This is a genomic window from Pseudomonas sp. GG8, from assembly GCF_052976945.1.
Genome location: NZ_JBRIIP010000001.1, coordinates 1,134,508 through 1,249,850 on the forward strand (window position 1 = coordinate 1,134,508; position 115,343 = coordinate 1,249,850).

A 115,343-nucleotide genomic window follows, 5' to 3' on the forward strand; every position below is an offset into this window, starting at 1 on the left:
GGCGTGCAACCGCCTCACCTACGGCGAAAACAGCGCTGAGATCTGCTGAGCCGTCATCGCTGGAAGGCGTGCCGACAGCGATGAACAGCACCTGACCGTGCTCGATGGCCAGCTTTTCATCACTGGTGAAATGCAGGCGCTTGCTTTCCAGGTTTTCCCTTACAAGGGCTGCAAGGCCAGGCTCGAAAATGCTGACGTGGCCCTGTTGAAGTTGCTTGACCTTGTTCTCGTCGATGTCCATGCAGATGACATCATGTCCGACTTCAGCCAGAACTGTCGCTTGTACAAGGCCCACATAACCACTACCGAATACGCTGATTTTCATACGGAGTTCCTAGAATTTACTACTGAATTTCGTTGCGAATTGATCGTAATGACGCCCAGGATGACCAAGGTCACCCCCAGTGTTTTTGATACGCTGAAATGCTCGTTGAAGAACGGTAGGCTGGCCGCGAGCAGATAGACTAACGCGTAACTGATACTTAGCAGTGAATAGGCTCGGGCTAGTGGCACGTCTCGCAAAGCCAGAAGCCAGCAAAGCATGGAAAGGGCATAGGCAAGGATCGCGGCGATAACAATACCCGCGGCAAGTGGGTCAATAGTGCCGCTGCCCAGCGCCTCGAGCCACTGAGTGGGGGATGGGAGGCGTGTCATGCTCCAGCGCATCCCGAGTTGTGCAGTGCTAACCAATAGAACACTGCCCATGGCCAAGGCGATACCGCGTTTCAGACTCATGTTTGCCGTCCTAGCAGGACCACGCCCGCAATCACCAATGCGACACCTAGCCAGTGCCGGCTATCGACGGGCTCGTGGAACAAGAATCGAGCCACTAAGGTGATAAGCACGAAGTTCAAGCTTAGCATCGGGTAGGCAATACCTACTTCCAGCCGTTGCAGAACCAGTAACCACAACAACAATCCAGAACCGAGACAGGCGAGCGCCAGCCATAGCCATAGAGAGCGTGCAGCGAGAAGAATGCCGGGGCTTTGCCCGCGCCAGCTCTCCACGGCAAACTTTTGCGCAATCTGGCCGAAACAGCTCAGTAGGCTAGCCGCGAACAAGAGAAGTAGGGTCATGGTTGTGACTGCGAAAAGATCAGTATCACGATATTTCCTTCCTCATAACGCTTGGCGTCTTTGGGGAGTAAGTCGACCTCATGCACTTCGTCTTCGCTTTTCACCCGCATCACGACCCCTACCGATCCTTCGCGTCGAGCCAGAGTTATCCATTGCTGGACATCTTCAAGGCCGACCGTGCGACCGGAGGCGTCTGGGTAGGTCAGGCCATATTTGAGCTCGCCGATTGTGTTGTACAGCGCCACATCGGGGCGTTGTACACGCCACGCCAGGGCAGAGGCAGCGCCGAGATCGTTGCTGAGTAAATGCCGTGCCTGACCCAGTTCCTGCGCGTGGCGGGCGATGAACAGGTCGGGGGTTTTGTTGAAAACCAGGCTGTTGGGCAGGGCCGCTGGCAGCAGAGCGACCACCAGCCAAATGCCGAGCGCAGGTGCGGCCCAGTAGAGCAGGGGTTTGATCGCTTGCAGGGCGTTGGCAATTATCCAGCCGATCAGAGCGGTGGCCACCAATAACACGTGCAGCGGTTCGTTTTCATAGACCGGTTGTTTGAGTTGCACATACACCAACGCGAGCAAGGCGATCACGCCGAGCGTCAGATTGAGCAGCCCATTGATACGCATCGTCCTGCTTTTGGCTTTCTCTATCTGAGCTATCAGCGTGTAACCCATGAGCAATGCCAGCGGCATCAGGCACGGCATGAGGTAGGTAGGCAGTTTGCCTCTGCTCATGCTTAAAAAGGCCAGTGGCAGCAGCATCCAGAGCAGCAGAAAGCCGGTATTTGCCTGATGCTTGGTTCGCCACGCCTGTAGGAACGTTGTCGGCAGCAGTGCAACCCAAGGCAGGCTGGAAGCGACCAGCATCGGCAGGTAGAACCACCAAGGCTGAGAGTGCTGAGCGTCATCACTGGCGAAGCGGCGGATGTGCTCGTGCCAGAAGAAAAAGCTCCAGAAGTCGGGTTCGTGGGTTTGTACTGCCAGTGCCCAGGGCAAGCACACCACAATCGCTACGACGATGGCCAGCGGCCCGTATTTCAGCAACTCACGCACGCGCTTTTGCCAGAGCATGTAGGGCAGTGCGATCAGTGCGGGCAGCAGCCAGGCGAGGAAGCCTTTGGTCATGAACCCCATGCCGCACGCCAAGCCGAGTAAAACCCAGCTGGTCAGTCGTTCCCGGCCAGTGCTGTGGATGGCGAACCAGAGCGCAACCATGCTCAGGTTCACCCATAGGGTGAATTGCGGGTCGAGATTGGCATAGCCAGCCTGACCAGCAATCAAACCGAAACTCATGTAGAGCAGGGCGCAGGCAAAGCTTTTGCGTGGATCGTTCCACAAGCGCTTTGCAATCAGATAGGTCAGCACAACGCTGAGCCCAGTGCTCAGCACCGAGGCAATGCGTACACCGAATAAATTCTCACCGAATACTGCCTGACCGATTGCAATCAGCCAGTAGCCGGCGATGGGCTTTTCAAAGTAACGCAACCCCATGAAATGAGGTGAAATCCAATTGCCGCTGAGGAGTATTTCCTGGCTGATTTGTGCGTAGCGGCTTTCGTCCGGAATCCACAGGCCGTGCGAGGCCAGTGGGAGCAGAAAAGCCAGACAAAAAGCAAGCAGCAGCAAGGGCAGTGCCCAGCGCCGGATCATGCGTGCTGTACTCCCAGCCAACCCTCGCGGCCGCTCAGTGTGCCACGCACCAATTGTCCAGCAGGCAAGCTGCTGGCCTCGGCTGGCAGCAAGTCGCCAAGGGGTTGGAACAAAATATTTCGCAAACGCGCCTGCGCCAGCAATTGACGGAAGTCGTTAGCCATCAGAATCCCTTCTACTTCTGCGTGAATGGTGTAGACATTTAGTCCGGTCGGGTTGAATCGATCAAGAATGAATGCGTTGAAATCGCTGGCACTTAAATCCGGGCCGACGACCTCGTCGAAAGTGGGTAAATCCACCGGGATTTGTGGTGTGCCCAGACTGCCGTCCCCCAACCTTGGCCGAAACAGACTGTGCCCTCGGCAGTCACTGTTGTAGCGAAAACCGAATGATTCCTTGGCTTGAACGATGCGCTCATCGGCCCGCCAACCGGCGGAAGCAGAACACTCAACGGCCTGGCCGGTGATATCGCTGAGACAGTCCACGCCCCGGCGAATCTGCTCGATCAACTCCGCTTCGCTCCATCGTCCGGCATTGGCTTGCCAGCCATGGTGATCCCAGGCGTGCAGGCCGACTTCATGACCCGCATCCAGGGTTTGCCGCATCAAATGGCCAAGATCACGCCCGATGGGTTTACCCGGCCATGCGGTCCCGGCCACCAGAATGTCCCAGCCATAAAGACTGGCTGCACGTGAGCGCAGCATTTTCCAGAGGAACTGGGGGCGGAAGAGACGCCATAAATGGCGCCCCATGTTGTCCGGACCCACACTGAAAAAAAAGGTCGCTTTTACCTGCGCCTCATCGAGCATTTCCAGTAGCCGAGGCACCCCCTCCCGGGTGCCACGATAGGTGTCTACATCGATGCGTAGTCCTGCCTGCATTAGCGTTTATCCGCGATTTCGAGCATTGCTTCACGCAGGAAGAAGTCGAGGGTCTTGCCGATGGTTTCGCTCAGTTCGATGGTTGGGGTCCAGTCGATCAGGCGGCGAGCGTTATCGATGCTTGGCTTGCGGTGGGTCACGTCCTGATAGCCGGTGCCATAGAACGACTGGCTTTCGACGTCACGGAAACCGGCGAAAGGAGGGAAGTTCGAGCGCAGTGGGTGAGCTTCGAACTGACGCAGCAGTTCTTCGCCCAGCTGGCGGATGCTGGCTTCGTTGTCCGGGTTGCCGATGTTGATGATCTGGCCGTTGCACTTGTCATCGCGGTTTTCGATGATGCGTGCCAGGGCTTCGATGCCGTCAGCCACGTCGGTGAAGCAGCGTTTTTGTGCGCCGCCGTCGACCAGACGAATCGGGGTGCCTTCCACCAGGTGCAGGATCAGTTGGGTGATGGCACGCGAGCTGCCGATTCGCGCCGAGTCCAGACGGTCCAGGCGTGGGCCCATCCAGTTGAACGGACGGAACAGGGTGAAGCGCAGGCCTTTCTGACCATAAGCCCAGATTACCCGGTCGAGCAATTGCTTGGAGACCGAGTAGATCCAGCGCTGCTTGTTGATCGGGCCGACGATGAGGTTCGAGGTGTCTTCGTCGAAATTCGGGTCGGTACACATCCCGTACACTTCGGAGGTCGACGGGAAGATCACGCGCTTGTTGTATTTCACGCAGTAACGCACGGTCTTCAGGTTTTCTTCGAAGTCGAGTTCGAACACGCGCAGCGGGTTGCGGGTGTATTCGATCGGGGTGGCGATGGCCACCAGCGGCAGCACGACATCACATTTTTTGATGTGATATTCGATCCACTCGGAGTGGATGCTGATGTCGCCTTCGACGAAGTGGAAGTTCGGGTGGCTGCGCAGGCGGTCGATGGCGTCGGAACCGATGTCCATGCCATAGATTTCGTAGCGGTCGTCTTGCAGCAGGCGCTCGGACAGGTGGTTACCGATAAAGCCGTTGACGCCGAGGATCAGAACACGGGTGCGACGCACGGCACGTGCCGACTCGCTGCCGACCATGCGCGAGCCTTCGACCAGACCCAGTTCGCGGGCCAGTTGCGGGCCGCTGAGGTAGAGCCCGGCGTCGCCACGCTGACCGGCGGTGATCACCAGGGAGTCTTCGCCACAGGCGATGCGCAGGGGATCGGAACTGATCACTCGGCCTGGGGCGATGCCTTCATTGCCGGCAACGACGTCGGCGCTCCAGACGATCAGTTTGTGTTCGCCAACCGGGCAGAAAGCACCAGGGTAAGGCTGGGTCACGGCGCGCACCAGGTTGAACAGCTGTTCGGCCGGGCGCTTCCAGTCCAGCAGGCCATCGGCCGGGGTGCGGCGTCCGAAGTAGGACGCTTGGGTGTCGTCCTGGGCGGTTTCAGTCAACTTGCCCTGGGCCAGCAGCGGCAATGCGTCGCGCAACAAGTTGGCAGCGGCGTTGCGCAACTTGGTGTGCAGGGTCAGGGCGGTGTCGGCACGTTCGATGGCCACACGCTGTTGAGCCAGGATAGCGCCGGCATCGGCGCGCTTGACCATGCGGTGCAGGGTCACGCCGGTTTCGGTTTCGCCATTCACCAGGACCCAGTTGGCTGGGGCGCGGCCGCGATAATGCGGGAGCAGGGAGCCGTGCAGGTTGAAGGCGCCTTTGCTCGCGCAGGCCAGCAATTGCTCGCCCAGCAGGTGGCGGTAATAAAAGGAGAACAGGTAGTCGACGTTGAGTTTGCTGATCCGCTCAATCCACAGAGGATGGTTGGCATCTTCCGGGGCGTGCACCGGAATGCCTTTGCGTGCACACAGTTGCGCGACGGAACCGTAGAAGGTGTTTTCCTTCGGGTCGTCGGCATGGGTAAACACGGCAGCGATTTCATAGCCTGCGTTGAGCAAGGCTTCGATGCCAGCACAACCAATATCGTGATAGGCAAAGACGACAGCTTTAGGATTCATAACGTGACCTGAGTGGAAGATGAAGACGGGTGTGAGCTGTTAGCATTTACAGCGGACGTCGCGGGCGGGCTGCGCAGCACTTTTTCGATGAAAAAACGCGGGCGGGCCCGGACATCGCTGTACATGCGGCCCAGGTATTCGCCCAACAGTCCCATGCCGATGAACTGGCCGCCGGTGAACACGAACAGCACAGCAAACAAAACAAAGGTGCCGTGGCCAGCCCAGGTGGCGCCGAAAATCAGGCGCAAACCGATGAGCAACACGGCGAACAGCACGCCGAGAAAGGCCATGCTGAAGCCGAGGATGCTCAGCAGGCGCAAGGGCGTGGTGGTCATGCAGGTGATCAAGTCGAACATCAGGTTGATCAGGCGCATCGGGCTGTATTTCGAATCACCATGTTCGCGCTCGGCGTGCGGGACGAGCACCTCGGTGGTGTGGCGGGCGAAGCTGTTGGCCAGAATCGGGATGAACGTACTGCGCTCGCGGCAGGCCAGCATGGCGTCGACGATCGTGCGTCGATACGCCCGCAGCATGCAGCCATAGTCGCTCATGGCCACGCCGGTGGAGCGTTGCACGGCCAGATTGATCAAGCGCGACGGCCAACGACGCCAGGCTGAATCCTGACGGTTGTTGCGCACGGTGCCCACCACGTCGTAGCCGAGCTCGGCCTGGGCAACCAGGCGCGGAATTTCTTCCGGCGGGTTTTGCAGGTCGGCGTCCAGAGTGATGACGACATCGCCTTTGCATTGCTCGAAGCCGGCCATGATGGCCGCGTGCTGGCCATAGTTGCGATTGAGGATCACCGCGACAATGGAGCTGCCTTCACGCTCCGAGGCGTCCTGAAGGATTTGCGCAGAGTTGTCGCGGCTGCCGTCGTCGACCAAAACGATTTCGAATTCATGGTGCAACTGTGCACAGGCCGCTTCGGTGCGGCGCAACAACTCAGGCAGGCTCTGCTCTTCGTTGTAGACCGGGATGACGATCGAAACGCACTGAATCGGATAAGGTTTCACAGGCTTCGTTCCAGAGTGGTTTCAATAGCACACGCAACGCGCTCGACGTCGTCGAGGGTCATGTCGGGAAACAGCGGGATCGAGCACAGGCGTGCCGAGTTCCATTCGGTGTTGGGCAACTGGACCGACGGGAACTGCTTGCGGTAATAGGTGTGCAGGTGGGTGGCGATAAAATGAATGCCGGTGCCAATGTTCTGCTCCTGCAAGCCTTTCATGAACGCCTCGCGGTCCAGGCCACAGCGCTCGGCATCGATGCGCAGAATGAACAGGTGCCAGGCATGCTGCTGCGGATAGCTTGGCAGCAGAAGCGGCTGGACCGGCAAGTCTGCCAGGCGCTTGAGGTAGGCCTGGGCCAGGACCTCGCGTTTGGCATTGATCTCGTCGAGGCGCTTGAGCTGCACCAGGGCAATGGCGGCGTTCATGTCGGCCAGGTTGTACTTGAACCCTGGCTCAATGACCATCGCCTGCGGTTTGCGGCCATGGGTCATGCGGTCGTAGGCGTCCACGCCGAGCCCGTGAAACTTGAGCATGCGGACCCGGTTGGCGAGGTTCTCGTCATCGCTGACGAACATCGCGCCTTCGGCGCAGGTCATGTTTTTGATCGCGTGGAACGAGAAAATGGCAGTGCCTTGCGCGCCGACCGCACGTCCCCGGTAAAGAGTGCCCGCTGCGTGAGCGGCATCTTCGATCACCATGATGCCGTGACGCTCGGCCAGTGCGTAGAGGGGGTCCAGATCAAAGGCGGCCCCGGCGTAATGCACCGGGATGATGGCTTTGGTGCGCGGGGTGATGGCGGCTTCGATGGCGGCGAGGTCAGTCATCAGGGTGTCGCGGTCGACGTCGACGAAAACCGGGGTCGCGCCGAGCAGGCAGATCATGTTGGCGGTGGACACCCAGGTTTGCGACGGGGTAATCACCTCATCGCCAGGGCCAATGCCCAGGGCGAGCAACGTGACATGCATCGCGCCGGTGGCGGACGAGAGCGCGACGGCGTGACGACAGCCCACGCGTTCGGCAAATTGCTGTTCAAGCTCCTGGTTTTTCGGGCCTGTGGTAATCCAGCCGGAGCGTAAAACCTGCTCGACGGCGGCAATTTCTTCGTCACCGATACTCGGGCGGGAAAAGGGCAGGAAACTTTGATTCATAGGATCCTCTAGCGCAGGAAAGCATTGCGGCTTAAGAAGCGAGCCGTCTGCAATATCCACAGATACTGTTTACTTTGAAAATACGGGGCCGCTCTGACAGGGTCGGTAACGGCGCCGCGACACAATTGTTCGCGCAAAGCATAGTTCAGGAATCGTGAAAATTACGTTTACCTTCAGCGGGATGGCGCGAACTCTATTACATGACCGTTTTGCGGAGCTGCGAGCGCAGGGCGATTCGCACGAGACAGTTTAACTTAACGCGAAAAGGTGCAACAGCAGTATGCGCGTCAAGCTAGTTCAGTAGAGTACTGAGTCCGCGCGCAGACTGTACCGTCAGACCTTTCCTACAATAGCGGAGCTAACCTGAACAAATACTGTCCATCCAGCGGCAAATATTTTTGCATCGTGCCCTAGGATGTGTTGAATACAGCCGGTCTGCTTAAGGTCGTTCATTAACGTGGGCAAAAAAGTATTTTCGGGGGTGGCCTGTTACGATCCTGTGCGAATCAGTTAATAAGCCTGCTCTAGGTCGAATGAATAATCGTTCTCGTTACGTTACCTTGGTCGGCGAATGCGAAACAGAGCGATTACCCTGTTCTTGCAATCAAGAGCATTGAATTGACCGTTCTCTAAGTGCGGCAGTGTGGAGGGGTCGAGCGTCAATGTGTCAGTTTGAAGGTATGCAGTTGCCTGGGTGCATGCATTTGACTGTTAGTGGACGACGAGGAAAACCGCTTTATGCAAACAGCCTATACCGTCCTTATTTTGCTGATGTTGGTCGGTGTGTCGCGGTTGGTGGCCCGGTTGATTCCGTTGCCGTTGCCACTGTTGCAGATCGCTGCCGGGGCGTTGCTGGCTTGGCCGACGCTGGGTTTGCATGTCGCGCTCGACCCTGAACTGTTTTTGTTCTTGTTTCTGCCACCGCTGCTGTTCTCGGATGGTTGGCGTATGCCCAAGCGCGAGTTGTGGCGTTTTCGCGGGCCGATTCTTACCTTGGCAGTGGGGCTGGTATTGTTCACGGTGGTGGGCGCCGGTTTCTTTATCCATTGGCTGATACCAACCATCCCCTTGCCGGTGGCCTTCGCCTTGGCGGCCGTGCTGTCGCCGACCGATGCCGTGGCGGTGTCGGCGATTGCTCAGGATCGGCTGCCCGCGCCAATTATGCATATGCTCCAAGGCGAGGCTTTGATGAATGATGCCTCCGGCCTGGTGACCTTCAAGTTTGCTTTGGCGGCGGCGGTGACGGGCGTGTTCTCGCTGGCCAGCGCCAGCCTGACATTTGTCCTGGTCGCCTGTGGCGGCTTGGCCATCGGCGTAGCGCTGAGCTGGCTGGTGGGGCGTTTGCGTGGCTGGATGATTGCCCGGGGCTGGGATGACCCTGCGACCCATGTAGTGTTCATGTTGCTCCTGCCCTTCGCTGCCTATGTATTGGCTGAACGCTTGGGCGCTTCGGGGATTCTGTCAGCCGTGGCCGCCGGTATGATGCAAAGCTGGCTGGATCTGCTGCCGCGACAGACCAGTACGCGGCTGCTTAATCGTAGCGTCTGGGCACTGCTGGAGTTTGCTTTCAATGGCTTGATTTTCCTGCTGCTGGGCCTGCAGTTTCCGGACATCATCAAGGCCGTCGCCAGTCATGAAGTGTCGCTCTGGCCAACCCTGTTGTGGCGTTGCCTAGATGTATTGGCGATTTTTATGGTGTTGTTGGCGTTACGTTATGTGTGGGTGCAGAGCGTCTGGCGGCTGATGGTCGGCTTGCGGCGCTGGGGTGATCGCGGCGAATCATCGCTTGAGCTGACGGCGCGCTCTGGCTGGCTGCTGACCGTGGGTGGCGTGCGAGGGGCCGTGACGCTGGCGGGTGTGATGTCCGTGCCGCTGTTGATCAGTGCCGGGGCAGACTTTCCTGAGCGTGATCTGCTGATCTTTATCGCCGCAGGCGTCATCCTGCTGTCATTGATTGCAGCCTGCATCGCTTTGCCATTGTTGCTGCGCGGTGTCGCTAAAAGCCCGGACCACGCGATGAAACGCGAGGTTCGAGAGGCATGGAAGCATACCGCTGAAGCGGCGATTCACGCCCTGGAAGCTGAGGACCTGGCCGACACCGGCGTCATCCCCGACGCTGCGCAAGCCGCTTTGGCGATGGAAGTCAAAGCGCGGATCATGTCCGAATACCGCCATCACCTCGAGGTGTTCAACGACACCTCCGAAGCGCAGGCGCTGGCTTGGCAAATGGACCAGCTGGAACGACGCCTGCGTTTGCACGCGTTGCGCGCGCAGCGCCTGGAACTCTATAGCCTGCGCCGTCATCACCGGATCGGCGACGACGCGCTGCGTCAGATATTGGGTGAGTTGGACCTGAGTGAGGCGAATCTGGGGCCGGTTAAATAGCCATCAACTTATCTTTTTGGATAAGCCTTGCGCATGAAGGCTTTGTCTTTATCGCTGATCATCGCATTGAGGCCCACTTCCCAATCGCCGATCGTAATGGTGTTAGGCACCGGATAATGCATGATCGACTGCTTGTCGTAAGCGGTGTAGGTCGTTTTGTCTGATTCGAATTTGCGAAGCACCGATTCATCGACTTCTTCGGCGGAATGACCGGCTTTCGCGTAGTGTTCGTACACCTTCGACACGTCCCAAGGAATATCGGCTTCCGGGTGCTGATGTTCATGCTCGGCCCCCAGCGCATGGCCAAACTCGTGCATGACGGTGTATCGGAACTTCGGGTCCGATGGTTTTACACCCAGCACCATCGTAGGAGTCCACGGGTCGTTGGCCTTGGCATCGGTCCCGATCAGGGTGTAGTTCGCGCTGGAGGCAGTCGTGATTCGGATGTCACCTTTACCATAGCCCGGCGTGTTTTCCCGGCCATCAATAAACTCGAACGTCAGGTTTACAGAGGCTTGCCACTGGTTGATAGCGGCAATAATGGCTTGTTTGTGGGGTTCGGGCAGGTCCTCATCGGTAAAACCGATTTTCAGGGTGCGGCCATTGGCCCAGAACCTGGAAAAATGCCCGACGGCCCGCTTGCGGCGACTGCCGGGAACAGATACCCCGGCATTGTCAGGGTTCTCTTCGATGGCGGTCTCATAGGAAACCTGTTGGTCCCTCAAGCGGCGGGCGTTGCAGAGTCGTAGTTCGTTCATGGTGAAACTCCAGGGTAGGCGGAGTCTCATTGTTCTCTGTGGCGAGCTGACCGAGGCTGTACATAGTTATCGCGGTTCGCTGTAGCGGCCAGTGTGTTGGCCGCTACAGATTTCGTGATCAGCCTTTGATGAAATCCCGAATACGCGTGGCCGCTTCGACGCATTCGGCCAGAGGTGCAACCAGCGCCATGCGTACACGTCCGGCGCCGGGGTTGAAACCGTCGACTTCGCGGGACAGGTAGGAGCCCGGCACCACGGTGACATGCTCGGCTATATACAGGTCGCGGCAGAACTCAGTGTCGTCGGTCCCGACATTCGGCCACAGATAAAAACCACCGTCGGGACGCTGTACGTCGAGCACCGGGGCGAGGATCTCCAGCACGGCGTCGAACTTCTCCCGATACAGCGTTCGGTTGGCGCGTACGTGCTCTTCGTCATTCCATGCGGCAATACTCGCCAGCTGGGTTTGAACCGGCATGGCGCAACCGTGATAGGTGCGATAGAGCAAAAAAGCTTTAAGGATGTCGGCATCGCCGGCCACAAAACCTGAGCGCAAGCCGGGCAGGTTCGAGCGTTTGGACAGGCTGTGGAATACCACGCAACGTTTGAAGTCTTTGCGCCCCAGCGCCACGCATGCACTCAGCAGGCCTGGTGGCGGAGTCTGTTCGTCAAAGTACAGCTCGCTGTAGCACTCGTCGGCGGCGATCACAAAATCATGTTCATCAGCCAGGGCGATCAGCTTTTTCAGGGTTTCCAGTGGCACCAGTGCGCCAGTTGGGTTGCCGGGCGAGCACAGGAACAGGATCTGGCAGCGCTTCCAGACGTCTGCGGACACTGCATCGAAATCCGGGTTAAAACCATTTTCCGCCAGGCAGGGCAGGTAATGGGGCTGTGCGCCGGCCAGCAAGGCTGCGCCTTCATAGATTTGATAGAACGGATTTGGGCTGACTACCAGTGCGTCGTCGCTGCGGTTGACCACGGTCTGGGTGAAGGCGAACAAGGCTTCGCGAGTCCCGTTGACCGGTAACACATGACGCGCCGGGTCGAGCCAGCCGGTGGGCACGTCAAAACGGCGCTCACACCAGGCGGTGATGGCTTCGCGTAGCGCCGGGATGCCGAGCGTAGTCGGGTAAACCGCCATCTGATCGAGGTTGGCGGCCAGCGTTTCAGCGACGAACGCAGGCGAGCGGTGCTTGGGTTCGCCGATGGACAGCGCGACAGGGCGTTTATCGGCATTGGGCGTCACGCTGCCAAGTAAGGCGCGGAGTTTTTCGAAAGGGTAGGGCTGGAGCTGCTGCAAGGCGTTATTCATGGGGTGTAGGTCTCAGTGAGCGTGGCGCCCGGGAGTGGGCCGGGCGCCGTTGAGTCGAAACGTAAAGGTGGGCCTGCAATGGCGTCATTCAGATACTGAGGCGCATCTCTGCGTGAGGCTCATGATTGACGCTCAATTGCTCGACGATAGCGTCCTGAAGTCGGCTGCACAGTTGTGGATCGGACAGCGGCTGATTGTTCGCGTCAGTGATGAAAAAAACGTCCTCCACCCGCTCGCCGAGCGTGGCGATTTTCGCGTTTTGCAATGACAGGTCGAACTCCAGGAAGATTTTGCCGATTCGCGCCAGCAGGCCAGGGCGATCAGGTGCGCTCAGTTCCAGGATCGTGACCGGGCGTTGTGCGTCGGTGTGGATCGTGACCTGTGGCGCGAAGGCAAAATGCTTGAGCTGGCGGGGTACCCGGCGCTGGATGATGGTCGGGTAGTCATCGGGGTTGCGCAGGGCCTCGGTCAGCCCTTCGCGGATTTGCTTGATCCGTACAGGGTTGTCGCCAATTGAGCCGCCATCGTTATCGAGCACGATGTAGGTGTCGAGGGTGAACTGGCTGCTGGAGGTGATGACGCGGGCGTCATGAATGTTCAGGTTGAGCTGATCCATGGCGGCCACGGTCACGGCAAAGAAGTCATGCTGGTCGGGAGCGTAGATGAAGATTTGAGTGCCGCCCTCGAACTCGCGCTGAGTGGTTTCCTTGATCAGCACCAGCGGGCCGCCATCGGCAGGCTGCTGCAGGATTGCATCGCTGTGCCAGGCCACATCGCCAGCGGTGTGCCGCAGGAAATAATCATCCCCAAGCTGCGCCCATAGTTGCTCGACGTCATCCGGGTCGATACCGCTGCGAACGAGAATGTCCAGCGCGGCACTTTGCGTACGACGAATCTGCTCTTCACGGTCGACAGGGTTCTCCAGGCCGCGACGCAGTGCGCGTTTGGTCTCGGTGTACAGCTGGCGCAACAAGCTGGCGCGCCACGAGTTCCACAGCGTTGGATTGGTTGCGTTGATATCGGCCACGGTCAGGACGTAGAGGTAATCCAAGTGGGTTTCATCGCCAACGAACTGGGCGAAATCATGGATGACCTGCGGGTCGGACAAGTCCTTGCGCTGGGCGGTGGTCGACATCACCAAATGGTTTTGCACCAGCCATACGATCAGGCGGGTGTCCCAGATCGGCAGTTGATGGCGTTGGCAAAAGACTTCGGCATCGATAGCGCCCAGTTCCGAGTGGTCGCCACCGCGGCCTTTGCCAATATCGTGATACAGCCCTGCCAGGTAGATCAGTTCGGGCTTGGGCAGCTTGACCATAATCTTGCTAGCCAGCGGAAACTTGTCTGAGGTCTGAGTGTATTGCAGCTTACGCAGGTGCTTGATCAGGTTCAGGGTGTGCGCGTCGACGGTATAGATATGGAACAGGTCGTGCTGCATCTGGCCGATGATATGGCCGAATTCCGGCAGGTACAGACCCAGAATCCCGTAACGGTTCATCCGGCGCAGATTGCGATGGATGCCGAACTCGCACTTGAACAGCTCGATAAAGAGACTGGTGTTGCGAATGTCGTTACGGAACTCGTCGTTGATCAGGTGCCGATGTTCGCGCAGCAAGCGAATCGTGTCGGCGCGAACGCCCTTGATTTCCGGGTGCTGAGCCATCAGCACGAAAACTTCCAGTATCGCGAAGGGGGTGCGCTTGAAAACATTGGGGTGGGAGGCTTCGATGTAGCCATCATGCAGCTGGAAGCGCGAATTGATCGGCTGAGTCGTGCCGCTCCCTTCCTCTGAAAGAATGACTTCTTCAAAGTGCTGAATGATCAGATCACTCAGTTCGGCAATGCTCATGACCACGCGGTAATACTTTTGCATGAAGCGTTCGATTGCTAGCTTCGCATCGCCGTCTTCGTAGCCGAGCAGGCGGGCGATGCTGCTTTGATGGTCGAACAGCAGGCGGTCTTCCGATCGGCCGGCAAGCATGTGCAAGGCGTAGCGCACCTTCCACAAAAACTCTTGGGATGAGGCGAGCAGAGTGTTTTCGCTTTCCAGCAGAAAACCTTCGCCCGCCAGCGCGTGCAGATTCAAGGTGCCGTACTGGCGACGGGCGACCCAGAGAATGGTCTGGATATCGCGCAAGCCACCAGGAGAGCCTTTGACGTTGGGTTCCAGGTTGTATTCGGTGTCGTTGTACTTGTGATGGCGGGCTTTCTGCTCTGCACGCTTGGCCAGGAAAAACTCTTTGCTCGGCCACATCCTGGCGGGGCTAGTGACATCAAGCATGCGCTGGCGCAGGCGTTCGGGGCCGGCAATCGTACGACTTTCCATCAAGTTGGTGATGATTGTCAGGTCGGCGATGGCTTCCTGTGCGCATTCATCGACCGAGCGCACACTCTGGCCGACTTCCAGGCCGATATCCCATAGCAACGTCAAAAAGCGCTCAATGGGCTCGCGAAAAACCTCGTGGTCGGCGCTGTCCAGCAGGATCAGCAGGTCGATGTCTGAATAAGGATGCAGCTCGCCGCGACCATAGCCGCCAACCGCCAGCAGGGCGATATCCGCCTCGTCGCTCCAGTCGAACTGTTCCCACACCTGCTGCAGGATGTGATCGACAAACCAGGCACGATCTTCGATCAGGCGCCGGATGTCGCGACCCGAGCGGAAACGTCCGTCGAGCACTTCGCGGGCCTGGCGAATGGCTTTCTTGAAAGCGGCAATGGGGCTCGCTTTCAAGGCCAGTTCGGCCTGGAACTGGCCGCGGTCGAATAATTCTGGATCCACCTGCGGCATTGAACGGCTTTCCTTCTATCTATCAGGCCTGACTTTAACGACGTGGTTTATACCGACGCGCTTACTGTCGATGTGCGGGCAATAGTGTCGTCGCTCCGCAGGGTGAAAATTTCATACCCGTCTGCCGTGACCAGGATCGTGTGTTCCCACTGGGCAGACAGCTTGCGATCCTTGGTGATCGCGGTCCAGCCATCGCCCAGCAAGCGGGTTTCGGCACGGCCTTGGTTGATCATGGGTTCAATGGTGAAGGTCATGCCTTCCTTGAGCTCCATGCCTGTGCCAGCACGGCCATAGTGCAGTACTTGCGGCTCTTCATGGAAGACCTTGCCAATGCCGTGACCGCAGTATTCGCGCACCACGGAAAAACCATTCTTTTCGGCGTGTTTCTGGATCACTTCGCCGATATCGCCAAGGCGAGCGCCTGGGCGAACCAGCTCAATGCCTTTATACATGCACTCTTGCGTGATTTTCGACAGACGCTCAGCCCACTCTGGCACTTTGCCAACATGGAACATTTTGCTGGTATCGCCGTGGTAGCCATCCTTGATTACCGTGACGTCGATGTTCAGGACGTCGCCATCCTTGAGCGGCTTCTCGTTTGGAATGCCGTGGCACACCACGTGGTTGATCGAGGTGCAGATCGACTTGGGGAAGCCCTTGTAGTTCAGCGGGGCCGGAATCGCCTTCTGCTCATTGACGATGAAGTCATGGCATATACGGTCCAGCTCGTCCGTGGTCACGCCAGGCTTGACGTAAGCGCCGATCATTTCGAGCACGTCGGCAGCCAGACGGCCGGCGATGCGCATTTTCTCGATATCCTCGGGGGTTTTGATGGTGACAGTCATAAAATTCTCTCGGCGCGGTGTGGCGCGGCTAAACACGTAAAACGCGATTCTAACAGACCGTCAGGCTGCGGGTGATCATCGCTTTATATATGCGCGAGGTGGCCCCGCGTGTACGGCGCAAAAGGACGTTTGCGGCGGTGCTTATTTCGTGTTCCGTTATCCGGCCTTTTATGGTATAAAATGCGCCGCTTTCCTGGGTATGTCCCAGAAGCTTAAACCCACACACGTGTCGACACGATGACCTGGGTGCCCTCAGCTTGAAGCTGTTGGTTGGTCATTGGGATACGTGGAGGCCTAACCCGACTTATCAAGGAACTATCATGTCCCAAGTCAACATGCGCGATATGCTGAAAGCCGGTGTCCACTTCGGTCACCAAACCCGTTACTGGAACCCGAAAATGGGTAAATACATTTTCGGCGCACGTAACAAGATTCACATCATCAACCTTGAAAAAACCTTGCCTATGTTCAACGAAGCTCTGGCTTTCGTTGAAAAACTGGCTTCGGGCAAAAACAAGATTCTGTTTGTTGGCACCAAGCGTTCCGCTGGCAAAATCGTCGCTGAAGAAGCTGCACGTTGCGGCTCGCCTTACGTCGATCACCGCTGGTTGGGCGGCATGCTGACCAACTTCAAAACCATCCGTGCCTCCATCAAGCGTCTGCGCGAGCTTGAAATTCAGGCAGAAGACGGCACATTCACCAAGCTGACCAAGAAAGAGGCGCTGATGCGCACTCGCGATCTGGAAAAGCTGGATCGTAGCCTGGGTGGTATCAAGGACATGGGCGGTCTTCCTGACGCACTGTTCGTTATCGACGTTGATCACGAGCGCATCGCGATCACCGAAGCTAACAAGCTGGGTATCCCGGTTATCGGCGTAGTCGATACCAACAGCAGCCCGGAAGGCGTTGATTACATCATCCCAGGCAACGATGACGCCATTCGCGCCATCCAGTTGTACATGGGTTCGATGGCTGACGCTGTTATCCGTGGCCGCAACAACGCTAACGGCGGCACCGACGTGTTCGTCGAAGAAGCTCCAGCTGCCGCAGTCGTTGAAGGCTGAGTAGCAAACGCCTAGCGTTTACTCGGTACGCAAAAAGGGGGCCTGGCCCCCTTTTTGCCCCCTCGGAAACCATATGTTGGCGCCGCCTTGCAGTCATGCGCCGCAGCCAGCAGCGGTTTTCAAGAATTTGAACGCCCGTTCGGTCGGGTGGAATGGTTTTAAGACCTATCCAAGAGGAATTTGAAATGGCAGAAATTACTGCAGCGTTGGTCAAAGAACTGCGTGAGCGCACTGGCGAAGGCATGATGGATTGCAAAAAGGCCTTGACCAAGGCTGACGGCGACATCGAAAAAGCAATCGACGATATGCGCGCCTCTGGTGCCATCAAAGCCGCCAAGAAAGCAGGCAACGTTGCTGCTGAAGGCGCCATTGCTGTCAAAGTTGCCGAAGATGGCAAAAGTGCAGTGATCCTCGAAGTCAACTCGCAGACCGACTTCCTGGCCCTGCAGGACGACTTCAAAGAATTCGTGAACAACAGCCTTGAAAAAGCATTTGCTGAAAAACTGACTGACGCAGCTCCGCTGATCGTCGCTCAGGAATTGGCCCGTGAAGCTCTGATCGCGAAAGTTGGCGAAAACGTCAACATCCGCCGTCTGGCTCGGGTTGAAGGCGACGTGGTCAATGCTTACCTGCACGGTAACAAGATCGGTGTTGTTGTTGTCCTGAAAGGCGGTGACGCTGACCTGGCCAAAGACATCGCTATGCACGTTGCTGCCAGCAACCCTGAGTTCCTGCTGCCTTCGGAAGTTTCCGCAGAAGCTGTAGAACGCGAAAAAGCCGTGTTCATGAGCCTCAACGAAGACAAGATCAAAGGCAAGCCAGCCGAAATCGTTGAGAAAATGGTTGGCGGTCGCATTCAGAAGTTCCTGGCTGAAGCAAGTCTGGTCGAACAAGCGTTCGTCAAAAACCCGGAAATCAAGGTCGGTGAACTGGCCAAGAAAGCCGGCGCTGAAATCGTTTCCTTCACTCGCTTCCAAGTAGGCGAAGGCATCGAGAAACCAGTCGACAACTTCGCTGAAGAAGTTGCCGCACAAGTGGCTGCAAGCAAGCAATAAGACGGTTTCACACTGTCGCCCCGAAGAGGCTGCCCGCTCACGCGAGCGGCCTCTTCGTCAAATAGGTAAAAGGAATTTGTTTTCCTTGGGGAAGTGGCTTACAAGGCTGCATCCCCTGACGGTGTCGTACCGTCAGCTAGAGTAATCGCAGGCTGAAAACAGCTCGCACAGAATTTTTTTAAACGCCGCAGGAGAGATTCGCAATGGCTCAGCAGGGCAGTGGTTATCAGGCTCGCTATAAACGCATTCTACTCAAGCTTAGCGGCGAGGCCCTGATGGGCTCCGAAGAGTTCGGCATTGACCCGAAAGTCCTGGATCGCATGGCCCTTGAAGTTGGTCAGTTGGTCGGTATCGGGGTTCAGGTCGGGCTGGTTATTGGTGGTGGCAATCTATTCCGTGGGGCGGCCTTGAGTGCTGCCGGTATGGATCGGGTGACAGGCGATCATATGGGCATGCTGGCCACTGTGATGAACGCTCTGGCCATGCGTGATGCGCTGGAACGAGCTAACATTTCGGCTATCGTGATGTCGGCCATTTCCATGGTGGGCGTGACCGATCATTACGATCGTCGCAAAGCCATGCGTCATCTCAACGCCAAGGATGTGGTGATTTTCGCCGCAGGCACTGGCAACCCGTTCTTCACCACCGATTCGGCCGCTTGTCTGCGAGGGATCGAAATCGATGCCGACGTAGTGCTCAAAGCGACCAAGGTCGATGGTGTGTACACCGCAGATCCATTCAAAGACCCAAATGCCGAGAAGTTCGATCATCTGACGTACGATGAAGTTCTGGATCGCAAGTTGGGTGTGATGGATCTGACCGCTATCTGTCTGTGCCGCGATCATAAAATGCCGCTGCGCGTATTTAACATGAACAAGCCCGGCGCCCTGCTGAATATCGTACATGGTGGCGCTGAAGGAACCCTGATCGAGGAAGGCGAGCAATGATCAACGAAATCAAGAAAGACGCTCAAACGCGTATGCAGAAAACCCTGGAGTCCCTGGCTCACGCATTCAGCCGAATTCGTACTGGTCAGGCTCATCCCAGCATTCTGGGCGGTGTGATGGTGCCTTATTATGGCTCCGATACCCCTCTGAATCAGGTTGCGAACGTGACCGTCAAGGACTCGCGCACCCTGCAGGTCGTGGCATTCGAGCGCAATATGCTCGGAGCCGTCGACAAGGCTATTCAGAGTGCCGGGCTGGGCTTCAACCCGACGAACCTGGGCGAGCTGCTTCTGATCTCGATGCCGGCTTTGACTGAAGAGACCCGTAAGGGCTTCACAAAACAAGCTCGTGATGCTGCGGAAGATGCTCGGGTGGCTGTTCGTAACATCCGTCGCGATGCGTTGAGCCAGTTCAAGGATCTGATCAAAGAGAAAGAAATCAGCGAAGACGAAGAGCGTCGCGCTGCCGATGATATTCAGAAGCTGACGGATAAGTTCGTGGCGGATATCGAAACGGCAGTGAAGCAAAAAGAAGCGGATCTGATGGCTGTATAAAGGGCCTGGGCGTTTATGGATAAGACCAAGCAGGCGGCACCGTCATCGGTGCCGCGCCATGTCGCAATCATCATGGATGGTAATAATCGCTGGGCGAAAAAGCGTCTTTTGCCCGGTGTCGCCGGGCATAAAGCAGGCGTGGATGCTGTTCGTGCGGTCATTGAGGTGTGCGCTGAAGCGAAGGTCGAGGTGTTGACCCTGTTCGCTTTCTCCAGTGAGAACTGGCAGCGCCCGGCTGAGGAAGTCGGCGCTTTGATGGAGTTGTTTTTCACGGCTCTGCGCCGTGAGACCCGGCGTTTGAACGATAACGCGATCAGCTTGCGGATCATTGGTGACCGTTCACGGTTTCATCCTGAGCTGCAGGCTGCCATGCGTGAAGCTGAAGAGCGGACTGCCGGCCCCGGTCGTTTTGTGCTGCAGATTGCGGCTAACTACGGCGGACAATGGGATATTGCCCAGGCTGCCCAGCATCTGGCTCGCGAGGTTCAGGCCGGGCGTCTGCGTCCGGAGGAAATCACTCCTGAGTTGTTGCAGACGTGTCTGGCAACGGGTGATCAGCCATTACCGGACTTGTGTATTCGTACCGGCGGCGAACATCGTGTCAGTAACTTCTTGCTCTGGCAGCTCGCCTACGCCGAGCTGTACTTTTCCGACCTTTTCTGGCCGGACTTCAAACACGACGCCATGCGCACTGCGCTGGCAGATTTCGCTTCCCGCCAACGCCGCTTCGGTAAAACGAGCGAACAGGTAGAAGCTGGAGCCCGGGCTTAATGCTGAAACAACGAATCATCACCGCACTGATCCTGCTGCCGATTGCCTTATGCGGTTTTTTTCTGCTCGAAGGTGCAAGTTTTGCCCTGTTTATTGGCGTAGTGGTGACTTTGGGGGGTTGGGAGTGGGCACGTCTGGCGGGTTTTGCTGCCCGGCCTGCACGGGTTGCCTATGCTGCGCTAATCGCCGTCTTGCTGCTGTTGCTGCACTTGCTGCCAGGTCTGGCGCTTTGGGTTTTAGGTGCTGCAGTGCTGTGGTGGCTGGTGGCAACCATCCTGGTGCTGACCTATCCGGATACCAGTGCTTACTGGTCTGGCGCTGCCTGCAAGTTGATCATCGGTCTGTTGGTTCTATTACCCGCATGGCAGGGATTGGTTCTGATCAAGCAATGGCCTCTGGGTAATGGGTTGATCCTTGCGGTCATGGTGTTGGTTTGGGGTGCCGATATCGGCGCTTATTTCTCCGGGAAGGCTTTTGGCAAGCGCAAGCTTGCGCCCAGGGTCAGTCCAGGCAAGAGCTGGGAGGGTGTGTTCGGTGGTTTGATCGCCAGTCTGCTGATCACCGCGATTGTCGGAATGGTTCGCGGCTGGTCTGGCTCGCAACTCCTTATGGGCTTGCTGGGCGCCGCAAGCGTAGTATTGATCTCGGTCGTCGGTGATTTGACTGAAAGCATGTTCAAGCGTCAGGCCGGCATCAAGGACAGCAGTAGTCTACTGCCGGGTCATGGTGGCGTGCTGGATCGCATAGACAGTTTGACTGCTGCCATCCCCGTTTTTGCGGTACTGCTCTGGGCTGCCAGTTGGGGGACGCTGTGAGTAAGCCTCAACAAATAACGGTCCTGGGCGCTACTGGCTCCGTTGGACTGAGCACGCTTGACGTCATCGCTCGTCACCCTGAGCGGTATCAGGTTTTTGCGCTCACAGGATTCAGTCGCTTGAAAGAGTTGTTGGCGCTGTGTGTGCGCCACTCACCCCGGTTTGCCGTGGTGCCCGACATTGATCTCGCTCGCGGTCTGCAAGATGATCTGGCGGCTGCCGGCCTTGATACACGGGTTCTGGTAGGTGAGCGCGGTTTGTGCGAGGTCTCGGCTCATCCTCAGGTCGATACCGTATTGGCGGCGATCGTCGGTGGAGCAGGGCTTCGTCCTACCCTGGCAGCTGTCGAGGCGGGCAAGAAGGTGCTGCTGGCCAACAAAGAAGCGCTGGTGATGTCCGGTGCGTTGTTCATGCAGGCTGTGCAGCGTAGCGGTGCCGTACTGCTGCCGATCGACAGCGAGCACAACGCGATCTTCCAGTGCTTGCCCAATGACTATGCCGGTGGCTTGGGTTCGGTCGGCGTGCGCCGTATTCTGTTGACCGCTTCAGGCGGTCCGTTTCGTGAAACGCCCTTGTCTGAATTGATGTATGTCTCTCCAGAACAGGCGTGCGCCCATCCTAATTGGTCAATGGGGCGCAAGATTTCTGTAGACTCCGCCAGCATGATGAACAAAGGGCTCGAATTGATCGAAGCCTGCTGGCTGTTCGATGCGCGGCCCGATCAGGTTGAAGTGGTTATTCATCCGCAGAGTGTGATCCATTCCATGGTTGACTATGTGGATGGTTCGGTGTTGGCTCAGCTTGGTAACCCGGATATGCGTACGCCGATTGCTCATGCGCTGGCCTGGCCGAATCGGATTGATTCGGGTGTTGCGCCGCTGGACCTGTTCAGTATTGCGCGCCTGGATTTCCAGGCCCCGGATGAACAGCGGTTTCCATGCCTGCGTCTGGCACGGCAGGCAGCGGAGGCGGGTAACAGCGCGCCAGCGATGCTCAACGCTGCCAATGAGGTTGCCGTTGCAGCGTTTCTTGAGCGGCGCATCCGCTATCCGGAGATCGCGAGTATCATTGATGAGGTTTTGAATCTTGAGCCCGTCGTTGCGGTAGAGGAGCTCGATGCGGTATTCGAGATAGATTCAAAAGCGCGCGGTTTGGCTGAGCAATGGCTCGGTCGCAACGGGCGGTAACGGCGGTAGATTAGACGGCGCAGGCGATTGTGGTGGTGTGAAACCCATACACGGCTTTCACACTGTACAAGGCAGGTACCCGGAGAAAGTTGATGAGCGCGCTCTATATGATTGTCGGCACCTTGGTGGCATTGGGTGTGCTGGTGACCTTTCACGAATTTGGCCACTTTTGGGTGGCTCGGCGTTGTGGCGTCAAGGTTTTGCGTTTCTCGGTGGGTTTCGGTATGCCGCTGCTTCGCTGGCATGATCGAAAAGGCACTGAGTACGTTATCGCAGCCATTCCATTGGGTGGTTACGTTAAGATGCTCGACGAGCGGGAAGGCGAGGTGCCAGCCGATCAGCTGGATCAGGCCTTTAACCGTAAGACCGTGTATCAACGTATTGCAATCGTGATTGCCGGTCCGGTTGCCAATTTCTTGCTGGCTATCGTTTTTTTCTGGTTCCTGGCAATGCTCGGCAGTCAGCAGGTGCGTCCTGTAATTGGCACGGTTGAGTCAGGCAGCATCGCCGACAAGGGTGGATTGAGCGCAGGGCAAGAGATTGTCGCTGTCGACGGCGAGCCTACATCGGGCTGGGCGGCAGTGAACTTGCAACTGGTGCGGCGTCTGGGCGAGAGCGGTACCGTGGCTCTCAGCGTGCGTGATCAGGGCTCGGCCGTCGATTCTCCTCGTGAGCTGGCGCTGGATAAGTGGCTCAAAGGTGCTGACGAGCCCGATCCGATACGCTCGCTGGGTATTCGCCCATGGCGTCCGGCCTTGCCGCCGGTGCTGGCGGAGCTTGATCCGAAAGGCCCGGCGCAAGCTGCAGGCCTGAAGGCCGGCGATCGGCTTGTGGCGCTCGACGGTCAAGCGTTGAGTGATTGGCAGCAGGTTGTTGACGCTGTCCGCCTGCGACCCGATGCAAAAATTTCTTTGCGTATCGAACGTGAGGGTGCTCAGCTTGATGTGCCGTTGACGCTGGCGGTGCGAGGTGAGGGAAAAACGGCGACCGGTTATCTGGGGGCCGGAGTCAAAGGTGTCGATTGGCCACCAGAGATGTTACGAGAGGTTAGCTTCGGGCCTCTGGCCGCTGTGGGAGAGGGCGCGAGGCGCACTTGGACCATGAGTATGCTGACCTTTGATTCACTCAAGAAAATGTTGTTCGGCGAGCTCTCTGTAAAAAACTTGAGCGGACCGATAACCATTGCTAAAGTGGCGGGCGCTTCTGCACAGTCAGGGGTAGGTGACTTCCTGAATTTCCTCGCTTATCTGAGTATTAGCCTGGGTGTTCTCAATTTGTTGCCCATTCCAGTATTGGATGGGGGGCATCTGTTGTTCTACCTGATTGAGTGGGCGCGGGGTCGTCCGCTATCGGATCGGGTGCAAGGTTGGGGGATTCAGATCGGTATTAGCTTAGTGGTTGGGGTGATGTTGCTTGCCTTGATCAACGATCTGGGTCGACTGTAAAGCTTCGCTGAATTGCGAATTTGCCGCATTTTGCGGCAATTTGTTTATTGCCAGTTGGAATAAGAAAGGACTTCATGAAACGTCTGCTGCTAACTGCGGTTCTTGCCGTACTGATGATCGCCGAAGTTCACGCTGAGTCCTTCACTATCTCCGATATCCGTGTCAATGGCCTCCAGCGGGTATCCGCAGGCAGCGTCTTTGGTGCCTTGCCGTTGAATGTCGGCGAGTCTGCGGATGATCGTCGCCTGGTGGATGCCACTCGTGCGCTGTTCAAAACCGGGTTCTTTCAAGATATCCAGCTCGGCCGCGATGGCAATGTCCTGGTCATTACTGTAGTCGAACGGCCTTCTGTTGCCAGTATCGACATTGAAGGCAACAAGGCGATCAGTACCGAAGACCTGATGAAGGGGCTCAAGCAGTCAGGTCTGGCTGAAGGTGAGATCTTTCAGCGTGCGACCCTTGAAGGCGTGCGTAACGAGCTGCAACGTCAATACGTTGCCCAAGGTCGTTATTCGGCTGAGGTCGCCACCGAGGTTGTGCCGCAGCCGCGGAACCGCGTCGGTCTGAAGATCAACATCAATGAAGGCACGGTTGCCGCTATCCAGCACATCAACGTGGTGGGTAACAGCGTCTTTCCTGATGAAGACCTGATCGGTCTGTTCGAGCTCAAGACCACCAACTGGCTGTCATTCTTCAAGAACGACGACAAGTACGCCCGGGAAAAACTCTCCGGCGACCTTGAACGTCTGCGTTCTTACTACCTCGATCGCGGCTATATCAACATGGATATAGCCTCGACTCAGGTATCGATCACGCCTGACAAGAAAAACGTCTACATCACGGTCAACGTGAATGAAGGCGAGAAGTACAGCGTCAAGTCGGTCAAGCTGAGCGGCGATTTGAAAGTACCCGAAGACCAGGTCAAGGCCCTGTTGCTGGTCAAGCCGGGTCAAGTGTTCTCGCGCAAAGTCATGACCACTACGTCAGAGCTGATCACTCGTCGCCTGGGTAACGAAGGCTATACCTTCGCCAACGTCAACGGCGTTCCGACCCCGAACAATGAAGATCACACAGTCGACATCACCTTTGTGGTCGATCCGGGCAAGCGTGCTTACGTCAACCGCATCAACTTCCGTGGCAACACCAAGTCTGCCGATGAAGTGCTGCGTCGTGAAATGCGTCAGATGGAAGGCGGATGGGCTTCGACTTATCTGATCGATCAATCGAAAACCCGTCTTGAACGTCTCGGCTTCTTCAAAGAAGTGAACGTCGAAACGCCTGCGGTTCCGGGCACCGACGATCAGGTTGACGTCAATTACGCCGTTGAAGAACAAGCGTCCGGTTCGATCACTGCCAGCGTTGGTTTCGCCCAGAGCGCGGGCCTTATTCTCGGCGGCTCGATCAGCCAGAACAACTTCCTGGGTACCGGTAACAAGGTCAGCATTGGTCTGACTCGCAGCCAATACCAGAGCCGATACAACTTTGGCTTTGTCGACCCCTACTGGACTGCGGATGGCGTGAGCCTAGGTTACAACGCGTTCTACCGTACCACTGACTACAAAAACCTTAACGTTTCTGTAGCCAGTTATGCCGTAGACAGCTTGGGTGCGGGCGTGAGCGTCGGTTACCCGATCAATGAAACCTCACGTTTGACCTTCGGCCTTACCGTGCAGGAGGACCAAATCAAGACCGGCGTTTACACAGTCGACGAGATTTTCAACTTCGTTAATGCGCAGGGCGATAAGTACCTCAACTTCAAGGCTTCGGCGGGTTGGTCCGAGTCAACGTTGAACAAAGGTGTGCTCGCCACGCGTGGGCATTCCCAGAGCCTGGTATTGGAAACCACTACGCCGGGCAGCGACCTGTCGTTCTTCAAGCTTGATTACCGTGGTCAGTATTTCCACCCGCTAACCGATAATTACACCCTGCGTCTGCACACAGAGTTGGGTTATGGCGATGGTTATGGGTCAACCTCGGGCCTGCCGTTCTACGAGAACTACTATGCTGGCGGTTTCAACTCGGTTCGTGGTTTCAAGGACAGCACCTTGGGCCCGCGTAGCACCCCGAGTACGGGTGTTAACCCAGGCACATTGGCAGATCCGGATCAGAATCCGCTGCCGTTCGGTGGTAACGTACTGATCCAGGGTGGTGTAGAACTGATGTTCCCACTGCCATTCATCAAAGATCAACGCTCACTGCGGACCTCTGTGTTCTGGGACGTCGGCAACGTATTCGACAGCAATTGTGACTCCAGCAAACTCACGTTAAGTGGCAACAAGGTCACGTGCAGTAATATCGACCTTTCTGGATTGGCGAGTTCTGTGGGTGTCGGCGTGACGTGGGTTACGGCACTGGGCCCGTTGAGTTTTGCCGTGGCTATGCCGGTCAAAAAACCGGACAATGCGGAAACCCAAATATTCCAATTCTCTCTCGGTCAGACCTTCTAATCGTCTGATCACCGATAACGACAACGGATTTTGTAGGAGTGCATCGTGCGTAAGTTGACTCAGCTGGTTATCTTGGCCACGGCCTTGATAGCGACTCCAGCATTTGCTGAAATGAAAATTGCAGTGCTGAACTATCAAATGGCACTGCTCGAATCAGACGCGGCAAAGAAATATGCCGTGGATGCCGAGAAAAAATTCGGCCCACAATTGACCAAGCTCAAAACTCTTGAAAGCAGTGCCAAGGGTATTCAGGATCGTCTGGTCAGCGGTGGCGACAAGATGGCGCAACCTGAGCGTGAGCGTCTTGAGCTTGAATTCAAGCAAAAGGCTCGTGACTTCCAGTTCCAGTCCAAGGAGCTGAATGAAGCCAAAGCGGTTGCCGACCGTGAAATGCTCAAGCAGTTGAAGCCAAAACTTGATCAGGCTGTAGAAGAAGTGATCAAGAAAGGCGCGTATGACCTGGTATTCGAGCGCGGCGCTGTCATTGATGTCAAACCTCAGTACGACGTCACTCGCCAAGTGATTGAGCGCATGAATCAGCTGAAGTAATCATGACTGCGACCATTAAACTCGGCCAACTGGCTGAGTTCCTCGGCGCCACGTTACGTGGCGCCGCGGATAAAGAGATTACCGGGCTGGCCACTTTGCAAGAGGCCGGCCCTGCTCAGTTGAGTTTTCTGGCCAATCCGCAGTACCGCAGGTTCCTCGCCGATAGTCATGCTGCAGCCGTGCTGCTGAAGCCAGCGGATGCGGAGAGTTTTGCCGGTGATGCGTTATTAGTGGCTGATCCTTATCTGGCGTACGCGAAGATTTCCCATTTTTTCGACCCCAAGCCCAAGGCTCTGCCTGGGGTGCATCCGTCTGCAGTGGTTGCGGCGGACGCCCAGGTTGATGCCACTGCCAGCGTGGGCGCTTTTGCCGTTATCGAAAGCGGTGCCTGCATCGCGGCCGGGGTCACAGTGGGGGCCCATTGCTTTATCGGCGCTCGTTGTGAAATTGGCGAAGGTGGCTGGCTGGCCCCGCGGGTCACGCTTTATCACGATGTACGCATTGGTAAACGCGTTGTGATTCAGTCGGGAGCCGTGCTCGGCGGTGAAGGTTTCGGTTTCGCCAATGAAAAAGGGATTTGGCAGAAAATCGCGCAGATTGGGGGTGTTCTGATCGGTGACGACGTGGAAATCGGCGTCAATACGGCCGTCGACCGCGGTGCGTTAGCCGACACGTTGATCGGCAACGGCGTCAAACTGGATAACCAGATTCAGATCGCGCACAACGTGCAGGTCGGCGATCACACCGCGATGGCGGCGTGTGTCGGTATCTCGGGCAGTACCAAGATTGGCAAGCATTGCACCATCGCTGGCGGTGTCGGCATGGTTGGTCATATAGAAGTGTGTGATGGAGTTTTTGTCACAGGTATGACCATGGTGACCCGCTCGATTACCGAGCGCGGTGCCTATTCTTCGGGGACTGCGATGCAGCCCGCTGCGGAATGGCGCAAAAGCGCGGCGCGTATTCGTCAGTTGGATGACATGGCGCGGCGCCTGCAACAGTTGGAAAAGGTTGTTGAAGCCGTGACCTCAGGCGGTAATGAGTCATCTGATGGCTGATGCTCTTTTGATATCAAGCGTGCACAGCCAATAGACTGCCTCCTTGATTTGCAACAGGAGTGCTGCGCCTCAGTCGCGTACTCCCACTCTTTACTACAGGCTTCCCCCCCGAAATGATGGACATCAACGAGATTCGCGAATACCTGCCTCACCGCTACCCATTCTTGTTGGTGGATCGTGTGGTGGAGCTGAATGTCGAGAGCAAAAGCATTCGTGCGTACAAGAATGTCAGCATTAATGAGCCTTTCTTCAACGGTCACTTTCCTCAGCACCCAATCATGCCGGGCGTTCTGATCATTGAAGCGATGGCCCAGGCCGCTGGTATCCTCGGTTTTAAAATACTGGACGTGAAGCCATCCGAAGGCACGCTTTACTACTTTGTAGGTTCAGACAAACTGCGCTTTCGTCAGCCGGTGCTGCCGGGTGATCAGTTGATACTTGAAGCTAAATTCATCAGCTGCAAGCGTCAGATCTGGAAATTCGAGTGCCAGGCTTCGGTCGACGGCAAGCCAGTGTGTTCCGCAGAAATTATCTGCGCGGAACGTAAACTATGAGTTTGATTGACCCTCGCGCAATCATCGATCCGACGGCCATCCTGGCCGACAATGTAGAGGTCGGCCCTTGGTCGATCGTCGGACCTGGTGTGGAAATTGGCGAGGGTACAGTCGTTGGGCCGCATGTAATTCTCAGGGGCCCAACGAAGATCGGTAAGCACAACCGCATTTACCAGTTTTCATCGGTAGGCGAGGACACGCCCGATCTCAAGTACAAAGGCGAAGAGACGCGTCTGGTGATCGGTGATCACAACGTTATTCGTGAGGGTGTGACCATCCATCGCGGGACGATTCAGGATCGTGCGGAAACGACCCTGGGTGACCATAACCTGATCATGGCCTACGCCCACATCGGTCACGACAGCGTGATCGGCAATCATTGCATTCTGGTCAACAACACCGCGTTGGCCGGACATGTGCACGTCAATGATTGGGCGATCCTCTCCGGCTTCACACTGGTACATCAGTTTTGCCATATTGGCGCTCACAGCTTTTCAGGCATGGGCACTGCAATTGGCAAGGATGTGCCAGCGTTCGTCACCGTTTTTGGTAACCCGGCTGAAGCTCGTAGCATGAACTTCGAGGGCATGCGCCGTCGTGGGTTCAGCGAAGAGACCATTCACGCGCTACGTCGTGCGTACAAAGTCGTCTATCGGCAGGGACTGACCGTCGATCAAGCCATTGCCGAGCTCGCCGAACCAGCTGCGTTGTTCCCTGAAGTCGCCGTGTTCCTCGAGTCGATTCAGGCTTCGACCCGCGGCATCACGCGTTAATGATCAGGCCACTGCGAATCGCGCTTGTAGCAGGCGAAGCGTCAGGCGATATCCTGGGTGCGGGTTTGATGCGAGCGCTCAAGATTCGTCATCCCTCTGTCGAGTTTATCGGTGTCGGCGGTCCGCTGATGCAGGCCGAAGGCATGGTTTCCTACTTCCCGATGGAGCGTCTGGCGGTCATGGGGCTGGTCGAGGTGCTGGGTCGGCTCAAAGAGTTGTTAGCCAAGCGCAAGCAGCTTGTTCAAACGTTTCTCGGCGAAAAGCCTGACGTCTTCATCGGTATCGATGCCCCGGACTTCACGCTCAATATCGAACTCAAGCTACGGCGCGCTGGAATCAAGACGGTGCATTACGTCAGTCCGTCGGTATGGGCCTGGCGGCAAAAGCGCGTGCTGAAAATTCGCGAAGGCTGCGACCTGATGCTGACGCTGCTGCCCTTTGAAGCTCGGTTCTACGAAGAGAAGGGCGTACCGGTGCGGTTTGTCGGTCATCCCTTGGCTGACACCATCCCTCTTGAAGCTGATCGCGCTGCGGCGCGAGCTCAACTGGGTTTGGCTGCCGGCCCGCTGGTTGCGCTAATGCCCGGAAGTCGAGGTGGCGAAGTAGGGCGCCTCGGAGGCCTGTTCTTCGATGCCGCGGAACGTCTGATGGCCTTGCGTCCTGGTATTCGCTTCGTGCTGCCCTGCGCCAGCCCGGAGCGGCGTGCGCAGATCGAGCAACTGTTGCAAGGGCGCGACGTGCCGGTGCTGCTGCTCGACGGCGGCTCGCACCTGGCACTGGCGGCGTGCGATGCGGTGTTGATCGCATCCGGCACGGCGACACTTGAAGCGCTGCTGTACAAACGTCCCATGGTCGTTGCCTACCGCTTGGCACCGATTACCTTCTGGATACTCAAGCGTCTGGTGAAAAGCCCTTACGTTTCTTTGCCTAATCTGCTCGCCCAGCGTTTGCTGGTCCCGGAATTGTTGCAGGACGCAGCAACCGCCGAGACCCTTGCGCAAACGCTGTTGCCGCTGCTCGATGGCGGCGAAGCGCAGACTGCAGGTTTCGATGCCATTCACCGGATCTTGCGCCGCGACGCCTCCAATCAGGCCGCCGATGCGGTGCTTGGCCTGTTGGGTCAGTCGCCTTCACAGTGAGTTCGCAATAAATGCAAATGGGTTTGGACTTCAATCTGGTGGAAGACCTGGTTGCCGGCGTCGACGAAGTCGGTCGCGGCCCTCTTTGTGGCGCTGTGGTGACGGCTGCCGTCATCCTCGATCCACGCCGCCCGATCCTCGGCCTCAACGATTCAAAAAAGCTCACCCCGGCTCGCCGCGAGAAACTCTACGACGAGATCTGCGAAAAGGCTCTGTGCTGGTACATCGCCCGGGCTGAAGTGGAAGAAATCGACGAGCTGAATATTCTTCACGCAACCATGTTGGCCATGAAACGCGCGGTCGAGGGGCTGACCATTACCCCAAAACTGGCGCTGATCGATGGTAATCGCTGCCCGCAATTGTCCGTGCCCAGCGCGCCGGTGATTCAAGGTGATGCCAAAGTTCCGGCAATCGCCGCGGCGTCGATTCTGGCGAAAGTCAGTCGGGACCGCGAAATGGCGGCGTTCGAGCTGATTTATCCGGGTTATGGCATCGGCGGCCACAAGGGTTATCCAACCCCCGTTCATCTGGAAGCGCTGGCGCGTCTCGGCCCGACACCTATTCACAGGCGTTCGTTTGCCCCGGTGCGGGCCGCGTACGAAGCCCGCGAGCTGCTGTAGCAAATTCCGCTCACGACAGTCTCACTGGGCTGATGTTTTGACCAAGGCCCGGTACACTCCGGGCCTTGGTTTTTTTGTATTTCGCGCTATAGGATCAACATGCCGGCTTCTTTCGTTCATCTACGCCTGCACACTGAATATTCTCTGGTCGATGGTCTGGTCCGGGTCAAACCGTTGATCAAGACCTTGGCCAGCATGGGTATGCCGGCTGTTGCCGTGACCGATCAGAACAACATGTGTTCGCTGGTCAAGTTCTACAAGGCCGCCATGGGCGGGGGTATCAAGCCTATTTGTGGTGCCGACCTGTGGCTGTCGAACAAGGACGAAGATGCTGCGCTGAGCCGGATCAGCCTGTTGGTGATGAATGCCAAGGGCTACCGCAATCTGACTGAGCTGATTTCTCGTGGCTTCATCGAAGGCCAGCGCAATGGCCAGGTGATTGTCGAGCGGGAATGGGTTGCTGAGGCCAACGAAGGCTTGATCGCACTGTCGGCGGCTAAAGAGGGCGAAATCGGCATGGCCCTGCTCGGCGGTAATCCGGATGAGGCGGATCAGTTACTGCGTGAATGGATGGCGGTTTTTCCTGACCGTTTCTATCTGGAAGTGCAGCGCACCAACCGCCCTAATGACGAAGAGCACCTGCACGCTGCCGTTGCCCTGGCTGATCGTCTTGGCGCACCGCTGGTGGCGACCAACGATGTCCGCTTTATCAAGCAGGAAGATTTCGAGGCCCACGAAACGCGGGTTTGCATCGGTGAAGGCCGGGCGCTGGATGATCCGCGTCGCTCGCATAACTACAGCGATCAGCAGTACCTGAAAAGCGCGGCGCAAATGGCCGAACTGTTCAGCGACCTGCCCGAGGCGCTGGAAAACACGGTCGAAATCGCCAAACGCTGCAACATTGATGTGAAGCTGGGTACTCACTTCTTGCCCAACTTTCCGATTCCTGACGGCATGACCATCGATGAATACTTTCGCAAAGTATCTTTCGATGGTCTGGAGGAGCGCCTGTCGGTCCTGATGCCCAAGGACACGACCGAGGATTACGAGGCCAAGCGTCAGGTCTATGTCGATCGGTTGAATTTCGAGCTGGATATCATCATCCAGATGGGCTTCCCCGGTTACTTCCTGATCGTGATGGACTTCATCCAGTGGGCCAAAGCCAATGGCGTGCCGGTGGGTCCTGGCCGTGGGTCGGGTGCTGGTTCGCTAGTGGCTTACGTGCAGAAGATCACCGATCTCGACCCGCTGGAATACGACCTGCTGTTCGAACGGTTCCTTAATCCGGAACGGGTCTCCATGCCCGACTTCGACGTTGACTTCTGCATGGACGGCCGCGACCGCGTTATCGAGTACGTGGCCGAGAAATATGGTCGTAACGCGGTCAGCCAGATCATTACCTTCGGTTCAATGGCGGCCAAGGCCGTGGTGCGGGACGTTGCCAGGGTTCAAGGCAAGTCCTACGGCCTGGCTGATCGACTGTCGAAAATGATTCCGTTCGAAGTCGGCATGACGTTGGAGAAAGCCTACGAGCAGGAAGAAATCCTGCGCGACTTCCTCAAGGTTGATGAAGAGGCGGCGGAAATCTGGGAGATGGCCCGCAAGCTCGAGGGTATCGTGCGTAACGTCGGCAAGCATGCCGGCGGCGTGGTGATCGCTCCGACCAAACTGACCGACTTCTCGCCCATCTACTGCGATGAAGCGGGCGATGGCCTGGTGACCCAGTTCGATAAAGATGACGTCGAGGCGGCGGGGCTGGTGAAGTTCGACTTCCTCGGCCTGCGGACCCTGACCATCATTGATTGGGCGCTCAAGACCATCAACCGTGAGCGCGCCAAGGTTGACGAAGCGCCGCTGGATATCGCCTTTATCCCGCTGGACGACAAGGCGACCTACAGCCTGCTGCAAAAAGCCGAAACCACCGCCGTGTTCCAGCTTGAGTCGCGCGGCATGAAAGAGCTGATCAAAAAGCTCAAGCCCGACTGTCTGGAGGACTTGATCGCGTTGGTGGCATTGTTCCGTCCGGGCCCGCTGCAATCGGGCATGGTGGACGACTTTATCAACCGGAAGCACGGTCGCGCCGAACTGTCCTATCCGCACATCGATTATCAGTACGAAGGCCTTAAGCCGGTATTGGCACCGACCTACGGCATCATCCTGTATCAAGAACAGGTGATGCAGATCGCTCAGGTCATGGCCGGTTACACCCTCGGTGGTGCGGACATGCTGCGTCGGGCCATGGGTAAGAAAAAACCCGAAGAAATGGCCAAGCAGCGTGGCGGTTTCATTGAAGGCTGTACCAACAACAATATTGACCCGGACCTGTCCGGTAACATTTTCGACCTGGTGGAAAAATTCGCTGGTTATGGTTTCAATAAATCCCACTCCGCAGCTTATGGTCTGGTGTCGTATCAGACCGCCTGGCTGAAAACTCACTACCCGGCACCTTTCATGGCTGCGGTACTGTCGGCGGACATGCACAACACCGACAAGGTCGTGACCTTGATCGAAGAAGTGCGCAACATGAAGTTGCGCCTTGATGCGCCGGACGTGAACACCTCCGAATACAAGTTCACCGTGAGTGAGGACGGTCGGATTCTTTATGGCCTCGGCGCCATCAAGGGTGTCGGCGAAGGACCGGTAGAAGCCATTACCGAGTCGCGCTTGGCCGGGCCGTTCAAGGATTTGTTCGACTTTTGCGCGCGTGTCGACCTCAAACGCATCAACAAACGGACCCTCGATGGCTTGATCCGCAGCGGTGCGCTGGATCGCCTGGGCCCCTATTTTGAAATCGAGCCGAAAGCCTATCAAGCCAACATCGACCGCAATCGCTCGGTACTGCTTGCTGCGCTGGAAGAGGCGATTCAGGCCGCAGAGCAGACCGCTCGCAGTCATGACAGCGGTCACTCCGATCTTTTTGGCGGCTTGTTCGTCGAAGAAGACGCCGACGTCTACGCGAACCATCGCAAGGCCAAAGAGCTGAGCCTTAAAGAGCGTTTACGTGGTGAGAAAGAAACCCTGGGTTTGTACCTCACCGGGCACCCTATCGACGAATATGAAGGCGAAATTCGCCGTTTCGCTCGTCAGCGCATCATCGATCTGAAGCCGGCGCGAGACACACAGACGGTAGCCGGTATGATCATTGCGTTGCGCGTCATGAAGAACAAAAAGGGCGACAAGATGGGCTTTATCACCCTCGATGACCGCTCTGGACGAATTGAGGCCTCACTGTTTGCCGAGGCTTTTCATTCGGCACAGTCGCTGTTGCAGACCGATGCGATGGTGGTGGTCGAAGGCGAGGTCAGCAATGATGACTTCTCCGGCGGCCTGCGTTTGCGTGCTAAACGGGTAATGAGCCTGGAAGATGCGCGAACCAATCTCGCTGAAAGCCTGCGCTTGAAGGTGCATGCCGATGCGCTCAAGGGCGATCGGCTGCGGTGGTTGGGCGATTTGTGCAAGCGGCATCGCGGTGCGTGTCCTATTACCGTGGACTACACCGGGGTGGATGCCAAGGCTTTGCTGCAGTTTGGCGAGGGGTGGCGAATCGATCCGGCGGACAGCTTGATTCAAGCACTGCGTGACCAGTTCGGGCGTGAGAACGTCTTCCTGCAATACCGTTGATAGCACGGGGCCTGTTAATCCAGCCTGCGTTCAACCATAATTTTTAATCTCGACCTGAATACGCCTGTTCCCGTAAGGTAAGGCGTTAACGGATCAACCGGCCGGCCTCTTGGCCGTCGACCCAAGACGGATGCCTATGAACCCGAATTTTCTTGATTTCGAACAGCCGATCGCTGACCTGCAAGCCAAGATCGAAGAGCTGCGCTTGGTCGGTAATGACAACTCGCTGAATATCGGCGACGAAATCTCTCGTCTGCAAGAAAAGAGCAACACGCTCACCGAAAACATTTTTGGCAACCTGACCAGCTGGCAGATTGCGCGGATGGCGCGTCACCCGCGTCGTCCTTATACCCTGGACTACATCTCGCACATCTTCACCGAATTCGACGAACTGCACGGTGATCGGCACTTTTCCGACGATGCGGCCATCGTCGGCGGCATTGCGCGTCTGGAAGACCAGCCAGTGATGGTGATCGGTCACCAGAAAGGCCGTGAAGTGCGCGAGAAAGTTCGCCGCAACTTCGGCATGCCACGTCCTGAAGGCTATCGTAAAGCCTGTCGTCTGATGGAAATGGCCGAGCGCTTCAAAATGCCGATTCTGACCTTCATCGACACACCGGGCGCCTACCCGGGTATCGATGCCGAAGAGCGTAACCAGAGCGAAGCGATTGCCTGGAACCTGCGCGTCATGTCTCGCTTGAAAACTCCGATCATTGCCACGGTTATCGGCGAGGGTGGTTCTGGCGGTGCGCTGGCCATCGGCGTTTGCGATCAATTGAACATGCTCCAGTATTCGACCTACGCGGTTATTTCGCCGGAAGGTTGCGCATCGATTCTGTGGAAAACTGCCGAAAAAGCCCCTGATGCTGCTGACGCAATGGGCATTACCGCTGACCGTCTCAAAGGTTTGGGTATCGTTGATAAAGTCATCGGCGAACCGTTGGGCGGCGCCCATCGCGACCCGGCGATGGCTGCGGCTTCGATCCGTCAGGAATTAAGCAGCCAATTGGCGATGCTCAAGAAGTTCGATACCGAAGCGTTGCTGGCGCGCCGTTATGAGCGCCTGATGAGCTACGGTCTCTGAGTCAAGATTGCATTCGCGGATAAGCCCGCTCCTTTGCAGGAAAGGGCTTATCCGCAATCAGGCGCACAGCGGCTGTCGTCCATGACTACGTTCAAGCACTGCAATAACGATCTGCGCTCCAGGTTGCTTCGCACTCTCGAGCCTTGGCGCAATGCTTCGGCTTGGCGCATCGCGTTTTCCGGCGGTCTGGACTCCTCCGTTCTGCTGCACCTTCTGGCTGATCTCGCTACCCGCGAAGCATTGCCGCCCTTATCTGCGATTTATATCCATCACGGCCTTCAGGCTGCGGCAGATGTGTGGCCCGAGCATTGTGCTCAGGTGTGTCGGGCCTTGGGTGTGCCGCTGCAGGTGATGGCTGTGCAGGTTGAGCCTGGCGCCAGTATCGAGCGTGCGGCTCGTGAGGCGCGTTATACGGCGTTCAGTCAGGCGCTGGCGCCAGGCGAGGTGCTGTTGACCGCCCAGCATCGCGATGATCAGGCCGAAACCCTGCTGTTTCGTCTGCTGCGCGGGGCGGGTGTGCGGGGTCTTGCTGCGATGTCTGAACAGCGCGCGCTGGGAAGAGGGCAGTTGTTGCGGCCTTTGCTCGACGTCTCGCGCGCAATGCTGGAGATGTATGCCCGCGAACGGGGATTGAGCTGGGTCGAAGACCCCAGCAATAAAGACAGTAGGTTTTCCCGAAATTACCTGCGTCAGCTCATTCTGCCCTCACTGACCGAGCGCTGGCCTCAAGCTGCCGCGAACATGGCGCGAACCGCTGCGCATCTGGCGGAGGCGCAAGGGCTGCTCGACGAATTGGCCGATCAGGACCTGGTGCGGGCGGGTACCGATGCACCCTTCCCTTGGCTGGGTTTGTCGTCGTTGGCGCTCGACCCTCTAAAAGCCCTTTCTCCGGCACGCCAACGCAACGCATTGCGCCATTGGCTAGCGCCTTTGACGCGCCTGCCGGACAGCGAACATTGGGTCGGTTGGGACAGTTTGCGTGACGCCGGCCGCGAGGCTCGACCGATCTGGCGTCTTGCCGACGGTGAGCTACACCGCGCCGAGGGGCGTATCTGGTGGCTGTCGGGTGCATGGTTGCAGCAGCCAGACGCCTCGATCGTCTGGGCAGATCCTCGGGAGGCATTGAGTTTGCCGGGCAATGGCTGGCTTGAGTTTGACAATGGGGTTTTGGGCGGCGAGTTGCAGGTGCGTTATCGCCAAGGCGGTGAGCTCATGCATCTGCCGGGGCGAGGGCATCGAGACCTCAAGCGCTTGCTCAACGAAAGTGGTTTGCCGGTGTTTGCCCGTGGCCGATTGCCGCTGGTGTATCGCGGTGAGCAGTTATTGGCGGTTGCCAACCTGCCAGAATTGGACGGAACAGCCCATGGCGACTGGCGATTGCGCTGGCATGCGCCGACGAACGACCAAAGTTTGAGCTGAAAGGCCGTTTCCGGTAGACTACGCTCCCTTCTTGATACAGCTTCTGTGGATTCTTCTGAATCGACGGAAGTTGCCGATTACCAGGCAGTTTTTGCTGGGCGATTCTCAAAAATGTAGCGAGCAACAGGCGAGCTTTTTCAGTCTGCCGGTCCCAACGCAGCAATTTTCAGGAGTGCACTGTGAAATTAATTGGTAATTGGGGGCTTCGGCCTTCCTTCGCTCTCCCCGGCGGCTCTGACCGCTTTAACGCAGACTTCTAGGGTTTTTCATGACGCGCTACATCTTCGTCACGGGCGGTGTTGTTTCTTCATTGGGGAAAGGCATTGCCTCTGCTTCACTGGCGGCCATCCTGGAGGCGCGGGGACTTAAGGTCACCATGCTCAAGCTTGACCCCTATATAAACGTGGACCCGGGCACCATGAGCCCATTCCAGCACGGTGAAGTGTTCGTCACTCATGACGGCGCCGAAACCGACCTGGACCTGGGCCACTACGAGCGGTTCATCCGCACCACCATGACCCAGAACAACAACTTCACCACGGGGCGTGTGTACGAACACGTCCTACGCAAAGAGCGCCGTGGTGATTATCTGGGCGCGACCATCCAGGTGATTCCGCACATCACCGACGAAATCAAACGCCGGATCATCAAGGGCGCTGGCGATGCTGACGTCGCCATGGTCGAGATCGGTGGCACCGTCGGTGACATCGAATCGCAACCGTTCCTTGAGGCTATCCGCCAGTTACGCATCGAGGTCGGCGCCAAGCGTGCGATGTTGATGCACCTGACGCTGGTGCCTTATATCGCCACTGCTGGCGAAACCAAGACCAAGCCGACTCAGCATTCGGTCAAAGAACTGCGCTCCATCGGTTTGCAGCCAGACGTATTGATCTGCCGCTCGGATCATCACGTGGATATTGCCTCGCGGCGCAAGATTGCGTTGTTCACCAACGTTGAAGAGCGCGCAGTCATCTCGCTGGAAGACGCCGACACCATCTACAAGATTCCGGGCATGCTCCACGCTCAAGGGCTTGATGATTTCGTCGTTGAGCGTTTCGGTCTGCAATGCGGCAGTGCTGATTTGTCCGAGTGGGAACAAGTGGTCGACGCCAAGCTCAACCCTGAGCATGAAGTCACCATCGCCATGGTCGGCAAGTACATGGAGCTGCTCGACGCCTACAAATCGTTGATTGAAGCGATGAGCCATGCCGGTATTTCCAATCGCACCAAGGTCAACCTGCGCTACATCGACTCCGAAGACATCGAGAATCAGGGCACTGCCTTGCTCGAAGGTGTCGACGCGATTCTGGTTCCGGGCGGGTTTGGTTTGCGTGGCGTTGAAGGCAAGATCACTGCTGTAAAATTCGCTCGCGAGAACAAGATCCCTTATTTGGGTATCTGTTTGGGCATGCAAGTAGCGGTTATCGAGTTCGCGCGCAACGTGTTGGGCTGGAAAGACGCCAACTCTACCGAGTTCGATCGCGCCAGTGGCCATCCGGTCGTGGGTCTGATCACCGAGTGGGAAGATGCCACCGGTGCCGTTGAAACCCGCACTGAAACATCCGACCTCGGCGGCACCATGCGTCTTGGCGCGCAGGATTGCCAGTTGGAGCCTGGTTCGCTGGTGCGCGATTGCTATGCTAAAGACGTGATCGTCGAGCGTCATCGCCATCGTTATGAAGTGAACAACAAGCTGCTGCCAAGCCTGGTCGAAGCGGGCCTGAAAGTGACCGGTCGGTCCGGTGACGGTGCTTTGGTCGAAGTGATCGAAGCGCCGGATCATCCTTGGTTCGTCGCCTGTCAGTTCCACCCTGAGTTCACCTCGACACCGCGCGACGGTCACCCGTTGTTCAGCGGTTTCGTCAAGGCGGCTTTGACGCAACATCAGAAGAAGGCCTGACTTTTATGGCGCAAAAGATCATCCGTGTAGGCGCGATCGAGATTGCCAACGACAAGCCGTTTGTCTTGTTTGGTGGCATGAACGTGCTGGAATCGCGGGACATGGCCATGCAGGTCTGCGAAGAGTACGTAAGGGTCACCGAAAAGCTCGGTATCCCTTACGTGTTCAAGGCCAGTTTCGACAAGGCCAATCGTTCGTCCGTGACCTCTTACCGTGGCCCAGGCCTGGAAGAGGGCATGCGGATTTTTGAAGAGATCAAAAAGACCTTTGGTGTACCGCTGATCACGGATGTGCACGAACCTGAGCAAGCTGCGGTAGTGGCTGAGGTTTGCGACATCATCCAATTGCCGGCGTTTTTATCGCGGCAGACCGATCTGGTCGTGGCAATGGCCAAGACCGGTGCGGTGATCAACATCAAGAAAGCCCAGTTTCTCGCCCCTCAGGAAATGAAACATATCCTGGCCAAGTGCGAAGAAGCAGGGAATGATCAATTGATTCTGTGCGAGCGTGGTTCCAGCTTCGGTTACAACAACCTGGTCGTGGACATGCTCGGCTTCGGCATCATGAAGCAGTTCGAGTATCCGGTATTCTTCGACGTGACTCATGCCTTGCAAATGCCAGGTGGTCGCTCCGATTCTGCTGGTGGTCGTCGGGCTCAGGTCCTCGATCTGGCCAAGGCCGGTCTCAGCCAGAGTCTGGCCGGGTTGTTCCTCGAAGCGCATCCGGATCCGGATAACGCAAAATGCGATGGTCCTTGCGCCTTGCGTCTGGACAAGCTCGAGCCATTCCTGGCTCAGCTCAAGGCACTGGATGAACTTGTGAAAAGTTTTCCGACGGTAGAGACCGCGTAAAACCGGTTTCTCCGGTAAAGTGCCGCTCGGTATTTCTCTGGCCCACGGGCCAGAGGCTTATCCTCGTCAGACCTGCCCGCTGCACAACGCCTGACGGCGATAATTGATTCCCTCAGCTGTGTCGCTTTCGTCAATCTTGGAGTGTTTACAACAATGGCAAAAATCGTCGACATCAAAGGTCGTGAAGTTCTCGACTCCCGTGGCAATCCCACCGTGGAAGCAGATGTGCTCCTCGATAACGGTATCATCGGCAGTGCCTGCGCGCCGTCCGGTGCTTCCACTGGCTCGCGTGAGGCGCTCGAGCTGCGTGATGGCGACAAGGGTCGTTACCTTGGCAAAGGTGTTCTCAAGGCTGTAGCTAACATCAATGGCCCGATCCGCAGCCTGTTGCTGGGCAAGGATCCGCTGGACCAGCAAGCGCTGGACCGTGCCATGATCGCCCTGGACGGGACCGAAAACAAAGCCAGCCTGGGCGCTAATGCGATCCTGGCTGTGTCGCTGGCCGCAGCCAAAGCTGCCGCTCAGGATCAGGATCTGCCGCTGTACGCGCACATCGCCAACCTCAACGGCACGCCGGGTGTGTACTCAATGCCGGTGCCGATGATGAACATCATCAACGGTGGCGAGCATGCCGATAACAACATCGATATCCAGGAGTTCATGGTGCAGCCGGTTGGCGCCAAGACCTTCTCCGAAGCGCTGCGCATGGGCACCGAAATTTTCCATCATCTGAAAGCTGTGCTCAAAGCCCGTGGCTTGAACACTGCTGTCGGCGATGAAGGCGGTTTCGCACCGAACCTGGCTTCGAACGAAGACGCCTTGGGTGCTATCGCTGAAGCGGTGGCCAACGCCGGTTACGCGCTAGGCACCGACGTGACCCTGGCGCTGGACTGCGCGGCCAGCGAATTCTACGAAGACGGCAAATACGATCTGGCTGGCGAAGGTCAGAAGTTCGACTCGGCGGGTTTCGCTGATTACCTGGCCGGTCTTGTCAGCCGTTATCCGATCATCTCCATCGAAGATGGCATGGACGAGTCCGATTGGGCTGGCTGGAAAGTTCTGACCGACAAACTGGGTGAGAAAGTGCAATTGGTTGGCGACGACCTGTTTGTGACCAACACCAAGATTCTCAAAGAAGGCATCGATAAAAAGATCGGCAACTCGATCTTGATCAAGTTCAACCAGATCGGCACCCTGACCGAAACCCTGGAAGCCATTCAGATGGCCAAGGCAGCGGGTTATACGGCTGTCATCTCGCACCGCTCCGGCGAAACCGAGGACTCGACCATTGCCGATCTGGCTGTCGGTACGGCCGCAGGTCAGATCAAAACCGGTTCTCTGAGCCGTTCTGATCGCATCGCCAAGTACAACCAACTGCTGCGTATCGAAGAGCAATTGGGCGCCAAGGCTGTATACAACGGTCGTGGTGAGTTTCGCGGCTGAGCTGGAGATGGTAAAAAGACAACGGGCGCTGTAAGAAAAGTCGGCATAGCTGACGATTCTGCCAGCGCATGAGTGATTGAGCCTGGTTTTGCCGGGCTCAATGCCCTCGCTCGATTTCCAACGTGTCGGCATCGCTGTCTTTTCCACTGAGTACCTGAATATTCAATGCGCAGTCCTAACTGGTTGTTCCTCATCTTGCTTCTGCTGCTGGCCGGCCTGCAGTATCGCCTTTGGGTGGGCAACGGAAGCCTGGCGCAAGTGGCCAGTCTGACCCAGCAAATCGCTGATCAGCATGCTGAAAACGATACGCTACTGGAACGCAACCGGGTTCTTGATGCGGAAGTGCTTGAGCTGAAAAAAGGCCTGGAGACCGTTGAAGAGCGGGCGCGTCACGAATTGGGCATGGTCAAGGACGGCGAAACCCTTTATCAGTTGGCCCAATGACATCTGTTCTACCTGCCTTCTGGGCAGTGATTCCTGCCGCGGGCGTTGGCGCTCGCATGGCGGCTGACCGGCCCAAGCAGTACCTGCAACTGGGCGGGCTCACTATTCTCGAACACAGCCTTAATTGTTTTCTCGATCACCCCCAACTCAAGGGACTGGTGATCAGCCTGGCTGTGGATGATCCCTATTGGCCGACCCTGGCATGCTCTGCTGACTCGCGGATCCAGCGCGTGGCGGGCGGGCGGGAGCGGGCAGACTCAGTGCTCAATGCGCTGTTGCATCTCCACGCGCAAGGCGCTCATGACGATGACTGGGTGCTGGTTCACGATGCGGCTCGTCCGAATCTATCGCGCGGAGACTTGGACACGCTGCTGTACGAATTGGCTGACGATCCTGTCGGTGGTCTGTTGGCCGTTCCGGCTCGCGACACACTCAAGCGCGCGGACAGTAATGGGCGCGTCACTGAAACTGTTGATCGCAGCTTGATCTGGCAGGCCTATACGCCGCAGATGTTCCGCCTCGGCGCACTGCACCGAGCCTTGGCTGACAGTCTGGTATCGGATGTCAGTATCACCGATGAAGCCTCCGCCATCGAATGGGCCGGTCAGTCTCCCAGGCTGATCGAAGGGCGTTCAGACAACATCAAGGTGACGCGCCCCGAAGACCTAGAATGGCTGCGTCAGCGTCGAGACTTCAAAGGTTGAGCCCGGCGAAGTCGCTTTAATCGCGATACTCTTTACACAGCGCCAACCCGGCTTTCAAATGCTCGACCAACTTGCGCACCTTGGGCGACAAATGCCGTTGCTGTGGATAAAGTGCCCAGACCGCCGTGTTGGGGGGTTGATGAGCGTCCAGCAGCGAAATCAACGCGCCACTGTTCAGGTGTTCAAGCACGTAGTAGTCCGGCAACTGACACAATCCGATCCCCTGCAGCGCCGCGTCGAGCACGGCCTGCCCGCTGTTGCAGCGCCAGTTGCCTTGAACCCGTTGCGAGAATTCCCGACCATTTTGTTGCAGTTGCCACGTGTCGCTACTACCGATCAAGCAGTTGTGACGGTTCAATTCCGACAGGCTGTGCGGCCGCCCATAACGCTCAAGGTAAGAGGGCGATGCGCACAGGTACATGCGCCGAGGCGCCAGGCGGGTGGCAATCAGTCTTGAGTCTTGCAGACGACCCAGGCGAACCGCCAGATCGAGGCCTTCATGCACCAAATCCAGCGTACGGTTGCTCAGCTCGATATCCACGCGCAATTGTGGATAGAGCGTCATAAAGCCGGTCACCAACGGTGCAATGAAGCGTTCTCCATACGCCACGGCGCAGGTCATGCGCAGCAGGCCTTTAGGTTCGCTGGTGAGGTCGCCTATCGCGCGCAGTGCTTCTTCGCGCCCATCTTGCAGGCGCTGACAGTGCAGAAGAAATGTCTGCCCGGCTTCGGTCAAGGCTACGCGCCGGGTGCTGCGATACAGCAGCCGGGTTTGCAGGCGCTCTTCGAGCCTGGCGATCTGTCGGCTGATGTGTGATGACGAAACGCCCAAGCGTTCTGCTGCAGCGGTGAACTGCCCGCATTCAGCCACCGCCACAAACTCATCCATCCCTTCCCAGCGATTGGCGTACATCGATTGTCCCTATACAGCAATAATGTTTTGCTTTTAGCCTGATTATTCCTTAATCAGCACTGCTTTACACTCTCAGGCTTGTTTTTACTTCGTCGGAGAAGATTGATGATCAAGTCACGTGCTGCCGTTGCCTTTGAAGCCAAGAAACCGCTCGAAATCGTTGAAGTCGATGTCGCGATGCCCAAGGCCGGTGAAGTGCTGCTGCGGGTCGTCGCTTCCGGTGTGTGTCACACCGACGCCTACACCTTGTCTGGCGCTGACCCGGAAGGCATCTTCCCTTCGATCCTCGGTCATGAAGGTGGTGCAATCGTCGAAGCAATCGGCGAAGGCGTGACCTCAGTTGCAGTCGGTGATCATGTGATCCCGCTGTACACCCCGGAATGCCGTAAATGCAAATTCTGCCTGTCTGGCAAGACCAACCTGTGCCAAGCCATTCGCGCCACCCAGGGCAAAGGTTTGATGCCGGATGGTACGTCGCGCTTCTCTTATAAAGGCCAGACGATTTTCCATTACATGGGCACCTCGACCTTCTCCGAATACACCGTATTACCGGAAATATCGGTCGCGAAAATCTCCAAAGACGCGCCGCTGGAAAAAGTCTGCCTGCTCGGTTGCGGCGTCACTACCGGGATTGGTGCGGTGCTGAACACCGCGAAAGTCAAACCAGGCGACACCGTGGCGATCTTTGGTCTGGGTGGGATCGGCTTGTCAGCGGTGATTGGCGCGGTTAAAGCCAAGGCCGGGCGCATCATCGCCATCGACATCAATCCTTCCAAGTTTGAAATCGCCAAACAGCTGGGCGCTACCGACTGCATCAACCCTAAGGATTACGATCGCCCGATTCAGGACGTGATCGTTGATCTCACCGACGGCGGTGTGGATTTCTCCTTCGAGTGCATCGGCAACGTGCAACTCATGCGTGCGGCGCTTGAGTGCTGCCACAAAGGCTGGGGTGAGTCGGTGATCATTGGCGTGGCTGGCGCCGGTCAGGAAATTTCAACCCGACCTTTCCAACTGGTTACCGGACGCGTCTGGCGCGGTTCGGCGTTTGGTGGTGTGCGGGGTCGCACTGAATTGCCGAGCTATGTCGACATGGCGCAGAAGGGCGAAATCCCGTTGGACACCTTCATCACCCACACCATGGGCCTGGAAGACATCAACAAGGCTTTCGAGCTGATGCATGAAGGCAAGAGCATCCGCACCGTCATCCATTTCTGAGGTCAGTCATGAGCCTGGAAAACCTGTCCTGCCAGAAAAGCTTCGGTGGCTGGCACAAGCGCTACAAGCATCATTCCGATGTGCTCGGCTGCGACATGGTGTTTGCCGTTTACCTGCCACCGCAAGCGGAGCAGGGCGGTAAATTGCCGGTGGTGTACTGGCTGTCTGGATTGACCTGTACCGATGAAAACTTCATGCATAAGGCAGGGGCGCAACGGATCGCGGCCGAACTAGGGTTGATTATCGTCGCCCCCGATACCAGCCCGCGCGGGCCGGATGTACCGGGTGATCCGGATGGCGCATGGGATTTTGGTCTCGGTGCCGGCTTTTATCTGAACGCCACCCAGCAACCATGGGCGAAGAACTACCGCATGCATGACTATGTGGTGAGCGAGCTGCCGGCACTGGTCGAGGCGCATTTTCCGGCCTCGGACCGGCGTGGAATCAGTGGTCACTCCATGGGCGGACACGGGGCGTTGGTATGCGCTTTGCGTAATCCGGGGCGCTATCAGTCAGTGTCAGCTTTTTCGCCGATAAGCAATCCGATGGACTGCCCGTGGGGCCAGAAGGCTTTTTCCCGTTACCTTGGGGATGAGCGTTCGCGCTGGCGCGAATGGGATGCGAGTGTGTTGATCGCCGAGGCTTCGGAAAAATTGCCGATCCTCGTCGATCAGGGTGATCGTGATGATTTCCTCGCCAATCAGCTCAAGCCTGAGGCGCTGGTGCAGGCGGCAAAATCTGCTCGGCATCCACTCACCTTGCGTATGCAGCCCGGTTACGATCACAGCTATTTCTTCATCGCTAGCTTTATCGAAGATCACTTACGTCATCATGGGGTCGCTCTAAGCGGCTAATGTTCAACAAAGTAGGTAGAATCACGCCCTGACTTTTTCGGGGCGTTTTTTTATGCGTATTGGCCACGGCTACGATGTGCACCGTTTCGCTGAAGGCGATTTCATCACCTTGGGTGGTGTGCGGATCGCGCACGGCTTCGGGCTGCTCGCCCATTCCGATGGCGACGTGCTGCTGCATGCACTCTGCGATGCCTTGCTCGGCGCGGCAGCGTTGGGGGATATCGGCAGGCACTTCCCGGACACGGACCCGCAATTCAAGGGCGCAGACAGTCGCGCCTTGTTGCGTCACGTGGTCACATTGGTCAATAACAAAGGCTGGAATGTCGGCAACATCGACGCCACCATTGTTGCCCAGGCACCGAAAATGGCCCCGCATATCGAATCGATGCGTGCGCTGATTGCCGCGGATCTTCACGTCGAGTTGGATCAAGTGAACGTAAAAGCTACCACCACTGAAAAACTTGGCTTCGTTGGCCGTGAAGAAGGCATCGCGGTTCATGCTGTCGCCTTGTTGCTCTCAGCATGACAGAACTCGAATTGCTTGGCCCGCGCGCCTACGGTGACGCCTTGGGTACTGCGGTGCTCAAAGCCACGGCTGAAGATTTCCAGGTCGATGAAGTCCTGGATATTCCGTTGTCCGGTGACGGTGAGCATCTGTGGCTGTGGGTCGAGAAGCGAGGCCTGAACACCGAAGAAGCGGCCCGCCGCCTGGCGCGTGCTGCCGGTGTGCCGTTGCGAACCGTCAGTTATGCGGGCTTGAAGGATCGTCAGGCGTTGACGCGTCAGTGGTTCAGCTTGCACTTGCCGGGCAAGGCCGACCCTGATCTGTCAGCGGCTCAGGACGATACCCTGAAAATCCTGAAGATCGGCCGTCATAAACGCAAACTGAACCGCGGCGCTCACGCGGCCAATGGCTTCACCTTGCGCCTGACCCAGTTGCAGGCGGATCACGCGGCCTTGCAGGCGCGCCTCGAATTGATCGCCAGCCACGGCATCCCCAATTATTTTGGTGCCCAGCGCTTCGGTTGGCAGGGCGGTAATCTGGGCGAAGCCCGTGAGTACGCATCGCGCCAGGCATTGCCGGAACAACGCAATGTGCGTTCGCGGCTGTTGTCGACGGCTCGCAGCTATCTGTTCAATCAGGTGTTGGCGGCGCGAGTGGCGGATGGCAGTTGGCAGCAGGCGCAAGTGGGCGATCTGCTGGCGTTCACCGATAGCCGCAGCTTTTTCCCTGCTGGCGAGGCTGAATGCAGCGATCCTCGTCTGGCTATTCTTGACCTGCACCCGACCGGGCCGCAGTGGGGCGAGGGTGATTCGCCTGCGACCGGCGTCACGGGCATGCTTGAACAAGCCATCGCTGATCGCGAACCCGCGTTGCGCGATTGGCTGATCAAAGCAGGCATGGAGCATGAACGTCGTATCCTGCGGCTGCCCATTGGTGGATTGACGTGGCATTATCCCGAGCCTGACATTCTGCAATTAGAATTCGTCCTTCCGGCCGGATGCTTCGCCACCGTATTGGTGCGTGAACTCGTCGATCTGGTGGCGGTGGGGCAGACGGACGGCTCATGCGCATTCTGATTTCTAACGATGATGGGGTTACGACGCCGGGTTTGGCTGCGCTTCATGCAGCGTTGGCGGGCTATGGGGAGTGCGTGGTCGTTGCCCCTGATCAAGACAAAAGCGGTGCAAGCAGTTCTCTGACGCTTGATCGCCCGCTTCACGCTCACACGTTGGCCAACGGCTTCATCAGCCTGAACGGTACGCCAACCGATTGCGTGCATCTTGGGCTCAATGGGCTTCTTGATCTGCAGCCGGACATGGTTGTCTCGGGCATCAATCTGGGGGCCAACCTCGGCGACGATGTGCTGTATTCCGGCACAGTGGCCGCCGCATTGGAGGGGCGATTTCTCAAGCACCCGTCGTTTGCGTTCTCATTGTCATCGCGTCTGGTAGACAACCTGCCGACGGCCGCGCACTTTGCCCGCATGCTGGTCGAAGCCCATGAACAGCTCGACCTGCCGCCGCGCACGGTGCTAAACGTCAACATCCCGAACCTTCCGCTTGAGCATATCCGCGGTATTCAACTGACCCGCCTGGGGCATCGCGCCCGCGCGGCTGCTCCGGTCAAGGTTGTCGATCCGCGTGGCAAGGTCGGCTATTGGATTGCAGCGGCAGGCGATGTTGAAGACGGCGGACCAGGGACCGATTTTCACGCGGTCATGCAAGGATTTGTGTCGATCACCCCGCTGCAGTTGGACCGAACCTATCAGGACGGTTTCAGCAGCCTCAACGGCTGGCTAGAGGGGCTCGGTTGATGTCGCGCGAGCAAGATGATCTGTTACGACGCGGGATCGGGATGACCTCCCAGCGCACCCGCGAGCGTTTGATTCAACGGTTGTACGAAGAAGGCCTGTCCAACGCTCAGGTGCTGGAAGTGATCCGGCGAACGCCACGGCATTTGTTCGTTGATGAGGCGCTGGCACACCGTGCCTACGAAGACACCGCATTACCGATTGGCCATAACCAGACCATTTCCCAGCCATACATGGTTGCGCGAATGAGCGAGCTGCTACTGGAAGCCGGCCCTCTGGACAAGGTGCTGGAGATCGGCACCGGCTCGGGTTATCAGACCGCAGTCCTGGCGCAACTAGTGGAGCGGGTTTTTTCGGTGGAGCGCATCAAGGTTTTGCAGGACCGCGCCAAGGAGCGACTGGTCGAGCTGAATCTGCGCAATGTGGTCTTTCGCTGGGGCGATGGCTGGGAAGGCTGGCCAGCTCTGGCGCCTTACAACGGCATCATAGTGACTGCAGTGGCGACCGATGTTCCGCAAGCCTTGCTTGATCAATTGGCGCCGGGTGGACGCCTGGTCATTCCGGTCGGCTCAGGCGAGGTCCAGCAATTGATGTTGATCATCCGCGAGGAGAATGGCTTTTCCCGTCATGTGCTGGGTGCAGTGCGATTCGTGCCCTTGCTCAATGGGCCACTGGCGTGAGGCTTGTTACGGCTCGTAATGAATTCTGTCCGGTCATCAAGGTCCTATAGCCGACGAGCAGGTTAACGCAGTATCTTGAATAAGTGCTGTAACGCACGGTTTTGTAACCAGTTAAGTATTAGCTGCCAGCCGTTATTACGGCACAATAGGCAACTTAAATTCAGTCACCAGTAAAGGGAGTGGCGGGTGAGTCTCACAGTCATTCGACAGTGTATGTCCATAGCAAGCTTTCAGCGCCTGGTGATTGGCATTGCCCTCGGTATATTTCTGGCCGGCTGCTCCAGCACGCCTTCTGGAGGGGTGAGGGTTGTCGATCGTAACAAGACGGCGCCCCAACGGCAGGCGGTTACGACCGGGCAGTACGTGGTGCGGCGTAGCGATACCCTGTTCTCTATTGCATTTCGTTACGGCTGGGACTGGAAAGCGCTGGCCGAACGCAATCAGATTCCTGCTCCCTATACCATCCACCCGGGGCAGACGATTCGCTTTGATGGCCGGTCAAGTTCCGCGCCGACGTCAGTCGCTTCCACATCTGATGTAGCCCCTTCCGGTTCGATCAAAACGACAGTGATCTCTCGCCCTATCGGGGTTGTGCCGGTAATCGTTTCTGCTCCTGCCGGGACTCCTGCGACAACGCCGATACAGGCTGTAGGACGTTCACCCGCGGGTTGGGCGTGGCCATCTAATGGCATTTTGATAGGTAAATTTTCTTCAAACGGTAGTTTGAATAAAGGAATTGATATCGCTGGGGATTTGGGACAGCCTGTTTTGGCTGCGTCTGATGGTTCGGTGGTGTACGCCGGGAGTGGCTTGCGGGGCTACGGCGAGTTGGTAATCATCAAACACAGCGACACCTACGTCAGTGCTTACGGACATAACCGTAGGCTGCTGGTTCGGGAGGGGCAGCAGGTCAAGGTCGGACAGACAATTGCTGAAATGGGGTCAACGGGGACTGACCGGGTGAAACTGCATTTTGAGATTCGCCGTCAAGGTAAACCTGTAGATCCTCTGGAATTCCTGCCACGTCGTTGATCGGTTACCAGCCTGTTTCCTGGCGTAGAGGGGACAGGCTCAAGCGTTGCCATGGAAGTTAGGCGCCGCTAGGGCTTGAGGTCGAACTCACCAAAGGACTATAACAATGGCTCTCAGCAAAGAAGCGCCGGAGTTTGACATCGACGATGAGGTGCTCCTTATGGAACCCGGCATCGTTCTGGACAAGGTTTCGAGCAAGGAGACTGCTGTAACTCCTGCCCGCGCCAAAGCCAAACACTCCACAACGCTCAAGCAACACAAGTACATCGACTACACCCGGGCGCTCGACGCCACTCAGTTGTATCTGAATGAAATTGGTTTCTCTCCTCTGCTTTCGCCGGAAGAAGAAGTCCACTTTGCGCGTTTGTCGCAGAGCGGTGATCCGGCAGGGCGCAAACGCATGATCGAAAGCAATCTGCGGCTGGTGGTAAAAATCGCCCGACGCTACGTCAATCGTGGACTCTCATTGCTTGACCTGATCGAAGAAGGCAACTTGGGCCTGATCCGGGCGGTCGAAAAATTCGATCCTGAACGCGGTTTCCGCTTCTCAACCTACGCGACGTGGTGGATTCGCCAGACCATCGAGCGTGCCATCATGAATCAGACCCGTACGATCAGGTTGCCCATTCATGTGGTCAAAGAGCTTAACGTTTACTTGCGTGCTGCTCGTGAACTGACCCAGAAACTTGATCACGAACCCTCTCCTGAAGAAATCGCCAACCTGCTCGAAAAGCCGGTTGGCGAGGTCAAACGCATGCTTGGGCTCAATGAACGGGTGTCCTCCGTAGACGTTTCCCTCGGTCCAGATTCTGACAAGACTTTGCTCGATACGCTGACCGATGATCGCCCTACAGACCCGTGTGAATTGCTGCAGGACGATGATCTTTCCCAGAGTATCGATCAGTGGCTTTCCGAGCTTACCGATAAGCAGCGAGAGGTGGTAATAAGGCGTTTCGGCTTGCGAGGGCACGAAAGCAGTACCTTGGAAGACGTAGGTCTGGAAATTGGTTTGACCCGCGAAAGGGTCAGGCAAATTCAGGTCGAGGGCCTCAAGCGCTTACGTGAAATTCTTGAAAAGAACGGTCTGTCGAGCGAGTCTCTGTTTCAATAGCAGTGCATGGACTCAAGTGTGTGCGACGTTGTGCGACCGATTTATAAAAACACCTCGACTGGGTCGGGGTGTTTTTATATTCGCGAGGTGGATAAGTGGCTGCGGGTGTTCCATGATTTATTAGATGATGCCTTTCATACGTTTAGCGCGACGAGCAATAGGGCGTTTTTTATGTAAGCCTTTGCTTACGCGTGGTGTAAGTGATCGTAAGTTTAAGGGGGCGATATTGTCTTTGTTTTATTATTATTTGTGTAGTTTGTTGATTTTAAATGATATTTAATTTTAATGACTGGTCGGCCAGGACTCTTTTTGAAAACTTTTAACGGTTGCTCCTGGCGGTGAAATCACTAAGATAAGAACTGTGTCCAGGGATAGACACAGGCCGTTAAGGATGACAGTCAAGGACATCGCAGGATGCGATTCATCAGGATGATGAAAGGGATTACAGGGATTAAGGACAATATGGGCGGGTCATACCGCCCTTTTTTTTGCCTGCGGAAAACTGCCGGCGCAGCAGGGCCCGTTGGGCGGACCCTGTTTAAAGACTTAAAATACAAAAGGCCCCGAAGGGGCCTTTTGTAAGAGCAATACGACTTAGCGCTCTAGATCTTTGAGCTTGTCTTTGACGCCATCCCACTCTTCAGCATCGGGCAGGCCTTCTTTCTTCTCGGTGATATTCGGCCAGATTTCCGCTAACTCTACGTTCAACTGGATAAATACCTGCATATCCTCAGGCACTTCATCTTCCGAGAAGATTGCCTGTGCCGGGCACTCAGGCTCGCAAAGCGCACAATCGATGCACTCATCCGGGTGAATCACCAGGAAATTCGGGCCTTCGTAGAAGCAGTCCACCGGACACACTTCTACGCAGTCGGTGTACTTGCACTTGATGCAGTTGTCGGTGACGACGAAGGTCATTTCTAATTATCTCCTCAGGCGGCGGTAGCTGAGCCCTTCCAGCAGGGCTGCTAAGTTCGGGAACTTCCCAGGCCGTGTGAAACCAATACATTCAGTGGCAAGGCGCTTATACGGCATCGCGCCTTGCCTTACCGTTGTTCGTTCGCTTTCACGCGGCTCGGATAATCTGCGGAGTCAGGCTAAAAACCCACAGCATCCCAAGCCGCGCGGGATTCTAACAGCTTGCAGCGATTGCCGTTAGATGCGCGTCTGCAAGACATACAATAACTCTAGCGCCTGGCGCGGTGTCAGGTCGTCTACTTTGGTTTTTGACAACTCTTCGAGTACCGGGTGCGGAAGGCTGGCGAACATATCGCTTTGCTGTGGGGTCGATGGTTTGCCAGGGACTGATCGGGGCGCCTCATGGGGCAGGCTCGTTGTTTCCAGACGCTGCAAGTGTTCCTTTGCGCGCAGTATGACCTTGGCTGGAACCCCCGCCAGCTGGGCGACTGCCAGGCCATAGCTTTGGCTGGCAGGTCCGGGCAAGACACGATGCAGGAAGACGATTCGTTCATTGTGCTCCGTGGCGTTCAGATGCACGTTTGCAACCAGCGGCTCGCTTTCCGGGAGTACAGTCAGCTCGAAATAGTGGGTGGCGAACAGCGTATAGGCGCGTAACTGGGCGAGACATTCTGCCGCAGCCCACGCCAGTGATAATCCGTCGAATGTGCTGGTGCCTCGGCCGACTTCATCCATCAATACCAGGCTGCGGTCGGTCGCGTTATGCAGAATGTTCGCGGTTTCGCTCATTTCCACCATAAAGGTAGAACGGCCGCCTGCCAGGTCGTCGCTGGAACCGATCCGGGTAAAGATCCGATCCACCAACGACAGCTCGCAACTGGCTGCAGGTACGAAGCTGCCGATGTGAGCCAGCAAAACGATCAGGGCGGTCTGGCGCATGTATGTCGACTTACCGCCCATGTTCGGTCCGGTGATCACCAGCATTCGAGTGTTGTCATCAAGCGCCAGATCGTTGGCGACGAATGGACTGGTCAACACTTGCTCGACAACCGGGTGCCGGCCTTGTTCGATGCGCATGCACGGCTCATCGACGAAGCGTGGGCAGTTCAGGTCAAGGTTCAGCGCGCGCTCAGCCAGGTTGCTCAGTACGTCCAGTTCAGCCAATGCCGCAGCCGTGTCTTGCAAGGGCGCCAAATGACCGATCAGGTCTTCGAGCAACGCTTCGTAGAGCATCTTTTCGCGAGCCAGTGCGCGGCTCTTGGCTGACAGCGCCTTGTCTTCGAACGCCTTCAACTCAGGGGTGATGAAGCGCTCGGCGCCTTTGAGCGTCTGGCGTCGGATATAGTCGGCGGGCGCCTGCTCGGCTTGCTTGCTTGGCAGCTCGATAAAGTAGCCGTGAATCCGGTTGTAGCCGACCTTGAGGTTGGCCAGCCCCGTGCGGGCTTTTTCTCGGGCTTCCAGATCAATCAGAAACTGTCCGGCGTTTTCGCTGAGCGATTGCAGGTCGTCGAGCTCGGCGTTGTAGCCGGTTTTCAACACGCCGCCATCACGAATGACTGCAGGCGGGTTGTCGATGACAGCTCTTTGCAGCAGGTCCGCTAATTCCGGGTAGGTGCTGGTCGTCAGCGCCAGTTGCTGGAGGTGCGGTGCTTCCAAATCAGTCATTGCTCGTTGTAGCTCGGGCAATGCCGCCAGGGCGTCGCGCAGGCGGGCCAGATCACGCGGGCGTGCGTTGCGCAGGCCAATCCGGGCGAGAATCCGCTCGATATCGCCAATTTCCTTCAACTGCGGCTGCAGGTGTTCAAAGCGGTAACGTTCGAGCAGGCATGTGATCGAGCTTTGTCGGGCTTGCAGCACGCTCAAGTCACGTAACGGGCGATTCAGCCAGCGTGTCAGCAGGCGACTGCCCATGGCGGTCTGGCAGCGGTCCATGACCGATTGCAGAGTGTTTTCGCGTCCGCCTGCCAGATTGGTGTCCAGCTCCAGGTTGCGTCGACTGGCGCCATCGAGTACGACCGTATCATCCAGACGTTCATGGCGCAGGCTGCGCAAATGCGGGAGAGCGGTGCGCTGGGTTTCTTTGGCATAACCGAGCAAACAACCTGCGGCTCCGATAGCCAGTGTCAGGTTCTCGCAACCAAAGCCTTTGAGGTCCTGGGTAGAAAATTGCTGGCACAGGCTTTTAAACGCCGAATCGCGCTCGAAGTCCCACGGCGCACGACGCCGGGTCCCTCGTCGCTTCTCGGCGGGCAAGCCCTGTGGCCAATCATCGGGGATCATCAGCTCGACTGGATTGATGCGCTCCAGCTCCGCCAGCAGGTTTTCCCAGCCCTTGATTTCAAGAACACTGAAATTGCCACTGGTGATGTCCAGAACAGCGAGGCCAAACAGGCGTTCATCGCCCAATACCGCAGCAATCAGGTTGTCCCTGCGTTCGTCGAGTAGCGCTTCGTCGCTGACCGTGCCGGGTGTAATGATTCGCACGACCTGACGGTCCACCGGGCCTTTACTGGTCGCGGGATCGCCGACCTGTTCGCAGATCACTACCGACTCGCCGAGCTTCACCAGCTTCGCGAGATAGCCTTCGGCCGCATGGTAAGGAATCCCACACATAGGGATCGCCTGTCCCGCCGACTGGCCGCGCGCAGTCAACGTGATATCCAGCAGCTTGGAGGCTTTTTTGGCGTCTTCGTAGAAAATTTCGTAAAAGTCGCCCATGCGATAGAACATCAACTGATCAGGGTGTTGATTTTTCAACCGCCAATATTGCTGCATCATCGGGGTGTGGGAAGACAGGTCAGTCAATGCTTTATTCATCGGTTTTTTAGGCGAATTCGTCAAAAGTGTGGGCCAGATGTCGGGCGCCTTGCGGAGCTCATCGACGTGGATGAAGTCCTGTGCCCGTCTGTTTTTACAATGGGCGCAAGGTTAACACGCACGATCTTGCCTCGCAGAGTGGAGCCTGGCGAAAAGCCTGGTTACGACTTTGCGATGGGCTATTGCGCAGAGATGGCTACGCTTGCATTCAAGCTGTTTCATTCCAGAGAACAGCAGGAACAAGGATGTTCTTATGTCGAATAAACGTGGTCGAGATGCAGTCAATGGTCGCTTCATCTCTGTCGACGAGGCAAAAAAGCGCCCCAGAGAAACAATGATTGAAACCGTTAAAAAACCGGTCAAGAGAGGTCGGTAGCCATTCAATCGCGCGTGATCCAAGGGGCGGAGTGGTCGAATGCTTCTGTCCTTGCACGTATAAAAAGCTCGTGTACGGTGTCTCGTCTGACGTGCTGAAAATCGGAGAAGGTCGTGGATGATATTACCCAGCTTGCGGCTGTACTCGGCAAGCATCTGCAATCGTTGAAGGCGCAAGTAACCACCGCTGAATCCTGCACGGGGGGAGGGATTGCCGAGGCGATTACCCGTATACCCGGCAGCTCTACCTGGTTCGAGGCCGGTTATGTCACCTATTCGAACGCGCAAAAGACCCGTCAGTTGAACGTGCCAGCCGAACTGTTCGGTTCGGTGGGAGCGGTCAGCCGCGAAGTGGTCGAGGCCATGGTGTCGGGCGCACAGGAAAAAAGCGGGGCACAGTTTGCTGTCGCGGTCAGTGGCGTTGCCGGGCCTGATGGTGGCTCGGCGGACAAGCCGGTAGGGACGGTATGGCTTGCATGGGGCGCGGGACAGCAGCTCGTTTCCGAGCGCAGACAGTTTGACGGTGACCGTGATCAGGTCCGCCGACAAACGGTAAAGGCCGCGCTAGAGGGGCTGATACAGCTCGCGGCTGGAGAAATACTAAAACGGGGGTAGGCGAGCGCTCCACCCTGTGGAATAATACTGTCTACTTATACAGGTGTTGTGGCCGTCAGGCCTTATTGATTACGTGAGGACTTCAATGGACGAGAACAAGAAGAAAGCCTTGGCTGCGGCCTTGGGTCAGATCGAGCGTCAATTCGGCAAAGGTGCCGTTATGCGCATGGGGGATCATGACCGCCAGGCGATTCCTTCTATTTCTACCGGCTCACTCGGGTTGGATATCGCCCTCGGTATCGGTGGCTTGCCACGAGGCCGAATCGTTGAAATCTACGGTCCGGAGTCCTCGGGTAAAACCACGCTGACGCTTTCGGTTATCGCTCAAGCCCAAAAGCTGGGTGCTACCTGTGCATTCGTCGATGCTGAGCACGCGCTCGATCCAGAATACGCAGGCAAGCTTGGCGTCAATGTTGACGACCTGCTGGTGTCGCAACCCGATACCGGTGAGCAAGCGCTGGAAATCACCGACATGCTGGTGCGCTCCAACGCCGTCGACGTTATTGTGATCGACTCCGTAGCAGCCCTGGTTCCGAAAGCTGAAATCGAAGGCGAAATGGGTGACATGCACGTAGGCCTTCAGGCCCGTCTGATGTCACAGGCGTTGCGTAAAATCACCGGTAACATCAAGAACGCCAACTGCCTGGTCATCTTCATCAACCAGATCCGTATGAAGATTGGTGTGATGTTCGGTAGCCCTGAAACCACCACAGGCGGTAATGCGCTCAAGTTCTATGCTTCGGTCCGTCTGGACATCCGCCGTACTGGCGCGGTGAAAGAAGGTGATGAAGTTGTAGGCAGCGAAACCCGCGTCAAAGTCGTCAAGAACAAAGTGGCTCCGCCGTTTCGTCAGGCTGAGTTCCAGATTCTCTACGGCAAGGGTATTTACCTGAACGGCGAGATCATTGATCTGGCTGTACTTCACGGTTTTGTAGAGAAATCCGGTGCCTGGTACAGCTATCAGGGCAGCAAGATTGGTCAGGGCAAAGCCAACTCGGCCAAGTTCCTGGCGGATAATCCGGAAATTGGTGCGAACCTCGAGAAGCTGATTCGTGAAAAGCTGCTGACTCCGACTGCCGATACCAAGGCATCGCCTGCCGCCGACACCAAGGCATTACCTGTTAAAGGTGCCAAAATGGCTGCTGCTGATCTGGCCGAAACCGACGTCGATATCTGATACAGCCTATGACAGCGGTGCTTGATACGCCTGTCGCCGTAAGGCGTACTGCAATGGACCTGCTCGCACGTCGCGAGCACGGTCGAGTCGAGCTGGCGCGCAAGTTGCGTCAGCGCGGCGCCCCTCCTGAATTGATCGAACCTGCCCTTGACCGGCTTACGGAAGAAGGGTTGTTGTCCGAGTCGAGATACCTCGAAAGCTTCGTTTCTTACCGTGCTCGCTCGGGTCAAGGGCCTTTGCGCATCCGTGAAGAGCTTGGGCAGCGTGGCTTGCCACGAGCAGATATAGAGCAGGCATTACGCGAGAGTGGCTTCGACTGGCAGGCTCAGCTGGAAGAAACCTGGCGACGCAAGTTTGCCGGGAAGCTACCGGTGGACGCTCGCGAGCGTGCGAAGCAGGGACGTTTCCTTAGCTATCGGGGTTATCCGCTGGACATGATCGGCCGCTTGTTGAGCGGCCGGGGTGCGGATGACTGAGCGAAGTGGACAAGCCGCTGAGCTTGCCCGGGGCAGGACCCCTTACGTGACCTTTAGCGGTTCACGTACACGGGTTTGTTGCTGAGGAGGGGTTTTGGCCCAGCTTTCCGGTTTGTTGATGTAATCGACCAGTTCGCGCAGGCGACCCTGGTTTCTTCCATTAAAGTTAAACACCAGTCGCACAAGGTGGCTGAACTGCGGTTCGTCGTGCTCTTCACCCATGTACATATGCTGATGGAAGGTGTCACTCAGCCGCAAGTCGGCAAACGCCTCTTGTATGTAGTCGAGTGACTGCTGGTTGAGCGGGTGATTCATCCGAATCACAAACAGACTTTTCAGCCACCGGGTGGAATGGAAGTTGTTGTAGAACTGGTTGATTTCATCGACCGCTTCTTCCGCGCTGTAAACCAGTCGCAGCAACTTCATGTCGCTTGGCAAAATGTAATGATTGGCCTCCAGTTGATGGCTGATGAAATTAAGCGCCTCTTGCCAGAAGCTGCCACCGGGTGTGTCGAGTAAAACGACAGGCACAAGTGGGCTTTTGCCAGTCTGAATCAGCGTCAAGACTTCCAGCGCTTCATCCAGCGTGCCGAAACCGCCAGGGCATAGCACCAGTCCATTCGCTTCTTTAACGAAGAACAATTTGCGGATAAAGAAGAAGTGGAAAGGCAGCAGGTTGTCAGTGCCTTCAACGGTGGGATTTGCATGCTGCTCGAAAGGCAGGGTGATATTGAAGCCCAGGCTATGGTCGAGCCCCGCTCCTTCGTGTGCTGCGGCCATAATGCCGCCACCGGCACCAGTAATCACCATCAGGTCGGAGCGCGCCAAGGCGGCGCCTACTTCCCGTGCCAAGGCATACAGCGGATGTTCTACAGGTGTACGAGCCGAGCCGAACACGGTGACTTTACGACGGCTCTTGAATTGTTCCAGTATCCGGAAGGCGTGCTCAAGTTCACGCAATGCTTGCAGGGTTATCTTGGCGTTCCAGCGATTGCGGTCGTCCTGCGCCATGCGCAGAACAGTCAACATCATGTCGCGGTAGAGCGGTAGATTGGGGCTGTTGGGAGCAACCAGGCCGATATGTTCTTCAACCTTGCTGGTGAGGTCGAAACCATTGCTCTGGAAGTGTCGAGACAAAAAATCATTCGGTTCATAAGGCATTCAGACTTTCTCCTTCTGCAGAACCACTGATCGTGCCGACATGATCGACACGACCGCGACACATCGTGTGTCGCTGGCTGCCCAGACATTTGCCCGAGCATTACAGCTGGCTTTGGAGCGCCAGTTTCGCACGGATATCGTTACCGAGTGATCCATACTGATTCTGCTTATGTCCTTGGGTTAAAAGAAAAACATGGGTACTACGTAACAGTACGGGCAACCCCCTTTTTGCCCTGAAAATTTAAAAGCCTTTTAAATGTATAGACCCTGCTTGTCGCCGTATGAAATTTTTTACCGATACTATTTCTTCACCGCGCAATCAGCGGCTTTGAAAGCCTGGGTCGCAACCGGGCGGTTGGTTTTGTATTCGGTGAACTCATACTTGAGCAGTGCGCCCTTGGCCATGAGTTGACGGTAACCGGTGTTGTGGCAAACGCTGTCGCCCAATTGGCTGCGAACTGCGTCCGGGTTGCTGCGCATCTTCATGGCGTGGCTTTCGCGCACGCTAAGGTGATTGATCAAGACCTTTCCTTCAACCGTGTAACCCTGATCCAGAATGTCTTCATTGATCGCCCGCGGTGTGCCGACGCTGCTTTCCATAGCAACTTTTTCCAGCATTTTGCTCAGTTCGAAATCCTGCTTGGAGGCCGCTTCGGCGCAGAACGGTACTGCCAGCAAAAGCGAGAGGGAGGGGACGATAAGGCGCAGCATGAAACTCTCCTGATTCAGTGACTGGCCGTTGGACCAGCGACTTGAAAGTGCGTTCACTGCCGGGGTCGGTAACGACAAAACCGATCACACGCAGAGCGTGTTTGCCTGGGCAGGCTCGAATGGTCGTGCAGTATAAAGTAAACAAAGGGCAAGGAAACAAAGGGCGCGACATCGGCCTCTGATAAACTGCTTCGACTTTCTATCTGCCGAGATCCTGCTGTGTCGATACTTTGTATTTGTCGGCGTCATCCGCAATGAGTCATGCCGTTTCCCGGCTGCGAGCCCAACGCCTGGCGCGTAGTATCAAGCCTTTTACTGCTCGAGGCTCAAGGGCTGAGCGTTGCCCGGGGTGCCGGGTGATTTTCAGCTATTGCCTGTGCGCCTGGCGTCCGAAGGTGGCGGCCAAATCAGCCATGTGTCTGTTGATGTATGACGTCGAGCCGCTGAAACCGACCAATACGGGCTGGTTGATTGCCGATGTCATCGAAGAAACTCATGCGTACGGTTGGTCGCGGACTGAAGTCGATGCCGAATTACCGGCATTGCTCAATGATCCACAGTGGCAACCCTATATCGTGTTCCCCGGCGAGTTTGTCGCCAGCGAACGTGTGGTCACCGAGGTGAAGCTAGAAGAAGGCAAGCGCCCGCTTTTTATTCTGCTGGACGCAACCTGGAGCGAGGCACGCAAGATGTTTCGCAAGAGCCCGTATCTGGATCATTTTCCTGTGCTCAGCCTGGAGCCGGAACAGATTTCCCGCTATCGACTGCGTCGCTCAAAGCGTGATGATCATTTTTGCACCGCTGAAGTGGCGGCGCTGTGCCTTGAACTGGCCGAGGACAACACCGCCGGTGGCGTGCTGGACGCGTATCTGGATGTCTTCACCGCACACTATCTGGCAGCCAAACATCAGCTTCCGGTCGACCTCGACGATGCGTCGCATACTCATCTCAAGGCTTTTTTATAGGGCCATTACCGGCTCAGGTTTTTTTGGCCACAACTGTGCTAGCAGCATACCCGCAAGCATCAGCGCGCAACCGAGGTAGCCCTTCGGGTGCAGCGACTCTCCCAGCAGTAGCGCACCAGCAATGGCGGCAAAGACGGCTTCGAGGGAAAGAATAATCGCCGCATGGGAGGCGATAGCATCTTTTTGTGCAACGACTTGCAGGGTATAACCGATCCCCACGGCAACCACACCGCCGTACAGCAGGGCAGGGCCGGCGGCGATGATCGACTGCAACTGTATGTCTTCGAAAATCAGCGCCAGGATCAGGCTGATGACCGAGCAGGTCAGAAATTGCAGGAACGCGAGGCGGATCGCGTCGTGGCGGCTGGCAAAAACGCCGACCAGGATTACATGTCCGCCCCAGACAAAGGCCCCGATCAATTGCAACCAATCACCTGAGGCGACGTGGAAATTGTCCCCGACACTGAGCAGGAACATGCCCGCCACTGCCAGCCCTGCGCCAAGCCAGGTGCCTGTTCCGGTCTTGTGGCCCAGCAGCAGGCCCAGGAGCGGAACTACAATGACATAAAGACCGGTGATGAATCCGGCGTTGGTCACGCTGGTAAACAGTAGGCCGACTTGTTGCAGGTTGATGCCTGTGCACAATGCCAGCCCCATCACAATGCCACCGAGCAGTAGGCCGCGCGTCATTAGAGGCTCGGGCTTTGCAGCGCCGGAGCGACGGAGGAGCAGCAGGGGCAACAAGCATAACGAGCCAAGGGCGAAGCGCAGGCCTGTATAGAGATATGGCCCAATATGGTCCATGCCTGAAGTTTGCGCGACAAAGCCGGAGCCCCAGATCATTGCGGTGATCAGCATTAACAGGTCGGCCCGCAGGGCTTGTTTTCGCATGATGACGCTCTAGTTGGGAGGGTGCAGACTTTGCCGTAAAGCGTTGAACTTGACCACCCCGACTTCGCTCGTCATCCTTGTCACCGAAATAACGCTTGAACGCTGGTTTTTGTAAGTCTTGGCGTTGAACGTACCGTGTTGGTACCGTGAGTTTGCTGGCATCGATGGATGCCTTCGTGAGCGCTGAATCCATTAGTGCTCACCTAAACAGGATCATTGATAAATGACATACGAAATCCTGATTGCTGATGACCACCCTTTGTTTCGCAGTGCACTGCGTCAGGCCTTGAGTCTGGGGTTGGGTCCTGAGGCTAAGTTAGTTGAAGCCGAAAGCATTGCCGAGCTTGAAAGCTGTCTGACCGATAAGGCAGATTGGGACTTGGTGTTGCTGGACTTGAACATGCCTGGCGCTTACGGATTTTCTGGCCTGGTCCTGTTGCGCGGACAGTACCCGCAAATCCCGGTGGTGATGGTGTCGGCGCAAGAAGAGGCATCCATCGTGGTTCGCTCGCGCGAGTTTGGCGCCAGTGGCTTTATTCCCAAGTCCAGTTCTCTTGAGACCATTCAGCAGGCCGTACGTACGGTGCTTGATGGCGATGTCTGGTGGCCGCCGCAAGTCAATGAAGCCATCAGCGTTTCGGCTGAAGCCAAGGCTGCCAGTGCAGGTCTGGCGAGTCTCACTCCCCAGCAGTTCCGGGTATTGACCATGGTCTGCGAGGGGTTGCTGAACAAGCAGATCGCCTACGAACTCAGTGTTTCGGAAGCCACGATCAAGGCTCATGTCACGGCGATTTTTCGCAAACTCAATGTTCGCACTCGCACACAGGCTGCTTTGCTCTTGCAGCAAATGGAATCAATTCCGGCCAACTAAATGCTGTATTCGGCCCGGATGCTCACGCTTTTTTGACTTTTGTTAAATTAGCCTTCCTTGTCTTTTTTACGCAGTTACCCATCTATGTCGCCCTTTAAAGGCCAAACAGGCCTGAAACGTATCTTCAACGCTACCGGCTATTCGTTTGATGGTTTGCGTGCCGCCTACACAGGTGAAGCTGCATTTCGTCAGTTGGTGCTCCTCAACGTGATCCTGATACCTCTGGCCTTCATGTTCAATGTCAGTCGGGGTGAGCGTGCGGTTCTGATTGCCGTATGCCTGCTGGCGCTGATTGTTGAGTTGCTCAACTCCGCTGTTGAGGCGGCCATTGACCGGATTTCGCTGGATTTGCACCCATTGTCGAAAAACGCCAAGGACATGGGCAGCGCGGCGCAATTCATTGCGTTGGGTATGATCGGCCTGGTGTGGGGTGTGATTCTGCTGGGTTGATGGTTCGCGGATAGCTGGATGGCTCAGGCAATACTCGGCAGCACTATTTCGTCGCTACGCTGAACCCCTGCGGTGAATGCGCGACACAGGTCGAGAAATTCGCGCATGGCAGAGGTCTGGTACTTCTGCTTGTGCCAGATGAAATAGAACTGCCGCGACAGGTCCAGCTCCGGGGTTTCCACCGCCACTAGGCTACCGCGGCGGATGGCATCGCGCAGTGCCAGACGAGAAATACAGCCAATACCCAAACCAGACTCGACTGCTCGCTTGATAGCTTCGGTGTGTTCCAGCTCTAAACGCACATTCAGGGCGTTGCGGTGGTGGCGCATGGCTTGATCGAAAGTCAGGCGGGTGCCTGAACCTTGCTCCCTGAGGATCCAGGCTTCCTGGGTCAGTTCCTCCAGGGTGGCGTGTCCGCGTTTAGCCAGAGGGTGCTGCGGGGCGCAGAAAACCACCAGTTCGTCTTCGACCCACGTCTGAACTTCGATGTCGGGATGGGTACAATCACCCTCGATCAGACCTAGATCAATTTCGTAATGGGCAACCTGCTGCACAATATTCGCTGTGTTTTGCACGCTCAGCTTCACTTGGCTCTCGGGATGGCGCTGCATGAAACTGCCGATCAAGAGCGTGGCCAAATAATTGCCAATGGTGAGCGTGGCGCCGACTGCCAATGAACCGAAGCCGGATTTGCCATTGAACAGGTCCTCGATCTCCTTGGCCTGATCCAGCAGCGCTACCGCTTGTGGCAGTAGCTGGCGGCCCGTTGCGTTCAGGCTCAAGCGTTTGCCGGCGCGATCAAATAATTGGCAGCTGGATTGACGCTCCAGCTCAGTGATAGAGGTGCTGGCCGCTGATTGCGAGAGTGACAAAAGCCCGGCAGCGCGCGAGACGCTTTCCTGCTGAGCGACGGCGACGAAGACTTGAAGTTGACGCAGAGTAAATCGCATATCTATATAACCGATAACCCATATCTTAATAATTCATTTAACAGATATTGTGCTTGCCACTAGAATGACGCGCAATAGCGCTCAGAGTCAGCGCGAGCGAAATTTTCCGGAGCCCCCGTACATGAGCAACATGAATCACGAGCGTGTCCTGAGCGTCCATCACTGGAACGACACCCTCTTTAGTTTCAAGTGCACCCGTGATCCAGGTTTGCGCTTCGAGAACGGTCAGTTCGTCATGATCGGTCTTCAGCAGCCGAACGGGCGCCCGCTCATGCGCGCTTACTCGATCGCCAGCCCGAACTGGGAAGAGCATCTCGAATTCTTCAGCATCAAGGTGCCTGATGGTCCCCTGACGTCGCAGTTGCAGCATTTGAAGGAAGGCGACGAGATCATCATCAGCAAGAAACCGACCGGCACTCTGGTGCTGGACGATCTCAAGCCGGGCAAGCACCTGTATCTGCTCAGCACAGGAACGGGGCTGGCGCCGTTCATGAGCGTCATTCAGGACCCGGAAACGTATGAGCGCTTCGAGAAGGTCATTCTCTGCCACGGCGTACGTTACGTGAACGAGGTTGCCTACCACGAGTTCATCACTGAGCACTTGCCGCAGAATGAGTTTTTTGGTGAAGCATTGCGTGAAAAGCTGATTTATTACCCAACCGTGACGCGTGAGCCGTTCGAGAATCAGGGCCGCCTGACCGACCTGATGCGCAGCGGCAAGCTGTTCAGGGACATCGGTCTGCCGCCGATCAACCCTGAGGATGATCGTGCAATGCTGTGTGGCAGCCCGAGCATGCTCGATGAGACCAGTGAAGTTCTCAACAGCTTTGGCTTGAAGGTGTCCCCGCGCATGCGTGAGCCTGGCGATTACCTGATCGAGCGCGCCTTCGTCGAGAAGTAAGGTCAGCCGATTCAGAAAAAACCCGCTTCGGCAGTCAATGGCCGAGCGGGTTTTTTCTTTTGCGGCATGTTGCTTCACTGTGTCGCAGGCACGACCTCAAGCACGCGTATCAGCCCGTTTTGCGGGTAATGCCAGCGCACATCAAGATCCCAGAGCTGTGTGCCGTAGCGGCGCTCTGGTGTCGGTACCTGGTAAGCCGGGCGTGGATCCTGCGCCAGACATTGCTCAATCAGCTCGACCAATGGCTCATTCAGACGTTGCGCGTGTTCACGGGCCTGAAGCAACGCGCTGCCTTCCCATTGCACTGGAATCAACTTCGGCGCGGCACTGGCAATGGTGTTTGTGGCGCCCTCGACGCTATCGGCGTAGGGCACATACGGTTTGATGTCCAGCACCGGAGTGCCGTCCAGCAAGTCGATGCCCGAGACCCAAAGGCGCCCAGGCTCTACCTTCTCCAGCTTCACCACCGACTGACCAATGCCGTTAGGGCGATGAGTCGCACGCGTCGCGAACACGCCCATGGTCTGGTTGCCTCCGAGGCGCGGCGGGCGAACCTTCAGGCGCGGCTTTTCTTCCAGAGTCTGATGGAAAAGAAAAAGTAGCCAGATATGGCTGACCTGCTCAAGCCCTTGCACGGCGTCGGCATGGTCGAAGGGTGCCACCAACTCCAGGACGCCACGCGCAGCGGGAGCCAGTTGAGGCTGCCGGGGGATGGCGAATTTTTCCTTGAAGCAGGAGCGCATGAAGCCGACGGGGGAGACGTTGTAAGTCATGGTCATGATCTTGGGTCGAGGTCCGTCGGGTCATCCGTTTTGAAGCAGGGGACTCAGGCGCGAATGCGTAGCGTCAGGCCCTTGAGGAAGTTGCGCAGCAGCTGGTCGCCGCAGGTCCGGTAGTTGCTGTGGCCGAACTTGCGGAACAGCGCGCTCAGCTCAGGCTTGGACACCGGAAACTCGGCCGCCTTGAGAATGGCGTGCATGTCGTCTTCCTTGAGTTCGAAAGCAACCCGCAGTTTTTTCAGCACGGTGTTGTTGGTCACCGGCACTTCGATTTTTTGCGGGGCGCGGCTGTCGTCCTTGCCGCGCTTGAAGATCACCAGGCCATCGAGAAAATGCGCCATGACTTCATCGCTGCAATTCAGATAGCCTTCTTCTTCCTCGTCCTTTTTCATGAAGGCGATCACGTCGTCCTTGGACACGTCCAGGCCACCCAGCTTGATGATATCCACGACTTTGCCATCGCTGATATCGAGCATGTAGCGAACGCTACGCAGTACGTCGTTGTTCATCATTGTTTACGGTCCTGATAAGTCTGATGTGAACGTCGCACGGGAAGCCTGTGCGACGCTGAAATGTGGGGCGCGCCGGCTTAGAATTTTTCCTTGCCGGACAGGTAACGCCATTGGCCTTCTGGCAGCTTGCCCATGGACACACCGCCGATGCGGATGCGTCGAAGGGACACGACCTTGAGGCCGACGCTTTCACACAGTTGGGCAATGACGCCGGGCTGGGGGTTCTTCATGGCGAAGCGCAGGCGGTTTTCGTTCTGCCAGCTGGCTTTTACTGCCGGCAGTTCCTTGCCCTTGTAAGTCAGGCCGTGGTTGAGGCGATTGAGACCATGGGCTGCCATGGTCCCTTCGATCTCGACTACGTATTCCTGTTCGATCTTGCTGCGATCGTCGGTCAACTTGCGCAGTATTTTCCAGTTCTGGCTGAAGACCATCAACCCGCTGGCGTTGGCTTGCAGGGTCGAAATGGGCGACAGGCGCATGAAGTGCCCTTTGAGGGGGCGCTTACCGTACCGATGCTCTTCGGACAAGGTGCCGGGGGTGATCAGTTGCAGCGCGCTTTCGGCGTCTAAGTTCGCCGGCTGATGCAAGAGAATGGTCACTGATTCCGGCGCAGTTGCTTTTGCCTCGGGGTCGAGCTCGATTTTCTGGTTATCGACTTTGAACTGCGGCTCTTCAATGACTTCACCGTCAACCGTGACCCAACCGCCTTCGATAAACAGTTCAGCCTCCCGGCGGGAGCAGCCGACCAGCTCGACAAGGCGTTTGGAAAGGCGAATGGGGTCTGTCATGACAAAGAGCCGTTACTTAAGGGGAAAGACGGCTATTGTACCCGCGCACGCAGTGTTAATCGCGGCCACATTGAAAATGCCTTCAAGATAGGTGGTCGTTCTGTGCTTTTTCGTTAGCGAAAGGCCATCCAGGAACCCATCGCGGGTGACGCCTGGTCCTGATTGGCTAAAGCGTGTTCCCTGGAGTCTGGTTTATGTCCAAATGGCTTGCCGCATTGATAATGAGCGTCAGCTTGCCGTTGTTCGCTGCTGAAACGCCGTCCTACGGCCCGCAATTGCAAGGTTTCGAGTATCCCTATCCAGCACAGAATTTTGCTTTTGAGTCTCAGGGTGAACAGATACAGATGGGCTACATGGACATCAAACCGTCCCATACGTCCAATGGGCGCACCGTTGTGCTGCTGCACGGCAAGAATTTTTGTGGCGCGACCTGGGGAGGGACAATCAAACCGTTGAGCGACGCGGGGTACCGGGTAGTTGCGCCTGATCAGATCGGTTTCTGTCGGTCGAGTAAACCTGAACATTACCGCTATACGTTCGAGCAATTGGCGCAGAACACCAACGCGCTGCTCACCCATCTGGGCATAGACCACGTCATTGTGCTCGGGCATTCCATGGGCGGTATGTTGGCTACCCGTTTTGCATTGATGTACCCGCAACAGGTCGACCAACTGGTCTTGGTCAACCCCATCGGTCTTGAGGACTGGAAAGCCAAAGGCGTGCCTGCTCTCACGTTCGAGCAATGGTATGCGCGCGACTTGAAAACCAATGCCGACAGCATCCGCAAATACCAGCAGGCGACTTATTACGCCAACCAATGGCGCCCGGAGTTCGATCATTGGGTCGATATGCAAGCGGGCATGTACAACGGCAAGGGGCGTGACGAGGTGGTCCGCGCCTCGGCACAGACCTACGAGATGATTTTCAATCAGCCGGTGTTCTACGCGTTCGAACGCCTGAAAATGCCCACCCTGTTAATGATCGGGCAAAAGGACAACACCGCCATCGCCAAAGACCTGGCCCCCGAAGCATTGCGCAAGACATTGGGTAACTATCCCGAACTAGGCAAGGCCGTGGCCAAGCGCATTCCTCATGCAACGCTGTTTGAGTTCGACACGCTGGGGCATGCGCCACAAATCCAGGACCCAGAGCACTTCAACAAGGCCCTGATTGACAGTTTGCTTGACTGATCGTCAGGGCATGCAGCGCAGGCTTCATTCAATGGGGCCTGCTCAGTCGCATGTGCAGTAACGGGTAAGGCTGACCCATGCCATCCACCTCCGAACGACCGATTACCTCAAACCCCTGCTTGAGGTAGAACCCCAGCGCTTGAAGGTTTTGCTCGTTGACGTCCAGTTGATCGGCGTGGAAGTGCTCAATAGCATGAGCGAGCAGCAACTTGCCCAGTCCTTGGCCGCGGTGCTCAGGATCGATGAACAGCATTTCGACCTTGCCCGCGGCAATTCCGGCGAAACCGGTGATTCGTTGCCGAGTGTCTTTGCTGCAAATCAGCATCACCGCATCCAGATACTGATTGAGCACCATGCTCTTGAGCATCGAGATATAAGAGCTGGGCAGGAAATCATGGGTGGCCCGTACCGAGTCTTCCCAGATACGGGCGAGTTCCGGGTAATCACTTTGTCGTGGCGTATGAATGACCGAATGACTGCGCATACAACCTGTCTCCTTAGACAAAAGTGTCGGTCCGTGACTCGGCAGCTTTTTAATGTCGATTTTTTTGAAGTGTGATCTTGTGTTGATTAAATCTAATAGAAAAAAAACAGCTCGTTGGTGATTTTTTGTAGGGGCTCTGATTGTCGAGTCTGCCACGTTTTCCTGACAGGTTTCGACGGTGTCGGATCAAGCCCACTCGATATCGGGAAGAGTCTTACGTGTTCCTTGCAGTGTGACTGGCATTCGCTGAGTCTGTTTTCAATGACACTGCGTGCCCCTTCCAACACGAAGATGCGCGCATGTCTCATCCCGGCCTTACCCCGAAGCTCTCTCTGGACATCAACGGGCAGCAGCAAACTGACTTGCAGGTGTTGAGTTTTCACGGGGCCGAGGCGCTGAGCCGACCCTATGAAATCAACATCGAACTGGTGAGCAGGCGCTCATCCCACGCGTTGGACGGCTTGCTGCATAAAGCGGCCTACCTGAGATTCGGGGCGCAAGGGCAGGGGTTGCACGGTCATATTTATGCGATCCGCAAAGGCAAAACAGGCGGGGCGTTCACCCATTACCATCTGGTGCTGGCGCCTTATCTGGCTTTTCTGGAACATTCGAGCCATCGCCGTTCGTTCCAGAAAATGACCGTGCCGGAGATCATTCTTGAGGTGCTGAAAGGGCATCGCATGCTGAAGGGCACCGATGCATCGTTCGACCGCATCACGGGGAGCGTGGCGCCGCGCGACTACTGCGTGCAGTACGACGAGTCGGACCTGCACTTTCTCAGCCGGTTATGCGAAGAAGAGGGGATTTTCTATCGGTTTGAGCACACGCCAGACAGTCATTGCCTGATCTTTGCCGACGATGAAACCCGATTCCCGCAGCAATCTCCGCAGGTGTTGCCGTTCAAACCGGCCAGCGGCCTGGTGGCAGAAGGTCCGGCGGTCAAGGCCTTCGGCGTGCGATTGACGGCCCAAACCAACCATGTCGCCCTGCGCGACCATGACTTCAAACAGACCCATATCCCGCTGCAGAGCCTGCAAAACCCCACGCGAACCCAGGCGCAATGGGAGAGCGGCGAAGTCCCCAAATACGGTCCCTACCTGGAGGATTACGTCTACCCCGGGATTTTCGAAGAAAAAAGGCGCGGTGACGTTTTATCCAAGCGTGCGCTTGAGCGCCATCAAACCGGGTTTCGCCTGGCGGATGGCGAGAGTGATGCGTCGCTTTTGCGCAGTGGATCGCGCGTGCACCTGGTTCAGGATTACGCCCCTGAAACCCACTGGGTGCTGGTTTTTGTACAGCATGAAGCAAGACAGCCGCAGGTCCTCGAAGAGCTGGCCGACAGCAGCCCGGTTGAAGACGGGCGCATCGTTCAGGGGTACCGCAACACCTTCACCGCCATTGCGGAAGCGGTCCAGTTCCGTCCGGCGCTGGAGCACCCGAAACCGCGAATCCACAGCATCCAGACCGCCAGGGTCACCGGCCCTGTGAATGAAGAAATCTACTGCGACACATTCGGTCGGGTCAAAGTCAAATTCCACTGGGATCGCAGCGAACAGGACGATGAAACAACCAGTTGCTGGGTGCGGGTTGCGTCCAGTTGGGCAGGCGATGGGTATGGCGCCGTCACCATTCCCCGAGTGGGCATGGAGGTGCTGGTTTCCTACTTGGAAGGGGACGCCGACAGGCCGGTTATCGTCGGCTGTTTGCCCAATAACCTGAACCCCGTTGCGTACGGACTGCCTGAAAACAAGACCAAAAGCATCTTTCGCAGCCGGAGTTCCAGTGCAAGTACCGGTTTCAACGAAGTTCATTTTGACGACAAGAGCGGGGCGGAACGGGTCTACCTGCGTGCCCAGCGCGACATGGAACAGCTGATCCAGAACGACAGCCGGACTGAAATTTGCGGTCAGCGCCTGGAAACCATCAAGGGCAACAGCACCTCGGTACTCAACGGTGAGGAACACCGGACCCTCACCGGCGAGCGCAAGGTTCAGTTGCTGGCGGGCGATCACCTGCAGGTGGCAGGCAGCAGCCACACCCGTGTGGGTCAGGTGTTGGTGAAAGAAGCCGGATTCGAGGTGCACCTCAAATCCGGCGTTAACCTCGTCATTGATGCTGGCGTCAGCCTTACGTTGAAAGCGGGTGGTCAACACATCCTCATCAGCCCTGCCGGGATTTTCAGCAGCGTGCCGATCGTGTTGGGCGGGGTGCCAGTGCCGGGAATAGCGGCGATACCATTGATGCCGGGGCAGGTTCAGCCCCTGGTTGCCGGCAGCGTTGCTGCATCGCAGGGGCAAGTCGAAAAAATCCTCAGTGGACAGCTGACGTGCCCGTTGTGCGAGATGAACACGCCGGTCCCGAAGAGCGTTTAAGGTGACAAGCGGCGTTTCACCGCTGATTTTTAGCCCTTACTTCTGTTTTGCTTCAGCGATCTGCACTTCAACGAAGTGCTGAATCAACGAGACCTGCGGCTCTTGCTGGCGCAGGTCTTTGACCATTTTGCTCATGCGCTGCAACTTCTCGCTGGGTTTGGCCCATTCAGCCTCTGGCAACGGAGCGGACCATGCCTGCATCGCCTCGGGCACGGCGGCGCGGCCCATGTTTTTGATGCGGCGGATCTCCCATTCGGTGAGATGGTTGGGCAGGGTCCAGAGGGTCATGACGTGGTACAGGTACCACCAGAACGGATAACCCCAGCCGACTTCGCCAGTCTTGCGCCGACGGCGCATGCGTTCGCGAGCGTTGTAGAACGTGTGCAGCCCTTCATGCGGAGGATCGTCGGGGCCTTGCAGGTCGAGCGGGTCCTGAATGTCCTTGAGCGTGTGGACCTCGTACTCCATGTACGCACGAATCGCCTCCCAGTTGCAGATGGCCAACTCAACACCGGCGCAGTGAAACTCCAGGGTGTACTGCTGATCGTGAGGCGGATGGTAAAAACCGAGGCCCATGGCGTACTGGATGTTCAGGCCATATTGGGTAACCCCTCGGGCCTGGACGACCCACGCCGAGAGTGATTCCCAAGGGACGAAGATCGGTTCGGTCTGGCCTGTGGGGACGAAACAGACTTCACGGCGTTGGCGGTTGAAGCGGGTGGGGACGAGGGTTTCGTATTTGGCGAGGTGGTTGAGGGAGATGATTATGCCGAGGGCTAGAGCGAGGCCGCCGCCCCACGCGCCGATTTGCAAGCCAGATGTGATCATACCCAATGCAAAATCAACAGAACTTTTTAGATTCTCTCCTAGGAATAATCCCATTAGACCAAAGATGATTGGAGCCAAGAAGGCGACCATAACAAAGCATGAAAATGGTCCCCCCACAATTAGTTGCCAACTAAATGTAGTCGGTAATCCCAGCCCAAAATCCATATAGGTGTCACTTATCGAACTCACTGCATTTCCATAGTCCTGAGCCGGCATATCGGTAGGCAATGGAACGGGGGCCAGATAAATAACCTGTCCACCGGGGAAGTTTTCGATCATCCCGGCATACGGTTCACGGCTGATCGGTGGCGGCGCGTTAAGGGGCGGCTTAGCCATATCAGTCGTCCTCCTGTGGCAGATGGAGGAGGTCGATCAGGGCGTCATCGCCGTCCTCTTCTTGACTCTCTCGTTTTGCTTCAGCGATCTGCACTTCAACGAAATGCTGAATCAACGAGACCTGCGGCTCTTGTTGGCGCAGGTCCATGACCATTTTGCTCATGCGCTGCAGCTTCTCGCTGGGTTTGGCCCATTCAGCCTCTGGCAACGGAGCGGACCATGCCTGCATCGCCTCGGGCACGGCGGCGCGGCCCATGTTTTTGATGCGGCGGATCTCCCATTCGGTGAGATGGTTGGGCAGGGTCCAGAGGGTCATGACGTGGTACAGGTACCACCAGAACGGATAACCCCAGCCGACTTCGCCAGCCTTGCGCCGACGGCGCATGCGTTCGCGAGCGTTGTAGAACGTGTGCAGCCCTTCATGCGGAGGATCGTCGGGGCCTTGCAGGTCGAGCGGGTCCTGAATGTCCTTGAGCGTGTGGACCTCGTACTCCATGTACGCACGAATCGCCTCCCAGTTGCAGATGGCCAACTCAACACCGGCGCAGTGAAACTCCAGGGTGTACTGCTGATCGTGAGGCGGATGGTAAAAACCGAGGCCCATGGCGTACTGGATGTTCAGGCCATATTGGGTAACACCTCGGGCCTGGACGACCCACGCCGAGAGTGATTCCCAGGGGACGAAGATCGGTTCGGTCTGGCCTGCGGGGACGAAACAGACTTCACGGCGTTGGCGGTTGAAGCGGGTAGGGACGAGGGTTTCGTATTTTGCGAGGTGGTTGATAGTAGTGATTAGAAATATGGCAAGTGTTATGCCAGCGCCCAAAGCTCCGTATCTCAAGCCAGACGGAATCATATCCAACGTAAAGTTGACGGAGCTTTTTAGATCCTCCCCTACGAGTAGTCCCATTAGGCCGAATATCGCTGGAGCCAGGAAAGCAGTCATACAAAAAAAGCTAAAGGGACCACCTAGTGTTGCCTGCCAACTGAACACCGATGGCGTTCCAAACCCAAACTCCATGTAGGTTTCATTTACTTCACCTACCGCACTTCCGTAGTCCTGAGCCGGCCTGTCGGTGGGCAAAGGAACGGGGGCCAGATAAATAACCTGGCCGCTGGGGAAGTTTTCGATCATCCCGGCATACGGCTCACGACTGATTGGCGGAGGCGCGTCAACGGAGGCTTTAGCCATATCAGTCGTCCTCCTGTGGCAGATGGAGGGGATCAATCAGGGCGTCACCGCCTTCCTCTCCTTCAAACTCTCGTTTCACCTCAGCGATCTGCACTTCAACAAAGTGCTGGATCAACGAGACCTGCGGCTCTTTCTGGCGCAGGTCTTTGACCATTTTGCTCATGCGCTGCAACTTCTCGCTGGGTTTGGCCCATTCAGCGTCTGGCAACGGAGCGGACCATGCCTGCATCGCCTCGGGCACGGCGGCGCGGCCCATGCTTTTGATGCGGCGGATCTCCCATTCGGTGAGATGGTTGGGCAGGGTCCAGAGGGTCATGACGTGGTACAGGTACCACCAGAACGGATAACTCCAGCCGACTTCGCCCGCCTTGCGCCGCCGGCGCATGCGTTCGCGAGCGTTGTAGAACGTGTGCAGCCCCTCATGTGGCAGATCGTTGGGGCCTTGCAGATCGAGCGGGTCCTGAATTTCCTTGAGCGTGTGGACTTCGTACTCCATGTACGCGCGAATCGCCTCCCAGTTGCAGATGGCCAACTCAACACCGGCACAGTGAAACTCCAGGGTGTACTGCTGATCGTGAGGCGGATGGTAAAAACCGAGGCCCATGGCGTACTGGATGTTCAGGCCATATTGGGTGACCCCTCGGGCCTGGACGACCCAGGCGGAGAGTGATTCCCAAGGGACGAAGATCGGCTCGGTTTGGCCTGTGGGGACGAAACAGACTTCACGGCGTTGGCGGTTGAAGCGGGTGGGGACGAGGGTTTCGTATTTGGCGAGGTGGTTGAGGGAGATGACTATGAACAACCCAAACATTAGCCCAGCGCCAATAGAACCGTATTCCAGGCCAGAAGGAAACATGCCTGTTATGAAGCTGATTGCCTCCTCTAGATCGCCGCCAAGTCCCAGAACGATCAAGCCAACAAATAATGGCATTAAAAAAGCGGTCATAAAAAAAAAGCTCGTGGGACCGCCTAGCCCTGCTTGCCAACTAAATACTGATGGCAACCCTAAGCCGAAGTCCATATAGGTGTTATTGACTTCACCTACAGCATTGCCATAGTCCTGAGCCGGGCTGTCAGTGGGCAATGGAACCGGGGCTAAATAAATGACTTGGCCACTGGGGAAAGACTCAATCATCCCTGCATACGGTTCACGGCTGATCGGCGGAGGCCCTTTAATGGAGGGTTTAGCCATACCAGTCATCTTCCTGCGGCAGTTGGAGGGGATCAATCAGGTAAAAAGTGCATTTCTCCCCTTGAGGTTCAAGGTTCTTATCAGCGATCTCACCGCCTTGGCCGTCGAGAGGTACGCGGAATTGATAAACGTTGAGTAAGTAAACGCCATCCTCGGGGCTAAAGTCTCCGAGCTCAACGGTGACCACCAACTCGTCGCGTTCGGTGGCGGTTGGGCGATACTCGCGAGTGGGTGCCTCAAGCTCCAGAACCAAGGGTGTCGCTTGTTTGATCCGAAGTTTTTGGATCAATGCGTCAGTCGCGACAGTCCAGCGCTCTACCGGGTTGACTCGCGTAGTGTGAGTGCGGACTTCATAGCCGCCTATCCGGAGCACGGTTTTGGCTTTGCTGTTGCCAAAAGGCTTCATCAAATCGGCGCTGGAGGTGGTGGGCAGGTGCAGCACCATCCGGGTCGTCGATGGGGTGCTCTGATTATCGGATTGCTCGGGCCATACCTCGATTTTTGGGGCCTTGACCTGAACGTGCAGATTTTTTTGGTACTCGCTTAGCGGCAGCGACAAACGTCGATCCGTATCTCTGCTCCAGGGAGTAGTCTGCAGCCATTGGTCATGGCGGCTGAGGTTATAGCGGTTGTAAAACCAAGTGCCTGACAGCTCCAGAGCTGTGAACAGGATCCCGGCCATATTGACGCGGAAAAATATCGTGGACAGACGTGTGCCTGCTGCGGCCCAAGCTGCCAGGCGGGCTTCGGTTTGAAATGCGACGGACAGGACATTCCTGGCAGCTATAGTTGTTTCAACAAGACCGTAGGCGTTGCTCAATATAAAGCCGCTATTGCCCACCATGCTCAGCGTGGCGCCCGCTTGTGCTGCGCTATTACCCTCGCGTGCGGCGTTAAGCCAGTTGTTATGGGCGCTATTCAGACTTATCGCGGCTGCGGCAATTCCGGCCGTATATCCAACAAGTCCGAGCCCAACGTGTAATTTGCCCATCTGCACATGAATACTCTTCAACTCAGCCGCTTTTAGGTTTTTACCCAATTGAGCGGCTTGAGCACCGAGCGCTGTATCGGCAATCCCTTGCGCGGCCCCAAAGCCTGCTGCGACTGTAGTGAAAAGAGGACTCCACAATGGACCAAGGTCTTTTTCCTGACCCGGTTGGGCTCTGACCTCCCTGATCACCTGCACAAAATTCACCAACTGCGCCGCAAACACCAACAGCCCAGCCCCATCCCCTAATAGTCCCGCTGTAGGCGCAGCCCTCACTCCTTGTCGATAGTTATCCAGCAACGAGCGCACCTGCGCCTGCTGCTCGGGAGGAAACACCAAGGCCAACCCCGGCGTGCCGGCCGTCGCTGTTTGCAGATGAACCGCGCCCTCTGGCAGTTCACGAATCGGGCTCAGCATCCGGGCCAGTCGCTCTTCCAGAACGTTAAGTTTCTGTTGAGTCTCAGGCCGCTGGTTTTCCAACTCTTGAGCCAGCCAGTGATCTTTTTCCGCACGATAGCGACGGGCATTGTTGTTCAGGGAACGCAGGTATCTACGTTTCGCCTGCACCTCCTTGACCGTCTCACCCAAGGCTTTCAGGTCATCGGCATCTGCTATTTGAAAACTGACCTTCTCGCGCCGGGCCGCGTCGAGCAGCGAAACCCCGAAGGTCTTGGGCAGGTAGCGAAACAGTGCCTCGATGTCCGGCATCTGGCCTTTGTCCAAGGCCTGCATGAAGTCGTGCAGCCCTTGTTGCACGCCCCACTGCACGGCGGGGGCGAGGGTGCCCCAGGCGGCGGTGGCATTGACTTGCGTGGGGTGGGGCAGGGTCTCGATGTCCGGCAGGTGGCCGGCAAACAGCGTTTTCAGCTTCTCGATCCACTCCGGCGCGCTTTTAAGCAGTCCCCAGCCCGCATTGGTGAACAAGGCGAATTGCGCGGCCAGTTCGGTCTGTACGCTCAGCGGCAAGGTAAAAAACAGTGCGCGGCTCTGCTGCGCATTTTTATCCAGCCAGGCGAGGACCTTGTCGTTGGCGGTGTCGCTGCGGCACACGTCTTTCAGGCAGTCGTATTGGGTGAGCAAGGCGTGATCGATCTGCTCCAGATCGTTGGCGTCGTAATACCAGGCGGCGCGGTGGAAACGGTTGTGGGTCAGCATCTCCAGTCGGTCGTGGGTGATGCGGTCGAGCAGGGCGTTCCAATGCGCGAGCTTGGGGCGTTGCTCCTTGAGGAAAGCGTCCATGCGTGGACGGTCGATCAGGTCGTTGATCCCACGTTGGCCCCAGCGTGCGCCGTACAACAGGTCTCTTAGCCGCTTATCCTGTTCCCGGTGCAGCTTGACCAGGGTTTGCCAGTGGGTAGCGATGAAGTCGGGGTCGGCGGCGGCAAGTTTTTGTTTGAGGTAGTAAAGCTCGACGGCTTTTTCCAGTTCGCTGACCATGTTGTAGCCAATGGCTCGCACGGGGCCGAGCTGGATGCTTTTTAGTTGGGCCTTGAGGTCGGGGGGATGATCGGGGTCCGAAACACCGGGCAGCGGATTGGCAACCGGATCAAGGTTCAGCACCTCCAGCAACGCCTGCCGCGTTTCATCGCGCTGTGGTTCGGGCAGCGCTTGCAGATCAAGCAATAACGCCTTGAGCGCAGGGTCATCGGTGCTCTCGGCCATCTTGCTGAGGTGGGCGGCACTGATCTGGCTCAGCGATTCGATGTAGCAGCCCAGCAAGTAATCACGCTCCGTGTGGCCCGCTTCCTGACCGCTGCGGGCCCAGTCATCGATCCAGCCCACCACCTTGTCCTGATAGTTCGCCAGGTCGTGCATCACGCCGATATCGTCGCGCACGGCGAGGAACAGGAAGTCGCTTTTGTGATCATCGCTGACCTGGCTGGTCAGCTCCTCGATCAAGGTCTGACGAAACAGCGGTGGGTGTTCCCACAGATACGGAATGTTTTCTTCCGGGGTAAGGCCTTGATGAGGGGCATCGTGATCCTGCACCACCTCGGCCAGCCATTTCTTCGCGTGCCGCTCATGCAGCAGCGGCGCGACGATGTGTTCGCTGTTGACCGGCGCAAGGTCGATGCACTGCATGAAGTGCTCGCGCTCGGTGGCGCTATCGAGCACCTGCCGGCACTTGGCGACGGTCCACTGCACCTCCGAGTAGGCGACATGCAGGACGCTGCTCTTGGAGACGATCATTTCGGGAGGATCGCCCAGGGCGAGGGTCCGGTGATCCTCTTTGACCTCCTTGCCGTCGAACAGCCAGTGTTCCAATGACCCCTGCTTGATGCTGTACTCGTTCAGGCCGGTGGCGCTGTCGATCACGTACAGATAACCGTCACGCAACATGCGTAGACCCAAGGGGCGGCTTTGCAGCGTGTAAGGCATCGCCAGATCAGCGCTCGGATCGAGACCGTCTTCAACCAGGCCGTAACGTACCGGCAGCAGGTGAATGGTTGTTTGCATGAGTGGGCAAACCCCGACTTCGCCGAAGGGCGTGGCGCTTTTGGATTGGGCGACCAGATTGGCCAGATGACCGCGAGGGGTCATGAAATCGGTCATGGCAGGCACCTTTTCTGGGCCAGATCAGCAATGCGTTCGATGCGCTGGGCCTTGGGTGAACTGGATTTAGGGTCTAAAAGGCTGACGATGTCGGGGTCTTTCCGTAGCCCTTGTTCGTCCACAAAGCCATGGGCATTGGCGTACAGGTACAGTTCTTTTTCACAGTCAAAACCGTGCTCGACAGCACGGCGCGCCAACGCCTGCAGATGCTCCCGATACTGCTGATCCGTTAACTCAGCCTGGTAGTCAGGGAAGTAGTGCTTCATGTGCCGGGAGAGTTCGGTCACCCGTTTGCGAAAGCTGGCGTCGTCGAGACTGTCCCACTGCTTTTCGTTAAACCGGTAGGGTGCATCGTGTTTCGGGGGCGGCATTTCGCCGGGGCGGGTGTAGCGATGCCAGCCGCTACGCGCAAGGTCTACGGTGAATATATGCTGGCAGGGACCGAACAGCATGGAGTCTGGATATTCCGTTCCAAACAGGGCATCTGCCACCGGCGGGTAGGCCATGCGCAGCAGCATTTCTTGCCCGGACGGATGCTCAATGACGGTCAACCAGCGCAGATGCGCAACCACTTGCTCCCAAGGCTCATCGCTGACGAGCAGGAAGCCCCACAGCTGATCGACATTTTCCAGGAACTGCGCCAGTGCAGGGTCGCCCGCACCTTTCAGGCGGACAAGACAAGGGGATAGGTCTCTAAACTCGGCAAGCCGAGTGGTGAGATAAAGTACGTCTACCCTTGGAGTCTCGGCCCACTCGAATAGACGCGGCAAAAGCTTCTCGACCTGTACCGCATCAAGCAGCAGGCCGACGCTTTGTTGCCAGGGGAAATCTTCTGGCAGTGCGATCCGTTTAGCAGTGGCCGATCCCATTCGCACAATCCTTCGCGTTTCTCGAAAGCGACGACTATGACGGGAATAGAGCGCGGGTTATGTCGGCGGAGGGCGTGGGAGGAGGTAAGACTTTTCCCTAAGTTGCAAAAAAGCCCTGCCAGTTGAAGGGCAGGGCTTTTTTCGAGCGACAGGCTGATTTAAACCGTTTCAGCCCACAGGTCGTATTCGTCAGCGTCTGTTACTCGGCACAAGACCTTGTCACCCGGCTTGAGGTCCTGGTCACTGTCGATAAAGACGTTGCCGTCGATTTCAGGGGCGTCGAAGAAGCAGCGACCTACGGCGCCACCGTTTTCGTCGATTTCATCAATCAGCACTTCAATCTCTTTGCCGACTTTCAATTGCAAGCGGGCTGCGCTGATGGCTTGCTGGTGAGCCATGAAGCGGTCCCAACGGTCCTGTTTGATCTCGTCCGGGACGTGATCGCCCAGGGCGTTGGCCGGTGCGCCTTCGACCGGGGAGTACTGGAAGCAACCCACTCGGTCGAGTTGGGCTTCGGTCAGCCATTCGAGCAGGTATTGGAAGTCTTCTTCGGTTTCACCAGGGAAGCCGACGATGAAGGTCGAACGAATGATCAGGTCCGGGCAGATTTCGCGCCAGTTCTTGATTCGCGCCAGGGTCTTGTCTTCGAAGGCTGGGCGTTTCATCGCCTTGAGGATTTTCGGGCTGGCGTGCTGGAAGGGGATATCCAGGTACGGCAGGATTTTCCCGGCGGCCATCAGCGGAATCAATTCATCAACGTGCGGGTACGGGTAGACGTAGTGCAGGCGGACCCACACCCCGAGGGTGCTGAGGGCTTCGCACAACTCGGTCATGCGTGTCTTGACCGGCTGTCCGTTCCAGAAACCGGTGCGGTATTTGATGTCGACGCCATAAGCGCTGGTGTCCTGGGAGATCACCAACAGTTCTTTGACCCCGGCCTTGACCAGACGCTGAGCTTCGTCGAGCACATCGCCGACCGGACGGCTGACCAACTTGCCGCGCATCGACGGGATGATGCAGAAGCTGCAGCTGTGGTTGCAGCCTTCGGAAATCTTCAGGTAGGCATAGTGGCGAGGCGTCAGCTTGATGCCTTGAGGTGGCACCAAATCGATCAGCGGGTTGTGATCGAGGTTTGGCGGCACGGCGTCATGAACGGCGTTGACCACTTGTTCATACTGTTGCGGGCCGGTAACGGCCAGCACGCTAGGGTGAACCAGGCGGATCGCGCTTTCTTCTACGCCCATGCAGCCGGTAACGATAACCTTGCCGTTTTCAGCGAGGGCTTCACCGATCACTTCCAGGGATTCGGCCTTGGCAGTGTCGATAAAGCCGCAGGTGTTGACCACCACGACGTCGGCGTCCTGGTAAGTAGCCACGATTTCATAGCCTTCCATGCGCAGTTGGGTGAGGATGCGCTCAGAATCGACCAGAGCTTTGGGGCAACCCAGGGAAACGAAGCCAACCTTTGGGGCAGACGGCGTGGTGACGGTGGACATAGCGAACCTCGGTATTGGGTGGCGCCCGGGCAAATGGCTGGGGTGCCGACTGGGCGTTTGGCACGCCGCTGATCAAAAAGTGCGCAATTCTAGCGGCGGGACCGTAGATTGACCAGCTTTATGCAGAGAATTACGACGAGTGCTGCGCTATGCTTCGCGGCGTTACGCTCAATCGCATCAATGGTGTTAATCGGTATCTGTTAAAACGGGGCTCACTCTGGCGCAGTGTCGTGCTTTTGGAGTCCAGGTCATGGTTGTGGGAGTGGTTAATGGGTCAGGCAATTAGTCAGGCAGATGCAGAGCGCCATCCGGCAAAGCCTTTGGGCCTGCTGATCGCAGCTGTCGGTGTGGTTTACGGCGATATTGGCACCAGTCCGCTGTATACCCTCCAAACTGTGTTCTCTGGGGGGTATGGGGTAAAGGTCGACCACGACGGGGTGCTCGGCATTCTGGCGCTGATCTTCTGGTCGCTGATTTGGGTTGTTTCGCTTAAATACGTGCTGTTCATCTTGCGGGCCGACAATCAGGGCGAGGGTGGGATCATGGCATTGACCGCGCTGGCGCGGCGGGCCTCCTCGCCGTACCCCAGATTGCGCGGTGCGTTGGTGGTCTTCGGTCTGTTTGGTGCGGCGCTATTTTATGGCGACAGCATGATCACCCCGGCCATCTCCGTGCTCTCGGCGGTGGAAGGCCTGGAGCTGGCGTTCAAGGGTGTCGAACATTGGGTCGTGCCCCTGTCGCTGATCGTGCTGGTAGGGCTGTTTCTGATTCAGCGGCACGGCACCGCGCGGATTGGCATTCTGTTCGGTCCGGTGATGGTCATCTGGTTTCTGGTACTGGCTGCGTTGGGGATCAACGGGATCATGCAGCATCCCGAGGTGCTCAACGCACTGAACCCTGCGTGGGGCGTGCGCTTCTTTGTCGTCCATCCGGGCATCGGCGTGACAATTCTCGGTGCTGTGGTGTTGTCACTGACTGGTGCCGAAGCGCTTTATGCCGATATGGGCCATTTCGGTCGCAAGCCAATCGCCCGCGCCTGGTTCATTCTGGTGCTGCCGGCGCTGGTGCTGAACTATTTTGGTCAAGGCGCGCTACTGCTCGACAATCCTGAAGCCGCGCGTAACCCGTTCTATCTGCTGGCACCCAGTTGGGCGCTGATTCCGCTGGTCGTTCTGTCAACCCTGGCCACGGTGATCGCTTCGCAAGCGGTAATTTCCGGGGCTTTCTCCATGACGTTGCAGGCGATCCAGTTGGGTTACATCCCGCGCATGCACATTCAGCACACCTCCAGCTCTGCCCAGGGGCAGATTTATATCGGCGCGGTGAACTGGTCGCTGATGGTGGGTGTGATCTTGCTAGTGCTGGGTTTCGAATCTTCCAGTGCGCTGGCCTCCGCTTACGGGGTTGCCGTGACCGGGACGATGCTGATTACCACGATACTGGTGGCTGCGGTGGTGTTGCTACTGTGGAAATGGCCGCCGTTGTTGGCCGTACCGGTACTGCTTTGCTTCTTGCTGGTCGACGGGCTGTTCTTTGCGGCTAACGTGCCGAAGATAGTGCAGGGCGGTGCATTCCCGGTTTTGGCGGGGATTGCTTTGTTCATCATGATGACCACCTGGAAGCGCGGTAAACAGTTGCTGGTGGATCGGATCGATGAGGGGGGGCTGCCGCTGCCGATCTTTATCAGCAGTATTCGTGTACAACCGCCGCATCGCGTGCAGGGTACGGCGGTATTTCTGACCGCGCGCGCCGATGCGGTGCCGCATGCTCTGTTGCATAACCTGCTGCACAACCAGGTGTTGCACGAGCAAGTGGTGTTGCTGACGGTAGTTTACGAGGACTCACCACGCGTTCCCGCGAGCCGGCGCTTTGAGGTCGAAGCTTACGGAGAGGGGTTCTTCCGGGTGATCCTGCATTTTGGTTTCATCGACGAACCGGATGTGCCCGCTGCGCTGAAGCTGTGCCATCTGGATGAGCTGGACTTCAGCCCGATGCGCACCACGTATTTCCTCAGCCGTGAAACAGTCATCGCTTCCAAGCTGGAAGGTATGGCGCGTTGGCGCGAAGGGCTGTTCTCTTTCATGCTCAAGAATGCCAACAGTAATCTGCGCTTCTTCAATCTACCGTTCAACAGGGTGATTGAGTTGGGCACCCAGGTAGAGATGTAAGGGTAGACATGTAAGGTGCAGAAACAAAAAAAGTCCCCGAGCTGCAAAGCTGCGGGGACTTTTTGTTGGTGTGGCGCGAAGGCAGTGTGGATCAGCCTTGTTTGGCTGAGGTTTTCCCTTGGCGCTTCTCAATGGCATCGATCATGCGCCTGGCCAAGGCCGGGTAGTTTTCATCGAAGTGGTGCCCGCCCGGCAACTTGAGCTTTTCGCCAACGGCGGTAGTTTCGGTGCAACCGCTCTCGGCATCCTCTTCAGCACCATAAACGCACAGCACTTTATCAGCGGGTAGCTTAGCCATCTCGGGCCCCGTGGGTGCCTCTTTGCCTGCGGTCCCCAGCCAACCCTCGACCATGATCTCGAAGCTGCCGCTGCGCGCGAATGCCAGCAAGATGATAGCGTCGACGCGCTTTTGCTCATCAGGGGCCAAGCGGTTATAGATCGCCGGCAGCACATCGGCACCGAACGAATAGCCGGTCAGCACGAAGCGCTTGGTGCCCCATTTCTGCCGGTAGTGCGCCATCAATTCGGCGAGGTCCAGAGCACTTTGCTCGGGAGACTTGTGCTGCCAGTAGTAACGCAAGGTGTCGATACCGACTACCGGGTAGCCGATTTTGGCCATTTCACCTGCCACGTCACGGTCCAGGTCGCGCCAGCCACCGTCCCCAGAAAGGAACAATGTCACGGTGTCAGTCGTCTGTCCGGCGGGCACCTCCACCACGGGAATGTTCAGGCCGCCGTCATTGTCATCGGCGACCAATTGGTGGCGAAGTTGACTGTTGAGTACCTGTGGCAGGTGGATGTCGTAGTCGCTGATGCTGTTCTCGGCATTAGGTTGATCACGTACGAAGGTTGCAGCGGCATCATCCGGGCCGTCGTTCCAGGCAACCAGCCAGTGTCCATGTGCGGCGGTTTTTGGCAGCGCGTCATTGCAGCCAGGTGGCTCAAGAGAGAAGCCTACCGAGATCGCTTGAGCCTTGTCGTTGGTTTGTCCCGCCAGCCAGCGCCAGGCCAGGGTTGCGCCTGGGCCGATACCTGCGACCAGTGTGGGTGCGTCGTTGAGCTTTTCTATGCCTGCGTTGAGGGTTTGCTGCTGTAGGGCGCAGTTGTCCTTGGGCAGGGTTACCTGCACGATTTCGGCGTCGGCGTCCTGACTCAGTGCCAGCAGTTGCTTGTCCGTCAGGCCTTCATCCGACAGGACGGCCAAGGCAACGTAAGCGTTAGCGCTAGTGCCGGGCAAGACCCGGGTCAGGGCTGCCCCATTCTCGAGTGTCAGGTGTTCGAGACTTGCTTCAGGCTCAGGGCGATTCCACAACCAAAAGCCAAGTACCAGTGCTAGAACAATCAGGGCTGCGAGCAAAAATCGCCAGTAGCGTTGAATCATCAGCGTTTCACCAATCCGGTCAGGCCGCCTGCAATCAGGGCGGCAGTGTCAGCCAGCGCCACGAGCGGATCAAGTCCGGCGGGCACGGCCATATAACGGGGTTCCCAGTCAGGCTGGAACTTGTCTTTGAAGCGGCGCAAGCCTTGGAAGTTATACAGTTGCTCGCCACGGCGGAATACCATAGAACCGAGACGCTGAGTCAAGGGTGCGCCGCGTCGCGGCTGCAGGCCGGAAAGTGGCACCATGCCCAGGCTGAAGCGTCCATAACCGTGCTCTTTATAGTGCAGAATCAAGCCGATCATCATGAATTCCATGGTCAGTTTGGGTGCGTCGGGGTGAGAGCGCATCAAATCCAGGCTGGCCAGTTCATGTCGAGATGTTTCCAGCAGGTTGGCGAACGCTACAGGCTTGCCTTCGAAATGGATGATCGCTATGCGGAAATGTTGCAAGTATTGCGGGCTGAAGCGGCCCAGGGAGAAGCCTTTCTCTCGGACATTTTTACCGGTAAGCCAAGCATCTGAAATCACCTTCAGTTCGTCCAGCGGCGCCTGACCAACCTCATAGATCTCCAGCGACAGGCCATCCCGCCCACCGCGGTTCCAGGTATAGCGCAGGTCTTTCATTTCCTTGCCTTTGGCGTCGATGTCAAAGCGCTTCAGGTCGACCCGTGCTTCTTCGCCCAGTTTGATCGCAGTCAAGCCGATGTCCATGTAGAACGGCAGATTCTCCGCGCGCACCTGGTAGAACACCGGGCGAGCATGATGGATGTCACACAGGTCGCGGAATTGCCAGATCAGCTCTGCGCGTTGCTGTGTTGGGCCAATCGGGTCATACAAGGCCACCAGGCTTCGGCCACGACGTGCGTACATCAAGAAGGCCTTGCCACTAGGGTGTAGCAGTATTGCTTTGTCACCGGTCAGTACAAGGCCGCCATCGGGCTGATCGGAAGCATTCACGATCTCGGCGGCTTTGCCCAGTTCTTCGGCATTGGGCAAGGTAATGACCGGACGTGCGGTACGCAATAGCCAGGTCAGTGAAACGATCACCAGCAATACCGCGCTGCCCAAGGCTGAACGCAAGGCCCGCGGGGCATCGGAGTTGAGGGTGAATTGCCACCAGAGCTGATGGCTGTACGGTACGTCCTGATAGGCGAACAAGAGCAACCAGATCGACGCTCCCAGCACGCACGTGCTGGCCACCAGATACAGCGGCGAGAATGGCAACTCAAGCAAGCGGCTGGGCCGATAGAACGAATGCCGGAAGATCCCCAGCAGCCCGGCGGTCAGGGTCAGCAGACTGGCCTCTTCCCAGTCGAAGCCCTTGAGCAGAGACAGCACTGCGCCGACCACGAGTAACACCGTCGTCAGCATCCACGCCGCCGATAGACGCCGGCGCAGACCTTGGGCCAGCAACAAGCACAATACGCCAATCAAACTGGCGCCGAAGTGCGAGGCATCAATCAGGCGATGTGGGATTAAAAAGCCAACGTGTTTCAAGCGCGTATCGATTTCAGGCGTGGCACCGGAAAACAACAGGACCACACCCGACAGAAACACCAGCAACGCCAGGATCGGCGCAGCCAGACCCGAAGCAACGCGTATAGCTTTGCGGGTCGGCAAAACGCGTTGGGCTTCGGTGACCAGCAATGCCACGCACGCCAGCAATAACGGCAGGACCACATAAATCAGGCGATAAAGCAGCAAGGCGGCTGCCAAGGGTGCAGCGCCCAGTTGGTCGGCAAAGGCGGCGAGTAAAATCGCCTCGAACACGCCTACACCACCTGGCACATGGCTGAGCACGCCTGCAGCCAGAGCAAGCAGGTAAACCAGCAAGAAGGCACCAAAGGGGGGGGCGTCGGGCAATAGCAAATAGAGCACGATGGCTGCAGCGCCTACGTCCAGCGCAGTGATAACCAATTGCATCAACGTCAGGTTCAGGCCGGGCAGACGAAGAGTGCGACGCCCCGCACGGACCAGCAGGTTATGCGGGATCGGTTGTTCGGGCAGACGGCGGCGGTAGATGCCCACCGCTAACAATGCACTGAGTGCGAGAATTGTCACGGCCACCGACGCAAGCACTGACGTGTGCAAATGCAGGGCAACGGAAGCAGCCGGCAGATTGCTCAAGGTCGCCAAGGCGGCAAGCGGGGGCAGGGCGCAGCCCAATGAAAGGCTGGCAAATAAGGTCATGCGCGCGACTTCTACAGCGCCCAGACCATGGCGAGCGTAAAGCCGGTAACGAACCGACCCGCCAGACAGCAGCGACAGCCCTACTGCGTTACCAATCGCAAACGCGGTAAAGCCGCCGAGGACCAGCGTACGAGCAGGGAGTTGAACATTGGCGTAACGACTGGCCGACCACTCATAGCCCAGTAGTACCACAAAGCCAACGACAGTCGCGACCAAGGCGCCGGCTAATGCGGGCAGCGGAACGCTCAGCAGCGAATCGTGCAGGGCGTAGAGGTCCAGCTCACTCAACAGATGACGACAGGCGATCAGTGCAATAGAGAACAGGAGCAACGTTACCGCAAGGCCCAAGGGTTGGCGATATTTGCTCAGCAGTTCCAACCAGTGCAAACGAGTCGGCGCAATCGGTTGAGTGGCGGTGACAGGTTCATTGGAATCGGACGAATTGGCGCGCATCAATCACTCCTTGGATCGTGCGCGACAGGATGGAGGTATACAGACAAGTTACCAATCCCTACGCAGAAAATATTTCGAGATATTAGCGTGTCACAGTCTACAGGGCGAATGTAGCGGATTCGTTTCAGCCGGCTGTTTAGCCGATAGACACCTATCCTCTGGATCGACAATTCTGACAAGCATTTCTGACCACTGTTCCGATGCTTTTCGGTCAGACACAAAAAAGGCCACTCTTTCGAGCAGCCTTTTTTGATATTTGGTTGCGGGAGCCGGATTTGAACCGACGACCTTCGGGTTATGAGCCCGACGAGCTACCAGACTGCTCCATCCCGCGTCTGTGTGGCGGCATTCTACAGTGGAACGGTGGGGTGTCAACCGTTAATGCGGTATGAGCGACAAATAAGCGTAAATAGCTTGTCGGATCGGTTAAGTGTTCGGTGCGCAAAGGGTTTTCCTGATGGGGCGTCCTTCATGTCTCATCCGTCTATTCCTGACTGCTCCACAGCGAAGGGGGAGGGCAAGGTTGGATGTGATGAAATCGCAGGCACAAAAAAGGCCACTCTTTCGAGTAGCCTTTTTTGATGTTTGGTTGCGGGAGCCGGATTTGAACCGACGACCTTCGGGTTATGAGCCCGACGAGCTACCAGACTGCTCCATCCCGCGTCTGTGTGTCGGCATTCTACAGTGGAACGCCGGGCTGTCAATTGTTAATTTCAGAAAAATTCTTTTCCTTCAATCGCTTAGCGATGCTAATTGAGTGCGCGAATCGGCTTGAGGGCGCGTAGCGCGGACCTGGCAGGGCTATTTTGGTCATTTTCTCAGGCCTTTCGTACATTGCTTTCGGTATCGTGAGTGCCACATTTCAGCGTGGGTGAGATACTGCGCAGCCCACAGCATTCATAACCGCACCTCATGACGCAGCGCAAAATCATCCACGTCGACTGTGACTGCTTCTACGCCGCCATCGAAATGCGCGACGATCCGCGTCTTGCTGCCAAGCCGCTGGCGGTAGGCGGCTCGGCGGACCGGCGCGGAGTGATAGCCACCTGCAACTATGAGGCGCGGGCCTATGGCGTGCGTTCGGCCATGTCGTCCAGGCATGCTTTGACGCTGTGCCCCGACCTGACCATCGTCAAGCCGCGCATGGAAGCTTATAAAGAGGCTTCCCGTGAAATCCAGACCATTTTTCGCGATTACACCGATCTGATCGAGCCTCTGTCGTTGGATGAGGCTTTTCTGGATGTTTCGGATAGCAACTATTTCTCGGGAAGTGCGACCCGAATTGCTCAGGACATCCGTCGTCGTGTCTCCAATCAACTGCATATCACCGTGTCAGCCGGGGTGGCCCCAAACAAATTCCTCGCAAAAATTGCCAGTGACTGGAAAAAACCCAACGGTTTGTTTGTGATTACCCCGGATCAAGTAGAAGCGTTCGTCGCCACATTGCCGGTGAGCAAGTTGCATGGCGTCGGCAAGGTAACTGCGGGCAAGCTGGGCCGACTTGGTATCACCACCTGCACGGATCTGCGCGATTGGAACAAATTGGCCTTGGTGCGCGAATTCGGTACGTTTGGTGAGCGGCTGTGGAGTCTGGCGCGCGGGATTGATGATCGGCCGGTGCAGAACGACAGTCGGCGTCAGTCGGTAAGTGTCGAAAACACCTACGATACGGATTTGCCCGATCTGGCCAGCTGTCTGGAAAAACTGCCGGAGTTACTCGCGACGCTCGCTGGGCGAATGGCGCGCGTGGACGACAGCTACAGGGCGGGTAAGCCTTTCGTCAAAGTGAAGTTTCATGACTTCACTCAAACTACCCTCGAGCAATCAGGCGCGGGGCGTGATCTGGATGGTTTTGAACAGCTGCTGACCCAGGCATTCGCTCGAGGTGATAAGCCGGTGCGCTTATTGGGTATCGGCGTGCGTCTGCAGGATCTACGTGGTGGTCATGAGCAGTTGGAGCTGTTTACGCGTTAGCTGTTCGGCCCTGGATCGGCCACCAGGCGCCCGGCGTCTTTGGTCAGCGATTTAAGAAATTGCTGTTGCAGTTCGGGGTCATTGCGCGTCAGTTCGATCAGGCTTTGTTCCAGCTCGCTGGCTTCTTCTTCGAGTCCCAGTTCTGAGAGACGTTTGACCCGGTGTACCCATTGGCTGACTTCGTCATCTTCCAGGTCGTCGTAGATCAATGCGTGAGCTTCGCGCAATTTGCCGCGCAATGAATTGCTGATCGGCAGGGTAGCACTGACGCGTACATTGTCTTGATCATCCGCGACACTGATCTGCAAGCGGGTGATGTGATTGATTTCCTGTTCGGCAAAAGGGCTGTCGAGCAGGTTCAGGCGCAGTACCCCGTTGTGATCAGTTGTCAGATCGTAAGTTTGCGCGCCTGCCTTGACCTCGACCGGGCGTTCGCTCCAGGGCAAGCTGGAATACTCAATCCGCTTGTCGTGCTGAGCCTCATCAATACTGGAAAGGTTCTGCTGCGCCCTGCCAAGGGACGGCATGTTCATGAATGGATTGAGCCCGGCAAAGCCGTAACTGATCCAGTCTTTGGTCATGCTGTCGGGTAAGCGCCCAAGCATGACCACGTTGAGAATATTGGCGCCTATACCGCCCACCACTGCAACTGCACCCAGCGGGATTTCATAGGTCTCGCGCCAAGGTTGGTAAGGGGTGTAGCGATCATAGTTGCGGGTGACTTCGAATTCGGTGACTTCGAACGTCTTCTGATCATGAATCCGCACGCGACGTTGCGGAAGCTCAAGCATCTTGGGCTCACCGATATCGACTTGCAGGCTGTGATTGAGCAATTTGCGCTCGACGCGCTCTTCGTGCTCGCTGTGTGGTGACAGGTGGTTGGCACAACCGCTGACAAGCAGGGTGCCGCACAGTGCGGCACTACCGAGGCTTAAGGTATTTCGCTTGAGCATGTGATCTCTTGATACGGAAAGTTCGGGTCTTGCCTTGTCATGCGTCGATGGCGAGGGCGCGCACGCTTTCATGTGCGCGCCCCGGACTCAGCGGCGGATGCGGGCTTGAAGAAAGGACAGGACATCGGCCACAGGCAAGGCTTGCGCCTGGGCTTCAGTACGGCTCTTGTACTCAAGGTTACCTTCTGCCAGGCCGCGGTCGCTGACCACGATGCGGTGCGGAATACCGATCAGCTCCATGTCTGCGAACTTGTTGCCGGGACTGGTTTTTTTGTCGCGATCATCCAGCAGCACTTCAAAGCCAGCTGCGGTCAGTTCGGCGTACAGCGCGTCGGTTGCTTCGCGCACTGCCTCGGTTTCATAGCGCAATGGCACCAGGGCAATCTGGAAAGGTGCCAGAGCATCGTTCCAGATGATCCCGTTTTCATCGTTGTTCTGCTCAATGGCAGCTGCCACCACGCGAGAAACACCAATGCCATAACAGCCCATGGTCAGGGTTACAGGTTTGCCGTTTTCGCCAAGCACCTGGCACTTCAAGGCTTCGCTGTACTTGGTGCCCAGCTGGAAAATGTGCCCGACTTCAATACCGCGTTTGATTTCCAGCGTGCCCTTGCCGTCCGGGCTTGGGTCGCCAGCCACCACGTTGCGCAGGTCGGCCACGGCGGGAACCGGTAGATCGCGCTCCCAGTTGACGCCAAAGTAGTGCTTGTCGTCGATGTTGGCGCCGATGCCAAAGTCGCTCATCAGTTCGACGGAGCGGTCGATGATGCAAGGCAGCGGTAGATTCAACGGGCCAAGCGAGCCTGCGCCAGCGCCAATGGCGTCACGCAGTTCGGATTCGGATGCCATGACTAGCGGGCTGGCGACCTGAGGCAGGTTGGCGGCCTTGATTTCGTTGAGTTCGTGATCGCCACGAATGATCAGCGCGATCAATTTGCCTTCTTCAGCTGCGTGGACCACCAGAGTTTTGATGGTCTTTTCAATCGGCAGGTTGAAGCCTTCTACCAGTTGCGCGATGGTCTTGGCGTGTGGTGTGTCGATCAGGCGCAGTTCTTCAGTGGGTGCCTGGCGTGACTGTTCGCGTGGAACGGCCTCGGCTTTTTCAATGTTTGCAGCGTAATCGGAGCTGTCGCTGAATGCGATGTCGTCTTCGCCAGACTCGGCCAGCACGTGAAACTCATGAGAGCCCGCGCCGCCGATGGAGCCGTTATCGGCTTCGACCGGGCGGAAGTTCAGGCCCAGGCGGGTGAATACGTTGCAGTACGCCTGATGCATCCGGTCGTAGGTAGCCTGAAGCGAAACCTGGTCGACATGGAAGGAGTACGCGTCTTTCATGATGAATTCACGGCCACGCATCACGCCAAAGCGTGGGCGGGTCTCATCGCGGAATTTGGTCTGGATCTGGTACAGGTTGATCGGCAGCTGCTTATAGCTGTTGAGCTCGTTGCGTGCCAGATCGGTGATGACTTCTTCGTGGGTCGGGCCCGCACAGAATTCACGGTTATGTCGATCTTTCATGCGCAGCAATTCTGGGCCGTACTGTTCCCAGCGCCCTGATTCCTGCCACAACTCTGCAGGCTGGATGCCCGGCATCAATACTTCGAGCGCACCAGCAGCGTTCATCTCTTCACGAACGACAGCTTCGACCTTGCGCAAAACCCGCAAGCCCATGGGGAGCCAGGTATAAAGGCCGGAAGCGAGTTTGCGGATCATGCCGGCACGCAGCATCAGCTGGTGGCTGACGACCACTGCATCGGAAGGGGTTTCTTTCTGTGTGGCGAGCAAATATTGACTGGTACGCATGGTAGGCCGTTGTCGGTTGCTGAGGCTAGAAATGACCTCGCATTGTACGGGGGGGATTTCGTTGCGTACAGGGTAAGGCCGGCACAACGGAAGGTGTTCTGCCTGGTTAAAAAAGGTTGCCTGAAAAAACGACGTAAAAAAACCCGGCCTGGGCCGGGTTTTTTCGATTACGAAACGCTGACTGCGGTTACAGAACCGAAATCGGGTAGTCGACGATCAGGCGGAACTCTTGGACATCGCCTTCGCCTTCTGCAGCGTTGGCAGTGTGCCAAGCTTGACGAAGACGGAAGGACAGGTCTTTGGCTGGGCCAGTTTGTACTACGTACTTGGCTTCCAGGTTGGTCTCGTGGTGGCTACCGTCTTTACCGTACAGGTCGGTATAGGTGCTGTTCGATGGAGTGTTCGTCCCGTCAATGTGGCTGCCGGCAACGTAACGGGTCATGAAGCTCAGGCCCGGTACGCCGTAGGACGCCATGTTCAGGTCGTAGCGAGCTTGCCACGATCTTTCGCCAGGTGCGTTAAAGTCGGAGTATTGAACAGAGTTGGCGAGGAATATCGAGTCGCCACCGCGGTTGTTGTCACCCACACCGATGTAGTCGAATGGGGTGTCGCCGTTGACCTTCTGGAAGCTGAGGGTCAGGGTATGTGCGGTCAGGAACGAATACGCTGCTGCCAGGGAGAAAGCGGTGTTGCTAATGTCGCCTGCTTTCTTGGCGCCTGCATCAGTGGTGCGGTAGATGTTGAAATCCCACGCCAAGGATTGCGTGTCAGCGATAGGCATAACGTAGTTCACGTTAGCGTAGTACTGGTTCCAGATGTCTTGCAGTTTAGCTGCATAAAGCGAAGCGCTCAGGCTGTCGGTGATGGCGTATTTGCCGCCGACGAAATCTGCCGATTTTGCTGTGACACCAGCATAAGTGGCATAAAGATCGCCATCATGCTTGGTCGTGTCCTGGCTGGTCGCGGAGGTGAAATGGCCCGCTTCAACGTCAAGACCTTTGATTTCGCTGCTCTGCAATAGGAAGCCGGTAGCAGTTTGTGGCAGGAGGCGAGAGCCACCCACCGCGAAGACCGGGCTAGTGGTCGGCTGCATGTCACCGACTTTCAGCTCTGTCTTGGAAATACGGACTTTAAGCGCCGCACCGGATTTGCCGTAGCTGCTTTCGTTGCCTTTAATAGAACCATCGGCATTATGCTCGAGTTGCAGGTTGCCCGAACCGGCATACTTGTCTGAGCCGTCAAGCTTCAGGCCGAGGTAGCCAAAGGCATCAACACCGAAGCCGACAGTACCCTGAGTGAAGCCCGAGTTGAAAACACCGTGTAAACCTTGGGTCCAGTCTTTGTCGTCTACCCCACCATCGGTCTTGTTACGATTGTAGTAGTAGTTACGAAGCAGCAGATTCAGCGTGCTGTCTTGTACAAAGCCCTTGGTATCGGCCTGATCACTGACGAAGGCTGCAGCCGTTGCCAATTGGGTGCTGCCCGCAGTTACGGCCAGTGCGATTGCGCTCCACTTCATCACTCTCATCGTGATTTGCTCCTTTGGTTTTTTAAGAAAAGTTGCCGCCATCCCACCTGTTTTTTTATCTGGGAGGCTCTTTCTTTTTGTGTCGGCGCAAATTTATATCACGCTGACCATGTTGGCGATAGTTACAAACCTATCCTTTCGGCATCTTTACGGTGGTGTCGCAAATGTAGGTTGTCCATGTCGCAATTGTGTAGCTCCTGTTATCAAACCCCACAACTACGGCGTTATTTTTGAGGGCTTAAGCATAGGTGAAAACAGTCTATGTACAGCCGCTCAAACACTCCCTGGATAATGCGCTGCCGTTTTATTCATCTCCGGATGTGTCTGCTGGGTAGTAAGCACATCGGCGGACTCTGGTGTGTAACAAAGCAACAACCGTGCACAAAGATCAAAAACGATGACATTTTTTTCACAAAACATCATTCTTTAGCGCTATATTTTTCTAAGTAATTGATTTATATGGTTTTTAATCTATTTTTTTTCAGGAAAAAAACCTGAGAATTGCTTGAGAATCCGCTGAGGACCTAAGAAGCGTTACCGGTCAGTCTGGCGGGCTGGGTAGATTCAGGATGGCTGGTACTGGTTGAAAGGAAAAGTGAGTCTTTTTGGTGCACTGTGTTACGAGTGTGCTTGATGTCAGGTCCTTGAGGTCGACTATAAGGTATTAGGCACGGCAGTTTCGCTGTCCTTTTGTTGCCGAAAAATGACCAGGCAGCATTTTTTGGGCTGCCTGGTTGGAAACTGATCTACATTCAAGGAGCGGTATCAGGCGTTGCCGCGAGGGACGCGGTGTGCCAAATCAGTGCAGATGGCAGCTGCGCATGCCCTGCGGATGTCTGTCAGGGTTTTTGGTCGGTGGCTCAGCGTGTCCAGGTTGAGGGTGGACAGTGAATGACTACACATTCCCGCGTATCCTGCGAGGTATTGCTGGATGACTCCGCGGTTCGGGGCGTCGAGTTAAAAACCAACCAGTTGATCAGGAGTTTTGCGGTGTTCGTTTTAGATCCGCGTCTTGCGCAAGATACTGTGCCCCTTGGCGATTTCCCCTTGTGTCGTTTGCTGCTATCCAATGATTCGAATTACCCATGGTTCATTCTTGTGCCGCGTCGTGCGGGCATCAGTGAATTGTTCCAGCTGAACGCGGCGGATCAGTTGCAACTGTGGCAGGAGACTACTGCGCTCTCGCAAGCACTCAGTGATGCATTCAATGCAGACAAGCTGAATGTCGCGGCATTGGGGAATATCGTTAGCCAGCTACATATGCACGTTATCGTTCGTTATCAGAAAGATGCAGCGTGGCCCGCGCCTGTTTGGGGTAAGCATCCGGCACAGCCTTATACTAGCCAACAACTGTCCGACCTCCGCGATCGTCTACAGTCGGTATTGACAGACAATTTCCATTTCGAGGAGGAACACGCATGAGCCTTGAGCAGCGTATTAACGAGTTGGAAAGTCGATTGGCCTTCCAGGACGACACGATTCAGTCGCTCAATGATGTCCTGGTCACTCAGCAGCGTGTGGTCGAGCGCTTGCAGTTGCAGATGGCTGCACTGCTTAAGCGTCAGGAAGAAGCCGGCAATCAGTTCGATACGTTCGAGGAGGAGGCGCCCCCTCCGCATTACTGATTTTTTCTGGTCGATAAAAAACCCGCGATCTCGTAAAGAGAGGCGGGTTTTCTTTTTTTGGGGCGGGAGAGATTTTAGCGGCGTGGTAGTGCCGCAATTACGTCTTCGGCTTGCAGGCCTTTATCGCGATTCATCACTGAGAACTCGACGCGCTGGCCTTCGACCAGTACGCGATGGCCTTCGCCCCGAATAGCGCGGAAGTGGACGAAAATATCATCGCCGGAGTCGCGGGAAATGAAGCCAAACCCTTTGGAGGTGTTGAACCACTTGACGGTCCCGGTATCGCGGTTGGTCATGTCGTGGCTTTGTGCCGCAGGCGAAGGTGACGATTGATAGAAGCTGACGGCCAAATGCAGCAGCACTGCAATAAGGACACTGATCAGGCTGACAATGATCGCCGGTTGGCCAGCAATGGTTTGCAGTGGAACAAGCAGGGTCAAGGTTTGAAGGATGACGGCAAGCACGAGAAGACCGCTGACCAGATTTTGCAGTTGATGACGAGGGCCTCTGTTCCAGTAAGGGATTACGGGGGCAAGTAACAGGTTGAGCAAGCCGAAAAGCGCCAGGTAAAGCGCATCGGGTTGCAGGAGGTAAGAAGACAGGGCTTCACTACGCAGGCTAGGGATGAAGGAAAGGAGCAGGGCTGCTGCGCCTGTTAGCAAGTGGACGATTTTCAACATTTTAATAAACTCACATTAAGACGGATCACGAGGAGATAGCTGATTGCGCCCGGTACGCTTCTGAATAATAGGAGGCGTAATGCACGAACGGCGAGTCAGCCTATGTGCTACAGCCAAGCGGCACGTCAGTAGCGACACGCGTCTATTTAACAGCAAAGCCGAGGGCTACTCAAATCAACCGCTTAGCGCTGCTTGGGTCCTGATGCTCAGGTGGTTTGATGTGGGGCGGTGGTTTGCGTGCCGATACCTGGTTTAGAGCGGTCGCCATCAGGATCGTGCTGGATGGCAGCCGGTTCGCTCCAGAAAGCGAGACTGCTGTTCGTCGGTTTGCCTGTGACGCCACCCTTTCTGCAACAATTTGTCGGGGTTTGCGGATTCTCTTTGTAGCGCGGTCCTGCATCGGGTTGGTAGAACCCTTCTGTAAAAAAAAGGGGGCATGGTCGTCGATATCGATAGCGGCGAAGAAGATCGTCAGTCGATTATGGACAGTCTTTCTTGTTCACTGTCAGAAGCGTATGTGATTCATTTTAAAGCCCGTAACGTTTATTGGTGTATCGGAGTTTCGGTGTTAAGTCTCCTGTGCATGGTATTTGAAAGGGCGGTGCAGTCAATAGTGTTGAGCACCTTTCAGCGGGTCGATAAAGTGAATAGTGAGTTGGCCGTTTACGTAGTGGCTTAGTGCTCGTTAGCCCATGAGCGCGTCGCAGGAATGCTTGGCTCGCTACTTGACATTAAATAATGGTGGTTTGCAAATTGCGCTGCTTGCGTTACTGGCGTGGTTTGCTCGTCATTTCTTTGTTGCTCGTCTGCGTTCTCTTCCAGTAAATCATCTGGATACGACAGCTTTTTTCGAAATTATTCCTTTGTTTTCAATGAGTTATATTCTATATGATCGAGTGCATAAAAATAGCTGCTTATCCTGTTTTCCGGGGGGCAGTCAACGAATGGAATAGTTAAGGGGGCCGTCGTACAGGGGGGCGATTGGCGAGTTAGCTGCGCTCGATAATCCTCACTGAAATGCAGCAATGTCCTACAGGCTTGGTGTGTTTGTTCTGCTGGTCAGAAATATTTAATTGGCTTTACATAAAGGTGGTTCTTATATTTATTGATGTCCAGCTTATGTGCATTAGATGGACGGCACGTGAAGGAGGCTGTAATGATTCGACGCAGTGGGCGTATGCTACAAGATCCTGGCCGCTATGGAAAAATACAAGACGATCCCTTTGTTGAGGATTTTAATATGAACCTTGCGCGTCCTCATTCGAGGTCGGTTCGCTTAAATGGGTTGGCGACATGTTTGCGCCTGGAGGAAGTGTACTGGGGTATTTTGGCTGATATTGCCCGCTCCAACAGTTGCTCGGTCAATGCAGTCCTGTCTTATGTTGATCGAGAAGTGCATCTACGCCATGGCGGTGTGAAAAATTTCAGCGGGCTGATTCGCGTGGTGTGCGTCGCTCATTTGCAAAAAAACGATGCGACAGCGCTTTCCTCGGTCCTGGCGTGACCTTGTCCGGGCGATCATGGGCTGCAGGCAGGGCTCTCGTCAGGTGGAAGGCACATATGTTGACGTGATCAGGTCGGGCGGCTGCACAGTGTCCATTAACCCTATATAATCCCCCGCCTTACTACGTGGCGCAGGCCGGACGGGTTGAACTGCACGCCAAGGTTCTTGCACTATTGAGCGCAAGCGAAGGGCGAGAGCTCCACCGAATTTCGAATTACGAGAAGTGAAAACACCATCATGATGCGCAGCCATTATTGCGGCCAACTGAACGAGAGCCTGGAAGGTCAGGAAATTACCCTTTGCGGATGGGTCCACCGTCGTCGTGATCATGGCGGGGTCATTTTCCTCGATATCCGTGATCGTGAAGGCTTGGCTCAGGTGGTGTTCGACCCTGATCGCGCTGACACCTTTGCTGCCGCCGACCGCGTGCGCAGCGAATACGTGGTCAAGATCACCGGTAAGGTGCGCGCACGTCCTGCTGGCGCAGTTAATGCGAACATGGCGTCCGGCGGTATCGAAGTGCTGGGCTATGAGCTCGAAGTGCTGAACGAGTCGGAAACACCGCCGTTCCCGCTGAACGAGTTCTCCGACGTTGGTGAAGAAACGCGCCTGCGTTATCGCTTCATCGATCTGCGTCGTCCGGAAATGGCGGAAAAGCTGCGCTTGCGTTCGCGCATCACCACCAGCATCCGTCGCTATCTGGATGAAAACGGCTTTCTCGATGTCGAGACGCCGATCCTTACCCGTGCTACACCGGAAGGCGCTCGCGACTATCTGGTACCGAGTCGTACCCACCCAGGCAGTTTCTTTGCCTTGCCGCAATCCCCGCAGCTATTCAAGCAGTTGCTGATGGTCGCTGGCTTCGATCGTTACTACCAGATCGCCAAGTGCTTCCGCGATGAAGACCTGCGTGCTGACCGCCAGCCGGAATTCACCCAGATCGACATCGAGACCAGCTTCCTGAATGAAGCAGACATCATCGGTATCACCGAGAAGATGATTCGTCAGCTGTTCAAGGAAGTGCTGGACCTGGAGTTCGGCGACTTTCCGCACATGACGTTCGCAGAAGCCATGCGTCGTTATGGCTCCGACAAGCCGGACCTGCGTAACCCGCTGGAACTGGTCGATGTTGCCGATCAGCTCAACGCCGTAGAGTTCAAGGTGTTCAGCGGTCCAGCCAACGATCCTAAAGGTCGTGTCGCAGCCCTGCGTGTACCGGGTGCCGCGAGCATGCCGCGCAGTCAGATCGACGAATACACCAAGTTCGTCAGCATCTACGGCGCTAAAGGCCTGGCTTACATCAAGGTCAACGAGCGCGCCAAGGGCGCCGAAGGCCTGCAGTCTCCAATCGTCAAGTTCATCCCTGAGGAAAACCTCAAGGTGATTCTGGACCGTGTGGGTGCCGTCGATGGCGACATCGTGTTCTTCGGCGCAGACAAATCCAAGATCGTCAGTGAAGCCTTGGGCGCATTGCGGATCAAGGTCGGTAACGACCTGAAGCTGCACACGTGCGAGTGGGCACCGATGTGGGTTGTCGACTTCCCGATGTTCGAAGAGAACGATGACGGCAGCTTCAGCGCGCTGCATCACCCGTTCACTGCACCCAAATGCAGCCCTGAAGAGCTTGAGGCCAACCCGGCTACGGCATTGTCCCGTGCTTACGACATGGTCCTTAACGGTACCGAGTTGGGCGGGGGGTCAATCCGTATCCACCGCAAGGAGATGCAACAAGCGGTCTTCCGTCTGCTGGGTATCGAAGCAGACGAACAGCAAGAGAAGTTCGGCTTCCTGCTCGACGCTCTGAAGTTCGGCGCGCCACCGCACGGTGGTTTGGCTTTCGGTCTGGACCGTCTGGTGATGTTGATGACCGGCGCTCAATCGATCCGTGAAGTGATCGCGTTCCCGAAAACCCAGAGCGCTGCCGATGTCATGACCCAGGCCCCAGGCGTGGTTGATGCCAAGGCATTGCGCGAGCTGCACATCCGTTTGCGCGAGCAGCCCAAGGCTGAATGACGCTGAGCAGGGCGCATCATCTTGATGATGCGCCCTGGGTCGGGTCCTGATTTTGTTGAAGCTTTTTGCTCGTGTTCATTGGGCGAAAGGTGAGTGTGTTTCAAAAAGAATTCGGAGCGAGTTATGGCAGGTCATTCTAAGTGGGCGAACATCAAGCACCGCAAAGAGCGTCAGGATGCCAAGAAAGGCAAGATTTTCACCAAGTGGATTCGCGAACTGACTGTCGCTGCCCGTCAAGGTGGGGGTGATCCGGGGTCGAACCCGCGTCTGCGTCTGGCATTGGACAAGGCGCTTGGTGCGAACATGACGCGCGACACGATCGATCGTGCCGTGGCGCGAGGTGCTGGCGCTGCCGAAGGTGATGATGTCGAAGAGCTCGGTTACGAAGGCTATGGTCCGGGTGGTGTGGCCGTCATGGTCGAAACCATGACTGACAATCGCAACCGCACTGCCGCAGCTGTTCGCCACGCGTTCACAAAATGCGGCGGCAACCTGGGCACTGATGGTTCGGTGGCTTATCTGTTTGATCGTAAAGGGCAGATTTCATTCGCGCCTGGCGTTGATGAAGACGCGCTTATGGAAGCCGCGATGGAAGCGGATGCCGATGATGTGGTCACCCATGAGGATGGCTCCATTGATGTGTTCACTTCCTTCTCGGGGTTCTATGCCGTGCGGAATGCGCTGGAGGCTGCCGGTTTCAAGGCACTCGACGCGGAAATCGTCATGTTGCCGACGACCAGCGCTGTACTCGATCTGGAAACGGCTGAAAAGGTACTCAAGCTGATCGACATGCTCGAGGACCTGGATGACGTGCAAAACGTCTATTCCAATGCGGAAATTCCGGACGAGGTCATGGAACAGCTCGGCTGATAGGTGCCTGTCAGTTCTGGATTTGAGGCCGGAGGTACGAAGCCGTGATACTCACGCGCTATCGGCCTCCGGCTTCTGCCTTTATGCTGCGTTCAATTGTGTGCGTCACTTATTAAGCTGCAGGCGTTATGACTCTTATTCTTGGTATCGACCCCGGTTCGCGAATCACCGGCTATGGCGTGGTGCGGGACACCGGTCGCGGCTGTGTGTACGTGGCCTCGGGCTGTATTCGCACCGGCAGCGGTCTGCTGCACGAGCGTTTGCAGATTGTGTATCGCGGTGTACGTGAGGTCATTCAGACGTACGGTCCCGTGACCATGGGTATCGAGAAAGTGTTTATGGCGCGTAACGCCGATTCCGCGCTCAAGCTGGGTCAGGCGCGTGGCGCGGCCATTGTTGCCGGTGCTGAAGAGAGTCTGGAGATCGCCGAGTACACCGCGACTCAGGTCAAGCAGGCGGTGGCCGGGACCGGTGGCGCCAATAAAGAGCAGGTAATGATGATGGTCATGCATTTGCTCAAACTGACGACGAAACCTCAGATCGACGCCTCCGACGCCCTGGCTATCGCACTGTGTCATGCACATACGCGTTCGAGCCTGATACCGCACGGCTTGAATACCGCACGCAGTCGCGGCGGGCGGCTGCGTCTCTGATAGCATCATCGGCTCAAACTTTTTAGCTTGCAGGTCTTCTCACTCCTGTAATGATTGCGACCATTATTTGTGCCAACGTCATGCTTATGACGGGCCACGAGAAAGGATCTGATACGTGATTGGACGGTTACGCGGCTTCTTGGCTGAAAAACATCCGCCGCACCTGGTACTGGATGTCAACGGCGTCGGCTATGAGCTGGAAGTGCCCATGACGACTCTGTATCGGCTGCCCCATGTTGGCGAACCGGTGACCTTGCACACCCATCTGGTGGTTCGTGAGGACGCGCACCTGCTTTACGGTTTCTTCGAAAAGCGCGAGCGTGAACTGTTTCGTGAGCTGATTCGCCTCAATGGTGTCGGTCCGAAACTGGCATTGGCGCTGATGTCCGGCTTGGAAGTGGATGAGCTGGTTCGCTGCGTTCAGGCTCAGGACACCTCGGCCTTGACCCGGATTCCGGGCGTCGGCAAGAAAACCGCCGAGCGTTTGCTGGTCGAGCTCAAGGATCGTTTCAAAGCGTGGGAATCCTTGCCGGGCACCTTTACCCTGGTTTCAAACGGGCCTAACGCCGAGCCACTGGTGGCGACGGCCGAAGCCGATGCGGTCAGTGCGCTGATTTCCCTGGGTTACAAACCTCAGGAAGCCAGCAAGGCGGTATCTGCGATCAAGGAAAAAGATTTGAGCAGTGAAGATCTGATTCGACGTGCTTTGAAAGGAATGGCTTAAGTGCTCGACGCTGACCGTTTGATAACCTCCACAGGCCGTGATCGTGATGAGCAGCTGGATCGTGCAATCCGTCCATTAAGCCTGGCCGATTACATTGGCCAGCCCACCGTGCGCGAGCAAATGGAGTTGTTCATCCAGGCTGCGCGTGGACGTAGCGAAGCGTTGGATCACACCTTGATTTTCGGCCCGCCGGGTCTGGGCAAGACCACTCTGGCGCATATTATTGCCCAGGAGATGTCGGTCTCCATCAAGAGTACCTCGGGGCCGGTGCTTGAGCGTCCCGGTGATTTGGCGGCGATATTGACCAATCTCGAGCCCAACGATGTGCTGTTCATCGACGAGATTCATCGGCTCTCGCCCATTGTCGAAGAAGTGTTGTACCCGGCGATGGAAGATTTTCAGCTCGACATCATGATCGGCGAAGGTCCTGCTGCGCGTTCGATCAAGCTCGATTTGCCACCGTTTACGCTGGTGGGGGCCACCACGCGTGCGGGCATGTTGACCAACCCGCTGCGTGATCGCTTCGGCATTGTTCAGCGTCTGGAGTTCTATAACACTGCTGATCTGGCGACCATCGTCATGCGCTCTGCCGGTATTTTGGGGCTGCCTATCGAGCCCGAGGGTGCCTTTGAGATTGCCCGTCGTGCTCGGGGTACGCCGCGTATCGCCAACCGCTTGCTGCGTCGTGTGCGTGACTTCGCAGAAGTGCGTGCCACCGGTCATATCACCAAGCCGATTGCCGATCTGGCGCTGAACCTGCTGGATATCGATGAGCGTGGTTTCGACCACCAGGATCGACGTCTATTGCTGACGATGATCGAGAAGTTCGATGGCGGCCCGGTGGGTGTCGACAGCCTCGCTGCAGCGATCAGTGAAGAACGGCACACAATTGAAGACGTACTCGAGCCCTATTTGATCCAGCAAGGCTATATCATGCGTACCCCTCGTGGACGTGTCGTTACCCGGCACGCCTACCTGCACTTTGGTTTGAACATCCCGTCACGGATGGGGGACATGCCAGTCGCCAGCGATTTTGTCGACGAAGGGGGCGAATAATTAAAACTATCAAGGCACCGATTTATTCGGGGTTTTGGTGGTCTGACAGGCTGATGTGCGGTTCTGGTCGGCAATTAGCTGAAAAACAATGAAAAACAGTCGCCTGGCGGATTGGCAACCTGAGGAGTAAGCACTAGAGTATGCGCGCGCAAAACGGGGTTCAGTCGTTCGCACATCGCTGTCGCGTTTATTACGAGGACACCGATGCTGGCGGCATCGTTTACTACGTCAACTATTTGAAGTTCATGGAGCGGGCTCGAACCGAGCGACTGCGGGAGTTGGGCTTTGCTCAGTCGGAGCTTGCAGGGGAGAACTTGTTGTTCGTCGTGCATTCCAGCGAGGCGCGCTATCACAAGCCGGCGCGATTGGACGACGAGCTATTGATAAGCGCTGACGTCATTGAATTGAACCGCGCCAGCCTGCGATTTCGGCAGCAGGTCAGGCGGGCTGCGGATGAAACACTGCTCTGCGAGGGGCAGTTTCTGGTGGCGTGTGTACGCGCCGATAGTTTGAAACCCCGGGCCATTCCCGAAGCTTTGCGTGCGGCCTTTGCCGGCCAGAGCGGCGCGGGTACACATTTAGAGCAGGAGATAAAGCGTGGAAGCTAACGTCGTCGACCATTCCTCCATGTGGAGTATGGTCAGCAATGCCAGCATCGTTGTTCAGTTGGTCATGCTGATCCTGGTGGGTGCCTCAATCACCTCGTGGGTCGTGATTTTTCAGCGCGGCAATATGCTGCGCGCAGCTCGTCGTGCACTGGAGAGCTTTGAAGAGCGTTTCTGGTCGGGTATTGATCTGTCCAAACTCTACCGTCAGGCCGGGAGCAATCCAGACCCTGACTCAGGCGTTGAGCAAATCTTTCGCGCCGGTTTCAAGGAGTTCTCCCGTCTGCGTCAGCAGCCAGGTGTCGATCCTGATGCGGTCATGGAAGGCGTGGCTCGAGCCATGCGCGTGGCCATTTCCCGTGAGGAAGAGAAGCTGGAGCAGGGCCTGCCCTTTCTTGCGACTGTCGGCTCCACCAGCCCCTACATCGGTTTGTTCGGTACAGTATGGGGGATCATGAACTCCTTCCGTGGTCTGGCGACCGTCCAGCAAGCCACCCTGGCGACTGTTGCACCGGGTATTTCCGAAGCCTTGGTCGCAACCGCTATTGGTCTATTCGCCGCTATCCCGGCAGTAATCGCCTACAACCGTTTTGCCGCTCGCGGTGAACTGTTGATCAGCCGTTACTACACGTTCGCCGATGAGTTCCAGGCGATCCTGCACCGTAAAGTGCACACCAGCGAAGAGTGAGCAGGTAATTCCCAATGGCTTTAATCGCTCGAGTTCGCCGCAAACGCCGCAAGCCGGTTGCCGAAATGAACGTGGTGCCTTACATCGACGTGATGTTGGTGTTGCTGGTCATTTTCATGGTCACCGCGCCGATGCTCAATCAGGGCGTGAAAGTCGACCTGCCCAAAGTCTCCAGTGAGGCCTTGCCGCAGGACAACAACACTCAGGTTCTGACTATTTCGATCAAGGCTGACAAGACCTATTACTGGAACCTTGGCAGTGAAGTCGATACCGATAAACAGATGGACAAAGCCATGACGTTGCCCCAGATGACCAGCGCGGTGACCAAAATCATCAGCGCCGGTCGTGAAAGCGGCAAGCAGACCCAGGTCTTTATCCGTGGTGACAAAACCGTTGATTATGGCTCTGTAATGGGCGCAATGGGCGGGCTGCAGAAAGCAGGGGTCGGTAATGTTGGCTTGATTACCGAGGCGCCCTGATGCACCAACAGCGAGAGCCGTCCGCCTCGGAAAGCTACTTCTGGCCCAGCGTCTGGGCTGTGGCCCTGCACATCCTGATATTTGGCATGCTCTTTGTCAGCTTTGCCATGACCCCGGATCTGCCGGAAGCCAGGCCTATCGTTCAGGCGACCCTGTATCAGTTGAAGTCTAAAAGCCAGGCAACGACCCAGACCAATCAGAAAATTGCCGGTGAGGCGAAGAAAACGGCTGCCCGGCAAACTGAAGTCGAGCAACTGGAAACGAAAAAAATCGAGCAGCTAAAACAGGAAGCTGTAAAAGCTGCGGAACAAAAGAAAGAAGAGGCGGCTCAAAAAGCCGAAGAGAAAAAGGCTGAGGACGCGCAGAAAGCAGAGCAGAAGGCTGATGAGGCCAAGAAAGCCGATGATGCCAAGAAAGCTGACGAAGCCAAAAAGACCGCTGATGCTAAAAAGGTCGAAGAAAAAAAATTGGCTGATATAGCCAAGAAGAAAGCCGAAGAAGACGCGAAGAAAAAGGCCGAAGAAGACGCGAAGAAAGCCGCGGCTGAAGAAGCCAAGAAGCAGGCTGCCGATGACGCGAAGAAGAAAGTCGCGGAAGACGCTAAGAAAAAAGCCGCTGACGACGCGAAGAAAAAAGCCACCGACGACGCCAAGAAAAAAGCGACTGCCGATGCTGCCAAAAAGGCAACAGAAGCCGCGCGTAAATCTGCTGAAGACAAGAAGGCGCAAGCCTTGGCTGAATTGCTCTCCGATAAAACGGAACGGCAGCAGGCGTTGGCAGATGAACAGGGCGATGAAACTGCGGGCAGCTTTGATGATCTGATTCGTGCGCGTGCTGCTGAAGGCTGGGCTCGCCCACCGTCGGCGCGCAAGGGCATGAAAGTGGTGCTGCAGATCAATATGTTGCCGGATGGTACGGTGACATCGGTCAGTGTTTCCAAGTCCAGTGGCGATGCGTCTTACGACAGTTCGGCCGTGGCTGCTGTTAAAAACATTGGTCGTTTGACCGAAATGCAGGGTATGAAGCCAGCCGATTTCCAACCCTATCGCTCATTCAAGATGACATTCACACCAGAGGATCTAGCTCCGTGATTAACATCCTTCGAGGACTGCTTGTCGTTCTTTGCTGTGCAGCGGGAATGGTCGCTGCAGAAGAAAAGAACATCATGGTCACCAGTGGTAGTGACCGTGCCACTCCGATTGCCGTTGTGCCTTTTGGCTGGCAGGGCGGTAACGTCTTGCCCGAGGACATGTCGGAAATCATCAGCAATGACCTGCGTAACTCGGGCTATTACTCACCGATTCCAAAGCAGAACATGATCAGCTTGCCGACCTCGGCCAGCGAGGTCATCTATCGCGATTGGAAGGCGCTCGGTGCGCAGTACTTGATGGTAGGCAGCATCGTTCCTGCGGGCGGTCGTCTGCAGATCCAGTACGCACTGTTCAATGTCGCGACCGAGCAGCAAGTGTTGACGGGTAACGTCTCTGGCACGACCGATCAGTTGCGCGACATGGCGCACTTCATCGCCGACCAGTCGTTCGAGAAACTCACCGGTATCAAGGGTGCTTTCTCGACGCGCATGCTGTACGTCACCGCCGAGCGTTTCTCCGAAAACAATACGCGCTTCACTCTGCAGCGTTCGGATTATGACGGTGCGCGGGCAGTGACTCTGTTGCAGTCGCGTGAACCGATTCTGTCGCCGCGTTTCGCTCCAGATGGCAAGCGTATCGCCTATGTGTCGTTCGAACAGAAGCGTCCGCGTATTTTCGTCCAGCATATCGATACGGGTCGCCGTGAACAAATCACCAACTTCGAAGGCCTCAATGGCGCGCCTGCGTGGTCTCCGGACGGTAGCAAGTTGGCGTTCGTGCTTTCCAAAGACGGCAACCCGGAAATTTACGTGATGAACCTGGCCTCGCGTCAATTGAGTCGCGTGACCAATGACGGGGCGATCGACACCGAACCGTTCTTCGGCAAGGATGGTTCGACGATCTACTTCACGTCCGACCGTGGTGGCAAGCCACAGGTATACAAAACCAGCATCAACGGCGGCGGTGCCGAGCGTGTGACCTTTATAGGTAACTACAACGCCAACCCTAAACTGTCGGCCGATGAAAAGACGTTGGTAATGATTCATCGTCAGGATGGCTTCACAAACTTCAAGGTAGCAGTGCAGGATTTGCAGCGCGGTACAGTAAAAATCCTCACAGATAGCAACCTTGATGAGTCGCCTACTGTCGCACCCAACGGCACCATGGTAATCTACGCCACCCGCCAGCAGGGCCGGGGAGTCTTGATGCTCGTGTCCATTAATGGACGCGTAAGGCTCCCGCTTCCTACCGCTCAAGGCGAAGTCAGAGAACCTTCCTGGTCCCCTTACCTGAACTGACGCGGCGCTACACGTTTTACTTAACACACTGGGGTTCATTAGGAGTTTCAAGATGGAAATGCTGAAGTTTGGTAAATTTGCTGCGCTGGCTCTGGCCATGGCTGTAGCTGTAGGTTGCTCGTCCAAAGGCGGCGATAATGCCGGTACAGGCGCTGCTGTAGATCCAAACGCTGGTTACGGCGCTAACACTGGCGCTGTTGATGGCAGCCTGAGCGAAGAAGCTGCTCTGCGCGCAATCACCACCTTCTACTTCGAATACGATAGCTCGGACCTGAAGCCAGAAGCCATGCGCGCTCTGGATGTTCACGCTAAAGACCTGAAAGCCAATGGCGCTCGCGTCGTTCTGGAAGGCAACACCGACGAACGTGGTACTCGTGAGTACAACATGGCACTGGGCGAGCGTCGTGCGAAAGCCGTTCAGCGTTACCTGGTACTGCAAGGTGTTTCCCCAGCTCAGCTGGAATTGGTTTCCTATGGCGAAGAGCGTCCAGTTGCTACCGGCAACGACGAGCAGTCCTGGGCTCAAAACCGTCGCGTCGAACTGCGTAAGTAATTTGACATGCGAACGTGCCGTCGTGCTTTAGCCGTTTTGACTCTCACCCTTCCGCTTTTTGCGTGGGGTGCGGTTCCTGTGGTAGATGACAATTCTGGCTCTGGTAGCAGCAGTTATCCGCCAGCGGGTTATGGCACGTCCGGCGCCTATGCCGGGGGAGGGGTTACGGCCCCTGCCTCGGCACAGGGTCAGCTGTTCATGCAGTTGCAACAAATGCAGGACGAAATCGCGCGGTTGCGCGGTACTGTCGAGGTTCAGCAAAACGATATCCAGCGCATGAAGCAGGAAGCACTGGAGCGTTATCAGGAACTCGATCAGCGCATTAGCGCTGGAGCTGGAGCTGGCGGTGCGCCCGCAGCAGCTACCAATAATTCTCAAGCCAGCGGCGATATAAATGCCGGTGGTACGCCTGCGGCGCCTGCAAGTCAGGCTCCTGCGGCAAATGCGGAACCGGTTGATCCGGCGAAGGAAAAGGTCTATTACGACGCTGCCTTCGATCTGATCAAGGCCAAGGATTTCGACAAAGCCAGTCAGGCGTTCGCGGCTTTCCTGCGCAAATACCCGAACAGCCAATATGCGGGCAACGCCCAGTACTGGTTGGGCGAAGTGAACTTGGCCAAAGGTGATCTGCAAGGTGCCGGTCAAGCCTTCGCCAAGGTCAGTCAGCTGTACCCCAAGCATGCCAAAGTCCCGGACTCGCTCTATAAGCTTGCAGATGTTGAGCGTCGTCTCGGTCATACCGATAAGGTAAAAGGCATTTTGCAGCAGGTTGTCTCCCAATATCCGGGTACGTCGGCTGCACAGTTGGCTCAGCGGGATCTGCAACGCATGTGATATGCGTATCGTCAGAGGTCACTGACACCTGTTCTGTTAAAGAAAGCCGCGCTTGTCGCGGCTTTCTTGTTAGAATTCCGCACCCGAAATTCCGGCAATACATTCGCTTCCCTGAATCATGCGCATGCAGGTTCCTTGAAGTGCCTAACGGAGGCGGACGGCCTGTTTAGCTGTTACGCCCGTGGCTCATATGCAAGACACATTACGAATCACCGAAGTTTTTTACTCGCTGCAGGGTGAAACGCGCACTGCGGGCTTGCCCACTGTTTTTGTGCGTCTTACTGGCTGCCCGTTGCGTTGTCAGTATTGCGACAGCGCCTACGCGTTCAGTGGCGGCAGCATTCAGACCCTCGATGCGATCCTCGAACAAGTAGCCGCTTACCGTCCGCGCTATGTATGCGTGACGGGTGGTGAACCCTTGGCCCAGCCCAATGCAATCCCTCTGCTCAAGCGTCTGTGTGACGCCGGCTATGAAGTGTCACTGGAAACCAGTGGCGCTCTGGATATCTCGGCGGTCGATCCGCGTGTCAGTCGTGTTGTCGATCTGAAAACACCGGGCTCCAAAGAGGTCGGGCGCAATCGTTATGAGAACATCGAGCTGTTGACGCCCAACGATCAGGTCAAGTTTGTGCTCTGTTCCCGAGAAGACTACGACTGGGCGGTGTCCAAGCTGATTCAGTACGGCCTGGACCGGCGAGCCGGCGAGGTATTGTTCTCTCCGAGCCATCATGAGTTGAAAGCGCGGGACCTGGCTGACTGGATCGTGGCGGACAACCTGCCGGTACGCTTGCAAATGCAGCTGCATAAACTCCTCTGGGACGATGAGCCGGGACGCTGATATGAGTGAATTACAGATGACTGAGAAAAGAGCAGTAATTCTATTGTCCGGTGGCCTGGACTCGGCCACCGTGGTAGCGATGGCGCTTGCTGATGGCTACACCTGCTACACCATGAGTTTCGACTACGGTCAGCGTCACCGTGCCGAGCTGGATGCAGCAGCGCGCGTCGCTCGCGATCTGGGTGTGGTTGAGCACAAGGTTGTCGGTCTTGATCTGAACGGTATCGGGGGGTCCGCGTTGACGGACAGCTCCATCGCCGTGCCTGAATCCCCTGGCGAAGGTATCCCGGTGACTTACGTGCCAGCACGTAATACGGTTTTTCTTTCGCTGGCACTCGGTTGGGCTGAAGTGTTGGGCGCGCGGGATATCTTTATCGGCGTCAACGCAGTGGATTATTCCGGTTATCCAGACTGCCGTCCCGAGTTTATCGAAGCATTTGAGCGCCTGGCCAATTTAGCAACCAAGGCGGGCGTGGAAGGGCAGGGCTTCACTATTCGAGCGCCACTGCAAAACTTGAGCAAGGCCGACATCGTCAAGGCTGGCATGCGTCTGGGCGTCGATTACGGGCTCACTGTTTCCTGCTATCAGGCCGATGATCAGGGCCGTGCATGCGGCAAATGTGACAGCTGCCGCCTGCGCGCAGAGGGCTTTGTAGCGGCTGGTGTAACCGACCCAACGCGTTATTTTTGATTTAAATTCAGATAGGTGTTGAATTAATCATAGAAATCAGTAATATACGCACCACGTCGGGTCGTTAGCTCAGTTGGTAGAGCAGTTGGCTTTTAACCAATTGGTCGTAGGTTCGAATCCCACACGACCCACCATTTTTTATGTCGACGTATTTATAAAGCTGGAAGGCCCATGAAAATGAGGATTTCCGGCTTTTTTTTTGCGTCTTTTTCAGGTGTACACTCGATATCCGCGCACAAGCGCATTGAGGTCCAGCGAACATGACGCAGATTTCAGAACGGCTTCTGGTCCAGGCCCATCTAGATGCCAAGCAGCCGAAAGTACTGAGCGTTGAAGAAGAGGCTTTTTACCGTGCCGCGATTGCTGCCGAGTTGAAAGCGCAAGACGCGGTGCTGGTTGCCCACTACTACTGTGACCCCGTTATCCAGGCTCTGGCTGAAGAGACCGGCGGCTGCGTGTCCGACTCGCTGGAGATGGCGCGTTTCAGTAACCAGCATTCGGCGAAAACCGTGCTGGTCGCAGGTGTGCGCTTCATGGGCGAGACGGCAAAAATCCTCAATCCGGAAAAGCGTGTGCTGATGCCGACGCTGGAAGCTACGTGCTCCCTGGACCTGGGTTGCCCGGTCGATGAGTTCTCGGCGTTCTGCGATCAGCACCCCGAGCGCACTGTGGTGGTGTATGCCAATACGTCGGCTGCGGTCAAAGCCCGTGCAGACTGGGTAGTGACCTCGAGTTGTGCGTTGGAAATTGTCGAAAGCCTGATGGATAACGGCGAAAAGATCATTTGGGCGCCAGACAAGCATCTGGGGCGTTATATTCAACGGGAAACCGGTGCCGACATGCTGCTATGGGACGGTGCTTGCATCGTTCACGAAGAGTTCAAATCCAAGCAGCTGGCCGACATGAAAGCGCTGTATCCGGAGGCCGCGATTTTGGTCCACCCCGAATCGCCGGAGGCCGTGATCGATTTGGCTGATGCCGTCGGTTCGACAAGCCAGTTGATCAAAGCCGCGCAAACGTTGCCGAACAAAATGTTTATCGTTGCGACTGATCGCGGCATTTTCTACAAGATGCAGCAGTTGTGCCCCGACAAAGTTTTTGTCGAAGCGCCAACGGCCGGTGAGGGTGCTGCGTGCCGCAGTTGCGCGCATTGCCCCTGGATGGCGATGAACACCCTTGAGCGCACCTTGCAGTGTCTCCGCGAAGGCTCTAACGAGGTTTTCGTCGACCCCGCATTGATTCCGCGTGCCTTGAAGCCTCTGCAGCGCATGCTGGACTTCACGCATGCAGCACGCTTGAAGCTGTCTGGTAATGCCTGATCCTGAGTCAGGACAAGTCAGAGTGCAAAAAAAAGCCCGACCATTGAGTCGGGCTTTTTGAATCGGGCAGAAAATCGTACCTAGTTCATCATTTCCTTGAGCGTCCGCTCCTGTTCGATCAACTCCTTCTGCCGGGCGTCGATGCGCGACGCTAGCTGGAAGTTGTTGTTCGAGCGACGCTTGGCGAACTCCAGTTGCTGCAGGGCCTGCTTGTAATCGCCAGTCAGTGCGAAAAATTCTGCGCGTGCCTGGCTCGAGCCAACCATGTCGCCGGACAGGCCGCGTGTGTCTGCAACGAGGTTCCAGATGTCAGGGTCAGCAGGGCGTGCCTTCAATAACACTTCAAGCGCTTTTCCGGCATCGGCAGGGTGGTTTTGCTTGAGCAGCAAATCAACGTGAACCTGATTCAGCGGATAATTGTCCTGGTACAGCGCCAGCATCCGGTCAGCCCGCTGTTTGGCGTCGGCCATTCGATTATTTGTGACGTCCAGATCAATCTGCGCCAGGTTGTAGGTAATGTCGTTCGGGTCTTTAGCCAATAGCGGCTTGAGATTTTCCCGCGCATCGTTGAGTTGGCCTGCTTTGATCTGGGCAATCGCCAGGCCGTAGCGTGCGGCCTCGGATTTTGGATTTTCGTCGAGCTGGGCGCGGAAACGTTTTGCAGCGATCCCTGGCGTCTCTTCATAGAAAAGCGCAACGCGCGCTCGCATCAGTTGATAGCGAAGGCTGTCTTCTTTGCCGCCGGTTTTTTCCTGTTCGGCACGGTTGCGGGTGTCGGCAATACGCGATTCTGTGACCGGGTGAGTCAGCAGAAATTCGGGCGGTTTGGCATCGAAGCGGTACTGTCGCATCAGTCGTTCGAACATGCTCGGCATCGCGCGAGGGTCATAACCGGCCTTTTGCAGATTGATGATGCCGATGCGGTCGGCCTCTTGCTCGTTTTGCCGCGAGAAGCGCTGCTGCTCCTGGATTGCTGCCGCCTGCGAGCCCATGATCGTTGCGATGCCTGCGTCACCCGCGCCTGCGGCTGCGATAACAATCCCTGCGAGCATGGCTGCAAGGACAGGAACCTGCATGTGTTGTTGTGCTTCGATGCCGCGAGCGAAGTGCCGTTGAGACAAGTGAGCCAGTTCGTGGGCCAGTACCGCAGCATACTCGGCTTCGGACTGGGCATTGAGGAATAATCCGCCGTTGACCCCGACAATTCCGCCTGGCGCGGCAAATGCGTTCAGCTCCCGACTATTGATCAGGATGAATTCCAGGCGTCGATCCTGCAGTTGACTGGTTTCGGCGAGTCGATAGACCGTTGTCTCGACGAAATCCTTAAGCTGTGGGTCGGACAGTTGCGGGACCTGGCCGCGCAGCAGGCTCAGCCATGCGCGGCCCAGTTGATGTTCTTGTTGTGGAGAGACGATGGCAGAGCTGGCGTCGCCGAGTGACGGCAGGTCGTCGGCGAAACTCGGCGAGGCGAGCAGGCACGCGAGCGTCAACAAGGTAGGGCGCAAAAATTTCATGCACAGAGCTCTAGGCAATCAAAGAACCCTTACTGTAGCTGGCTCAATGGCTTGCTGACCAGAGTGGGGTATTCTTGCAATTGTGTACGAAACATCCGTCGTCGTTATTTGACGGCCATAACGCGATCCGATGTGCCTGTCTGGAGAGAAACAATGTCTGACGCTGTAGAGCGGCCCGAGGCCTGTGACGCTGAACTCGACGCCAGTGGGCTGAATTGTCCGCTGCCGCTGCTCAAGGCCAAGCTGGAGCTTAATCGCCTGGCCAGTGGCGCGATCCTTAAAGTCACCGCGACTGATGCCGGTTCTCAGCGCGATTTCCGAACTTTTGCCCGGCTTGCAGGCCATACCTTGCTCCGCGAGGAGGTTGAAGTCGGGGTTTATCGCTACTGGTTACGTAAAGCCTGATGATTCCCGCAGTCAAATCGTTGTGCGATTGATTGTTACCCATGATGACTGCCTGAAGGATTCTTGATGTTCAAAGTGCTACGCGACTGGATGCAGCGCTACTTCTCCGATGAGGAGGCTGTGGTGTTGGCGGTATTGTTATTTGTGGCGTTCACGGCCGTTCTGACGCTCGGCGGCATGCTTGCGCCGGTGTTGGCGGGGATGGTGCTGGCATTTCTGATGCAGGGCGTGGTCAACTTTCTGGTGCGTCTGCGCGTGCCGGAACTGTTCGCTGTCGGGCTGGTATTCGCGTTGTTCATGGGCGTGCTGCTGGTGTTTTTGTTGGTGTTGGTGCCGTTGCTCTGGCATCAATTGATCACCCTGTTCAATGAGTTGCCGGGCATGCTCGCCAAGTGGCAATCGCTGCTGCTGTTGCTGCCAGAGCGTTATCCTCATCTGGTCTCGGATGAACAGGTGCTCCAGGCTATCGAGGTTGCGCGCGGTGAAATCGGCAAGTTCGGTCAGTGGGCGCTGACATTCTCGCTTTCTAGCCTCCCTTTGTTGGTCAACATCATGATCTACCTGGTGTTGGTGCCGATCCTGGTGTTCTTCTTTCTCAAAGATCGCAACATGATCGGAAGCTGGTTTCGTGGTTATCTGCCGCGTGAACGGGCCCTCATTACCCGAGTGGCTCAGGAAATGAACAGGCAGATCGCCAATTACATTCGCGGCAAGGTGATCGAGATATTCGTCTGCGGAGGTGTCACGTACATAGCGTTCGTCGCGCTGGGGCTCAATTATGCGGCCTTGTTGGCGATGTTGGTGGGTGTGTCGGTGGTGGTGCCCTATGTCGGTGCGGTGGTGGTTACAGTACCGGTCGCGTTAATCGCCTTGTTCCAATGGGGTTGGAGTGATCAGTTCATTTACCTGATGACGGCCTACGGCGTGATCCAGACGCTTGATGGCAATGTGCTGGTGCCGCTGCTGTTTTCCGAGGCGGTCAACCTGCACCCGGTCGCGATCATCTGCGCCGTGTTGCTGTTTGGCGGGCTGTGGGGCTTCTGGGGCGTGTTCTTTGCGATTCCGCTGGCTACCCTGTTCAAGGCTGTGATCGATGCCTGGCCGCGCAAAGAGCCTACTGTGTCGCCGCTGTTGTAAGGGGGCGGTGACGCTTTCGCTGCAAGCTACTTCAATGTGTGCTGGCAGCGAATGTCTTCTGCGGCAATCAGCTGTTATTCAACCGTTGGGCTTGTTCAAGCACCGCAGCTACATGGCCAGGTACTTTCACGCCGCGCCACTCTTGGCGTAGTACGCCGTCTTTGTCGATCAAAAACGTACTGCGATCTACACCAAGGTATTCTTTGCCGTAGAGTTTTTTCAGTTTGATCACATCGAACAGTCTGCACAGGGTTTCGTCCTTGTCCGAAATCAATTCGAACGAGAACGCCTGCTTGAGCTTGAAGTTCTCATGAGATTTCAAGCTGTCGCGTGAGACGCCGAACACCACGGTGTTGGCCGCTTCGAACGCGGCGTGCTGATCACGAAACCCCTGACCCTCTGTGGTGCAGCCCGGCGTACTGTCTTTGGGGTAAAAATAAATCACCACCTGCTGGCCCTTGAGCCCGGCCAGACTGATGGTCTGTCCGCTGGTGGCCTGCGCCTGAAAGTCGGCGACAGGTTGGTCTAGGGCGACGGCCATTAGTGTTTCCTTACATGGGAGCTTGTGGGCGCCAAGGTTCGATCAGCGCATCGAGATTCAATGCATCGGCGAAATCGAGGAACTGATCACGCAACCAGCTGATCTGGATACCGGCAGGCAATGTGACGGTGAAGGTCGCATTGAGCATGGTGCCGCCTGTCTGAGGCGCCTGATACGTATCGCAGATGAGATTTTCCAGTTCGACGTTATGGTCGATGAAAAACTGGCAAAGCTCATTAATGATATCCGGGCGATAGACCGAGCTGACGTAAGCCACATAAGGCAGGGCCTCAGGACGGGTTTCGAGGCTGGCGCTACGCACGACGCTGACGGTGAAGGCGTGTTTCTTCGACAGGCTGGACAGGGTCGTTTCCAGGCGAGCCAATGCATCCCAGTTGCCTGAAACCTGAAGAATCAGCGCGCTGCATTCGCCGTGACGAGTCAGACGTGAACTCACCACTGAGCAGCGGTTTTCATGACTGGCGCGGCACAGCACGTTGGTCAGCTCCATTGGGTTTGCGCCAAGGGCACTGATGACAAGGAATTGTTCGCGAACTGTGGGGATGGACGACATGCAACATTCCTAAGCGATGAGCGGTCAGTACATACGTTGGCTTGCACGGCCGATTCGACAGCCTCTTCGCCCCTAACCTCGACCCGAGCCCCGACGCTGCTTGCCCTCATGGCTAAGCCATGGGAGGTTGCGACGACGCTGGAGCATGGGTTCTGGCGGCAAAATCGACTGATTGAATACGCTTCGCAGGTGACCAGTACCGACCAAAGACAGAAGGGTAGCGAAAAGCATCGCTCAGGGGAATGCTCGTAGCATGGTACTTCGCTTGTACAAGGCTGATAGCGCCAGTACCATTACCGCTCTCTTTTTCCGGCAGGAGCGGTTGCATGATTGCGGGCAGTATGGTGGCACTGGTCACACCCATGGATGCAAATGGTCGTCTCGACTGGGACAGCCTGAGCAAACTGGTGGACTTCCACCTGCAAGAGGGCACCAACGCCATTGTGGCGGTCGGCACCACTGGTGAGTCGGCCACACTCGACGTCAGCGAGCACATCGAAGTGATTCGTCGCGTGGTAGCCCAGGTTGCAGGGCGTATCCCGGTCATAGCGGGTACAGGCGCGAACTCCACTCGCGAAGCGGTCGAGCTGACCAATAATGCGAAAAACGCTGGCGCCGACGCGTGCCTGCTGGTAACGCCTTATTACAATAAACCGACGCAAGAAGGGCTGTATCAGCACTTCAAGTTCATCGCCGAAGCGGTCGACATCCCGCAGATCCTTTACAACGTCCCAGGCCGTACGGCGTGCGACATGCTGGCGGACACCGCCGTGCGCTTGTCCACAGTGCCGAACATCATCGGCATCAAGGAAGCCACAGGCGATCTGCAGCGCGCCAAAGACATCCTTGCACGCGTCAGCAGCGACTTTCTGGTGTACTCCGGTGATGACGCCACGGCGGTCGAACTGATGTTGTTGGGCGGTAAAGGCAATATCTCGGTGACCGCTAACGTGGCTCCGCGTGCCATGAGTGATCTGTGTGCGGCGGCCATGCGTGGCGATGCAGTCACGGCGCGGGCGATTCACGAAAAACTGATGCCGCTCAATAAAACCCTGTTTATTGAGTCCAACCCTATTCCCGTGAAATGGGCGCTGCATGAGATGGGCTTGATACCAGACGGTATTCGTCTGCCGCTCACCTGGCTCAGCGAGCCTTGCCACGAACCGCTGCGTCAGGCCCTGCGCCAGTCCGGCGTATTGGTTTAATGAGGAAGTATTACGCAATGAAGCGAATGGCCGGACTTTCTGCACTTGCCTTGATTATCTCCAGCACCAGCGGTTGCGGTTGGCTGTGGGGTCAAGATGGTTACTTCCGTGATCGCGGCAGTGATTATCTGGAGGCGTCCCAAACGGCGCCCATGCAATTGCCACCTGATCTCGCCGCCGCCAAGCGTCTGGACCCACTGCTGCCGATTCCGCGTAACGTGGCTGACGACACTGCCAAGGGCGAATATGTAGTCCCTCGTCCGCAGGCTTTGTCTGTTGCTGCCGATTCCAGCGATTTCAGCCTGCAAAAAAGCGGTGACTCTCGCTGGATTCTGGCTCAGCGTGCGCCTGCCGAAGTCTGGCCGGTAGCGCATCAGTATTTCGAAGACAACGGTTTCCGCATTGCCGAAGATCGTCCGCAGACGGGTGAATTCAACACCACCTGGCAGCGTATCGACGAACTTTCCGCCACGATGGCCAAGCGCCTGACTGCCAGCGGTGCGTCCACCGATTCGGAAACGCGTGTACGTGTTCGTATCGAGCCAGGCGTGCAGCGCAATACCAGTGAAATCTACGTCGTAAGCGTTGATCGTCCTGCCGGCAGCACTGCCAATACAGATTTTCCGGCGCGTACCACCAATCTGGGCCTCGATTCTGCTCTGACCGATGACATGCTTGCCAGCATGAGCCGTAGCGCCGCGAAGGGTGGCTCTATTTCCCTGCTGGCCGCACGTGA

General features: G+C 56.6%; 103 protein-coding genes and 3 tRNA genes (2 of these 106 only partly in view). 66 read left to right on the forward strand and 40 right to left on the reverse strand.

The annotated features are described in order from the left end of the window. The 8 genes in view from ACVBEG_RS05520 to arnB are tightly spaced (each overlapping or abutting the next) and all read right to left on the reverse strand, a layout consistent with a single transcriptional unit that may run on beyond the window. A protein-coding gene (locus tag ACVBEG_RS05520) for a UDP-glucose dehydrogenase family protein (RefSeq protein ID WP_322215282.1) crosses the window boundary here: on the reverse strand, positions 1-325 show its 5' end (the start). The gene continues 1,052 nt to the left of window position 1, outside the view; 325 of the gene's 1,377 nt are visible here — the first part of the coding sequence; the start codon lies at positions 323-325; its stop codon lies beyond the left edge, outside the window. Continuing rightward, a complete protein-coding gene (arnF, locus tag ACVBEG_RS05525) occupies positions 322-735 on the reverse strand; it encodes a 4-amino-4-deoxy-L-arabinose-phosphoundecaprenol flippase subunit ArnF (protein WP_322178218.1) in 414 nt (137 codons plus the stop codon). Before arnF ends, ACVBEG_RS05520 begins: the two co-directional genes overlap by 4 nt. Then, positions 732-1,076 carry a 4-amino-4-deoxy-L-arabinose-phosphoundecaprenol flippase subunit ArnE gene (gene arnE, locus ACVBEG_RS05530; protein ID WP_322178219.1) on the reverse strand — a complete coding sequence of 115 codons (345 nt, stop codon included), beginning with the start codon at positions 1,074-1,076 and terminating at the stop codon, positions 732-734. The genes arnF and arnE overlap by 4 nt, the downstream gene beginning before the upstream one ends. After that, positions 1,073-2,719 carry a lipid IV(A) 4-amino-4-deoxy-L-arabinosyltransferase gene (gene arnT, locus ACVBEG_RS05535; RefSeq protein ID WP_322178220.1) on the reverse strand — a complete coding sequence of 549 codons (1,647 nt, stop codon included), beginning with the start codon at positions 2,717-2,719 and terminating at the stop codon, positions 1,073-1,075. Before arnT ends, arnE begins: the two co-directional genes overlap by 4 nt. Further along, the gene (gene arnD, locus ACVBEG_RS05540; protein ID WP_322178221.1) at positions 2,716-3,600 is read right to left on the reverse strand and encodes a 4-deoxy-4-formamido-L-arabinose-phosphoundecaprenol deformylase; all 885 of its coding nucleotides are present in this window, start codon (positions 3,598-3,600) and stop codon (positions 2,716-2,718) included. Before arnD ends, arnT begins: the two co-directional genes overlap by 4 nt. Beyond that, the gene (gene arnA, locus ACVBEG_RS05545; protein WP_322178222.1) at positions 3,600-5,591 is read right to left on the reverse strand and encodes a bifunctional UDP-4-amino-4-deoxy-L-arabinose formyltransferase/UDP-glucuronic acid oxidase ArnA; all 1,992 of its coding nucleotides are present in this window, start codon (positions 5,589-5,591) and stop codon (positions 3,600-3,602) included. Before arnA ends, arnD begins: the two co-directional genes overlap by 1 nt. Beyond that, positions 5,588-6,604 (reverse strand): undecaprenyl-phosphate 4-deoxy-4-formamido-L-arabinose transferase, encoded by a 1,017-nt coding sequence (gene arnC / locus ACVBEG_RS05550; protein ID WP_443691991.1) that lies wholly within the window; start codon positions 6,602-6,604, stop codon positions 5,588-5,590. Before arnC ends, arnA begins: the two co-directional genes overlap by 4 nt. Further along, the gene (arnB, locus tag ACVBEG_RS05555) at positions 6,601-7,749 is read right to left on the reverse strand and encodes a UDP-4-amino-4-deoxy-L-arabinose aminotransferase (protein WP_322180509.1); all 1,149 of its coding nucleotides are present in this window, start codon (positions 7,747-7,749) and stop codon (positions 6,601-6,603) included. Before arnB ends, arnC begins: the two co-directional genes overlap by 4 nt. Positions 7,750-8,487: 738 nt before the next feature. Between arnB and ACVBEG_RS05560 the strand changes: the two genes are divergently transcribed. Further along, the gene (locus ACVBEG_RS05560; protein WP_322180507.1) at positions 8,488-10,134 is read left to right on the forward strand and encodes a Na+/H+ antiporter; all 1,647 of its coding nucleotides are present in this window, start codon (positions 8,488-8,490) and stop codon (positions 10,132-10,134) included. Positions 10,135-10,142: 8 nt separating this feature from the next. On the opposite strand, the gene ACVBEG_RS05565 is transcribed toward ACVBEG_RS05560, so the two are convergent. The 4 genes from ACVBEG_RS05565 to map all read right to left on the reverse strand — a co-directional run bounded on the left by ACVBEG_RS05565 (position 10,143) and on the right by map (position 15,837). Beyond that, the gene (locus ACVBEG_RS05565; protein WP_330201601.1) at positions 10,143-10,892 is read right to left on the reverse strand and encodes a M12 family metallopeptidase; all 750 of its coding nucleotides are present in this window, start codon (positions 10,890-10,892) and stop codon (positions 10,143-10,145) included. A gap of 118 nt (positions 10,893-11,010) precedes the next feature. Then, positions 11,011-12,204 (reverse strand): succinyldiaminopimelate transaminase, encoded by a 1,194-nt coding sequence (dapC, locus tag ACVBEG_RS05570; RefSeq protein ID WP_322180502.1) that lies wholly within the window; start codon positions 12,202-12,204, stop codon positions 11,011-11,013. 88 nt (positions 12,205-12,292) lie between these two features. After that, entirely contained in the window at positions 12,293-14,992 is a 2,700-nt protein-coding gene (locus tag ACVBEG_RS05575) for a [protein-PII] uridylyltransferase (RefSeq protein ID WP_322180500.1), read from the reverse strand. Positions 14,993-15,039: 47 nt separating this feature from the next. After that, entirely contained in the window at positions 15,040-15,837 is a 798-nt protein-coding gene (gene map / locus ACVBEG_RS05580) for a type I methionyl aminopeptidase (RefSeq protein ID WP_322180498.1), read from the reverse strand. A gap of 320 nt (positions 15,838-16,157) precedes the next feature. Between map and rpsB the strand changes: the two genes are divergently transcribed. The 23 genes from rpsB to ispD all read left to right on the forward strand — a co-directional run bounded on the left by rpsB (position 16,158) and on the right by ispD (position 42,281). Continuing rightward, positions 16,158-16,901 carry a 30S ribosomal protein S2 gene (rpsB, locus tag ACVBEG_RS05585; protein WP_219061233.1) on the forward strand — a complete coding sequence of 248 codons (744 nt, stop codon included), beginning with the start codon at positions 16,158-16,160 and terminating at the stop codon, positions 16,899-16,901. A gap of 185 nt (positions 16,902-17,086) precedes the next feature. Next, on the forward strand, positions 17,087-17,956 hold the full coding sequence (gene tsf / locus ACVBEG_RS05590; RefSeq protein ID WP_322180496.1) for a translation elongation factor Ts: 870 nt from the start codon (positions 17,087-17,089) through the stop codon (positions 17,954-17,956). Positions 17,957-18,159: 203 nt separating this feature from the next. After that, complete coding sequence (pyrH, locus tag ACVBEG_RS05595; RefSeq protein ID WP_322180494.1) at positions 18,160-18,903, forward strand: UMP kinase; 744 nt, start codon at positions 18,160-18,162, stop codon at positions 18,901-18,903. Continuing rightward, positions 18,900-19,457, forward strand: coding sequence for a ribosome recycling factor (frr, locus tag ACVBEG_RS05600; protein ID WP_322180492.1), 558 nt, complete (start codon positions 18,900-18,902; stop codon positions 19,455-19,457). Before pyrH ends, frr begins: the two co-directional genes overlap by 4 nt. A 15-nt stretch (positions 19,458-19,472) precedes the next feature. Further along, on the forward strand, positions 19,473-20,228 hold the full coding sequence (gene uppS / locus ACVBEG_RS05605; protein WP_322180491.1) for a polyprenyl diphosphate synthase: 756 nt from the start codon (positions 19,473-19,475) through the stop codon (positions 20,226-20,228). Then, positions 20,228-21,043, forward strand: coding sequence for a phosphatidate cytidylyltransferase (locus ACVBEG_RS05610; RefSeq protein WP_322180490.1), 816 nt, complete (start codon positions 20,228-20,230; stop codon positions 21,041-21,043). The genes uppS and ACVBEG_RS05610 overlap by 1 nt, the downstream gene beginning before the upstream one ends. After that, positions 21,040-22,230, forward strand: a complete 1,191-nt coding sequence (gene ispC / locus ACVBEG_RS05615) for a 1-deoxy-D-xylulose-5-phosphate reductoisomerase (RefSeq protein ID WP_322180488.1) — start codon at positions 21,040-21,042, stop codon at positions 22,228-22,230. Before ACVBEG_RS05610 ends, ispC begins: the two co-directional genes overlap by 4 nt. Before the next feature lie 92 nt (positions 22,231-22,322). Then, a complete protein-coding gene (gene rseP, locus ACVBEG_RS05620) occupies positions 22,323-23,675 on the forward strand; it encodes a sigma E protease regulator RseP (protein WP_322180486.1) in 1,353 nt (450 codons plus the stop codon). A 74-nt stretch (positions 23,676-23,749) separates the two neighbouring features. Continuing rightward, the gene (bamA, locus tag ACVBEG_RS05625) at positions 23,750-26,122 is read left to right on the forward strand and encodes an outer membrane protein assembly factor BamA (RefSeq protein ID WP_322180484.1); all 2,373 of its coding nucleotides are present in this window, start codon (positions 23,750-23,752) and stop codon (positions 26,120-26,122) included. Positions 26,123-26,167: 45 nt separating this feature from the next. Next, positions 26,168-26,671: an OmpH family outer membrane protein gene (locus ACVBEG_RS05630; protein WP_322180482.1), complete on the forward strand. Its 504-nt coding sequence runs from the start codon at positions 26,168-26,170 to the stop codon at positions 26,669-26,671. A gap of 2 nt (positions 26,672-26,673) precedes the next feature. Further along, positions 26,674-27,729 (forward strand): UDP-3-O-(3-hydroxymyristoyl)glucosamine N-acyltransferase, encoded by a 1,056-nt coding sequence (lpxD, locus tag ACVBEG_RS05635; protein WP_322215292.1) that lies wholly within the window; start codon positions 26,674-26,676, stop codon positions 27,727-27,729. A 113-nt stretch (positions 27,730-27,842) separates the two neighbouring features. Continuing rightward, the gene (gene fabZ / locus ACVBEG_RS05640) at positions 27,843-28,283 is read left to right on the forward strand and encodes a 3-hydroxyacyl-ACP dehydratase FabZ (protein ID WP_322180478.1); all 441 of its coding nucleotides are present in this window, start codon (positions 27,843-27,845) and stop codon (positions 28,281-28,283) included. Continuing rightward, a complete protein-coding gene (gene lpxA, locus ACVBEG_RS05645) occupies positions 28,280-29,056 on the forward strand; it encodes an acyl-ACP--UDP-N-acetylglucosamine O-acyltransferase (RefSeq protein ID WP_219061245.1) in 777 nt (258 codons plus the stop codon). The genes fabZ and lpxA overlap by 4 nt, the downstream gene beginning before the upstream one ends. Beyond that, on the forward strand, positions 29,056-30,195 hold the full coding sequence (lpxB, locus tag ACVBEG_RS05650; RefSeq protein ID WP_322215296.1) for a lipid-A-disaccharide synthase: 1,140 nt from the start codon (positions 29,056-29,058) through the stop codon (positions 30,193-30,195). The genes lpxA and lpxB overlap by 1 nt, the downstream gene beginning before the upstream one ends. 11 nt (positions 30,196-30,206) lie before the next feature. Next, entirely contained in the window at positions 30,207-30,815 is a 609-nt protein-coding gene (rnhB, locus tag ACVBEG_RS05655) for a ribonuclease HII (RefSeq protein WP_219061247.1), read from the forward strand. Positions 30,816-30,914: 99 nt separating this feature from the next. Further along, entirely contained in the window at positions 30,915-34,436 is a 3,522-nt protein-coding gene (gene dnaE, locus ACVBEG_RS05660) for a DNA polymerase III subunit alpha (protein WP_322180473.1), read from the forward strand. A 136-nt stretch (positions 34,437-34,572) separates the two neighbouring features. After that, a complete protein-coding gene (locus tag ACVBEG_RS05665; protein WP_322180471.1) occupies positions 34,573-35,520 on the forward strand; it encodes an acetyl-CoA carboxylase carboxyltransferase subunit alpha in 948 nt (315 codons plus the stop codon). Positions 35,521-35,601: 81 nt separating this feature from the next. Continuing rightward, positions 35,602-36,939, forward strand: a complete 1,338-nt coding sequence (tilS, locus tag ACVBEG_RS05670) for a tRNA lysidine(34) synthetase TilS (protein ID WP_322180469.1) — start codon at positions 35,602-35,604, stop codon at positions 36,937-36,939. Between the two features lie 268 nt (positions 36,940-37,207). Further along, positions 37,208-38,839: a CTP synthase gene (locus ACVBEG_RS05675; protein ID WP_322180467.1), complete on the forward strand. Its 1,632-nt coding sequence runs from the start codon at positions 37,208-37,210 to the stop codon at positions 38,837-38,839. A gap of 5 nt (positions 38,840-38,844) precedes the next feature. Further along, the gene (gene kdsA / locus ACVBEG_RS05680; RefSeq protein WP_322180465.1) at positions 38,845-39,690 is read left to right on the forward strand and encodes a 3-deoxy-8-phosphooctulonate synthase; all 846 of its coding nucleotides are present in this window, start codon (positions 38,845-38,847) and stop codon (positions 39,688-39,690) included. Positions 39,691-39,843: 153 nt separating this feature from the next. Next, a complete protein-coding gene (gene eno, locus ACVBEG_RS05685; RefSeq protein WP_322180463.1) occupies positions 39,844-41,133 on the forward strand; it encodes a phosphopyruvate hydratase in 1,290 nt (429 codons plus the stop codon). A gap of 165 nt (positions 41,134-41,298) precedes the next feature. Beyond that, positions 41,299-41,577 (forward strand): cell division protein FtsB, encoded by a 279-nt coding sequence (ftsB, locus tag ACVBEG_RS05690; protein WP_219061254.1) that lies wholly within the window; start codon positions 41,299-41,301, stop codon positions 41,575-41,577. Then, positions 41,574-42,281 carry a 2-C-methyl-D-erythritol 4-phosphate cytidylyltransferase gene (gene ispD, locus ACVBEG_RS05695; RefSeq protein WP_322180460.1) on the forward strand — a complete coding sequence of 236 codons (708 nt, stop codon included), beginning with the start codon at positions 41,574-41,576 and terminating at the stop codon, positions 42,279-42,281. Before ftsB ends, ispD begins: the two co-directional genes overlap by 4 nt. A 16-nt stretch (positions 42,282-42,297) precedes the next feature. Here ispD and ACVBEG_RS05700 read toward each other — a convergent pair whose 3' ends face one another. Next, entirely contained in the window at positions 42,298-43,194 is an 897-nt protein-coding gene (locus ACVBEG_RS05700; RefSeq protein ID WP_447107434.1) for a LysR substrate-binding domain-containing protein, read from the reverse strand. 105 nt (positions 43,195-43,299) lie between these two features. On the opposite strand from ACVBEG_RS05700, the gene ACVBEG_RS05705 reads away from it, so the two are divergent. The 8 genes from ACVBEG_RS05705 to rpoS all read left to right on the forward strand — a co-directional run bounded on the left by ACVBEG_RS05705 (position 43,300) and on the right by rpoS (position 50,404). Next, positions 43,300-44,412: an S-(hydroxymethyl)glutathione dehydrogenase/class III alcohol dehydrogenase gene (locus ACVBEG_RS05705; protein ID WP_219061257.1), complete on the forward strand. Its 1,113-nt coding sequence runs from the start codon at positions 43,300-43,302 to the stop codon at positions 44,410-44,412. 8 nt (positions 44,413-44,420) lie between these two features. Then, positions 44,421-45,266 (forward strand): S-formylglutathione hydrolase, encoded by an 846-nt coding sequence (gene fghA, locus ACVBEG_RS05710; RefSeq protein ID WP_447107435.1) that lies wholly within the window; start codon positions 44,421-44,423, stop codon positions 45,264-45,266. Positions 45,267-45,318: 52 nt separating this feature from the next. Next, on the forward strand, positions 45,319-45,792 hold the full coding sequence (gene ispF, locus ACVBEG_RS05715) for a 2-C-methyl-D-erythritol 2,4-cyclodiphosphate synthase (protein ID WP_447107436.1): 474 nt from the start codon (positions 45,319-45,321) through the stop codon (positions 45,790-45,792). Continuing rightward, positions 45,789-46,847 carry a tRNA pseudouridine(13) synthase TruD gene (gene truD, locus ACVBEG_RS05720; RefSeq protein WP_447107437.1) on the forward strand — a complete coding sequence of 353 codons (1,059 nt, stop codon included), beginning with the start codon at positions 45,789-45,791 and terminating at the stop codon, positions 46,845-46,847. The genes ispF and truD overlap by 4 nt, the downstream gene beginning before the upstream one ends. After that, positions 46,835-47,584, forward strand: coding sequence for a 5'/3'-nucleotidase SurE (gene surE, locus ACVBEG_RS05725; protein ID WP_447107438.1), 750 nt, complete (start codon positions 46,835-46,837; stop codon positions 47,582-47,584). The genes truD and surE overlap by 13 nt, the downstream gene beginning before the upstream one ends. 41 nt (positions 47,585-47,625) lie before the next feature. Then, positions 47,626-48,261, forward strand: a complete 636-nt coding sequence (locus ACVBEG_RS05730) for a protein-L-isoaspartate(D-aspartate) O-methyltransferase (RefSeq protein WP_322182776.1) — start codon at positions 47,626-47,628, stop codon at positions 48,259-48,261. Positions 48,262-48,447: 186 nt separating this feature from the next. Continuing rightward, a complete protein-coding gene (locus ACVBEG_RS05735; RefSeq protein WP_447107439.1) occupies positions 48,448-49,293 on the forward strand; it encodes a peptidoglycan DD-metalloendopeptidase family protein in 846 nt (281 codons plus the stop codon). A gap of 106 nt (positions 49,294-49,399) precedes the next feature. Further along, positions 49,400-50,404: an RNA polymerase sigma factor RpoS gene (gene rpoS, locus ACVBEG_RS05740; protein WP_219061263.1), complete on the forward strand. Its 1,005-nt coding sequence runs from the start codon at positions 49,400-49,402 to the stop codon at positions 50,402-50,404. A 594-nt stretch (positions 50,405-50,998) separates the two neighbouring features. Here the strand turns inward: rpoS and fdxA are convergent. Both fdxA and mutS read right to left on the reverse strand, forming a co-directional pair. After that, entirely contained in the window at positions 50,999-51,322 is a 324-nt protein-coding gene (gene fdxA / locus ACVBEG_RS05745) for a ferredoxin FdxA (RefSeq protein WP_322180445.1), read from the reverse strand. A 237-nt stretch (positions 51,323-51,559) separates the two neighbouring features. Beyond that, positions 51,560-54,127, reverse strand: a complete 2,568-nt coding sequence (gene mutS, locus ACVBEG_RS05750; protein WP_447108443.1) for a DNA mismatch repair protein MutS — start codon at positions 54,125-54,127, stop codon at positions 51,560-51,562. A gap of 501 nt (positions 54,128-54,628) precedes the next feature. On the opposite strand from mutS, the gene ACVBEG_RS05755 reads away from it, so the two are divergent. From ACVBEG_RS05755 to recX, 3 genes are all read left to right on the forward strand, one after another. After that, complete coding sequence (locus ACVBEG_RS05755; protein ID WP_322180443.1) at positions 54,629-55,129, forward strand: CinA family protein; 501 nt, start codon at positions 54,629-54,631, stop codon at positions 55,127-55,129. Between the two features lie 85 nt (positions 55,130-55,214). Next, positions 55,215-56,306, forward strand: coding sequence for a recombinase RecA (recA, locus tag ACVBEG_RS05760; RefSeq protein WP_322180441.1), 1,092 nt, complete (start codon positions 55,215-55,217; stop codon positions 56,304-56,306). Positions 56,307-56,314: 8 nt separating this feature from the next. Further along, entirely contained in the window at positions 56,315-56,782 is a 468-nt protein-coding gene (recX, locus tag ACVBEG_RS05765) for a recombination regulator RecX (protein ID WP_322180439.1), read from the forward strand. 42 nt (positions 56,783-56,824) lie between these two features. Here recX and ACVBEG_RS05770 read toward each other — a convergent pair whose 3' ends face one another. After that, entirely contained in the window at positions 56,825-57,943 is a 1,119-nt protein-coding gene (locus ACVBEG_RS05770; RefSeq protein WP_322180437.1) for an LOG family protein, read from the reverse strand. 300 nt (positions 57,944-58,243) lie between these two features. Then, complete coding sequence (locus ACVBEG_RS05775) at positions 58,244-58,654, reverse strand: quorum-sensing-regulated virulence factor family protein (protein ID WP_322180435.1); 411 nt, start codon at positions 58,652-58,654, stop codon at positions 58,244-58,246. Positions 58,655-58,908: 254 nt separating this feature from the next. Here ACVBEG_RS05775 and ACVBEG_RS05780 point away from each other — a divergent pair, with 254 nt between their 5' ends. Then, positions 58,909-59,619: a tRNA-uridine aminocarboxypropyltransferase gene (locus ACVBEG_RS05780; protein ID WP_322180433.1), complete on the forward strand. Its 711-nt coding sequence runs from the start codon at positions 58,909-58,911 to the stop codon at positions 59,617-59,619. Here ACVBEG_RS05780 and ACVBEG_RS05785 read toward each other — a convergent pair. After that, the gene (locus ACVBEG_RS05785; RefSeq protein WP_322215310.1) at positions 59,614-60,510 is read right to left on the reverse strand and encodes a DMT family transporter; all 897 of its coding nucleotides are present in this window, start codon (positions 60,508-60,510) and stop codon (positions 59,614-59,616) included. The genes ACVBEG_RS05780 and ACVBEG_RS05785 overlap by 6 nt on opposite strands. 223 nt (positions 60,511-60,733) lie before the next feature. On the opposite strand from ACVBEG_RS05785, the gene erdR reads away from it, so the two are divergent. Beyond that, positions 60,734-61,381, forward strand: coding sequence for a response regulator transcription factor ErdR (erdR, locus tag ACVBEG_RS05790; protein ID WP_219061272.1), 648 nt, complete (start codon positions 60,734-60,736; stop codon positions 61,379-61,381). A gap of 84 nt (positions 61,382-61,465) precedes the next feature. Continuing rightward, positions 61,466-61,831: a diacylglycerol kinase gene (locus ACVBEG_RS05795; protein ID WP_322180428.1), complete on the forward strand. Its 366-nt coding sequence runs from the start codon at positions 61,466-61,468 to the stop codon at positions 61,829-61,831. A 23-nt stretch (positions 61,832-61,854) separates the two neighbouring features. On the opposite strand, the gene ACVBEG_RS05800 is transcribed toward ACVBEG_RS05795, so the two are convergent. Next, positions 61,855-62,781, reverse strand: coding sequence for a LysR family transcriptional regulator (locus ACVBEG_RS05800; RefSeq protein WP_322180426.1), 927 nt, complete (start codon positions 62,779-62,781; stop codon positions 61,855-61,857). 121 nt (positions 62,782-62,902) lie between these two features. Between ACVBEG_RS05800 and fpr the strand changes: the two genes are divergently transcribed. Continuing rightward, positions 62,903-63,682: a ferredoxin-NADP reductase gene (gene fpr / locus ACVBEG_RS05805; protein ID WP_219061275.1), complete on the forward strand. Its 780-nt coding sequence runs from the start codon at positions 62,903-62,905 to the stop codon at positions 63,680-63,682. 74 nt (positions 63,683-63,756) lie between these two features. On the opposite strand, the gene tsaA is transcribed toward fpr, so the two are convergent. The 3 genes from tsaA to ACVBEG_RS05820 form a co-directional block, all read right to left on the reverse strand. Next, a complete protein-coding gene (gene tsaA / locus ACVBEG_RS05810) occupies positions 63,757-64,455 on the reverse strand; it encodes a tRNA (N6-threonylcarbamoyladenosine(37)-N6)-methyltransferase TrmO (RefSeq protein WP_322215312.1) in 699 nt (232 codons plus the stop codon). A gap of 53 nt (positions 64,456-64,508) precedes the next feature. Beyond that, positions 64,509-64,973: a YehS family protein gene (locus ACVBEG_RS05815; RefSeq protein ID WP_219061277.1), complete on the reverse strand. Its 465-nt coding sequence runs from the start codon at positions 64,971-64,973 to the stop codon at positions 64,509-64,511. A 77-nt stretch (positions 64,974-65,050) separates the two neighbouring features. Continuing rightward, the gene (locus tag ACVBEG_RS05820; protein ID WP_447107440.1) at positions 65,051-65,761 is read right to left on the reverse strand and encodes an rRNA pseudouridine synthase; all 711 of its coding nucleotides are present in this window, start codon (positions 65,759-65,761) and stop codon (positions 65,051-65,053) included. Positions 65,762-65,955: 194 nt separating this feature from the next. On the opposite strand from ACVBEG_RS05820, the gene ACVBEG_RS05825 reads away from it, so the two are divergent. After that, positions 65,956-66,951, forward strand: a complete 996-nt coding sequence (locus ACVBEG_RS05825; RefSeq protein ID WP_322180420.1) for an alpha/beta fold hydrolase — start codon at positions 65,956-65,958, stop codon at positions 66,949-66,951. A gap of 28 nt (positions 66,952-66,979) precedes the next feature. Here the strand turns inward: ACVBEG_RS05825 and ACVBEG_RS05830 are convergent, their stop codons facing one another. Then, entirely contained in the window at positions 66,980-67,435 is a 456-nt protein-coding gene (locus ACVBEG_RS05830) for an acetyltransferase (RefSeq protein ID WP_322180418.1), read from the reverse strand. Between the two features lie 299 nt (positions 67,436-67,734). On the opposite strand from ACVBEG_RS05830, the gene ACVBEG_RS05835 reads away from it, so the two are divergent. Then, positions 67,735-69,807, forward strand: a complete 2,073-nt coding sequence (locus ACVBEG_RS05835; protein ID WP_447107441.1) for a type VI secretion system Vgr family protein — start codon at positions 67,735-67,737, stop codon at positions 69,805-69,807. 36 nt (positions 69,808-69,843) lie between these two features. Here ACVBEG_RS05835 and ACVBEG_RS05840 read toward each other — a convergent pair whose 3' ends face one another. From ACVBEG_RS05840 to rimO, 6 genes are all read right to left on the reverse strand, one after another. Continuing rightward, positions 69,844-70,635 carry a hypothetical protein gene (locus ACVBEG_RS05840; protein WP_447107442.1) on the reverse strand — a complete coding sequence of 264 codons (792 nt, stop codon included), beginning with the start codon at positions 70,633-70,635 and terminating at the stop codon, positions 69,844-69,846. 337 nt (positions 70,636-70,972) lie between these two features. Next, positions 70,973-72,163: a hypothetical protein gene (locus ACVBEG_RS05845; RefSeq protein WP_323568076.1), complete on the reverse strand. Its 1,191-nt coding sequence runs from the start codon at positions 72,161-72,163 to the stop codon at positions 70,973-70,975. A 1-nt stretch (position 72,164) separates the two neighbouring features. Beyond that, on the reverse strand, positions 72,165-73,109 hold the full coding sequence (locus ACVBEG_RS05850; RefSeq protein WP_447107443.1) for a hypothetical protein: 945 nt from the start codon (positions 73,107-73,109) through the stop codon (positions 72,165-72,167). A 238-nt stretch (positions 73,110-73,347) separates the two neighbouring features. Then, positions 73,348-76,896: a toxin VasX gene (locus tag ACVBEG_RS05855; protein ID WP_447107444.1), complete on the reverse strand. Its 3,549-nt coding sequence runs from the start codon at positions 76,894-76,896 to the stop codon at positions 73,348-73,350. Further along, on the reverse strand, positions 76,893-77,765 hold the full coding sequence (locus tag ACVBEG_RS05860; RefSeq protein WP_323565967.1) for a DUF4123 domain-containing protein: 873 nt from the start codon (positions 77,763-77,765) through the stop codon (positions 76,893-76,895). The genes ACVBEG_RS05855 and ACVBEG_RS05860 overlap by 4 nt, the downstream gene beginning before the upstream one ends. Before the next feature lie 158 nt (positions 77,766-77,923). After that, positions 77,924-79,261: a 30S ribosomal protein S12 methylthiotransferase RimO gene (rimO, locus tag ACVBEG_RS05865; protein ID WP_322180408.1), complete on the reverse strand. Its 1,338-nt coding sequence runs from the start codon at positions 79,259-79,261 to the stop codon at positions 77,924-77,926. A gap of 269 nt (positions 79,262-79,530) precedes the next feature. On the opposite strand from rimO, the gene ACVBEG_RS05870 reads away from it, so the two are divergent. Then, on the forward strand, positions 79,531-81,429 hold the full coding sequence (locus tag ACVBEG_RS05870; RefSeq protein WP_322180406.1) for a potassium transporter Kup: 1,899 nt from the start codon (positions 79,531-79,533) through the stop codon (positions 81,427-81,429). A 91-nt stretch (positions 81,430-81,520) separates the two neighbouring features. On the opposite strand, the gene ACVBEG_RS05875 is transcribed toward ACVBEG_RS05870, so the two are convergent. From ACVBEG_RS05875 to ACVBEG_RS05890, 4 genes are all read right to left on the reverse strand, one after another. Then, entirely contained in the window at positions 81,521-82,810 is a 1,290-nt protein-coding gene (locus ACVBEG_RS05875; RefSeq protein WP_323565966.1) for a virulence factor family protein, read from the reverse strand. Beyond that, positions 82,810-85,452 (reverse strand): bifunctional lysylphosphatidylglycerol flippase/synthetase MprF, encoded by a 2,643-nt coding sequence (mprF, locus tag ACVBEG_RS05880; RefSeq protein ID WP_447107445.1) that lies wholly within the window; start codon positions 85,450-85,452, stop codon positions 82,810-82,812. The genes ACVBEG_RS05875 and mprF overlap by 1 nt, the downstream gene beginning before the upstream one ends. 257 nt (positions 85,453-85,709) lie before the next feature. Next, positions 85,710-85,786, reverse strand: a tRNA-Met gene (locus tag ACVBEG_RS05885). Between the two features lie 252 nt (positions 85,787-86,038). Beyond that, positions 86,039-86,115, reverse strand: a tRNA-Met gene (locus ACVBEG_RS05890). 249 nt (positions 86,116-86,364) lie between these two features. On the opposite strand from ACVBEG_RS05890, the gene dinB reads away from it, so the two are divergent. Then, the gene (gene dinB, locus ACVBEG_RS05895; RefSeq protein ID WP_322180400.1) at positions 86,365-87,426 is read left to right on the forward strand and encodes a DNA polymerase IV; all 1,062 of its coding nucleotides are present in this window, start codon (positions 86,365-86,367) and stop codon (positions 87,424-87,426) included. Here the strand turns inward: dinB and ACVBEG_RS05900 are convergent. The 3 genes from ACVBEG_RS05900 to ACVBEG_RS05910 form a co-directional block, all read right to left on the reverse strand. Further along, a complete protein-coding gene (locus ACVBEG_RS05900; RefSeq protein WP_322180397.1) occupies positions 87,423-88,379 on the reverse strand; it encodes a hypothetical protein in 957 nt (318 codons plus the stop codon). The two genes, dinB and ACVBEG_RS05900, sit on opposite strands and share 4 nt — an antisense overlap. Positions 88,380-88,466: 87 nt before the next feature. Next, complete coding sequence (locus ACVBEG_RS05905) at positions 88,467-90,182, reverse strand: proline--tRNA ligase (RefSeq protein WP_447107446.1); 1,716 nt, start codon at positions 90,180-90,182, stop codon at positions 88,467-88,469. Positions 90,183-90,369: 187 nt separating this feature from the next. Beyond that, a complete protein-coding gene (locus ACVBEG_RS05910) occupies positions 90,370-91,710 on the reverse strand; it encodes an OprD family porin (protein WP_322180393.1) in 1,341 nt (446 codons plus the stop codon). 990 nt (positions 91,711-92,700) lie between these two features. On the opposite strand from ACVBEG_RS05910, the gene ACVBEG_RS05915 reads away from it, so the two are divergent. Together ACVBEG_RS05915 and ACVBEG_RS05920 are read left to right on the forward strand one after the other, a co-directional pair. Continuing rightward, positions 92,701-93,132: an HIT domain-containing protein gene (locus ACVBEG_RS05915; RefSeq protein WP_447108444.1), complete on the forward strand. Its 432-nt coding sequence runs from the start codon at positions 92,701-92,703 to the stop codon at positions 93,130-93,132. Continuing rightward, positions 93,129-93,335 (forward strand): SlyX family protein, encoded by a 207-nt coding sequence (locus tag ACVBEG_RS05920; RefSeq protein ID WP_219061294.1) that lies wholly within the window; start codon positions 93,129-93,131, stop codon positions 93,333-93,335. The genes ACVBEG_RS05915 and ACVBEG_RS05920 overlap by 4 nt, the downstream gene beginning before the upstream one ends. A 74-nt stretch (positions 93,336-93,409) precedes the next feature. On the opposite strand, the gene ACVBEG_RS05925 is transcribed toward ACVBEG_RS05920, so the two are convergent. After that, a complete protein-coding gene (locus ACVBEG_RS05925; RefSeq protein WP_219061295.1) occupies positions 93,410-94,015 on the reverse strand; it encodes a cold-shock protein in 606 nt (201 codons plus the stop codon). Between the two features lie 1,156 nt (positions 94,016-95,171). Between ACVBEG_RS05925 and ACVBEG_RS05930 the strand changes: the two genes are divergently transcribed. The 17 genes from ACVBEG_RS05930 (at position 95,172) to nadA (ending at position 109,231) form a co-directional block, all read left to right on the forward strand. Then, positions 95,172-95,519: a ribbon-helix-helix domain-containing protein gene (locus ACVBEG_RS05930; protein WP_322180389.1), complete on the forward strand. Its 348-nt coding sequence runs from the start codon at positions 95,172-95,174 to the stop codon at positions 95,517-95,519. Positions 95,520-95,756: 237 nt separating this feature from the next. Continuing rightward, positions 95,757-97,532 (forward strand): aspartate--tRNA ligase, encoded by a 1,776-nt coding sequence (gene aspS, locus ACVBEG_RS05935; protein ID WP_322180387.1) that lies wholly within the window; start codon positions 95,757-95,759, stop codon positions 97,530-97,532. A 123-nt stretch (positions 97,533-97,655) separates the two neighbouring features. Next, entirely contained in the window at positions 97,656-98,402 is a 747-nt protein-coding gene (locus tag ACVBEG_RS05940) for a YebC/PmpR family DNA-binding transcriptional regulator (protein WP_322180385.1), read from the forward strand. Positions 98,403-98,530: 128 nt separating this feature from the next. Further along, positions 98,531-99,055, forward strand: coding sequence for a crossover junction endodeoxyribonuclease RuvC (ruvC, locus tag ACVBEG_RS05945; RefSeq protein ID WP_219064268.1), 525 nt, complete (start codon positions 98,531-98,533; stop codon positions 99,053-99,055). 115 nt (positions 99,056-99,170) lie between these two features. Continuing rightward, positions 99,171-99,779 (forward strand): Holliday junction branch migration protein RuvA, encoded by a 609-nt coding sequence (ruvA, locus tag ACVBEG_RS05950; RefSeq protein WP_322180383.1) that lies wholly within the window; start codon positions 99,171-99,173, stop codon positions 99,777-99,779. Then, positions 99,780-100,835: a Holliday junction branch migration DNA helicase RuvB gene (gene ruvB / locus ACVBEG_RS05955; RefSeq protein ID WP_322180382.1), complete on the forward strand. Its 1,056-nt coding sequence runs from the start codon at positions 99,780-99,782 to the stop codon at positions 100,833-100,835. A 140-nt stretch (positions 100,836-100,975) separates the two neighbouring features. Beyond that, positions 100,976-101,443 carry a tol-pal system-associated acyl-CoA thioesterase gene (gene ybgC / locus ACVBEG_RS05960; RefSeq protein ID WP_322180381.1) on the forward strand — a complete coding sequence of 156 codons (468 nt, stop codon included), beginning with the start codon at positions 100,976-100,978 and terminating at the stop codon, positions 101,441-101,443. Further along, a complete protein-coding gene (gene tolQ, locus ACVBEG_RS05965) occupies positions 101,433-102,128 on the forward strand; it encodes a protein TolQ (RefSeq protein WP_219064264.1) in 696 nt (231 codons plus the stop codon). The genes ybgC and tolQ overlap by 11 nt, the downstream gene beginning before the upstream one ends. Positions 102,129-102,151: 23 nt before the next feature. Next, entirely contained in the window at positions 102,152-102,607 is a 456-nt protein-coding gene (gene tolR, locus ACVBEG_RS05970) for a protein TolR (RefSeq protein WP_219064274.1), read from the forward strand. Beyond that, the gene (gene tolA, locus ACVBEG_RS05975) at positions 102,607-103,698 is read left to right on the forward strand and encodes a cell envelope integrity protein TolA (protein ID WP_322180363.1); all 1,092 of its coding nucleotides are present in this window, start codon (positions 102,607-102,609) and stop codon (positions 103,696-103,698) included. The genes tolR and tolA overlap by 1 nt, the downstream gene beginning before the upstream one ends. A gap of 47 nt (positions 103,699-103,745) precedes the next feature. After that, positions 103,746-104,996 carry a Tol-Pal system beta propeller repeat protein TolB gene (tolB, locus tag ACVBEG_RS05980; protein WP_322180362.1) on the forward strand — a complete coding sequence of 417 codons (1,251 nt, stop codon included), beginning with the start codon at positions 103,746-103,748 and terminating at the stop codon, positions 104,994-104,996. Between the two features lie 52 nt (positions 104,997-105,048). After that, positions 105,049-105,549: a peptidoglycan-associated lipoprotein Pal gene (gene pal / locus ACVBEG_RS05985; protein WP_322180361.1), complete on the forward strand. Its 501-nt coding sequence runs from the start codon at positions 105,049-105,051 to the stop codon at positions 105,547-105,549. Between the two features lie 6 nt (positions 105,550-105,555). Continuing rightward, a complete protein-coding gene (ybgF, locus tag ACVBEG_RS05990; protein ID WP_447107447.1) occupies positions 105,556-106,383 on the forward strand; it encodes a tol-pal system protein YbgF in 828 nt (275 codons plus the stop codon). Between the two features lie 190 nt (positions 106,384-106,573). Next, complete coding sequence (gene queE / locus ACVBEG_RS05995) at positions 106,574-107,221, forward strand: 7-carboxy-7-deazaguanine synthase QueE (RefSeq protein WP_322180359.1); 648 nt, start codon at positions 106,574-106,576, stop codon at positions 107,219-107,221. A 16-nt stretch (positions 107,222-107,237) separates the two neighbouring features. Then, a complete protein-coding gene (queC, locus tag ACVBEG_RS06000) occupies positions 107,238-107,912 on the forward strand; it encodes a 7-cyano-7-deazaguanine synthase QueC (RefSeq protein ID WP_322182768.1) in 675 nt (224 codons plus the stop codon). Between the two features lie 58 nt (positions 107,913-107,970). Then, positions 107,971-108,046, forward strand: a tRNA-Lys gene (locus ACVBEG_RS06005). A 126-nt stretch (positions 108,047-108,172) separates the two neighbouring features. After that, positions 108,173-109,231, forward strand: coding sequence for a quinolinate synthase NadA (nadA, locus tag ACVBEG_RS06010; RefSeq protein WP_322180355.1), 1,059 nt, complete (start codon positions 108,173-108,175; stop codon positions 109,229-109,231). A gap of 80 nt (positions 109,232-109,311) precedes the next feature. Here nadA and ACVBEG_RS06015 read toward each other — a convergent pair whose 3' ends face one another. After that, entirely contained in the window at positions 109,312-110,745 is a 1,434-nt protein-coding gene (locus tag ACVBEG_RS06015) for a M48 family metalloprotease (protein ID WP_447107448.1), read from the reverse strand. A 153-nt stretch (positions 110,746-110,898) separates the two neighbouring features. Between ACVBEG_RS06015 and ACVBEG_RS06020 the strand changes: the two genes are divergently transcribed. Both ACVBEG_RS06020 and ACVBEG_RS06025 read left to right on the forward strand, forming a co-directional pair. Then, a complete protein-coding gene (locus tag ACVBEG_RS06020) occupies positions 110,899-111,150 on the forward strand; it encodes a sulfurtransferase TusA family protein (RefSeq protein ID WP_322180351.1) in 252 nt (83 codons plus the stop codon). 66 nt (positions 111,151-111,216) lie between these two features. Then, a complete protein-coding gene (locus ACVBEG_RS06025) occupies positions 111,217-112,287 on the forward strand; it encodes an AI-2E family transporter (protein ID WP_322180349.1) in 1,071 nt (356 codons plus the stop codon). A gap of 67 nt (positions 112,288-112,354) precedes the next feature. On the opposite strand, the gene ACVBEG_RS06030 is transcribed toward ACVBEG_RS06025, so the two are convergent. Together ACVBEG_RS06030 and ACVBEG_RS06035 are read right to left on the reverse strand one after the other, a co-directional pair. Further along, entirely contained in the window at positions 112,355-112,828 is a 474-nt protein-coding gene (locus ACVBEG_RS06030) for a peroxiredoxin (protein WP_322180347.1), read from the reverse strand. Between the two features lie 10 nt (positions 112,829-112,838). Next, positions 112,839-113,402, reverse strand: a complete 564-nt coding sequence (locus tag ACVBEG_RS06035; protein WP_322180345.1) for a glycine cleavage system protein R — start codon at positions 113,400-113,402, stop codon at positions 112,839-112,841. A gap of 326 nt (positions 113,403-113,728) precedes the next feature. Between ACVBEG_RS06035 and dapA the strand changes: the two genes are divergently transcribed. Then, the gene (dapA, locus tag ACVBEG_RS06040; protein WP_322180343.1) at positions 113,729-114,607 is read left to right on the forward strand and encodes a 4-hydroxy-tetrahydrodipicolinate synthase; all 879 of its coding nucleotides are present in this window, start codon (positions 113,729-113,731) and stop codon (positions 114,605-114,607) included. 17 nt (positions 114,608-114,624) lie between these two features. Then, a protein-coding gene (gene bamC / locus ACVBEG_RS06045; RefSeq protein WP_322180341.1) for an outer membrane protein assembly factor BamC crosses the window boundary here: on the forward strand, positions 114,625-115,343 show its 5' portion. The gene runs 397 nt beyond the window's last position; the window shows 719 of its 1,116 coding nt (coding positions 1-719); it begins with the start codon at positions 114,625-114,627; the stop codon falls past the right edge of the window.

Bases quoted from the DNA above. Each gene is read 5' to 3' on its own strand.
- tilS (WP_322180469.1), top strand. From the start codon at position 35,602: ATGACTACGTTCAAGCACTGCAATAACGATCTGCGCTCCAGGTTGCTT.
- rseP (WP_322180486.1), top strand. From the start codon at position 22,323: ATGAGCGCGCTCTATATGATTGTCGGCACCTTGGTGGCATTGGGTGTG.
- ACVBEG_RS05930 (WP_322180389.1), top strand. From the start codon at position 95,172: ATGATTCGACGCAGTGGGCGTATGCTACAAGATCCTGGCCGCTATGGA.
- ACVBEG_RS05860 (WP_323565967.1), bottom strand. From the start codon at position 77,765: ATGGGATCGGCCACTGCTAAACGGATCGCACTGCCAGAAGATTTCCCC.
- erdR (WP_219061272.1), top strand. From the start codon at position 60,734: ATGACATACGAAATCCTGATTGCTGATGACCACCCTTTGTTTCGCAGT.
- ACVBEG_RS05940 (WP_322180385.1), top strand. From the start codon at position 97,656: ATGGCAGGTCATTCTAAGTGGGCGAACATCAAGCACCGCAAAGAGCGT.
- queE (WP_322180359.1), top strand. From the start codon at position 106,574: ATGCAAGACACATTACGAATCACCGAAGTTTTTTACTCGCTGCAGGGT.
- nadA (WP_322180355.1), top strand. From the start codon at position 108,173: ATGACGCAGATTTCAGAACGGCTTCTGGTCCAGGCCCATCTAGATGCC.
- arnB (WP_322180509.1), bottom strand. From the start codon at position 7,749: ATGAATCAAAGTTTCCTGCCCTTTTCCCGCCCGAGTATCGGTGACGAA.
- ACVBEG_RS05560 (WP_322180507.1), top strand. From the start codon at position 8,488: ATGCAAACAGCCTATACCGTCCTTATTTTGCTGATGTTGGTCGGTGTG.
- dnaE (WP_322180473.1), top strand. From the start codon at position 30,915: ATGCCGGCTTCTTTCGTTCATCTACGCCTGCACACTGAATATTCTCTG.
- ACVBEG_RS05905 (WP_447107446.1), bottom strand. From the start codon at position 90,182: ATGCGTACCAGTCAATATTTGCTCGCCACACAGAAAGAAACCCCTTCC.
- fabZ (WP_322180478.1), top strand. From the start codon at position 27,843: ATGATGGACATCAACGAGATTCGCGAATACCTGCCTCACCGCTACCCA.
- tsf (WP_322180496.1), top strand. From the start codon at position 17,087: ATGGCAGAAATTACTGCAGCGTTGGTCAAAGAACTGCGTGAGCGCACT.
- arnE (WP_322178219.1), bottom strand. From the start codon at position 1,076: ATGACCCTACTTCTCTTGTTCGCGGCTAGCCTACTGAGCTGTTTCGGC.
- lpxB (WP_322215296.1), top strand. From the start codon at position 29,056: ATGATCAGGCCACTGCGAATCGCGCTTGTAGCAGGCGAAGCGTCAGGC.
- rpoS (WP_219061263.1), top strand. From the start codon at position 49,400: ATGGCTCTCAGCAAAGAAGCGCCGGAGTTTGACATCGACGATGAGGTG.
- kdsA (WP_322180465.1), top strand. From the start codon at position 38,845: ATGGCGCAAAAGATCATCCGTGTAGGCGCGATCGAGATTGCCAACGAC.
- ACVBEG_RS06035 (WP_322180345.1), bottom strand. From the start codon at position 113,402: ATGTCGTCCATCCCCACAGTTCGCGAACAATTCCTTGTCATCAGTGCC.
- ACVBEG_RS05675 (WP_322180467.1), top strand. From the start codon at position 37,208: ATGACGCGCTACATCTTCGTCACGGGCGGTGTTGTTTCTTCATTGGGG.
- bamA (WP_322180484.1), top strand. From the start codon at position 23,750: ATGAAACGTCTGCTGCTAACTGCGGTTCTTGCCGTACTGATGATCGCC.
- tolA (WP_322180363.1), top strand. From the start codon at position 102,607: ATGCACCAACAGCGAGAGCCGTCCGCCTCGGAAAGCTACTTCTGGCCC.
- fpr (WP_219061275.1), top strand. From the start codon at position 62,903: ATGAGCAACATGAATCACGAGCGTGTCCTGAGCGTCCATCACTGGAAC.
- fdxA (WP_322180445.1), bottom strand. From the start codon at position 51,322: ATGACCTTCGTCGTCACCGACAACTGCATCAAGTGCAAGTACACCGAC.
- ACVBEG_RS05775 (WP_322180435.1), bottom strand. From the start codon at position 58,654: ATGCTGCGCCTTATCGTCCCCTCCCTCTCGCTTTTGCTGGCAGTACCG.
- ACVBEG_RS05665 (WP_322180471.1), top strand. From the start codon at position 34,573: ATGAACCCGAATTTTCTTGATTTCGAACAGCCGATCGCTGACCTGCAA.
- ACVBEG_RS05910 (WP_322180393.1), bottom strand. From the start codon at position 91,710: ATGAGAGTGATGAAGTGGAGCGCAATCGCACTGGCCGTAACTGCGGGC.
- map (WP_322180498.1), bottom strand. From the start codon at position 15,837: ATGACTGTCACCATCAAAACCCCCGAGGATATCGAGAAAATGCGCATC.
- ACVBEG_RS05820 (WP_447107440.1), bottom strand. From the start codon at position 65,761: ATGACAGACCCCATTCGCCTTTCCAAACGCCTTGTCGAGCTGGTCGGC.
- ACVBEG_RS05830 (WP_322180418.1), bottom strand. From the start codon at position 67,435: ATGCGCAGTCATTCGGTCATTCATACGCCACGACAAAGTGATTACCCG.
- tolB (WP_322180362.1), top strand. From the start codon at position 103,746: ATGGTCGCTGCAGAAGAAAAGAACATCATGGTCACCAGTGGTAGTGAC.
- ACVBEG_RS05840 (WP_447107442.1), bottom strand. From the start codon at position 70,635: ATGATCACATCTGGCTTGCAAATCGGCGCGTGGGGCGGCGGCCTCGCT.
- ACVBEG_RS05575 (WP_322180500.1), bottom strand. From the start codon at position 14,992: ATGCCGCAGGTGGATCCAGAATTATTCGACCGCGGCCAGTTCCAGGCC.
- tsaA (WP_322215312.1), bottom strand. From the start codon at position 64,455: ATGACTTACAACGTCTCCCCCGTCGGCTTCATGCGCTCCTGCTTCAAG.
- arnT (WP_322178220.1), bottom strand. From the start codon at position 2,719: ATGATCCGGCGCTGGGCACTGCCCTTGCTGCTGCTTGCTTTTTGTCTG.
- ACVBEG_RS05700 (WP_447107434.1), bottom strand. From the start codon at position 43,194: ATGTACGCCAATCGCTGGGAAGGGATGGATGAGTTTGTGGCGGTGGCT.
- ACVBEG_RS05920 (WP_219061294.1), top strand. From the start codon at position 93,129: ATGAGCCTTGAGCAGCGTATTAACGAGTTGGAAAGTCGATTGGCCTTC.
- ACVBEG_RS05825 (WP_322180420.1), top strand. From the start codon at position 65,956: ATGTCCAAATGGCTTGCCGCATTGATAATGAGCGTCAGCTTGCCGTTG.
- ACVBEG_RS05900 (WP_322180397.1), bottom strand. From the start codon at position 88,379: ATGCTCAAGCGAAATACCTTAAGCCTCGGTAGTGCCGCACTGTGCGGC.
- ACVBEG_RS06030 (WP_322180347.1), bottom strand. From the start codon at position 112,828: ATGGCCGTCGCCCTAGACCAACCTGTCGCCGACTTTCAGGCGCAGGCC.
- truD (WP_447107437.1), top strand. From the start codon at position 45,789: ATGACAGAACTCGAATTGCTTGGCCCGCGCGCCTACGGTGACGCCTTG.
- recX (WP_322180439.1), top strand. From the start codon at position 56,315: ATGACAGCGGTGCTTGATACGCCTGTCGCCGTAAGGCGTACTGCAATG.
- ACVBEG_RS05705 (WP_219061257.1), top strand. From the start codon at position 43,300: ATGATCAAGTCACGTGCTGCCGTTGCCTTTGAAGCCAAGAAACCGCTC.
- ACVBEG_RS05875 (WP_323565966.1), bottom strand. From the start codon at position 82,810: ATGATTCAACGCTACTGGCGATTTTTGCTCGCAGCCCTGATTGTTCTA.
- aspS (WP_322180387.1), top strand. From the start codon at position 95,757: ATGATGCGCAGCCATTATTGCGGCCAACTGAACGAGAGCCTGGAAGGT.
- pyrH (WP_322180494.1), top strand. From the start codon at position 18,160: ATGGCTCAGCAGGGCAGTGGTTATCAGGCTCGCTATAAACGCATTCTA.
- fghA (WP_447107435.1), top strand. From the start codon at position 44,421: ATGAGCCTGGAAAACCTGTCCTGCCAGAAAAGCTTCGGTGGCTGGCAC.
- dinB (WP_322180400.1), top strand. From the start codon at position 86,365: ATGACGCAGCGCAAAATCATCCACGTCGACTGTGACTGCTTCTACGCC.
- rimO (WP_322180408.1), bottom strand. From the start codon at position 79,261: ATGTCCACCGTCACCACGCCGTCTGCCCCAAAGGTTGGCTTCGTTTCC.
- ACVBEG_RS05925 (WP_219061295.1), bottom strand. From the start codon at position 94,015: ATGTTGAAAATCGTCCACTTGCTAACAGGCGCAGCAGCCCTGCTCCTT.
- frr (WP_322180492.1), top strand. From the start codon at position 18,900: ATGATCAACGAAATCAAGAAAGACGCTCAAACGCGTATGCAGAAAACC.
- lpxD (WP_322215292.1), top strand. From the start codon at position 26,674: ATGACTGCGACCATTAAACTCGGCCAACTGGCTGAGTTCCTCGGCGCC.
- ACVBEG_RS06015 (WP_447107448.1), bottom strand. From the start codon at position 110,745: ATGAAATTTTTGCGCCCTACCTTGTTGACGCTCGCGTGCCTGCTCGCC.
- ACVBEG_RS05870 (WP_322180406.1), top strand. From the start codon at position 79,531: ATGGGTCAGGCAATTAGTCAGGCAGATGCAGAGCGCCATCCGGCAAAG.
- surE (WP_447107438.1), top strand. From the start codon at position 46,835: ATGCGCATTCTGATTTCTAACGATGATGGGGTTACGACGCCGGGTTTG.
- ruvC (WP_219064268.1), top strand. From the start codon at position 98,531: ATGACTCTTATTCTTGGTATCGACCCCGGTTCGCGAATCACCGGCTAT.
- ACVBEG_RS05770 (WP_322180437.1), bottom strand. From the start codon at position 57,943: ATGCCTTATGAACCGAATGATTTTTTGTCTCGACACTTCCAGAGCAAT.
- rnhB (WP_219061247.1), top strand. From the start codon at position 30,207: ATGCAAATGGGTTTGGACTTCAATCTGGTGGAAGACCTGGTTGCCGGC.
- recA (WP_322180441.1), top strand. From the start codon at position 55,215: ATGGACGAGAACAAGAAGAAAGCCTTGGCTGCGGCCTTGGGTCAGATC.
- ACVBEG_RS05845 (WP_323568076.1), bottom strand. From the start codon at position 72,163: ATGGCTAAAGCCTCCGTTGACGCGCCTCCGCCAATCAGTCGTGAGCCG.
- ybgC (WP_322180381.1), top strand. From the start codon at position 100,976: ATGCGCGCGCAAAACGGGGTTCAGTCGTTCGCACATCGCTGTCGCGTT.
- mprF (WP_447107445.1), bottom strand. From the start codon at position 85,452: ATGCGCGCCAATTCGTCCGATTCCAATGAACCTGTCACCGCCACTCAA.
- arnF (WP_322178218.1), bottom strand. From the start codon at position 735: ATGAGTCTGAAACGCGGTATCGCCTTGGCCATGGGCAGTGTTCTATTG.
- ACVBEG_RS05780 (WP_322180433.1), top strand. From the start codon at position 58,909: ATGAGTCATGCCGTTTCCCGGCTGCGAGCCCAACGCCTGGCGCGTAGT.
- ACVBEG_RS05610 (WP_322180490.1), top strand. From the start codon at position 20,228: ATGCTGAAACAACGAATCATCACCGCACTGATCCTGCTGCCGATTGCC.
- rpsB (WP_219061233.1), top strand. From the start codon at position 16,158: ATGTCCCAAGTCAACATGCGCGATATGCTGAAAGCCGGTGTCCACTTC.
- arnD (WP_322178221.1), bottom strand. From the start codon at position 3,600: ATGCAGGCAGGACTACGCATCGATGTAGACACCTATCGTGGCACCCGG.
- lpxA (WP_219061245.1), top strand. From the start codon at position 28,280: ATGAGTTTGATTGACCCTCGCGCAATCATCGATCCGACGGCCATCCTG.
- ftsB (WP_219061254.1), top strand. From the start codon at position 41,299: ATGCGCAGTCCTAACTGGTTGTTCCTCATCTTGCTTCTGCTGCTGGCC.
- ispF (WP_447107436.1), top strand. From the start codon at position 45,319: ATGCGTATTGGCCACGGCTACGATGTGCACCGTTTCGCTGAAGGCGAT.
- eno (WP_322180463.1), top strand. From the start codon at position 39,844: ATGGCAAAAATCGTCGACATCAAAGGTCGTGAAGTTCTCGACTCCCGT.
- arnA (WP_322178222.1), bottom strand. From the start codon at position 5,591: ATGAATCCTAAAGCTGTCGTCTTTGCCTATCACGATATTGGTTGTGCT.
- ybgF (WP_447107447.1), top strand. From the start codon at position 105,556: ATGCGAACGTGCCGTCGTGCTTTAGCCGTTTTGACTCTCACCCTTCCG.
- ACVBEG_RS05730 (WP_322182776.1), top strand. From the start codon at position 47,626: ATGACCTCCCAGCGCACCCGCGAGCGTTTGATTCAACGGTTGTACGAA.
- ACVBEG_RS05795 (WP_322180428.1), top strand. From the start codon at position 61,466: ATGTCGCCCTTTAAAGGCCAAACAGGCCTGAAACGTATCTTCAACGCT.
- ACVBEG_RS05835 (WP_447107441.1), top strand. From the start codon at position 67,735: ATGTCTCATCCCGGCCTTACCCCGAAGCTCTCTCTGGACATCAACGGG.
- ACVBEG_RS06020 (WP_322180351.1), top strand. From the start codon at position 110,899: ATGTCTGACGCTGTAGAGCGGCCCGAGGCCTGTGACGCTGAACTCGAC.
- ACVBEG_RS06025 (WP_322180349.1), top strand. From the start codon at position 111,217: ATGTTCAAAGTGCTACGCGACTGGATGCAGCGCTACTTCTCCGATGAG.
- ACVBEG_RS05785 (WP_322215310.1), bottom strand. From the start codon at position 60,510: ATGCGAAAACAAGCCCTGCGGGCCGACCTGTTAATGCTGATCACCGCA.
- dapC (WP_322180502.1), bottom strand. From the start codon at position 12,204: ATGAATAACGCCTTGCAGCAGCTCCAGCCCTACCCTTTCGAAAAACTC.
- uppS (WP_322180491.1), top strand. From the start codon at position 19,473: ATGGATAAGACCAAGCAGGCGGCACCGTCATCGGTGCCGCGCCATGTC.
- queC (WP_322182768.1), top strand. From the start codon at position 107,238: ATGACTGAGAAAAGAGCAGTAATTCTATTGTCCGGTGGCCTGGACTCG.
- ACVBEG_RS05565 (WP_330201601.1), bottom strand. From the start codon at position 10,892: ATGAACGAACTACGACTCTGCAACGCCCGCCGCTTGAGGGACCAACAG.
- ACVBEG_RS05850 (WP_447107443.1), bottom strand. From the start codon at position 73,109: ATGACCGCTTTTTTAATGCCATTATTTGTTGGCTTGATCGTTCTGGGA.
- ACVBEG_RS05815 (WP_219061277.1), bottom strand. From the start codon at position 64,973: ATGATGAACAACGACGTACTGCGTAGCGTTCGCTACATGCTCGATATC.
- ispD (WP_322180460.1), top strand. From the start codon at position 41,574: ATGACATCTGTTCTACCTGCCTTCTGGGCAGTGATTCCTGCCGCGGGC.
- ACVBEG_RS05800 (WP_322180426.1), bottom strand. From the start codon at position 62,781: ATGCGATTTACTCTGCGTCAACTTCAAGTCTTCGTCGCCGTCGCTCAG.
- dapA (WP_322180343.1), top strand. From the start codon at position 113,729: ATGATTGCGGGCAGTATGGTGGCACTGGTCACACCCATGGATGCAAAT.
- ACVBEG_RS05855 (WP_447107444.1), bottom strand. From the start codon at position 76,896: ATGACCGATTTCATGACCCCTCGCGGTCATCTGGCCAATCTGGTCGCC.
- pal (WP_322180361.1), top strand. From the start codon at position 105,049: ATGGAAATGCTGAAGTTTGGTAAATTTGCTGCGCTGGCTCTGGCCATG.